This window comes from Roseococcus sp. GW821-FHT12F05 (assembly GCF_058806835.1).
Genome location: NZ_JBXAQB010000019.1, coordinates 1 through 111,317, shown reverse-complemented (window position 1 = coordinate 111,317; position 111,317 = coordinate 1). Strand labels below are relative to the sequence as shown.

Sequence of the window (111,317 nt, the reverse complement as noted above, 5' to 3'; positions counted from 1 at the left end):
CGATGAACCGCGAGAGCCGGCAGGGCCTGCTCAAGGCCTTCGAGGAGCTGCGCGGCGTGGCTAAGGCCATCGTCATCACCGGCACGGGCGGCAGCTTCTGCGCGGGGATGGACCTGAAGGAGCGCGAGGTGGATCGCGTCGCCGGCATCGAGGGCGCGGGCGAGGAGTGGATCGCGGTCAACATGGCGATCCGCGCGCATCCCTCGATCTTCATCGCCGCGGTGAACGGCATCGCGCTCGGCGGCGGCTCGACGCTGATCAATGTCTGCGATCTCGCGGTGGCCAGCACCAAGGCCAGCATCGGCTGCCCGGAGATGGGCTTCTCGACGTATCCCGGCATGGCCGGTCCGGCGGCGCAGCTCTCGGGCATCACGCGCAAGCAGGCGGCCTGGCTGGTGCTCACCACCAACCGTATCGACGGCGCGACGGCCGAGCGCTGGGGCATGGTGAACGAGTGCGTCGAGCCCGACCGACTCCTGCCGCGCGCCGGCGAGATCGCGGCGCAGCTCGCGCAGTTCGACGCCGTGGCGCTGGCCGAGAGCAAGAAGGCGCTGGACCGCATCCCCGCCTTCATCACCGACTGGCAGGAGGCGATGGATCACGGCCAGATGGTGAACCTCACCATCCGCTCGAAGACCACGGCGCAGGCGGAGGGCAATGCGCGCTTCGCCGCCGGCATCAAGAACCCGGGGCAGGGCTGAGCATGGCCGCGCCGCTCGCCGGACGCCGCGTGCTGGATCTGGGCGCGCTCTGCGCCCAGCGGCCGCATGGGCTGGCCGCCTCGCTGGCGGCGCGGCTCTGTGCCTCCTACGGCGCCGAGGTCGTGCGGCCGGTGCCGGAGGGCGGCGAGCCGCTGGCGGATGCGGCACCGCTGCTGCCGGGCGGGGGCTCGGCGCTCGACCGCTTCCTGAATCTCGGCAAGCGGCCGGGTGCGGCGGCAGGCCGCTTCGACGTGGCGATCGGCGACAGCGACACCTTGGCCGCGCACGCCGCCGAGGTTCCGATCAAGGCTCGCATCTCCGTCTTCGGCCCCGGCGAGGACGTTGACATGAGCGAGCTCGGCCTGCTGGCGCTCTCCGGCCTGCTCGGCATCGTTGGCGAGCCCGAGGGCCCGCCCGCGCGCCTCGCGGGGCACCAGGCGGCTTACGCGGCCGGTCTCGCGGCCTGCACGGGCATCCTGGCCGCACTGCGGGCCGGCGGCGAGGAGACCGTCGACGTCTCGCTGCTCGACGTCGCGACCTGGCTGAACTGGAAGGTGGCGGCGGGCGTCCTGGTGCTCGGCAGCTCCCCCGTGCGCGGCGGCGACCGCGCCGACTGGTACACCGTCCCGGCCCGGGACGGGCATGTCGCACTGGTCTATCAGGAGAAGGACTGGCCCGGCCTGCGCAAGGCGGTGGGCGATCCCCGCCTGGAGGACGAGCGCTTCGGCACCGCCGCCGGCCGCCGCAAATACCGCGCGGATTTCCTGGCGATCCTCGGGCCCTGGTTTGCCGCGCGCACCCGCGCCGAGGTCACCGCCGCTGCGCAGGCCAACCGCGTGCCGGTCGGCCCCGTGAAGTGGCCGGCGGAGCTGCTGACCGACGCCCAGAACAAGGCCCGCGGCTTCATCGGGCCCGACGGCATGCCGGCCCTGCCCATCGGCTGGAACGGCCGCCGCGTCACCCTGGAGGCTGCCGATGCCGCTTGATCCCGTCTCGCCCCCGCAGGCCGACACGAAGACCGCGTTGCCGCTCGCCGGCATCCGCATCGTCGATCTTGGCTGGCTCACCGCCGGCGCCGCCTCCTCCGCGCTGCTCTGCGACCTCGGCGCCGAGGTCATGAAGCTGGAGGGCCCCGGCGCCGTCGACCCCTTCCGCAATTGGGACGGCGCGCAGAACGGCACCGACTGGTGGAACCAGTCGCCCTGGTTCGCCTTCACCAACCGCGGCAAGCGCTCGGTCTGCCTGGACCTGAAGGATCCCCGCGGGAAGGAGGCGCTGCTGCGCCTGCTGGAAACGGCGGATGTGCTGGTGGAGAACTACCGCCGCGGCGTCCTCGCCCAATGGGGCCTCGACGCCGCCACCCTCCGGAAAAAGTTCCCGCGCCTGGTCATCGCCAGCATCTCCAGCCAGGGCGAGGACGGGCCGGACCGCGACATGGTCTCCTTCGGCTCGACGCTGGAGGCCACGGGCGGCATGGCGGCCCTGACCGGCTCCGGCGAGACGCCCGTCATCACCGGCCGCGACGTGAACTATCCGGACCAGGTGGTCTGCCTCTTCGCCTCGGGTGCGATCATCGCCGCCCTGCTGGAGCGCGACCGCACGGGGGAGGGCGCGCATCTCGACCTCTCGCAGCGCGAACTCACCACCTTCCTGATGGGCGAGGAGTTGATCGCCGCCGCCGCCGGCAACCCGTCGGCACGCCTGGGCAATGCCGACCCGCTGGAGCCGGCCGACCGCGTGGTGCCGGACGGGCAGGGCGGCTGGCGCGCCGAATGGCCCGGCGGCAGCGCCCCCGTGCGCGACGGCGCGGCCCTCGCCGCGGCCGAGGACTTCGCCAAGGGCACCGCCGTCCTCCGCAGCCCGGACGGCAAGCCCGCCAAGGGCATTCCCTTCCGGCTATCCCACCGCCCACTCGCCATCCGCGGCAATTGCCACACGCTGGGCCAGGACAACCATGCCGTCCTCGCCGAGGCCGGCCTGACCCGGGAAGAAATCACCGCGCTGGAGGAGGCTGGCGTGCTCGCCACCGCCCCCCGCCGCGGTGTCGTCGCCTGAAGAACTAACTAGCCCCCGGCCCGAAGGCCGGGTTTCGAGGAGAAACGTTTCATGCGGCACGCCGCACCCCTTCCGCTCGCCCGCCGGGCGCTGCTTCCGCTTGCTGCCGGCCTGGCCGCCGTGCCCGCCGCGCTGCGGGCGCAGGGCAACTATCCCGACAAGTCGATCCGCATGGTCGTGCCCTACACGCCCGGCGGCGGCACCGACAATCTCGGCCGCCTCGTCGCCCGTGCCCTGGGCGAGCAGCTTGGCCAGACCGTGGTGATCGAGAACCGCGGCGGCGCCGGCGGTAACATCGGTTCGCAGAACGTCGCGCAGTCGCCGGCCGACGGCTACAACCTGCTCTTCACGGGCAACGGCATCGCCATCAGCAACGTGCTGTTCCGCAGCCCCGGCTTCGACTGGCGCGCCGACTTCGTGCACATCGCCCGCTTCGCCAGCACGCCGATGCTGCTCGTCGTGAACCCCGCGATGCCCGCGCGCAACCTGCAGGAGTTCATCGCCCTCGTCCGCGCCAACCCCGGAAAGTACAACCACGGCACGCCGGGCGCCGGCACCTCGCAACACCTCGCCGCCGCGCTCTTCGACGACATGGCGGGCACGCAGATCACCCACGTTCCCTATCGCGGCACGGCGCCTTCAGTCACGGCGCTCGTTGCCGGCGAGGTGGAGGTCATGTTCGCCTCGGTCAGCGCGGTCGAGCAGCTTATCCGCGAGGGCAAGATCCGCGCGCTCGCCAACACGGCCGCGCGCCGCGCCCGCGCCTGGCCGGACCTGCCCGCGATATCGGAGGCGCTGCCCGGCTACGCGGCCGAGCTCTGGTACACCATGGCGGCCCCCGCGCGCACGCCGGCGCCGATCGTGGCGCGCCTCGAGGAGGCCGCGCGCAAGGCCATGGAGGACCGCGCCTTCCAGAACGTGCTGATGGAGCGCGGCTTCGACCCCGAATTCCTCGGCAGCGCCGCGCTTACCCAGGCGCTGGAAGAGGACAACCGCCGCTGGGCCCCGCTGATCCCGCGGCTGGGCATCACCGCCGACTGAAGCGGTCCTGCCCGCCGCCTGAACACCTGACCGAACGACGGCCCGAAGGGCCGCGATTTGAGGAGAAACGTTCATGCGGCCCGTCGCGCCATCGCCGCTCGCCCGCCGGGCCCTGCCGTCCCTGGCGGCCGGGCTGGCGGCGGCACCTGCTGCGCTCCGCGCGCAGCCGGTCTATCCCGACCATGCCATTCGCATGGTCGTGCCCTATACCCCCGCCGGCGGCACCGACAATCTGGGCCGCCTTGTGGCGCGCGGGCTCGGCGAGCAGCTCCGCCAGACCATCGTGGTCGAGAACCGCGGCGGCGCCGGCGGCAATATCGGGCGGCAGAACATCGCCCAGTCGCCAGCGGACGGGTACAACCTGATCTTCACCGGCAACAGCATCGTCATGAGCAACCTGCTGTTCCGCAATCCCGGCTTCGACTGGCGCACCGACTTCGCGCACATCGCGCGCTTCGCCAGCACGCCCATGCTGCTCGTCGTGAATCCCTCGATGCCCGCGCGCGACCTGCAGGAATTCATTGCGCTCGTCCGCGCGAACCCGGGAAAATTCAACCATGGCACGCCGGGCGCGGGCACCCAGCAGCATCTGGCCGCCGCGCTCTTTGACGACATGGCCGGCACCCGGATCACCCACGTCGCCTATCGCGGCACCGGGCTTTCAGTCACGGGACTGCTGACCGGCGAGGTGGAGGTGATGTTCGCCTCCGCCAGCTCCGTGGAAGCCTTGATCCGCGAGGGAAAGATCCGCGCATTGGCCAGCATCGCCGCGCGCCGCGCCCGGAACTGGCCGGACCTGCCCGCGATATCGGAGGTGATCCCCGGCTATGCGGCCGAGCTCTGGTACATCATGGCCGCCCCGGTGCGCACGCCGGCGCCAATCCTGGCGCGGCTCGAGGAGGCCGCGCGCAAGGCCATGGAGGACCCGGCCTTCCGGTCGTTGCTGATGGAGCGCGACTTCGATCCGGATTTCCTGGGCAGCGCCGCGGTCGTCGCCGCGCTGGAGGAGGATTCCCGCCGCTGGTCGGCGCTGATTCCCCGGATGGGCCTGACGGCGGAGTGATGAGGGTCCAGGGAACATGTTCCCTGGTGAGTGGGTTGGCCTCGAAGGGGAGGCAACGGGGAGGGCAAAGCCCTCCTCAGGACTCAGCCCACCGCCCCGGTCGGCACCAGCAGGCTCGCCTGGCTGCCGCCTTCCGGCAGCGTAGACAGCCAGAGCTCCCCCCCATGCGCCTCCGCCACGCGCCGCGCCAGCGCCAGGCCGAGCCCCGCCCCGGCCCAGCCGCGGCTGTGCGACATGTCCTTCTGCAGGAAGGGCGTGCCGAGCTGCGCCAGGATTTCCCCGGGGATGCCCGGCCCCTGGTCCACCACCTCGAAGCGCGTCCAGTGCGGGCCATGCGGCTCCCAGCGCAGCCGCACGCTCCCGCCCACCGGCGAGGCCTTGATCGCGTTGTCGACGAGCTGGAGCAGTGCGCGCTCGATGCGATGGAGGTCGCCATGGACCTGCACGTCGTGCGCGCCCTCCGGCCAGACCGTGACCTGCCGGGCCCGCGCGGCCTCGGCGAGGGCGGCGCGCACGCGCTGCGCGATGGAGGTGGCCCAGTCCGAGGCCGCCGGCCCCAGCCCCTGGCCGTCCTGCAGCGCCACCACGTCGAGCGCCACCTCGATCAGCTTCAGCAGGCTGTCGCCCGCGGCGCGGATGAGGTTGGCGTATTCGCGCAGCTCCTCCGGCGGCAGGCCGGGCGAGTTCGCGATCACCTCGGAGAAGCCGATGATGGGGATGAGGGGCGAGCGCAGCTCGTGCGAGACGATGGCCAGCAGGTTGTAGCGGGCACGCTCGCTCTGCTCGAGCGCTGTGCGGGTGTGCTGCAGCCCGTGCTCGGATTCGACGAGGCGCCGCAGCAGGCCCTGGCGCTCCTCCTCGGCGAGGCGGCTGCGGTGGTGGATCTCCGCTTCCCGCGCGGCCCGGGCGCGGCGGGCCAGCGCCGACTGGGCGGCGCGTTTCACCACCTCGGCGATCTCGGCGAAGCGGAAAGGCTTGCGCACGAGGTCGAAGGCCTGGGCCCGCATGGCGGCGATCGCGGTGTCGGTGTCGGCGAAGCCCGTGATCATGATGACCTCTAGCGCGCGGGATTCCTCGCGCTGGGCCAGCAGCTCGGCGGCGAGGTCGAGCCCCGTCTTGCCGGGCATGGAGATATCCGAGACGACGACGCAGATCGACGGGTCGGCGGCGATGCGGGCCTTCGCCTCCTCGGCGCCGTGGGCGCCTTCGGCCTGGAGGCCCAGCCGGGCCAGGTAGCAGGTCAGGGCCTCCACGATCGCGCGCTCGTCGTCGACGACGAGAATCCGGGCCGTGCCGAGGTCGGTCTCCAGCAAGGGCGTCTCGCTCACGACGGCGTTTCCCCGCGGGGTCGGGCGATGGCGCCGGGTGGAGATGCAGAGGCCATCACATGTCCAGCAAATGCAGCCGGGCAGACTATCACATCCCGTGGCAATGATCTGCCCCCGATCATTCTTGGCACGGGGAAGAATATTTGAGATTTACGCGGCCCCGGCCTCCGCTTATTGGAATTCCGGCCCAAAAGTGTCCAGGCCAAGAACAGGACTCGACGATCCAGTGCGCGAATTCTGTACGCACCGTTCCGCATTTCCTCTGGTTGATCCCCAGCCCGGGCAGACGGCCTCCACCCGGCGCGCATCCCGGCAACGCCGCGCGGGTGGGGATGTTGCGGGGGGCGGTCGGTTTTCCGCCGCCCCGGATTCCCTGACCTCCGGCGTCAGCTCCGCCGGACGTTGTGGAACAGCGGCGGCCCGCGCAGCACGCCCGTGAGGTTCGCGCGATAGGCCGTCGGCTGGAAGTACTGGCCCGTCGGCATGTAGGGCACCTGGTCGAAGGCGATGCGCTGCATGTCGCGCGTCGCCGCCTGCTCGGCCGCGAGGTTCGGCGCGTCGAACCATTCGTCGCGCTTGGCCTCCAGCTCGGGGATGGTGGGCCAGCCCGGCCAGGCCTCGGCGCCGTTGCCGCGGATGGCGTTGTGGCCGGCCGGCGTCCAATGGTCGAAGGCGGACCAGAAGGTGCAGAAGGCCGACCAGCCGCCCTGCTCCAGCGGGTTCTTGGTGGCGCGGCGCTGCAGCACGGTGCCCCAGTCGGTCGCGGCGTAGTCCACGTTGAAGCCCATCCGCTGGAAGGTGTCGGCGACGACGAGGGTGGAGGCGTTGATGGAGGCGAGGTCGGTCGCGTTCATCAGCACCAGCTTGGAGCCCATCGCGCCTGCCGCCTGCAGCTCGCGCCGCGCCAGGTCGACCGACTTCTTGAAGCGGTCGAGGCCGACATCGGAGGCGAGCGGCGAGGCGGGGGCGAAGAAGCCCACATTCTCGCGGATCAGCTCGGTGTTGCCGATCACCGGCGTCATGATGTCGAGCTGGTTGATCGCGGTGATGACGGCGCGGCGGACGGCCGGGTTGTTGAAGGGCTCGGTCAGGTGGTTCGGCCGGATGATGGCGATGAGGCCGAGGACATCGGCGACCTCGACCTTGAGGTTGCGGTTGCGGCCGAGCAGCGGGAGGAAGTCGCCGGTCGGCTGCTCCCACCAGTCGGTCTCGCCCGATTGCAGGGCCGCGGCCGCGGTCGAGAAGTCGGAGATGATCTGCCACTCGACGCGCTCGAAATTGGCGACCTTCGGGCCGGCCGTCTGCTGCGCCGCGCCGCTGGGCAGGGGCACGTAGCCCGCGAACTTCTCGTAGACCGCCTTGCTGCCCGGGTTCCACTCGCCGCGGACGAAGCGGTAGGGGCCGCTGCCGGTCACGTCGGTGATCTGCTGGAAGGGGTCGGTCTGCGCGACGCGCTCGGGCATCACGAAGAGGCAGGGCGTGGTGATCTTCGCGAAGGCGTCGATCATCTTCGGGAAGGGCTTGTTGAGCTGGATCTCGAAGGTGGTGTCGCTGGGCGCGCGCATCTCCACCGTCTGCGTCAGCAGGCGCTGGCCGAAGGCGTCGCGCCGGGCCCAGCGGCGGATGGAGGCGACCACGTCGCGGCCGCGCACCGGCTCGTTGTCGTGGAAGCGCAGGTTGGGGCGCAGCGTGAACTTCCACAGGAGGCCATCGTTCTCGACCGTGTGCCCCGCGACCATCTGCGGCTGCGGCTTGAAGTCGTTGTCCAGCCCGTAGAGCTGGTCATAGACCAGATAGCCATGGTTGCGGACGATGAAGGCCGAGGACCAGAAGGGGTCGATGGTCGAGAGGTTGGCGTGCGGGATGTGGCGGATCACCCGCGCATTGGCCGGCTGCGACAGGGCCGGTCCGGCCAGGGAGGCAGCGCCGAGTGCGCCTGCGCCCGCCAGGACGTGACGTCTTTGGATCATTTCCGAAAGTCTCCCGAAGGTCTGTGGCCGAATCCTAGCAGGGGATCGGCCCGTGTCTCCACCCATACGGCCTTCACCTGCACGTATTCCGCCAGCCCCGCCGCCCCGAGGAGCGGCCGGGCGTCTGCGCGAGCTCCGGGCCCGGTTCAGCCGGGTCGCTCTCCGAAGATGGCGGCGGCGACGCGGTTGAACTCCTCGGCGTCGGCGACGGGCGAGGTTTCCCAGGCCTCGGCAGCGGCGGCGCAGACGGACAGCGGCATTCCCGCCTCCGCAGCGAGGCCGAGGGCCAGCCGCACGTCCTTGCGCATCAGCCCGGCGGTGAAGCCCGAATCGAAGGCGCCGGTCTCGATCCAGCGCGGCCAGTTCACCTCGGTCGCGGCCGAGCGGCCGGAGGCGGCGTTGATCACCGGAAGAAGGGCGGCGGGCGGCACGCCGGCCGCGTCGGCCATGCGCAGCGCCTCGGCCGCGGCGGCGAGATGGGTCGCCACCAGCAGGTTGTTCGCGAGCTTGGCCACCTGGCCCGCGCCGGATTCGCCGACACGCACGATCCGCGCGGCGATCAGCGAGAGCAGCGGCGTGGCGCGCTCCAGCGCCGCGGCGTCGCCGCCCACCATCATCGCGAGCTTTCCGGATTCCGCTCCGGCCGGGCCGCCGGAGACCGGCGCGTCGAGATAGGCGATGCCGACCCGCGCCGCATCGGCGGCGAAGCCCCTGGCGGCGACGGGCTCCAGCGTGGAGGTGTCGGCGATGACGGCGCCGGGCGGCAGGACGGGCAGCAACTCGTCGAGCACGGCGCTCACCGCCGCCGCCTGCGGCAGGGTCAGCAGCACCACGGCGGCGGTGACGCCGGCGGGCGAATCGACGGCGACGGCGCCCGCCCCGGCGGCCGCCCGGCGCAGGCGGGGATCGAGGTCGAAGGCCAGCACCGGCTGGCCCTGCGCGCGCAGGCGACGGAGCATGGCGCCGCCCATCTGTCCGAGGCCGATCAGACCGATCATGGGTGTTCCTTCCCGTCGCGGCGCAGCATAGGGGCATTCCGGCCGCAATTGCGCCATGGCCCCTGGAGAAAAGCGCGCCCATGCGAGTGACGATCCTGCAGTTCCTGCGCTTCGGCGTGGTGGGCGTGGCCGGCTTCCTGGTGGATGCGGGCGTGCTGACGGCGATGCTCTGGCTGGGGCTCGGCCCCTATGCCGGGCGCGTGGTGTCCTATCTGGCGGCGGCGAGCACGACCTTCGCGCTCAACCGCGCCTGGACGTTTCGCCACGCCTCGCGCGAGGCGCCGGTGGCGGCGCAGTGGGGGCGCTTCGTGCTGCTGAACCTCGTGGGCTTCGTGGCGAATTACGGGACCTACGCGGCGCTGGTCGCGGGGACGGAGGTCGTGGCTGCCTATCCCGTGATCGGCGTGGCGGCGGGATCGCTGGCGGGCATGTTCATCAATTTCGGGCTGTCGCGGCGCTACGTCTTCAAGGCGTAGGGCCCGGCGGGAGAATATCGGAGTGAGAGGATTCGAACCTCCGGCCCCTGCGTCCCGAACACAGTGCTCTACCAGGCTGAGCTACACTCCGGTGTGGGCGGGTTCTTAGCCATGTGCCGCCCCCTCGGCAAGCGGGGCCCGAAAGATTGCTGTCATGCGACGGCGCGGAGGCGGGCGAGGCAGGCCGCCGCGGTCTCCTCCGGGAAGAAGTAGAAGCTGAAGACATAGGGATCCGAGGCCCCGAAGACGGCGGGATCGGAGCTCGCGACCTGCATGGTCGCGGGATCGAAATCGGCCAGCGGATGCCAGCCCGCATGCCAGTACCAGCCCCCGTAGCCGAGCGCGGCCAGCAAGGCCGGCACGTCGCGCGTGCTGCCGGCGCGGTGGCGCTCCTCGATCTCGACGGAAAGGATGGGGCGGGACCGCGTCAGCGTGTCGCGCGAGCCCTCCAGCACCTCCTGCTCCGCGCCCTCGGCGTCGAGCTTGACGGCGGTGACGCCGCGCAGGCCCAGGCTGTCGAGCATGACGACCTTCACCCTATGCGCCTCCGTGGTGACGCTGGCGTGCTCGGCGTAGTCCTTGGCTATGCTGGCCCATTGCTCCTGCTTCACGCCGTCCAGCACCGGCAGGGTCAGCACCGCCTCGCCCGGCGCCGCGCCCAGCGCCTCGGCGTGCAGCGTGACGTTCGGCGGGATGCCGCCGAACTCCGCCGCGAGGTTCGCCCGTAGCCGCGCCATCGCCGAGGGCAGCGGCTCGAAGGCATGCACCTGCGAATCGGGCAGCCGCGCGAAGGGGAGGGTCAGCAGCCCGTCATGCGCGCCGATGTCGAGCAGGACGCCCGGCCGATGCAGCGCCCGGTGGACGTCCCACTCTTCCATCATATCGTGATGAAGCCGCGCGAGACCGCCACCACGCCGCCGCCGACCCGTACGCGGATCGCGCCGTCCGCCTCGCGCTGCGCGGCGAGGTGGAGCTGGCTCGGCCGGCCCATCTCGATGCCCTGCTCCACCTCCAGCAACAGCGCACTGCCGCCGGCCAGGTGCAGCAGCAGGCCCGCGAGCGCGATGTTCGCGGCACCCGTCGCGGGATCCTCCACGATGCCGCTGAGGGGCGCGAACATGCGCACCCGCCGCCGCCCGATGCCGAGCGGCGTGTGCAGCAGCAGCCCGATCGGCGGCGTGGGCAGGCCGGGCAGGTAGCGGGCCATGGCGGCCAGGTCGGGCATCGCGGCGGAGAGCAGGTCCGCATCCTCGACCTCGGCGATGGCGAAGGCGGCGCCACACCCGGCCAGCAGCGGCGGGTGCCCGTTCACGTGGATGGCCTCCTCCGGCAGGGCGGCGCAGGCGGCGACGGCGGCGCGGTCCAGCGCCGCGCCGATGGCGAAGGGCAGGGGGGCCTCGATCTCGGCCGCGACCGGCACGCCAGCGCTGTCCCGCGTGAGGCGCGCGGGGACGAGGCCGGCCGCTTCCTCCAGGATCAGGGTCTCGCCGGCATGCCTCAGCCGGCGCGCCAGCATCACCGCGGCGCCGACGCTCGGATGGCCGGCGAAGGGCAGCTCGATCGCGGGGGTGAAGATGCGCAGGCGGATGTCGGCGCCCTCCGCCTCGGCGGGCAGGACGAAGACGGTCTCGGGCAGGCCGAGCTCGCGCGCGACGTCCTGCAGGACCTCCGTCTCCAGCTCCTCGGCGCCGAAGACGAGGCCCAGCGGATTGCCGGCGAAGCGGCGCTCCGTGAAGACGTCGGCCGTCTCGAACTCAAGCTCCACGTTCGAGCCCTCCCAGGGCCTCGCCGATGGCCGCGTTCATCGCGCGCACTCCGGCGGCAGGCCCCTCGGAATGGTTCCACACAGCGCCGACGACGGCGAGGAAATCGGCGCCCGCCCGCACCAGAGCCCCGCAATTCACCGGGGTGATGCCGCCGATCGCGACCGAGGGCACCTCCATCATCTCGCTCCACCACTCCAGGATTTCCGGATCTGCCTGGTGCGTGGCCTCCTTGGTGGAGGTCGGGAAGAAGGCGCCGAAGGCCACGTAGTCGGCGCCGAGCTCGCCTGCCTCCATCGCGAGATGGCGCGAGGCGTGGCAGGTGATCCCGAGAATCTTGTCCTGGAGCAGCTTTCGCGCGCCGGCATGGTCGCCGTCGGTCTGGCCCAGATGCACGCCGTCGCAGCCGGTGGCGGCGGCCAGCTTCGCGTCGTCGTTGAGGATGAAGGCCACCTCGCGCGCCTGGGCGATGGGCAGCAGGGTCTCGACGGCGCGCCTGATCTCGTCCTCCGGCGCGTCCTTCAGCCGGAGCTGGAGACAGGCCACGTCGCCGGCGTCCAGCGCCTGCGCCAGCAGGTCCGGAAAGCCCTGCGGCAGCACGGGCGGCGTGATGAGGTAGAGGCGGCAGCGGTCGTCCATCGCCCTTCATCGCCCGCAAAGCCGCCTTTGGGAAGGCTATTCCCTGCCGCGGAGCGGCGCTGGCGATGCTGCCGCGGAGCGGCGCTGGCGATGCTGCCGCGGAGCGGCGTCAGCCTCCCTGCCGGGCCGGCGCGGCCGCTTGCGCGCGCAGCTTGCCCGCGACCCCGTCCACCATCGCCTCGATCACCGTGAAGACCACCTCGAGCGAGAAGCCCACGAAGAAGGCCGCCGCCCCCAGGCTCAGCGTGAAGCCGCCCATCTGCACCGGCTCGTTGCCCGTCCAGAGCACGCCCAGCAGCCCGCCCAGCATGGTGGCCAGCAGGATGCGCAGCATGGCGTGCGAGCCGTCATGGAACTCCAGCGTCCAGTCGGAGAGCTTCTGGTCGAGCCGCCGCAGCGCATAGGCGCAGCCGCCGACGCAGCCCAGCAGCAGCGGCAGCACGAAGCCCGTCAGCACGGAGATGGCGCCGGCCGTGCGGATCTCGGTGCGCTGCCAGTGGCGCGGCATCTTGTCGTCGTCCGAGGCCGCCGGCAGGGCCGTGCATTCCGCCGCGCCGTAGATCCAGCCGCAGGCGATATCGACGATGCCGCCGAGCACGAGCCAGTGCGTCCGCTGGTTCCAGGCGGCCAGCCGCTGGAAGATCAGCTCTTCGCGCAGCGCCGCCTGGGACCATTGGCTGCACAGCGCCGCGGCCTGCGCGCCGGAGCTCTCGGCCGCCGAGGGGTGGCGGCCGGGCAGGGGCCGGCGGTCGTCGTCCTGGCCGGGGCAGAAGGACGGGAAGAGCCTGGTCAGGGGCCGCTCGCCCTCCTGGACCGGAGCCTCCACGGTCGTCCAGGCGCCGGCGGGCAGCTTGGCGAGCTCGCCATAGGTGGTGGCCAGCTCCCGCCGCACCTCCTGGAGCTGCTGCACGGCGCGACGGCCGTCATCCACATGGGCCAGCAGCAGGACGGCGAGGGCGGTGGCCGCCACCGCGATGATGGTGATCCAGTCCATGATGCGGCGGAGCGTGGCGGCGCGGGTGGCGACGGCCGGCGGCGGCTCGTTGTCCTCCAGCGGGATGCGCAGATAGGCGCTGCTGAGGCGGATGGTGGCGACGGAGGCCGGCGCGGCCCGGCGGCTGAGGTCGTCCACGCAGGAGACGAGGGTCGCGAGCTTCGCCTGGTCGCGTGCGACCTCGGCGGGGTCAGCGGTGAGGATGGACCAGGCGGCCAGGTGGTCGCCGGCGGCATTGGGCGCGGTGGGCACGGCGGGGCCGATCGGGCGGTCCGGCCGGCGGGCGGCGAAGCGCAGGAGGAGGCGGCCGTCGCGCTGCAGGCCGCGGGCATATTCCGTCGCCACCTCGTCGGGCGTGGGCAGCAGCTTTTCCGTGTGTACCTGCCGCTGGTCGTCCATGGGACGCTTCCTCCGCGGGAATGAAAATTCCTGGGCATATTGTCTGTGGCAGGAGGTCTCGTCCATCTGTTTCTTGCGGGGCTACTTTCCGCTATCGGCGGAGGGCGGGCGACTTCTTTGCCGAACAAGTAACCGCGCCACCTATTCGGCCGGGGACATGGTGCGCCGCACCCAGAGCCAGAGCGCGGGCGTCACTCCCAGCTCCATCCCGAGCGCCAGCACATGCGGCAGCGGCGGCGGGCCGGCGAAGACCAGCCCGAGCAGGCGCGCGAGGCCGCCCAGGATCACGACCGGCGCGAGGATATCAAAGACCCAGCCGCGCCGCTCGAGGTCGAAGGCGGCCCAGGCGAAGCCGATCCCGATGCCGAGGAGCAGGCCCGAGAGGTAGCGGAGATGGCTGTCCGCCGCGGGCGGGCCGGCAGCGCCGAGGAAGGCGATCCCGGCCAGGCATCCGGCGAGGCCGGCCAGGATGGGAACGCAGCAGGCCAGCCAGATCGTCGCACGGAGCATCATGGAGACAGGACGCGCGAGCGCCCTGCCCGGATGCAAGGCTGGCTGCGAAATGCCGTTCAGCCGAACTTTCCGGCTCCCCCTCTATGAGGAGCGATCAAGCTGGCGTCCCACCGCTGCTGGCGGGCGGCGTCGCAGCCGGCGGGGTGGCGGGCGATGCGGTTGTGGGCCTCTTCGGCATCTGTATGGCCGGCGCAACCTGGAGGTTGATGGGCTGTGCGCGCAGCTTGCCCGCAACGCCGTCGACCATGGTCTCGATCAGCGTGAAGACCACTTCCAGCGAGAAGCCCACAAAGAAAGCGGCTGCTGCCAGAGTCAGTTCGACGCCGCCAACCTGCACTGTCTGATTGCTGGTCCAGATGACACCGAGCAGGCCGCCCAGCATCGTCGCGAGGAGTACGCGCAGCCAGGAATGGGATCCGTCGTTGAACTCGAGTTCCCATCGCGACAGTTTCTGGTCCAGCCGCCGGAGTGCATAGGCACAACCGCCGATGCAGCCCATGAGCAGTGGCAGGATGAAGCCGGTCAGCGTTGCGATGGATCCGGCCGTCTGGAGTTCCGTCCGAAGCCAATGGTGGCGCGCCACCTCGGGAGACTCGCCGGCGGACAGTGCGGAAGAGGCACCTGAGGCCAATACGGGCACGGGCCGGCATGCGTTTCCGCCCCATCGGAGAGGCCTGAACAGCCGATAATTGCGGCAGTTCCACGCTGTGAGATCGAGATGCACCAATCGTTGCCGCAGTGCGGCGCGCTCGCGTTCGCCGCAGAGGTTGACCGCCCGCAGACCTTCGGCCGTCGACGTTGGCTGCCTGTGAGGGGATGCCTCCGCGAGTCGTCGCGCCTCTCCGTCCAGGAAACCTATATCCACACAATATGGAACGAAATTGTTCGCAGGGTCCACCAGAGGAACCCAAGCTTTGGAATCCAGCTTGGCAAGCTCCTCATAGATACGGCTGACCTCATCGTCGGCGGTCTGCATTTGCCTGCTTATTCTTCGCCCGTTTTCCACGTGAACAAGTAATAATATAGATATTAATGTAACGACAAAGGCCAATGTCATGATTCCATGCATCATGCAACGTATGAATCGTGCTCTTGTCCTGATGTCAGTGGGATAGGGCTCGCCATCTTCCAATGGTATCTGCAGATAAGCGCTGCTCAAGCGAATGGACGAGGCCGAAGCCGGGGCCACGCGGCGGCTCAGATCATCGACGCAGGCAACCAATGTCACGAGATGACTAGCATCATCGTCCCCGAAGGATTCGTACGGGTCCGTAAGAATGGAGTAGGCTGCAATCGTGTCCGGATTGGAGCTCGGCAAAGCAGTATAGCCGATGGGGCGATCGGGGCGCCTGGCCAAAACACGCAAGAGCAACCTGCCGTCGCGCTGCAAGCCGAGGATGAATTCCTTTTTTGCTTCCGAGGGATTCATGGGATCTGGTGAAGATTGTGAGGTTGCGGATTTCCGATCCCGCCACATCTCAAGGAGGCAGCAAAACATGATTCTCTCTTCGAATATTTTGATATTCGATATTAGAAATTTATTTTCCTTACCTTCAAGGAAAAAATACGAAGAATTTTAATGATGGATAATGTATATGAATAATTATGTAAAATATTGGTAGATATCGACTACTTCTTCCCTCGATCGGCGATTGCGATTGTCCACTACCCCTTCAGCGCAATCGCCGCGCCCAGCACCACCAGCGACACGAAGAACACGCGCCGGAACACCGCCTCCGACATCGCGCCGCGCAGCCGCGTGCCGATGGACTGCCCGATCAGCGACGGCACCAGCGCCGCCAGCGACTGGCCCAGCAGCCCCCAATGCAGGTCGCCGGTGCCCCCCAGCAGCACGCCGAGCCCGATGGTCGCCACCGTGAAGGTCACGCCCAGCGCGCGGACCAGCTCGTCCTTGCCGAGCCCCTGCGCTTGCAGCCAGGGCACGGAGGGAATGACGAAGATGCCCGTCGCCGAGGTCAGCCCGCCCGTGGCGAGTCCCATGGCGAGGCCCCAGCTCTCTGGCAGCCGCGGCCGCCACGCCGCCAGGCCGACGGCGCCGTAGATCGCCAGCACGATGCCCAGCACCAGCGCGCCGTAGCGCCCGCCGAAGCCGCCCCAGAGCCAGCCGCCGGCCAGGATCCCCACGAAGAGGCCGAGCAGCATCGGCCAGAAGCGCCGCGTCAGCGCCCAGGAGGACGAGGCCGGCGCCATCTGCACGAGGTTGGTGACGATGGAGGGCAGCAGCAGCAGCGCCGCGGCCTGGGCCGGGCTCAGCAGCAGGGTGAGGAGCGCCATGGCGATGGTCGGCAGGCCGAGACCGATGAGGCCCTTCACCCCGCCGGCCAGGAGGAAGACGAGGCCGATCGCAGCGGCCTGGAGGAGGTCTGGCGTGTTCATGGCCGAGGATCTACCGGACCAGGGCCTGCGACGTTTCGGAAGGGGCCGAAGCCACAGCGCCGAAAAGACATGGCCCCGGAGCCGTCGCCCCGGGACCAGGCTCGAAGGATCAGGCCCTGGTCTTGTACACCTCGATGATGTCGTTCAGCAGCTTCAGCGCCTCGGCCTTCGGGCGCTGGAAGGCGTTGCGGCCGACGATCGAGCCGTTGCCGCCGCCCGCATGGATCGCCCGCGCCTCGTCCAGCAGCGCGTCCGCGCCCTTGGCCTCGCCGCCCGAGAACACCACCAGCCGCCGCCCGTTGAAGCAGGCCTTCACGATATGCGCGATGCGTGCCGCCGGGTCCTTCACGTCGACCGGATAGGAGGCGTAGGTCTTCTTCGCGGCTTCGAGAAAGATCGCGTCGGTGGGCGGCTTCACCTTGATGATGTGCGCGCCCGTCAGCGCCGCCATGTGCGCGGCATAGGCGGCGATGTCGAGCGCCGTCTCGCCCACCTTGTCCAGCATCGGCCCGCGCGGATAGGACCACACGACCACCGCGAGGCCGACGGCCTTGGCCTCCTCGGCGAGCTCGCGCAGCTCCTCGATCATCTCGAACTGGTACTCGCTACCGGGATAGATGGTGAAGCCGATGGCCGAGCAGCCCAGCCGCAGCGCGTCGGCCACAGAGGCCGTCACCGCCTGGTCCTTCGTCGTGGACAGGCTGTTGGAGGAATTCACCTTCAGGATGGTCGGGATGCAGCCGGCGAAGGTGGCGGCCCCGGCCTCGATCGGGCCGAGCGGCGCGGCATAGGCGTTCAGCCCGGCCTCGATCGCCAGCTCGAAATGGTAGTGCGGGTCATAGGCGTCGGGGTTGGGCGCGAAGCTGCGGGCCGGGCCGTGCTCGAAGCCCTGGTCCACCGGCAGGATCACCATGCGGCCCGAGCCGCCGAGCTTGCCGGTCATCAGGATGCGGGCGAGGTTCGTCTTGGTGCCGGGATTGTCGCTCTCGTACCAGGAGAGGATGTCCTTCACCTTGCGCGTCAGCTTCATCGGGCGTTTCCCTTTCGATGTGCGGCGTTCGGGCGGTGATTAAGGCAGTTCGCCGGGGTCCGGAAGGCCCAGCCAGCCGGCCAGATGCCGGCGGCCCTGGGGCTTTTTCAGGTTCACGCGCGCCAGGTCCAGCGCCGGGGGCGGCGCCTCCAGCAGCCGCGCGCCCATGGCCGCGGCGATCCTTGCGAGGCCTGGGAAGGCCGGCACCTCCGGCGACAGCACGACCGTCGCGAATCCCGCCTTCAGCGCCGCCAACGCATGGCCCGGCGCATCGGCGGCATCCAGGATGCCGAGCGCGAAGGCGCCATGCACGTCGAGGATCGCCCGGAAGCCCGCGAGGCCCATGTAACCGGCAGCGCCTGGCGCGGAGAGCAGCGCCACGGGCCGGCCATGCCCTCCCATCGGGGCCAGCGCGAGCACCGCGCCCACCTCTTCCGCGCTGTGCACTATCACCGCGCGCGGTCGCACGACGACGGCCCGCGGTTGACCCTGGCAGTCCTGCATGTCAACGCTTTCCCATGCGCCGCGCCGCTCCGTCCAGCGCGCCGGCAGGAGTCGGATTTGAGCTCAGACGACATCACCCTCCTCGCCGCCGAGCGGCTGGAGATCGCGCTGGAACGGCTGGCGGAGGCCCTGGAGGCCCGCTTCGCCGCGATGCCGGAACCGGCGCCGGCCGCCGAGCTGCCCGCCGAGCCTATGCCCGCCGACATGGTCCCCCGGGCCGAGGTGGAGCGGCTGGCCGCGCGGCTCGACGAGGCGCTGGCGCGGCTGCGCGCGCTCCTCGGCGACGAGGCCGGCGGCGAGACTTGAACGCGCCATACTTGAAGGCAGGGAGGATTCCGATGGGCCAGGTCAACGTGCGCGTGAACGGCTACAACCACACCATCGGCTGCAAGGATGGCGAGGAGGAGCACGTCTCGGACCTCGTCGCGCAGCTCGAGGAGAAGGTGCGCGTCATCCGCTCCATGGGCGGGCAGTTCTCCGAGGCGCGGATGCTGCTGCACGTGGCGCTGCTCTTCGCGGACGAGGCGGCGGACCTGCGCATCGACCTGGCAAGGCTGCGCAGCCAGGGCGCGGCCACGGCCGCCGCGCAGGGCTCGGGCCTGCTGCCGGTGCCGCCGGAGCCTGATCCCCGACTCGCCGAGCGGCTCGCGCGCATCGCCGAGCGCATCGAGAACATCACGGGCGCGATCGAGAAGCCGTAATCCCGGAAGCGCCATCGGCTTCCTTGTGCTGAAGCCGCCGAAGCCCTACCTGTAGCGGGCGAGACTGCCCGGTGCGTCCGGCAAGACATCCCCAGGGCCAATACGCATCTCCCGGGAACTGGCGCTGGCTGGATCTTGGTCCAGCTACCTGGTGCCCACCTGCTTATGGCAGGCCTTGGGAGGATGCATGTGCCAACGGCCAGGGTGGTTTCGCACTTCCCACTTTGACCCGCGCCGCGCGCGGCCGCGTCCAGGCCTCGGCGAGACCGACCCGGGCGCGCCGCACGAGGCCTGCCGCCGCCAGCGCCGCCCGGCCCTCGGCGCAGGCCGCCTCGCCGATGAAGCGGGGATGGAACTCCACCAGCACGAGCCGCGCCCGCGCCAGCAGGCCGGGATGGTTGCGCAGGAACTCCGCCTCGCCGCCCTCGATGTCCAGCAGCACCGTGTCGAAGTTCAGGCCCAGGCGCGCCTCCAGCGCCTCCAGCCGCCGCTCCCGCACCGGCACGGGCCGGCTGCCGGCATGGCAGACGCTGGCGCTGCCGGAGACGATCGCCTCGGCGGCCCAGAAAGGGCGCTCGCGCTCGCTGCGGCCGACGACGCCGTCCACCACCCGGAACTGCGCGCCGTTGCGGGCGCGGTTGGCCTCGAGCCAGGGCAGCAGCGCCGGATTGGCCTCCACCACCACATGGCGACGGGGATCGCGCAGGCGCGCATTCACCAGGCAGGAGGTCACGCCGAGGCAGCCGCCGAGCTCCAGCACGGTCGCGCCCCGGCGCAGGTAGCGCCAGAGCAGCAGCCGCTCGGGAAGCTCGTAGAGGCCGAGCGGGAAGCGCCCGCGGAAGCGGCGCGTCGTCAGGTCGGGAGGCACACGGAAGCGTTGGCCCCCGGTGACGTATTCTCCGCCGGACCAGTCGAAGAGGGCGCCGCTGATGCGCTCCACCCCCTCCCGGAGAAGCTTGCGAAACACGCGATACGATTCCTTCGTACCGGAGAGCCGGTGACGCGTTGTTGAAACCGGAGGCGGGTGTGCGGATTCTCCGCGCGTTTCGCCTCCTGCGTGTAAGCTGGCGACACCTTGCCACTGTCTCAATGCGGGATTCCCCGTGGTTCACATCCGTGAGCATGCAAGGGCACCCGGCTCGCCAGCCAGCCGGGTTTTGGCGTATCACCGCGCCCCATGCCGACGCCCCTTCCTCTCCTGGCCCGCAAGGCGGATGCGCGCGCCACGGCGCTGGCGGCCCGCGAGGCCGTGCCCGGCGCCGGCGAGGCGCTGCGCGACGTGATCCTGCGCGAGGCCCCGCCGCCGCCCGCTGCGCTGATCGGTGGCTTCTGGCCCATGGGCGAGGAGATCGACACGCGCCCGCTGCTGGAGGCGCTCCACGCACGCGGCCACCGCATCGCGCTGCCCGTCACCACGCCGCGCGGCCAGCCGCTCGTTTTTCGTTCCTGGGCACCGGGGACGGACATGGCGCGTGGCGTGTTCGGGACACAGCATCCGGCGGAGGGCGAGGCCGTGGCGCCCGACTGGCTCATCGTGCCGCTGCTCGCCTTCGACCGGCGCGGCGCCCGGCTCGGCTATGGCGGCGGCTATTACGACCGCACGCTGGCGCTGCTGCCCGGTGCCGTCGCGATCGGCGTCGCCTATGCCGCACAGGAGGTTCCGGAAGTGCCCATCGGCCCGCATGACGTGCTGCTCCACGCTGTCGCCACCGAGCGGGGGCTGATCCGCCCGTGAGGATTCTCTTTCTCGGCGACATCGTGGGACGCTCGGGCCGCGACGCCTTCGTGGAGCGCGTGCCCGGCCTGCGCGCGCAGCTGGCGCTCGACCTCGTGGTGGTGAACGGCGAGAACGCCAGCCACGGCTTCGGCCTCTCGCCCGACATGGCGCGCGCCTTCCTGGCCGCGGGCGCCGACGTCATCACGCTGGGCAACCATGCCTGGGACCGGCGCGAGATCATCCCCTACCTGGAGGAGGAGCGGCGCGTCATCCGGCCGATCAACTTCCCGCCGGGCACGCCGGGCCATGGCGCCGTCGTGGTGGAGGTGCCTGGCAACCGCCGCGCGCTGGTGGTGAACGCCATGGGCCGGCTCTTCATGGATCCGCTGGACGATCCCTTCCGCGCCATCCAGGCGGAGCTCGCGAAGCACCCGCTCGGCCGCAGCGTGCAGGCCACGATCCTCGACGTGCATTGCGAGGCGACCAGCGAGAAGCAGGCCTTCGGCCATTCCTTCGACGGCATGGCGAGCCTCGTCGTCGGCACGCACACCCATGTGCCGACGGCCGATCACCAGATCCTCCCAGGCGGCACCGCCTACCAGACCGATGCGGGCATGTGCGGCGATTTCGACAGCGTGATCGGCATGCAGAAGGGCGGTGCCGCGCTGCGCTTCTGGAGGAAAATGCCGGGCGAGCGGCTGGCGCCGGCGGAGGGCGAGGCGACGCTCTGCGGCCTCTTCGTGGAGACCGACGATGCGACCGGGCTGGCCACCCGCGTGGCGCCGCTCCGCCAGGGCGGACGCCTCAGCCAGGTCATGCCCTGACCCACGGTTGGAAGGTCGCGACAGACGCGACGGTCCCGCAACGAACACGACCCTTCTCCGTTTGAACCGCCCGCTTCTTCGATGGCATCTGCGCATCCACCGGGATGGGCCGGGACATTCCCGGAAAGGGCATCATCATGGCGGACTACACGACCACGCCGAGCATCGGTCAGCTGCACGAGAATTCCTGCTGGGCGGCCAGCCTGGCCTGGTTCCTCAAGCAGGACACCGGCGGGCGTCCGTCCTGGTCGCAGCAGGACATCATCCGCGAATTCCGGAACAACGTGGACACCAACGGCGCGCTGTTCGGCGACTATCTCGCCAATCTCTGGTCGCAGGACCAGCGGCTGAAGATGAGCACGCGGGTGCATCCGACCCCGGATCCGGAGCTGACGAGCCTGCCGCTCGGCAGCAAGCCGGTCTGCATCGCCTTCAAGCACATCACGGGCTTCGCGCACATGAACGTGATCTGGGGCCTCGGCGGCGACGACGTCATGTGCATGGAGCCCTACTGGCCCCATCCCGGCGCGAACGGGAAGCGGACCGGGCGCTTCGTGCAGCGCAAGCTCGAGCACTTCAACTACGGTGACAACATCGTGATGGCCTGGGCGAACCCGCCCAACACCTCCACCACGGCGACGCCGAAGGACGCGGGCTGAGGGCTCCGCCGTCGCGCGACACATGCGACAGATCTACAACGGATGCGACGCGTCGTGGTTTGAGCGCGTCGCCTCCAGGATGTGATGCTTCGTATGCCGGAATGAGCCGGGGCATCCCACAGGAGAGCGTCATGGCGGACTACACGACCACACCGAGCATCGGCCAGCTGCACGAGAATTCCTGCTGGGCCGCGTGCCTGGCCTGGTTCCTCAAGCAGGACACCGGCGGCCGACCCTCCTGGACTCAGCAGGAGATCATCAAGATCTACTGGCGCAGTGTGGACGCCAATGGCGCGCTGATCGGCGACTATCTCGCCAATCTCTGGTCGCAGGACCAGCGGCTGAAGATGAGCACGAAGGTCCATGCGACCCCGGATCCGGAGCTGACGAGCCTGCCGCTCGGCAGCAAGCCCGTCTGCATCGCCTTCAAGCACGTCACGGGCTTCGCGCACATGAACGTGATCTGGAGTCTCGGCGGCGACGACGTCATGTGCATGGAGCCCTACTGGCCTTTCCCTGGCGCGAACGGGAAGCGGACCGGGCGCTTCGTGCAGCGCAAGCTCGAGCACTTCAACTACGGCGACAACATCGTGATGGCCTGGGCGAACCCGCCCAACACCTCCACCACGGCAACGCCGAAGGACGCCGGCTGAGGCGTGATCGGCGCGGGACGGGTACCACGCGCATCGCCAGCGTCTTCTCGTCGCCCGCCGCACGGAAGTGAGGCGCCGCGGCCCTGCGCGAAATCCCGCGGCAGGAGCTGAACACACCCATTCTACCGCATGGACGATGCGGACGGGATGCGCCACGATGCCGAGCCTCCCCGGATGAACGCCTCATGCGCCTCGCTGCCGTGCTCCTTGCCCTTGTCGCAGCGCCCGCCTTCGCACAGGGGGATGCCACCGCCAGGGTCCGGCGCGAGGCGGAGAACCATCTGCGTCCCTGCGTGGCCACGGAGACGGAGGCGCGGCGCTGGTGCGAGCTGAACCGCCAGGAGTTCGTGCGCGACTATCTGCGCGCCCGCGCCGGCGAGCTGCAGGGCCAGCGGAACGTCGCCTACCAGCTGGCCGGCCCGGCGGGCGAGGCCGCGATCCGGGGACACCAGGAGGGCATCGTCGCGGACCCCATGCAGGCCTGCGCCTGGAGGATCGTGGTCGTGTCCACGGGCCATGCCGAGGCGAATCAGACCGACGAGGCGAAGGAGCGCCGGGACTGCGGCAGGCTGTCGGAAGCCCAGCGGGCCGCCGCCCGCATCAGGGCCTCGGAGCTGCACGTGCAGATCGCGACGGATCCCGTGCGCAACCCACCTGGCCGGGGCAGGTCCAACGGTCTCGGCGGGCCTGAGAGCGAGGTCGGCGTGCCGCAGGCGGAAGCGCCAGGCACCCGTCACGCCTTCGGCATCCCGGCGCGCGATCGCTGGCGCCCCGCTGCCACGGCGCTGACGCCGGCCGGCCGGAACGGGTCTTCCGTGTTGGAAGTCGCAATCGCGGACTGATATCCTTCGATCCAGCCCATCGCATCCGGATCGATCGTCACCCGCCATGCCCTTCTACCGGCTCAACGAAGACGATCTTCGCCCCGACGATGATTTCGATCCCGAGGACGTGCCCCGCGCCATCGCCGCCGTCGGGTTCGACATGTTCACCAAGGGCGTGGAGATGCCCGTTCACGAGCATCGGAAGGCCCAGCTGATCCTGACCCTGCGTGGCGTCGTCAGGTGCGAGGCCGGCAGCAGCGTCTGGATCGTGCCGCCGCGCTGCGCCGTGTGGATTCCCGGCGGCCTTCCCCACAGCGTGACCGCCGCCGGAGACGTCGAGGTCTATCTCCTGTTCGTCGAGCCGGACGCAGCGCCGGCGCTGCCCGGGCAATGCTGCACGCTGTCGGTCTCGCCATTGCTGGAGCGTCTGCTGCTGCACGTCACCCGGATGCCGGTCCTGTACGATGTCGACGGCGCCGACGGCCGGCTCGCCACGGTGCTGCTCGACCAGCTGTCGCAGGCGCCCGTCGAGAGGCTGAACTTCCCGATGCCGGTCGACGCCAGGCTGCGCAGGATCGCCGCCGCCCTGATGGCCGATCCCTCCGACCGCGCGACGATCGACGGGTGGGGCCGGCGCATGGCCGTCGCCCCGCGAACCCTGACGCGCGCCCTGAAGCGCGAGACCGGCATGAGCTTCGGCCGCTGGCGCCAGCAGCTCCACATCCTCGTTGCGCTGCAGCGCCTCGACCAGGGGGCGTCGGTCCAGGCCGTGGCGCTCGATCTCGGCTACGAGGGCGCGAGCGCCTTCGTCACGATGTTCCGCAAGGCCCTAGGCAAGCCGCCCGCCCGGTATCTGGCGGAACGCCGCATCGCCGCCTGATCGCCGTCCAGCGGTCGGGCCGGGGGCAGGACCCCTCGCGGCGCTGACCGGAAATCGCAATATTTTGTCTCGTTTGCCGAATGCGGTCAGGTAGGCGCTTCCGTATCCTGGCTCCGACGCCGACATCCGGCGCGCGCATCCCAAGGAGCCCGAAACATGGATTCACTCAGCAGCGGCCGGGTCGCGGAGGTTCTCGAGCGCCTTCATCGGGAAGCGGAAGCGGCCGATGCGCCGCTGATGCAGGCCTATGCGAACGAGATGACCAGTGTCGAACAGGCGATGGCCCAGGTTGTCGAGGCTGAGAACAGGGATCTGACGGGGCTGTATCGGGGTTACGCCGCCCATTTCCTGAGCGTCTCGCCGGAGTTCGGGCGCTTTCTCTACATGTGCGCGCGGAGCTGCAAGGCCAGGCGCATCGTCGAGTTCGGCTCATCGATGGGGATTTCCGCCATCTACATGGCGGCGGCGCTGCGCGACATGGGCGGCGGCGTCCTGATCGGCACCGAGCTGGAACCCGGCAAGGCCGGGCGGGCGCAGGCGAATCTCGCGGCCGCCGGGCTCGCCGACCTCGTCGAGCTCCGGGTCGGCGACGCGCGGGAAACCCTCCGGCCCGGCGTCGGCGGCGATATCGACATGGCGATGCTCGATGGCGCCTTCACGCTCTATCTGCCCGTCCTGAAGCTGCTGGAGCCTCACCTGAAGCCCGGCGCGATCGTCATCGGCGAGAATGCGTTCGCCGGGACGGGCGGCTATATCGACCACGTCCGCGATCCTCGGAACGGCTATCTCTCGCTACCGCTGTCGTTCGATCCCGGGCGCGGCAACGAGCTCACCGTCAGGACGGCGTGATCCGCATGGGCCCCGATGCCGAGAGCTCCGGGAGCGGATCCTTGACCCACCCCGCCGACGGGCCGCGGCCGCCCGCCCCGCCGGGTCCCGTCACGCGGACATTGCTGCGGTGGCTGATGCGGCCTGCGCGCGTTGCCGCAGTCGAGGCGCTATCGCCGCGCTTTCGGCTGGCCGAGCTGGAAGGCGAAGCGCTCAGGAACATCGCCTGGGCGGCGGGCCAGAAGCTCCAGGTCTCGATGGGTTCGGGCCTGAGCGCGCGGACCTACACGCCGATGTCGTGGGACGCCGGGAGCGGCAGGACGCGCCTGCTCGCCTTCGCGCATGGCGATGGCCCCGGCAGCCGATGGGCCAGCGGCCTGCGCGAAGGCGACACCTGCCGGTTCTTCGGTCCGCGCCGCTCGCTCGATCTGTCCGGCCTGGAGGCGCCGGTGGTCCTGTTCGGCGACGAGACCTCGTTCGGCCTGGCGGCGGCGCTGCTCGACAGCCCGCAGGGGGCCGGCGCCATCCCTGTGTTCGAGGTGTCGGATGTCGCGGAGTCGCGGCCGGTGCTGGAGGCGATCGGCCTCGGCCAGGCGAGGCTGATCGAGCGCCTCGCCGACGACGCCCATCTCGCGGCGGCCGAAGCCGAGGTGTCGCGCCTGGCCGCCAGCGGCGCGCATGTCGTTCTCACGGGCAAGGCCTCGTCGATCCAGCGCGTGAGCCGGGCCCTGAAAGCCGCCGGCGTCGCATCGTCGCGGGTGAAGGCCAAGGCCTATTGGGCGCAGGGCAAGATCGGGCTCGATTAGGTCAGGAACCGCACGCGCACCTCGCCGAAGGGGCCGTAATCGGCCACGTGCTCCTCGCCTGCGCGGGCCTTCAGCATGCCGGTGCAGGTGCCCGTGCTCACCACCTCGCCGGCGCGCAGCCCGATGCCGGTGCGCGAGAGCTCGTTCGCGAGCCAGGTCAGCGGCTCCAGCGGATGGCCGAGCGCCTCGCGCGCCGTGCCGCGCCGGCGCTCCACGCCGTCCACCCGCAGCACGATCGCCTGCCCGGGGATGTCGCGCGCCGCCCAGTCCTCGATCGGCGCGCCGAGGACGAGCGTGCCGGATCCGGCGCCGTCCGCCAGGATCGCTTCCAGCGGCGGGAAGGTGGCATCCGGCACGAAGCGGCATTCGGCGACCTCGATGCCGGGCGAGACGGAGGCGACCGCCTCGCGCAGCTCGTCCTGCGCGTAGGGGCGGGCGCGCGGCGGCAGGTCGTGCGCGAGGCGGACCATGTACTCGCATTCCGGCAGCGGATGCAGCAGCGGCGCGAAGTCCATGGCAGCGGGCGAGGGGAGCAGGAAGGGCTCGTAGACCCGGCCGTAGATCGGCGAGGTCGCGCGCAGCGCCCGCTGCATCTCCGGCCGCGTGGCCGCGATCTTCCAGCCGAGCCGCCGCCAGCCGAGCTCCGCCTCCACGCGCGCGGCGATGCGGTAGGCCGCGTCGGCATCCGGCGGCACGAGCGCGGCGTCGAGCCCGCTCCGCTGCCGCCGCTCCCGCCGCAGCCCCGTCAGCAGGGCGACCAGCGCCCGCACGGAATCCCGGTCCAATCCTGGCACCCTCCTTCGTTCGCGGCGCAGCGAAGGGCGGCCGGCCCGCCTTCCGGACGCATCTCCCGAGGGGGATTTGCCTGGACACCGCAAGGTCAGGGTATAGCCTGTCGTTCCAGGGAAAAACGACGCGGCGGAGGGTGCCATGAAGGGACGGCCCCGGGACCAGGAGAGCGCGGGAGCCATCGCTTGAGGACGGAAGCCGACGCCCCATCCCAGGAGGCCGCCCGGATCGAGGCCCTGCATCGCTACGCCGTGCTCGATACCCTGCCGGAAGCCGCCTATGACCGGGTCGCGCGGCTCGCGGCCCAGTTCTTCCGCGTGCCCATGGCGCTCATCTCCTTCGTCGACGCCGAGCGGCAATGGTTCAAGGCACGGATCGGCGTCGACCTCGCCGAGACGCCGCGCGCCGCCGCCTTCTGCAACATCACGGTAGAGGGGCGGGAGCCCTGCCTCGTGCGCGACGCGGCCCTCGATCCGCGCTTTGCGGACAATCCCTTCGTGCTCGGTCCGCCCCATATCCGCTTCTACGCCGGCGTGCCGCTCCTGACGCCGGACGGCCATGCGCTCGGCTCGCTCTGCGTGCTGGACCGGGAGCCGCGCGCGGACTTCACCCCGGCGGAGCGCGACGCCCTCGCCGACCTTGCGGCCATCGTCATCGACGAGCTGGAGCTACGGCGCGAACTCGCGGCCCGGCGGCGCGAGGGCCGGCATTCCGAGCTGCGCGAGCGTCTGCTCGAGGCGACGGCCGGCGCCGGCGGCTTCAAGGCGGCGATCGACGGCGCCATGTCGGCCGTCCGCGAATCGGCCGGCGCGCTGGTATGCCTGCTCTATCGCTTGGCGCCCGACGGGCGGCGGCTGCAGGTCGTGGGAGGGCAGGGCCGCGGCGGGATCGTGGACGAACGCTATCTCGCGCGCCTGCGGGACATCGGCATGACGCTCGAGAGGTCCGCGAGCGGCCGGGCGATCCGCACCGAGGCGCAGCTCGTCTTCGAGCGCTTCGATTCCGCCCTGCTGGACCGCTATCCGGGGATGCGGCTGAACGCCGAGCACGGCGCCGTCTCGCAGATCATCACGCCGATCCTCGCCGGCGACGAGAAATACGCGATGGCGGTCGGCTTCGGCGAGGAGATGGGCGACGTGCCGGCCATGCGGGACCTGCTGGCCGAGGCCGCCAGCACGATGCGCCCGCTGCTGCGCCGCCTGCGCGACCTGGAGGAGACGGAGCTGTTCCGGCGCGCGGCGGAGGTGACGGACGACGCCGTCCTCATCGGCGGCACGGACCATGTGGAGGGCCAGGGCCCGACCATCCGCTACGTGAACGAGGCCTTCCTGCGCATGACCGGCTACACGCGCGAGGAGATTATCGGCCAGCGCACCTCCATCCTCGCACCGCCCGACCCTCAGCCGGATTTCGACGACCGCATCCACGAGGAGCTGCTGGAGGGCCGCATCGTCCACCGCGAGGCGAGGAACCGCCGCCGCGACGGCAGCGTCTTCTGGGCCGAGATCAGCATTGCCCCGCTGTTCGATCAGGCGGGCTGGTTTTCCCATTGGGTCGCGATCCGCCGCGACGTCACCGCGCGCAAGGCCGAGGCTATGGCGCTGGCGGAGAGCGAGGCTTCCTTCCGCCACTTCTTCGAGCGGCATCCGACGCCCATGTGGGTCTACGACAAGGAGACGCTGCAATTCCTGGAGGTGAACCAGACGGCGATCCTGGAATACGGCTGGTCGCGCGAGGAGTTTCTCCGCATGACCTCGCTCGACATCCGGCCCGGGGAGGACCGCGAAGCGGCACTCCTGGACATGGTCACCACGCGCGAGGGCTTCTCGAAGAGCGGACCCTGGCGCCACCGCACGAAGTCCGGCGAGATCCGCCTCGTGCAGATCCGCTCCCAGGTCATCGAGTATCATGGGCGCCGGGCCGGGATGGTCGCTGCCTGGGACCTGACGGAGCGCATCGAGGCGGAGAACGCCGCGCGCGAGCTGGCGGCCGACCTCCGCGCCACCTTCGAGAGCATCGCCGACGGCTTCTACACGCTGGACCGGGACTGGCGCTTCGCCTACGCGAATGCCACCGCCGAGAAGCTGATGCGGCCGGAAGGCAGCGAACTGGTCGGCCAGCGGGTGTGGGACCTCTGGCCCGACCTCGTCGACAGCGAGATCGGCGAGCGCTTCCGCCGCGTCGCGCAGACGCGCGAGACGGAGCGCTTCGACTTCCGCTACGCGCCCTACGACGCCTGGTTCACCGTCGCCGTCTACCCCTCGCGCGGGGGCATCACCGTCTGGTTCCGCGACGTGAGCGAGGGGCACCGCCGCGAGGAGCGGCTGCGCCTGCTGGAGACGGCGGTCGCCAACCTCAACGACATCATCATGATCACCGAGGCCGAGCCGATCCGCGAGCCGGGCCCGCGCATCGTCTTCGTGAACCCGGCCTTCGAGCGCATGACCGGCTACAGGCCGGAGGAGGTCATCGGCCGGACGCCGCGGATCCTGCAGGGCCCCGGCACCTCGCGGCGGGAGCTCGACCGCATCGTGGCCGCGCTGGAGCAGTGGAAGCCCGTCCGCACGGAGCTGCTGAACTACAAGAAGGGCGGCGAGGAGTTCTGGCTCGACATGGACATCACCCCGGTCGCCGACGCGACGGGGTGGTTCACCCATTGGGTCGCCGTCGAGCGCGACGTGACCGAGCGCCGGCTCGCGCAGACGCAGCTCGAGCAGCAGGCACAGATGCTGGCCCAGGCGCGCGACGCCATCATCGTCCGTGGCCTCGACCAGCGCATCCTCTACTGGAACCGCAGCGCCGAGCGCATCTACGGCTGGACGCGCGAGGAGGTCCTCGGCCGCATCGTCACGGAGATGCTCTATGTCGAGACGGGTGGGTACAGGGCCGCGACGGCGCTGCTGCTGGAGGACGGCTTCTGGGAGGGCCGGCTCGAGCAGCGCCGCAAGGACGGCATCCGCCTCGTCATCGATGCCAACTGGACCCTGCTGCGCCACGAGGACGGCACGCCGCGGGCGGTGCTCGCCGTCAACGCCGACATCACCGAGCGCGTGGCGCTGGAGGGCAAGCTGCGCCAGGCGCAGCGCATGGAGGCGGTGGGCCAGCTCACCGGCGGCGTCGCGCACGACTTCAACAACCTGCTGACGGTCATCCTCGGCAATGCCGAGATGCTGGTGGACAGCCTCGGCCCCGGACCAAATGGCGACGAGGCGCTCCGGGGCATGGCCTCGGTCGTGGTCGCGGCGGCCGAGCGAGGGGCGGCGCTGACGAGCCGCCTCCTCGCCTTCTCGCGGCGCCAGGCGCTCGACCCCAAGACGGTGGACGTGAACCAGCTGCTGGCCTCGCTGGTGCAGATGCTGCGCCGGACGCTGGGCGGCGAGGTCGAACTGGTGATCATGGCGGCGCCCGGACTGTGGAACGCGCTGATCGACCCGCCGCAGCTGGAGAACGCGGTGCTCAACCTCTGCCTCAACGCGCGGGACGCGATGCCATCAGGCGGCCGGGTGGTGATCGAGACGGAGAACGTGACCTTCGACGGCGCCTACGCCATGACCGAGGAGGTGGCGCCGGGCGAGTATGTCATGGTGGCGGTGACGGACACGGGCACCGGCATGACGCCCGAGGTCGTGGCCCAGGCCTTCGAGCCCTTCTTCACCACCAAGGAGGTGGGCGCGGGGAGCGGCCTCGGCCTCTCCATGGTCTACGGCTTCGTGAAGCAGTCGAACGGCCATGTGAAGATCTATTCGGAGCCGGGCCACGGCACCTCGGTGAAGATGTACATCCCGCGCGCCGAGGCGCCCGGCGCGCGGACCGCCCCGCAGCCGGAGGCCGAGCACCTGCCGGGCGGGGAGGAACACATCCTGCTCGCCGAGGACGACCCGCTGGTCCGGGCCCATGCCGTGCGCCAGCTCCGGGAGCTCGGCTACCGCGTCACCGTGGCGGCCAACGGCGAGGAGGCGCTGGCGGCGCTGCACGCGGCGGGCGGGGCGGACCTGCTCTTCACCGACGTGGTGATGCCCGGCGGCATGAACGGCCAGGAGCTGGCGCGGGAGGCCGTTCGGGCTCATCCCGGCCTGCCGGTGCTGTTCACCTCCGGCTATACCGAGAACGCCATCATGCAGCAGGGCCGGCTGGAGCCGGGCGTGATGCTCCTGCAGAAGCCGTACCGGCGGCGGGAGCTGGCGGAGAAGATCCGGCTCGCCCTCGACGGCCGGCCGGGCTGAGAGGCGGCCCGATTGTCGACCTGTCGAGCGCCTGTCGACTTCGCCCGGTTTTGCGGCGAGGGCGATCCGCCGTCCCCGCGCCTCGCCTGACGGATCGCGCTCAGCGCGCGGCGATGACCATGTCGCCCTGGGTGTCGGCCGTGGCCAACCGGACCAGGAGGCGCAGCACGCTCGCATAATAGGCGTCGGGGCGGATGGCGGCGTCCTGGGCGCGGGAGGAGCGGCGCTGCCCGCCGCTGCTTTCGGCGGCGAGGCGGGCGATGGCGGCGATGCCGGGATCGGCGGCGTAGGGGGAGGTCACGCCCGTGCGCAGGTCGGTCCAGGCCGGCATCTGCCGCAGGGAAGGATCGTGCCAGAAGCGGGAAGCGGCCTCGACCATCGGCTCGGCGCCGAAGCCGCCCCAGACCATGTAGAGCGGCACGCGGCAGGCGTCGTAGGAGAAGCGCGCCGGCTGGCTGGGTGCGATGCCCGGCTGGCCGGAGCCGTTGCGGGCGACGGCGACCCAGTCGGCGACCAGGCCGAAGCGGCCGAAGCGGGCGGTGCGGGCGAGGCGCAGGCCGGTCGCCTCGAGCTGCGCCCAGAGCGGCGAGGGCGCGACCGCGCGCAGCGCCTGGAACGCCGGGTAGATGTAGTAGCTCGGATTGGTGGTCAGCGTGGTGTGGTCGAGGAAGCCCTGGCAGCCCGGCAGCAGGTAGGTCCGCTCGCCGACCTGCACGGTCATGCGGGCGAGGATGTCGCGGGCGGTGGCGGCGGCCTGGGCGCGGAGCGCCGGCTGGCCCCATCTGTCGGAGGCCTCGGTCAGCGCCCAGGCGATCATGAGGTCGCCATCGGTGGCGTTGTTGCGGTCGCCGGGCCGGCCGCCGGGCTCGCCGGGGCGGAAGCACCAGGCATGGAGGCTGTCCATGGGGCGGGAGAGGTTGCCGCGCGTCCAGTCGAGCAGGCGGCGGAAGGTGTCGGGATCGTCGAAGCGGACCGCGAGGAGCATGGCGAAGCCCTGTCCCTCGGAGTGCGAGACGTTGCCGTTCATGTTGTCGATGACGCGACCCTCGCGGCTCATGAAGCGGGCCTTGAAGTGGTCCCACTCGATCCGGGCGGCGTTGCCGCCGGCGGGGGCGGCGGCCCGGGCGGCGCCGGGGGCGATGGCGGGGAGGATCGCGGCGGCCGCTGCGGCGGCCAGGACCGAGCGGCGGGAGGCGGCGGCAAGAATTTCTTGCTTGTTGACTTGCGCGTCCATGGTTGAATTCCTCGCCTTGCTGACACGCAAAAGTTACTGGGCGAGATAAAGTCAATCCATGTAAGAAGAATGGTGAAGTGTCGGGCTTTTCAGGGTTTTATTACTATTTGTAGACTGATTGTGTTGGTAGTGGAGAGAGGTGTGGCTATTGAATACGGAAGGGTCGTAACGGCGTCTGAAGCTCTACATTGTGGACATTTGATCTACGTTTCCCTACAATTGAGGACATGATCGGACCCTGTTCGGGCCTGCGCGCGACGAGAATGGGGCCCGTGCGCCGGTGGGCGCGGCCGGGCAGCCTCGACGGACGGGCGGCCGGGCGAAAACGCCAAGGTGGCCCATGCGCAGCACGACCCCTCCCGAACCGAAGGCCCCGGCCTATCGGGCTTTTCCCCTGGCACGCGGCGCCGGAGCCGAGGCCATGGCCATGCTGGCGGCGCCCGACCTCGCGGCGGAGCCCGCGGCGCTGCGGGACTGGTTCGCCGGCCTGCTGGAGGCCCGGGGGGCGCATCGCCGCATCCTGCCGGGCGCCGACGGCTGGTCCCGCCACGTCACCGCCCTGGTGCTCGGCGACGGCGACGCGCGGCGCTACCTGCTGCTCACCCTGCGCGACCCACGGGATCCCGCGCTGCCGGACTTCTGCGTGGAGGCGGAGCGCCTCGATGCCGCGGCCCGGACCGGGGGCGCGCTCAGCCACTCGATCAACAACTCGCTGACCGCGATCCTGGGCAATGCCGACTACCTCGCGGAGCTGGCGGGCCTGCCGGAGGCCGTGCAGGAGGCCGCCTCGCTCGTCCTGACGGCCTCCGAGCGGCTGGAGGGGCTGATGCGCCGCATCGCCCGGCTCAGCCGGGCGGTACGCCCGCCCGAAGGCGTCGGCGAGCCGGGTACAATCCTGCGCGGGCTGGTGGAACGCCGCCGCGCGGGGCTGCCCCGCGGCATCCGGATCGACCTGGCGCAGGGGCCGGAGCTCGGCACGCTCCTGGTCGATCCGCTGTTCCTGGAGGCCGTGCTGGGGGAGGCCATCACCAACTCCGCCGCCTCGCTCGGCGAGACCGGCCGGATTCGCCTCACGGCGACGCTCGCCCCCGGCGAGGCCTGGCCAGGCTTCCGCTGGCTGGCCATCGCGGTGCGGGACGACGGGCCGGGCTTTCCGGAGGTCTGGCTGCCGGCGCCGGGCCGGGATCTGTTCCCCCGCGCGATTCCCGGCGGCGGGGAGGGCGGCCATCCGCTTGGCCTGGCCATCCTGCGCGGTTTCGCGGACGCGATGGGCGGCACCCTCGCCATCGGCAACCCGCCCGAGGGCGGCAGCCGGCTCGTCCTTCAGCTGCCGGTCCTCGCCGCCGCGCCCTGACGGCTCCCCGGCGCCAGGCGAAGGCTTCCGGAGGTTTTCCTACAAAGCGATGCGGGCGCACGACACTAATGCACGTCTCACCGCAACACTCCGCGGGCTCCGCCACCTAGGTTCCCGCCCAGCGATCACCGCGCCGAGGACGAGACCCGCGATGTCACCCAGCCTGCCAGGGAATGCCGCCCAAGCCTCTGCGGGTCAGGAGCTGGCCGGGCCATCCGCCCGCCCCGTCATCCCTGGCTTCGGCAGCTTCGGCGCGATCCTGGTGGACGGCTTCGGCGAGCGGGTGGGATTGGCTCTGGAGCTCCGCGCGCGGAGCCTGATCGACCGGCTGCACCGCCACCACCCCGACAGCGCCGCCCACTCCATCCGCGTGGCGGAGATCACCATGGGCATGTGGCGCGCCGCCTCCGACCAGCCGGGGCCTGATCTTCCGGGGGCCGGCCTCCTGGGTGATGCCGAGACGGCGCTGCTCGGCAGCCTGCTGCACGACGTCGGCAAGCTCTTCGTGCCCCGCGCGGTCCTGGCCTCGGCGCAGCCCCTGACCGAGGCGGAGCAGGCGGCGATGCATTCCCATTCCGGCCGCGGGGCCGCGCTGCTCCGCGCCATGGGCTTTCCGGAATCCATCGCCGCCGTCGCGCGCGGCCATCACGAGCGCTGGTCGGGCGGCGGCTATCCGTCGGGCCTGCCGGCCGGCAGCCACCCCCCGATCGTGCGGGCCGTCGCCGTCGCCGATGCCTTCGACGCCATGACCGACGCGCGCCGGGCCTATCGTGTCCCGCTCAGCCGGGCAGAGGCGCTGCGGGAGGTGGCGGCCTGCGCCGGCACGCATTTCGAGCCCGCCGCCGCGGCGCTCCTGGCCGAGAGCCTGGCCGGGTCCCGTCGCGATCCCGCCCTGCCGGCCTTCCGGACGGCGCCGGCTGCCCATCCGGATATCGCCGCCGTTCACTGAGGCCGCCATGACAGACCGTCCGACCGCCGGGGGCGCGCTCCGCCGCACCCCCCGTCCGCCCTTCCGCAAGGGCGTCCTGCCCGACTTCCGCGCCGTCGTGGACAGCCTCCAGCATGCGGTGATCCTGACCGATGCCGAGCTCGATCCGCCGGGCCCGACCATCCTCTACGTGAATCCGGCCTTCACCCGACTCACCGGCTACGCGCCCGAGGAGGCGATCGGGCGCAGCCCGCGCCTCCTGCAGGGGCCCGGCACCGACCGCATCACGCTGCGGGCCATCGGCTCGGCCCTGCGGCGGGGCGAGGGCGGGCAATGGAAGCTGCTGAACCATGGCCGCGACGGCGCGCCCTACTGGGCGGAGCTGCGCATCACCCCGCTGCTGGGGGCGGACGGGACCGTCGAGCAGTTCGCCGGCTTTCAGCGCCCTAGCCATGCGGACATCGAATGGGCCGACACGGCCGGGCCGGAGACCGGCCGCGACGCGCTGACCGGCCTGCCGGACCGGCGCGCCCTGGTGACGGAGGTGCAGCGGCACCTCCAGGGCGAGGCGGCGGGGCAGCTCTGCTTCGTCTATCTCGGCATCGACCATTTCCGCATGCTGAACGACGCGGTGGACCCGCCGGTCGGCGACGCGGTGCTGCTGGCCTTCGCCGACATCCTCTCGGGCAGCCTGCGGCGCAGTGACGGGCTGGGCCGGCTCGGCGGCGAGGAATTCGGCATCTGCATGCCCGGCATCCGGCTGGTCGAGGCGCGCGCGCTGGCCGAGCGCCTGCGCCGGCTCGTCGAGGCCGAGCCCGTCGCCACCCCCGCGGGACCGCTGCCGGTCACCTGCAGCATGGGGCTGAGCATGGCGAGACCGGGCGACTCGCTGGCCGAGCTGCTGGAGCGCGCCGATGCGGCGCTGGACGCGGCGCGGCGGCAGGGGGGCAACTGCATCGTGGTGGGCTGAGATCCCTATACCAGAGGTAGAAGCATGCGTTCGGATGCAACCATTGCTTGACCCTTCCGGCCGGAGGCGCAACTCTTCCTGAAAATCGGCCCATGAATCCGAAATCCGGATGGGCGGAACGGGTTGGGGAGCCCTGGAAAGATGAACGCGCCGGCGATCTCGGCACGACCGATCCTGGTATTGGAGGATGATCCCGAGGTAGCGAAGACCATCACTACGATGTTGGAGCGGGACGGCTGGAGCACCTGCCTGGCGACGACGCTGGCCGAGGGCTACGCCTTCCTCGCCGAGCGCGACCCCTGCATCGTGATCGCCGATCTCGGCCTGCCCGACGGCAGCGGGATGAACATGGTCCGCGAGGCCTCGTCGCGGACGAGGGTGGGCGTGATCGTGGTGAGCGGCCGTGGCGAGGAGGTCGACCGGGTGGTCGGCCTCGAGGTCGGCGCGGACGACTACATCTCCAAGCCCTTCTCCTCGCGCGAGGTGACGGCACGGGTGCGGGCGCTGTACCGCCGGCTCGGCGGCGACGCGGCGCCGGAGGGCATGGCGCGGCCGTCCGCGGCGTCGCGCGAGGTCCGGGGCCCGCTGCAGGTGAACGGGGTGACGCTCGACCCCGGGCGGATGCGCGTGACGGGGGCGGACGGCACGCCGGTGCGCCTGACCGGCGCCGAGGCGGACCTGCTGGCCCGGCTCATCGAGGCGGGGGCGGAGGCGCTCTCGCGCGAGGCCGTGGCGGAGCGGGTGCTGGGACACCGGCTGCTGCCGCAGCAGCGGGGCATCGACCAGCTGGCCTCCAGCCTGCGCCAGAAGATCGAGGCCATCTCCGAGGGCGCGATCCAGATCATCGCGGTCCGCGGCAAGGGCTACCGGCTGGTCTACTGAACGCGGCCGGCGTTCCCGGACCCGGCATCGGTTTCCGGGGCCTGATTCCGCCTTCGGAGATCATGGCCTAGGATCTCCGTCGTGATGCCGATGACGCGATACCGAGCCATCCATGAGGACGACGAGCTGATCGTCTTCCTCAAGACCACCGGCAGCGATGTCGCGATATTTGCCTTCAACAACTATGGAACCATCTACCCGACCCCGCAGGTCTGGGGCACCGACTTCATCGACAGAACCGGTTTCAACGCCGTCGTCTTCATGGCGAAGCGGCGGAACTGGTTTCCTGTGCGCGCCATGCTGCCGGCGATTGCCGCGGTCAGGTCGCATCTCGGCGCCACGGCGTTCTCCTTCACCTTCGGGAACAGCATGGGCGGGTATGCCGCGATCAAGTACCAAAGGCCCCTGGGCGCGGATGCGTGCCTGAGCTTCAATCCGCAATACTCCATCGATCCAGCCGGCTGTTCCTTCGACCGGCGGTTCTCGGCCTATTGGGGCCCGGAGATGGCGGGAATGGAGATCGTCCCGGAGGACGTGGATCGACAGGCCTTCGTCTTCTACGATCCGGGCAATGCGCAGGATTCCGGCCATGTCGAGATCCTGTCCGCCATGCCGGGAATTCACGGGATACCGGTCTTCCACACCGACCATGTGACCGTCAGGTCCGTTGTCCGCGGCAGCACCATATCCGACATCGTGGACATCATCCGGGCATCGCCGGCCGATATGGCGGCGCAGGTGCGCCTGCTGCTCCGTCTCCGGAAGAAATCGAGCTTCGATTATTATAACCACCTGGCGAAGGGCCTTCTCGCGAGGAATCACGCGCGGCTGTTCTCGCTCCTCGTCGACGTCATGGAGCGGCATTCCCAGCTGAAGCCGGCCCATGTCGACAGCATCCGGAAGCTCGCCCTGGAAACTCCGGCCGCTTCCGCCGTTGCGGAGGCCGGGGCCGCCAGCCGTCTCCAGGCGCCGCCCGCCTCGCCGGAGGTTCCCCGAGGGACGCCCGATGCAGGCCCTCCCCCGCTCGCGAGGCAGACGGGCCTTCCCCGGTTTTCGGGTGTCGCGACCGTCGGCCCTTCGCCGGCTCGCCGGTCCGGCTGGGGCTGGCTCGGGCATCTCTGGCCGTCCGCCGGACGGAAGGACCGCGCCGGCTGAGGCCCCTTATCCGAGGTATTCCTTCATCGCCGCCGAATAGGGATCCTCGCGCGTCCAGCGCGCCATGGCGCCCTTCTCCGGCAATCCCGTCAGCGCGGAGGGCGAGACCCCGTCGCGCAGCGCCTTCAGCGTGAGGTGGATCGCCTGCGCCGCCGCCTGGCTCGGCGCATGGCCCTGCAGCGCGATGCGCACGCCGCGGCTGGCCAGGTAGTCGCGGTCGGCGATGGCGGGCGAGAGCGTTCCGAGGATGATCGGCTGCTTCGCCACCTCGGCCGCCGCGTCCAGCTGGTCGCGCGTGGTGACGCCGGTGAGGAAGAGCCCGTCCGTCCCCGTATCATTATAAGCCTTGATGCGGGCGAGGCAGTCCTCCTTCGAGGTCACGTTCATCGCCCCCGTCCGCGCGAAGATGCAGAGCGAGCCGTCGACGCGCGCCGCCACCGCCGCGCGCATCTTGCCGACGCCCTCCTCGATGGAGATCAGCCGCGGCTTGGGCGCGCCATAGGGGCGGGGGAGCTCCGTGTCCTCGATGGACATGGCGGCGATGCCGGCGACCTCCAGCTCCTCCACCGTGCGCTGGACGTTGAGCGCGTTGCCGTAGCCGTGGTCGGCGTCCACCGCCAGCGGCAGCGAGCCCGCGCGCGTGATGCGCCGGCACTGCTCGGCGAACTCGGTGAGGGTAATGAGGATGTGGTCGGGCGCGCCGAGGATGGCGAGCGAGGCGGTGGAGCCCGCGAACATCCCCAACTCGAAGCCCAGCTCCTCGGCGATGCGGGCCGAGAGCGGATCGTGCACCGAGGCGGGATGGACGCAGGCCTTCCCGTCCAGGACGGCGCGGGCGCGCAGGCGGCGTTCGGTGACGGTCATCATATGGAGTTCCCCCTTTGAGCCCGATCGTCGAAGGCGGCATCGCCGGAGACGTGAATCAGGCTCTCCCAACAAGTCGCGCGCAGTCTCGCGCTGAAACGGCGAGGAGGCGAGGGGGGCTTGCCTATTGCAGCGAGCCCCAGCGCTCCACCGCGGGCTCCGCGCTCGCCCAGCGCCATTGCTCGCCCTGCCGGCAGATCTGGGCGGCGAACCAGTCGCGCGTGCGGGCCTCGCCCTCGCCGTCCTCGACGGAGAAGACGATCTCGCGGCAGGGCGCGAGCGGATTGTCGATGGCGCGCACGACATGCACCTCCCCGTGCTCGTTCCCGATCGGGATGGTGTGGTCGGTGCGCCAGGGCGCCACACCGCCTGGCGGCAGCGGGCCGGCGGCGGCGGCGATCAGCTCCTGGGTCGAACGCTGCCGGGAGCGGCCGTAATACTTCAGGGCGAAATCCGTCGCGGCCGCGGTGCCGAGGCCGATCGCGACGCCGACGCCCGGATTGACCGTCCCCGCGCCGCTGATGATGGCCGCTCCCGCGCCCACGACCTGCGGCACGGCGCTGCAGCCGCCCAGCAGCGCGGGCAGCAGGACCAGCGGCAGGAGGCGGCGCGCGGAGCTCATTGCAGCGAGCCCCAGCGCTCGGTCGCGGGCTCGGCGCTGGCCCAGCGCCAGCGCGTGGCGTCGCGGCAGATCATGGCCGTGTAGAAGCTGCGGACGGGGCGGCGGTCCTCCACCTTGTCCACCGAGAAGACGATCTCCCGGCAGGCGAAGGCGGCATTGCCGAGCACGCGCGTGACCACGACCTCGCCCTGCTCGTTCGGCTCGATCGGCACGCTGTGGCGCACGGACCAGGAGCCGACCTGGCCGGGCGCGAGGCCGCCCGCCGCGGCTGCCACGGCGTTCTGCGCATTCCCATGCAGGCGGCGCTGCGCGTATTGCAGTCCGGCCCTCGCGCCGGCCGAGACGCCGAGGCCGATGCCCGCCGCCAGGGTCGCGTTGTCGGTGACGGAGGAGGCGATGGCGGCGCCCGCGATGCCCGCGCCGGCCTCGGTGCCGGTGCTGAGGACAGAGCCGCAGCCGCCCAGCACCGGGGCGATCAGGGCCAGGGACAGCCAGGTCCTTATATGGCGTTGCATCCGGCGGGCTCCCTCGCGGCGATCCGGCGGGCCGAATCGAATGAAGGAGAGTCTACCGCCTCGCAGGCGAGCCGGAACCCGCGGGGGCGGGAGTCGCCGACGATTCATGGAGGGCGCGCATGTTCACGCCTGCGAAGAAACGTCCTAGCCTTTTCGATGACGAATGGGAGAGACGTGATGGTCAGTGACAACGAAGGACGCTTCCTGGTCCTGCATGAATTCGTGAAGGCGGCGAAGCACAAGCTCAGCCCGAACATCTGGGACTACCTTGTCGGCGCCACCGAGACCGAGACCACGCTGCGGCGCAACCGCATGGCGATCGACACCGTCGCGCTGCGGCCGCGCGTGCTGAACGACGTCTCCAAGGTCGACACCAGCGTGGACTTCTTCGGCCACCGGATCCGCCTGCCGGTCTTCTGTGCGCCGGTGGGCTCGCTGGAGAGCTTCGAGCCGGGCGGCGGCGCCACGGTCGCGCAGGGCGCCGGCGCCTTCGGCGTGCCCTTCATGCTGTCGAGCGTGAGCCAGCCGGGCCTCGAGGCCTGCGCCAAGGCCGCGAGCGGCCCCAAGGTCTTCCAGCTCTACGTCCGCGGCGACGACGCCTGGGTGGATGCGATCGTGGAGCGCGCCATCGCCGCCGGCTACGACGCCTTCTGCATGACGGTGGACACCGCCCATTACAGCCGCCGCGAGCGCGACATCTCCAAGCGCTTCATCAAGACCTGGCGCGCCGCGAACACCGGCATGGACCACCAGGCCTCGCTCTCCTGGCGCGAGGTGAAGCGCTTCAAGGACAAGTACCAGATCCCGCTGATCCTCAAGGGGATCGGCACGGGCGAGGATGCCGCCATCGCCTGCGACCATGGGGTCGAGGTGGTCTATTGCTCCAACCATGGCGGGCGGCAGCTGGATGGCGGGCGCGGCTCGCTCGACATCATCCCCGAGATCGTCGAGGCCGTGGCCGGCCGGGCGAAGATCATGGTGGACGGCAGCTTCACCCGCGGCACCGACCTCGTGAAGGCGATCGCGCTGGGCGCGGACTGGGTGGGGCTGGGGCGGCTCTACCTCTATGGGCTGGCGGCGGACGGGGCGTCCGGCATCCGCACGCTGTTCGAGATCCTGGAGGACGAGACGACCAAGGCGCTCGGCCTGACGGGGGTGACCAGCTTCGCGCAGCTCAACCGCAGCCACGTGCATCTCGGCGCGCCGCCGGTGAACTTCCCGCACGTGCACAGTGCGTTTCCGCTGCTGGGCGAGGGCTACTGAGCGCGCATCCGATCGGCCGGAACGCTTCGGCCGATCAGACGCGGCGCGCGGCTATGGGGCGGGGCTGCGTCGCAGGATTTGGCGAAGCAGCAGGCCCGACCCGATCAGCATCGCGCCGAAGGCCAGCAGCGGCAGCGGGATCAGCACCGAGGCCAGCGCGCCGCCGATCAGCGCGCTGAGTGCCTCCGCGCCGACCTGCAGCGCCTGGTTGTTGCCCATCACGCGCCCCTGCCGCTCCGCGCCGACCGCGTTCGAGAGGATGGTGGGGCAGGCGGCCAGGGCCAGCGTGCCGATCATCGTTGTCAGCCCGCCGGTGATCCAGATGGAGCCCAGCCCCTCCGGCACCGTCACCGAGGCCATGGTCACGCCCGCCGCCATGGTCGCCGCGACCGCGAGGCGGCCCAGGCCGAGGAGCCTTGTGGCCGGCGCCATTAGCCCGAAGCTCGCCACGGCCGAGAGGATGGCGAGGCCGGAATAGATCAGCGTCGTCTGGTCCACCGAGGTGTCCCAGCGGTCCACCATGTAGACGAGGACCATCCGGAAATAGCCGAAGAGCGCCAGGTAGATCAGGAAGTTCGCGAGGTAGAGCCGCCGGATCTCCCGGTCGGTGGCGATGGTGCCGAGATTGGAGAGCGCCGCCCGCAGGTCGAAGCCGCCATCCCGCTCGGGAGCATGCGTCTCGCGGAAGCTGGCGGCGATCCAGGCGAGGGTGAGGGCCAGCAGCGGCACCATCAGCCAGAAAGGCGCGCTCCAGCCGAGATGCACGGCCAGCTGCCCGCCCAGCACCGGCCCCGCGATATAGCCGAGGCTGCAGCAGGAATAGACCCAGGCGAAGAGGCGCGGCCGTTCCTCCGGACCGGCGACGTCCGAGATCGCGGCCTGGGCGATGGCGATGTTGGATTCCGCGAGCCCGCCCACGAAGCATCCCACCGCGATCAGCCAGAGGGAGAAGGCCCCGATGCCCCAGGCCACCACGGCATAGGCGCCGGCCGTCACCAGCAGCGACACGGCCAGCACCGGCTTGCGCCCGAAGCGGTCCGACAGCGCGCCGAGCACCGGCGATCCCAGGAACTGCCCGAGCGGATAGGTGGCCAGCAGGGCGCCCAGGAGGAAGCCGCGCCGCCCGGGGCTCGTCGCCTCCGGCACGAAGCCGTTCGCGCCCATGAGCATGGGCACGAAGAGCGTGATCATCAGCGAATAGCCGCAGAAGCCGATGAAGATGACGAGGTAGAGCGGCAGCAGGGGGCGCAGCTCGGCCTTCACGGCGTCAGGACAGCCGTCCGTAGCCGCCGAACTGGGCGGTGACGGCGACCATCTCTTCCGCCGTCAGCAGCACGGGAGCCAGCCCGGCCTGCAGCAGGTCCAGGTATTCGGAGGCGAGGTTCTCCACCTCGCGCGCCAGCGTCTCGGCCGCCGCCAGCCCGGAGCCGATGGCGACCACCCCATGGTTCGCCAGCAGGCAGGCGCGCCGGCCCTGGATCGCGACAGCCGCCGCATCCGCCAACTCCTGCGTGCCGAAGGTGGCATAGGCGGAGCAGGGGATGTCGTCCCCGCCGGCCAGCGCGATCATGTAGTGGAAGGGCGGCAGCCCGCGCCGCGCGCAGGAGAGCGCCGTGGCCCGCGGGCTGTGCGTGTGGACCAGCGCCTTTGCCTCCGGCCGCGCCGCGTAGATCGCCGCGTGCAGCCGCCATTCCGAGGAGGGCCGCCGGTTGCCGTGGATCACGGACCCGTCCAGCGCCACCTCCACGAGGTCGCCCTCGGTCAGCGCCGCATAGGGCAGACCGGAGGGCGTGATGCGGAACCCGCCCTCCGTCCGTACGGATACATTTCCGGACTTGCTCGGCATGAAGCCCAGCGTGTCCATGCGCCGGGCGCAGTCGATGATGTCCTGGCTCAAGCCCGTATCCTTACGCAGCATCCCGCAGCTTGCGGGCGGCCAGCGCCGCCGGCCGGTTGAAACAGCGGTCCAGCCAGGCCTTCACCCGGGAATGTCCGCCGAAGTCGAACTTGTTGTTCCAGGCGCCGTAGAGCACCGAGGCGAGGTTGCAGTCGGCGATGGTGAAGTCCGGCCCCACCACATGCGCCGCTGTCAGCTGCCCCTCCAGCACGTCCATCCGCGCCAGCACGCCCGCGGCGCCTGCTGCCGCCTGGCCTGGGTCGCGCTCCTCCGGCGGGCGAACATAGGCGTTGTAGGCCCATTGCCCGGCCGAGGGCTCGACCTCCGTCGCGGCCCAGAGGGTCCATTGCAGCACGCGGCTGTAGTCGTCGCCGACCGGGCTCAGCGGCGCACCCGCCTTGGCGGCGATATGCAGGTTGATGGCCAGGCTCTCGAAGAGGACCAGCGCGCCGTCCTCCATGGCCGGGACCTTGCCGTTCGGGTTCACCTTGAGGTGCGCCGGCGCCCGCGCCGGCCCGCCGAGTCCCACGGGCACGATCTCGTAGGGAATGCCCGCCTCCTCGGCGGCCCAGATGCAGCGGAAGGTCCGGCTCTTCGGCGTGCCGTGCAGTCTCAGCAAGGGCGTGTTCCCGTCCTTTGGCCCCGCGCGTCGCCCACCGTGGATGACTGGACATGGGCTCGACGGCGAGCCTAGCGTTTCGCTTCGCCAAGACAAAGACGCCCCGGGAGCCAAGATGCGCCGATCCATTCTGCTCGCAGCCCTGTTGCTGCTCCTGGGCGGCGTGGCCGGCGCGCAGGTCGCGCCTCAGACGGCATCCGCGCCGGAGAGCGGCCGCCGCGTGGCGCTCGTCGTCGGCATCGGCACCTACGAGCATTCGAGCCGCCTGCAGGCGACGGTGAGCGACGCGCGGCTGATGGCACGCACGCTGCAGGCCTTCGGCTTCACGCTGGCGACCGGCGGCCCGGTGGTCGAGGCGGACAAGCGCGGCTTCGACGCGGCGATCCAGGAATTCGGCCGCATGGCCGTGGGTGCCGATATCGCCTTCTTCTACTTCTCCGGCCATGGCCTGCAGTACAACGGCAACAACTGGCTGGTGGCGCGCGACAGCGGCCCGCTCGCCCGTCCGGCCGACCTCGAGTTCAGCTATGTCGACGTGGGCGCCGTGCTGCGCCAGCTCGAGGCGGCGCAGGCCCGGCTCTCGATCCTCGTGCTCGACGCCTGCCGCAACGACCCCTTCCGGAGCTCGGCGACGCGCGACGCGACCGGCGCCGGCCTGGCCGCTATGCGTGCGCCGCGCGGCACGATCATCGCCTACGCGACCCAGCCCGGGAACACCTCGCTGGACGGGCAGGGCGGCCGGAACAGCCCCTACACCGCGGCGCTGGTGGAGGCGATGCGCATCCCGGGCCTGGGGCTCATGCAGATGTTCAACGAGGCGTCTCTGCGCGCGATCGACCTGTCGGGCGGGCACCAGGAGCCCTGGCTCGCCATCTCGCCGTTGCGGGGCGACTTCGTCTTCACCGCTCGCGACGGCGCGGCACCGCCCGAGCCGGCCACGACCGCCGCCCCTCCGGCGGCCGCGCCTGCGCCCGTCGCGGCGCAGAACCCCGACTTCACGCTGGTGAACCTCGCCGGCCGGCCTGTGCGCGAGCTGCGCGCCTCCCTCGCCAGCGATCGGCAATGGGGCCAGGACCGGCTCGGCGGCAACCTGCTCCAGGCCGGCGAGCGCTTCCGCCTGACCTTCCCGCGCGACCATGGCTGCCATGTCGACGTCCGCGCGGCCTTCAGCCAGGGCACGGAGCCCAGCGAGGTCCGCAACGTCGACACCTGCGAGGTCGACATGCTGGTGCTGACGCCGCTGGGGCGGCTGGTGCCGGCCAATCCGGACGTGCGGCTGGTCAACGAGACGGGGCGGCCGATCCAGCGCATCGAGGCCTCGCTGGCGAGCGACAGCAGCTGGGGGGCGGACCGGCTGGCGGGGAAGGTGATGGCTCCGGGCGGCACGCTGGAACTGCATCTGCCGCAGGGCATGACCTGCGACGTCGATATCCGGGCGCGCTTCGAGGACGGGACGATGCGGGAGTGGCGCCGGCAGGATACCTGCGCCGTGGCGCAATACGCGCTGCGCTGAGGCTCCATCGAGAAGGCTCTGCCCCCCATCCCTTCAATATCGGGGTCCAGGGCCAAAAGCCCTGGCGGGGGAGCGCAAGAGGGCGGAGCCCTCTCGCAATCAGACCAGAGCTCGCCCCGTCAGCCGTTCCAGCACGCGCAGCGGCGTCCGCTCCGGATGCAGCATCGCCTCGACGGGCAGGTGGAAGGTCTGCTCCAGCGCGAAGCGCCCGCCCAGCGCCGCGTGCAGGACCTGGTCGGTGTAGACCATCCAGGTGGTGTTCGGCGGGAAGGTCACGTCGGCGCGTGGCCCATTGGCCTGATAGTCGCTGTCGTACTTGGCCTGGTCGTGCAGGCCCATCATCAGGTGATCGTAGCGGGTGCGCGGCGCCTTGGTCAGGCCCAGGAGGTTCATGACCATCGCCTGGCCGGGCAGGGGGGCCTTGATGCGGGGCAGGAATCGCGCCGCATGGTCGGGGAAGGGCTCGCCGACCCGCCATTCGCGCAGCGCGCCGTCCGGGGCGATGTTGCTGAACAGGCGCAGGATGCGCCGGCCGGCGAGGGGACGGGTCGGGAAGGCGTCGACATGCAGCAGCCGGTCGTCGTGGCGCACCGATTGGCTGCGGCCCTTCACCTCGACCGGGCGGAAGCTCGTGCGCGCCCGCTCCAGGCTCTCCGCATAGGCCGGGATCAGGTTGCGGACGAAGCTGGTCGCCTGTTGGCCGAAGCGCTCCAGCATGGCGGCGAGGGCGCGCGCCTCCTCGCCCTGATAGGCGGTGCCGCCCAGCTTTCCGGTCTTCGGGTCGAGGCTGACATTCTTGCGCTCGCCGCTGGCGGCGGTCTGGTTGAGGAATCCCGTCTCGCCAGCTTCCACGCGGAAGGGGAGGTCCGGGAAGAACAGCACCTTCCCGCTTTCCAGTGCGTCACCGGCGCGGCGCTGCAGCTCGGGCGCGATTGCGCCGCTCCAACCGGCGATCGGCAGGGTCTCGACGACGTCTTCCTGGTCCATTGAAGGCCGTCCTATTCGCGCGCCAGCAGGCGGTCGTTGATGAAGCTCGCGAGGCCGCCGGCGCGGAAGTCGCGGCGCAGCGCCTCCTCGTCGTAATCCTCGCGCACCCAGTCCAGGAAGGGCTTGCGGCCTTCCCCATCGCGCATGTACCGCCGGACGAAGGCATCGAGGATGCCGGTCTTGGACCGGGCGAAATGGCCGAAGCGCAGCGAGAGCTGGCGCAGCGCCTCCGCCCCCGTGCCGCCGTTCAGCAGCACGAAGAGCGCGGCGGCGAGGCCGGCCCGGTCGGCGCCGGACTTGCAGTGCATGATCGCCGGCCGCTCCATCTCGCGGAAGATGGTCGCCATCCGCTCGATCCGGACCTTCTGCGGCGCGCCGCGGCTCTCCAGCGACATGTCGATGAAGGTGAGGCCGAGCCGCTCCGCCATGTCGCGGCTGAGCGCGTCGGAGCCGTTCTTCGCCTGTCCCCGCAGGTTGATGAGCGTCCGGATGCCGTAGCGCCGGGTCATCTCCGCGAGCCGGCCCGGCGTGGGGTGGTTGCAGCGATAGAGGACGCCGGGCTCCACGGCCGCGAAATTCGTCCAGAGGAGCCGGAACACCGCATGGTCCACGAAGAGCGCGTCGATCCAGGCCAGGCGGCGGCCGCCCGGCGCGGTCAGATCGCCGTGGAAGATGGTGTCCATGCGGCCGCGGGGCCCTCTCGTTCGTGGCGGGCAGATATGGGTGGCGGGACATGCCCGCGCAACCGTGACGGCCCTCCGCCCGGGTCGGGTCGGAGGGCAAGCCCCGATCTACTTCCGCTTCGCGTCCAGGCTCCAGGGGCCGGGGCCCGCGAAGACGAAGTAGAAGAAGATGAAGCAGTAGAGGATCGCCGCGTCGCCGCCGTTCAGCGTCGGGAACACGTTCCGCGGCGCGTGGAACCAGAAGTAGGCGAAGGCCATCTCGCCCGCCAGCAGGAAGGCGACCGGCCGGGTGAAGAGCCCGACCATGATCAGAGCGCCGCCGACCATCTCCATGATACCGCCGAGGCCGAAGAGGGACAGCAGCTCCGGCGCCGGATTGGCGCGGGTCGGCCAGCCGATGAGCTTCTGGGTGCCGTGCAGCAGGAAGATCAGCCCTGTTACGAAGCGCAGAACGCTGAGAACGCGAGAGGACCAGGCATCGAGGCTCATGGCATGTCCTTTGGGTGACGAAGGCGCAATCGATAGTCCGGCATCGGATTCGCACGAAAGAAATTCGCGCGACGATCCGTTCCGGGGCCGTTACATGCCGCCGGGGTAGTTCGGCCCGCCGCCGCCCTCGGGCGTCTTCCAGTCGATGTTCTGCGTCGGGTCCTTGATGTCGCAGGTTTTGCAGTGGACGCAGTTCTGCGCGTTGATCACGAGGTGCGGGTTGCCCTCCTCGACGCCCACGGCCTCGTAGACCCCGGCCGGGCAGTAGCGGCTCTCGGGGCTGCCGTAGGTCTCCCAGTTCACGCCCAGCCACTTGCCGGGATCGCGCAGCACGAGGTGCGCCGGCTGGTTCTCCTCGTGGTTGGTGTTCGAGAGGAAGACCGAGGAGAGCCGGTCGAAGCTGATGACGCCGTCGGGCTTGGGATAGACGATGCGCGGGGCCTCGGCGGCCTTCCGCAGGCTGTCGTTGTCGGCATGGTGCGCCATGGTCCAGGGCGCCTTGCCGCGGAAGAGGTAGGTGTCGAGCGCCGCGTTCACGAGGCCGCCCCACAGGCCCCACTTCGCGAAGCCCGGGCGGATGTTGCGCACGCCTTCCAGCTCCGGCCAGACCCAGCTCGCCTTCAGCGCCTCGGGGTAGGAGTCCAGCACGGCCGGCCGGTCGCCGGCCAGCGCGGCCGCGACGGCCTCGGCCGCGACCATGCCGGACTTCATCGCGGTGTGCGTGCCCTTGATCTTCGGCACGTTGAGGAAGCCCGCGGTGTCGCCGATCAGCAGCCCGCCCGGGAAGACCAGCTTGGGGATGGACTGCAGCCCGCCCTCGTTCAGCGCGCGCGCGCCGTAGCTGACGCGCTTGCCGCCCTCCAGCATCGGGCGCACGGCCGGGTGCTGCTTGAAGCGCTGGAACTCGTCGAAGGGGGAGAGCCAGGGGTTGGGGTAGTCGAGGCCGACGACGAAGCCGATCGTCACCAGGTTCTCGCCGAACATGTAGAGGAAGGAGCCGCCATAGGTGTCGCTCTTCAGCGGCCATCCGGCGCTGTGCCAGACGAGGCCCGGCGTGTGCTTCTCCTTGGGGATCTCCCAGAGCTCCTTGATGCCGATGCCGAAGGTCTGCGGCTGGCAGTCGGCGCGGAGCTGGTAGGTCTCGAAGAGCTGCTTGGTGAGGCTGCCGCGGCAGCCCTCGGCGAAGATCGTGTAGGCGGCGCGCAGCTCCATGCCGGGCTGGTAGTCCGGGCCCTTCTCGCCGTTCTTCTGGATGCCCATGACACCGGCCACGACGCCCTTCACGACGCCGTCCTCGATGATCGTCTCCGAGGCTGCGAAGCCCGGATAGATCTCGACGCCGAGTTCCTCGGCCTTCGCGCCCAGCCAACGGGCGACGTTGCCGAGGCTGACGATGTAGTTGCCGTGGTTGTTCATCTGCGGCGGCGTGGGCAGCCGGAAGGCCTTGGTCTCGGTCAGCAGCATGAAGCGGTCGTCGCCGGCGGGCGTCGCGAGGTCCGGCGGGCTGTCGCGCCAATCCGGCAGCAGCTCGTCCAGGGCGCGGGGCTCCAGCACGGCACCGCTGAGGATATGGGCTCCGATCTCGCTGCCCTTCTCGACCAGGCAGACGCTCATCTCGGGCGAGAGCTGCTTCAGACGGATCGCCGCCGCGAGACCGGAGGGCCCGCCGCCCACGATCAACACGTCGAACTCCATGCTTTCGCGCTCTTCGCTCATTCCCCTGGACCTTTCCGCGGCTAACCCTGGTGAATGGTAGTAGACGAGGCAGCGGTTTCGCGGAACCCGCGCGCCGCGCTAGACAGGTGTGATGGAAGCCGCCACCGAACGCGACGCGCTGATCGCCGCCCTGAGCTGGCAGGTCGCGATGGGTGCCGACGAGGCGATGCTGGACGCGCCCGTCGCCCGTGCCGTTACCGCCTTCGGCGCGCCGCCGCCCGAGCCCGCGCCGCGTCCTGCAGCAGCGCCCTCCGCGCCCGTGCCGTTGCGCCGGCTGCCGCCGGTCGGCGAGGCGGCCGCGGCGCTGGCCGCCGGCGCCTCCACGCTGGAGGAGCTGCGCGCCGCCATGGCCGGCTTCGAGGGCAGTCCGCTGCGCGAGACCGCGACCAACTTCGTCTTCAGCGACGGCGTTCCCGGCGCTGACGTGATGATCATCGGCGAGGCGCCCGGCGCCGAGGAGGACCGGCAAGGAAAGCCCTTCGTTGGCGCCTCGGGCCAGCTGCTCGACCGCATGTTCGCCACCATCGGGCTGAGCCGGGCAGAAAACCTCTACATCACGAACATCCTGCCCTTCCGCCCACCGGGAAATCGTACGCCCACGGACGCGGAGATCTCGCTCTTCCTGCCCTTCGTGCTGCGCCATGTGCAGCTCGCCGCGCCGCGCTTCCTGGTGCTGGCCGGCGGCGTCTCGGCCAAGGGCGTGCTGCAGGCGCGCGAGGGGATCACCCGCCTGCGCGGTCGATGGCATCAAGTAACGGTACTTGACGGGGCAGTATTCAGGGCTTTGCCGACTTGGCATCCCGCCTATCTGTTGAGAAACCCCATCGCCAAGCGTGAGGCCTGGGCAGACCTTCTCCTGTTGCAGCGCAATATGAAAAGTGACTAGATCAAGGCGGACTGCCGGCCCCGCGGGATGATCGGAGCGCTGTGTAACGGCATCTGGGCCGGTTGTCGGGGTGTTACAAAATCATCGCTTGCCAGCCCGCGCAGGACTGGCTACCCGGTAGCCGGTCATGCGAGCGATCTGCCCCATGGCCCGTCTTCGACCCGGCCTGATTGCCGGGTTTCTGCTTCTCGGCGCCGGGCTTGCCCCGGCCACCGCTCAACGGGCCAACGAACAGGCCGCTCCTTCCCAGGCGCGGATGCGAACGCAAATTGCCGGACTGCCGCAGCCGCTCTCGGCCGCGGACGCCGCCCGGCTCCGCCGCGCCTTCGAGGCCCAGGCCCGCGGCGACATGGCGACGTCCATCAGGGAGTCCGAGCGCCTCGACGACCGGCGCCTGATGGGGCACCTGCTGGCCGATCGCTATCAGCGCGGCGAGCCCACGATCTACGAGCTCCAGGCCTGGCTCGCCGACTTCTCCGACCTACCGGACGCGCCGGCCATCCACGAGGCCCTGGTCGGCCGCCTGCCGCGCGGCGCCGCCGCCCCGCCGCCGCCGAGCCAGCCTGAGCTTCAGGCGGACCTCCTCCCCGAGGACCGCGCGCCCGACGGTCTGCGTCTCTCTCGGGATCCCGGCCTTGAGCGAACCGTCACTCAGCGCCTCAACGAGGGCAAGCTCGACGCCGCGCTCGCGCTGATCCAGGCCCGCCGCGGGCTGACGCCCGCCTATCTCGCCCAGCTCAAGACCGAGATGGCGCAGACGCTCTTCCGCCTCGGCCGCGATGCCGATGCCTGGCGCCTCGCCCAGGAGGCGCTGCGCCATGCGCCGCACAACGCCTTCGCCGCCTATCAGGCCGGCCTCGCCGCCTGGGGTGCCGAGCAGTTCGACGCCGCCCAGGCCGCCTTCGAGCGCGCCGCCCGCAACGACAAGGCGCCGCCCACGCTCCGCGCCGCCGCCGCCTTCTGGGTCGCGCGCTCGGCCGTGCGGGGGCGCCGGCCCAACCTCTACGTGCCCTGGATGCTCCAGGCCGCGCAGGAGCCGCGCACCTTCTACGGCATGATCGCGCGCCGCAGCCTCGGCCTGCCGCCCGGCCTCGTCTGGGAGCGCGACCAGGCCAATGAATCCCACGCCCAGCAGATCGCCGAGACGGCCGGCGGCTGGCGCGCGCTGGCCCTGCTCCAGGTCGGCCAGAAGGACCGCGCGGAGGCCGAGCTGCGGCTGCTCAACCGCCGCACGCGCAACAACACCCAGGTGGTGCAGGGCATCCTGAGCGTCGCGCAGCAGGCCGGGCTGAACAGCCTCTCGGCCCAGGTCGCGACCCAGGCGCAGGGCGATGACGGCCGCCCGCGCGACATCGCCCGCTTCCCGCTGCCGACGCTTCTGCCGAACGGCGGGTTCCGGATGGACCCCTCGCTGCTCTACGCGCTGGCGCTGCAGGAGAGCCGCTTCGACAGCAGCGCGGTCAGCCGCGCCGGCGCCCGCGGCATCCTGCAGATCATGCCGGCGACGGCGAGCTACCTGGCCAACGACCCCTCGCTGCGCGGCGAGGGCGTCACCCGCCTGCACGATCCGGGTTTCAGCCTGGAGATCGGCCAGCGCTACATCCACTACCTCGTCCGGCATGAGGCGGTGCAGGGCGACCTGATCCGCGTGCTGGCGGCCTACAATGCCGGTCCGGGCAACCTCACGCGCTGGCTGCCGGCGACGCGTCATCGCTCCGACCCGCTGCTCTTCATCGAGAGCATCCCGATCAACGAGACGCGCAGCTTCGTCAGCCGCGTCCTGACCTTCAGCTGGATCTACGCGAACCGCCTCGGCCTGCCGACGCCCTCGCTCGACCAGCTCGCCGGCGGCAATTTTCCGACCTTCCCGAACGTGGAAGAGGTCACCGCCATGTTGCGGGAGCGCCCCCAGCGCTCCAACTAAGTCGGGATCGGCCGCTCAGGCCGGCCTCCGCAGAAGAGCCCCCATGCCCATCGATCCCGCCCGCGCCTTCGTCCCCGTGAACATTGCCGTCCTGACGGTCAGCGACACGCGCGACCTCGCTTCCGACCGCTCCGGCGAGACGCTGCAGGCCCGCATCGAGGCCGCCGGCCACCGCTGCGTCGCCCGCGAGATCTGCCGGGACGAGGCGGACACCATCGAGGCCAAGCTGCTCACCTGGATCGCCGATCCGGAGGTGGACTGCGTGATCACCACCGGCGGCACCGGCATCACCGGCCGAGACGTGACGCCCGAGGCCTTCGACCGCGTGCTGGAGAAGGAGATCTCCGGCTTCGGCGAGCTCTTCCGCATGCTGAGCTACCAGAAGATCGGCACCTCCACGATCCAATCCCGCGCCATCGGCGGCGTGGCGGGCGGCACCTACCTCTTCGCGCTGCCGGGCAGCACCGGGGCCTGCAAGGACGCCTGGGACGACATCCTGGTCTTCCAGCTCGACGCGCGCTTCCGGCCCTGCAATCTCGTCGAGCTGATGCCGCGGCTGAAGGAGCATCTGGCGTAGCTCCGGCCTCGGGCCGGCGTCTGGACAGTCCGGAAAGGGGCGTGCTTGGTTCCGCCCGAATCGCACCGGAAGGACGCTCCGTCTTGCCCCTCGGATACGCCCGTCGCGCGGCGGTGGCCGCGGCCGCCGCCGCGCTGCTGACCCTGCCGCTCCTCGCCGCCAACGCTCTGGCCCAGGGGGGCAACCCGCCTCCGAACCGGGTCCTGCGCGTGGTGCCGCATGCCGATCTCCGCACGCTCGACCCGGTCTCCGTCTCGGTCACCATCACCCGCATGCATGGGCTCGCGATCTACGAGACCCTCTTCGCCTGGGACAGCAAGCTCCAGTCGCAGCCGCAGATGGTCGGCGCGCACAGCGTCAGCCCCGACGGCCTCGTCTGGCGTTTCACCCTGCGCGAGGGCCTGCGCTTTCACGACGGCCAGCCCGTCACCACGCGCGACGTGATCGCGAGCCTGCGCCGCTGGATGGCGCGCGACGTGGTGGGCAGCCATCTCGGCGCCCGCGTCCTCGCGCTGGAGCCGGTCGACGCCCGCACCTTCGAGATGCGGCTCTCCCGCCCGCACGGCTTCGTCACCCAGGCGCTCGGTTCCGCGGTCGGGCAGATCCCGGCCATCATGCGCGAGGAAGACGCGCAGACCGACCCCTCGCGCCAGATCAGCACGACCATCGGCTCCGGCCCCTTCCGCTTCAACCGCGAGCGCTGGCTCTCCGGCCAGCGCGTCGTCTACGACCGCAACCCCGACTACGTGCCGCGCTCCGAGCCGGCGGACGGGCTGGCCGGCGGGCGCGTGGTGAATGTGGACCGGGTGGAATGGCTGATCATGCCCGACGCCGCCTCCACCGCCGCGGCGCTGCAGACCGGCGAGATCGACATCTGGGAGCAGCCGGCGCTCGACCTGCTGCCCGTGCTGACGCGTCGGCGGGAGATCCAGGTCCAGCGGCTGAACACGCTGGGCGGGCAGAGCATGCTCCGCCCCAACACCCTCTTCCCGCCCTTCAACGACCCGCGCGCGCGGCTGGCGCTGGCCTATGCCACCGACCAGGCCGAGGTGATGGCTGGCGGCTGGGGCGACGAGCAGTGGTGGCGGCGCTGCGAGGCCTATTTCGTCTGCGGCACCACCTACGGCAGCGAGGCCGGCGCCGCCGACTACGCCCGCCCCAACCTCGAGCGCGCCCGCCAACTGCTGCGCGAGGCCGGCTACAACGGCGAGCGGATGGTCTTCATCACCAGCAACGACATCCCCTCGATCGGCCGCATGGCGGAGGTGGTGGCGAGCAACCTTCGCGCGGTCGGCATGAACATCGACCTCCAGGTCAACGACTGGGGAACGGTGATCACCCGGCAGCCGCGGCGCGACCCGCCCAACCAGGGCGGCTGGAACCTCTTCGTGACCAATGCCTCGGGCGCGACGATGCAGGATCCCGCGACGAATATCGGCACCAACATGTCCTGCGACGGCCGCAACTGGTCCGGCTGGCCCTGCGACGAGGAGGCCGAGCGGCTGCGCGCCGCCTTCCTCGACACGCCGGAAGGCCCGGAGCGCATGCGCCTCGCGGAGGCGCTGCAGCGCCGGCTGGCGGAGACCCAGCCCTACCGCGTGCTGGGCCAGGTGGACACGCCCTATGCCCGCCGGGCCAATGTGCAGGGGGTGCTCGACGCGGCGGTGATGGTCTTCTGGAACATCCGGAAGCAGTAGGCCGGGCCGTCGGGCGGGCGGGGCCTCTCAGGCGGCGGCCTCCACTGCCGTGATGTGGGGAAAGGCCCGCCGCAGCTCCGCCAGCAGGCCGCGCACCCGCTCCGGTGCCTCCGGATCGTCGTCGCGCAGCGCCTTCAGCACGCCCCGCGAGGCCGCGACCAGCTCCGGCTCGCCGAGATGCCCGACCGTGCCCGTGATCGCGTGCACCGCCTCCAGCAGGGCGCGCTTCTCCGGCCCGGCGGCCTCCAGCTGATCCAGCCGCTTCCGCAGCTCAGCCAGGAAGAGCGGGCGGAGCGCGCCCAGGTCGCCGGGCACGGCGCCCTCCGCCTGCCTGTCGGAGACGAGCCCGGCCAGGACCCGCAGGAGCTGCGTGCGCTCCACCGGCTTGCTCAGATGGGCGACCATGCCCGCGGCGTGGCAGGCCGCGACGTCCTCGGGGAAGGCGCTGGCCGTGACGGCGACGACGGGGATGCGGCCCATCGCCCCCGGCATGGCCCGCAGCCGCCGCGTGACCTCGATCCCGTCCATGCCGGGCATCATCACGTCCATCAGCACGACGTCGAAGGGCCGGCCCTCGCGCGCGGCGACGGTCACTGCCTCCAGCGCGGCCGCGCCCTCGGTGACGGTCTCCAGCTCGAAGCCCGTGGTCGCCAGCAGCGCCCGCAGGACGGAGAGGTTGGCCGGCACGTCGTCCACCGCGAGCAGCCGCAGGCGCCGTCCGGCGCCGAGCGGCGCGCATTCCGGTGCCTCCTCGCCCCGCTCCTCGCCGCTCCCGTTCCCGGTCGCCAGGACCAGCGGCAGCTCGACCCAGAAGCAGGCGCCCGTGCCGCCGCGCGCGTCGGCGCAGCCGATCCGCCCGCCCATCAGCGCGGCGAGGCGCGCGGTGATGGAGAGGCCGAGGCCGGTGCCCTCCGCCTCGGAGGGGGCGAGGCGCGTGAAATCGGTGAAGAGGCGCTCGCGCTCGTTCTCCGGGACGCCCGGCCCCTGGTCGGCGACCTCGAAGCGCAGCAGGGCCGGGCTCGAATGCGCCGTCGCGTCCAGCCGGACGGTGCTGCCGCGCGGGGTGAACTTCACGGCATTGGCGAGCAGGTTCAGCACCATCTGCCGCAGCCGCGTGGCATCGGCCTCGATGCGCGCCGGCAGCCCCTCGGCCATGAAGCTGAGCCGCACCTCCTTGGCCTCGGCGAGCGGCTGCACCATGGCCAGCGCATCCTCGAAGATGGCGACGGCGGGGGTGGGCGCGATGTTCAGCGTCAGGCTGCGCGCCTCCATGGCCGCGAGGTCGAGCACCTCGTTGGCCAGCGCCAGCAGGTGGCGCGCCGTGGCGCCGACCAGCGTCGCCTGCCGGCGCTGCGCGGCGGAAAGGCTGGCCTCGCCCCCCATGCGCTCCGCCAGGCGCAGCAGACCCGAGAGCGGCGTGCGCAGCTCGTGGCTGACATGGGCAAGCAGCCGGGACTTGGCGACGGTGGCGCGGTCCGCCGCGTCGCGCGCCTCGCCGAGGGCGGCCATGGTCTGCCGCGCCGCGGTGATGTCGGACAGGATGACGACGGTGCCGCCCTCGGCCACGCGCTGCTGCGCGATGCGCAGCCAGCGCCCGTCCGCCATCTCGCGCTCGAAATAGCCGCCGGGGGTGCGGTGCGATTCGAGCGCCAGCGCGACCTGCGTCTCCAGCGGGGCCTGGGTGCGGGTCCTGAACAGCCCCCGGTCCAGCCAGACCCGCACGAGTTCCTCGAAGCGTATTCCCGGCGACAGGACCTGGTCGCCCAGGCCCATGAGCGCGCCGTAGCGGGAGTTGCAGACGATCAGCCGATCCTCGGCGTCCCAGAGCACGAAGCCGTCGGGCAGGCTCTCCACCGCATCGACGAGGCGCCGGCTGGCCGCCTCGCGCTCCAGCGCGGCCCGCTGGCGGGCGCTGAGCGCGACCAGCAGGGCGGCGGAGAAGGCCACCAGCAGCAGAGCGACCAGGGCCCCACCGCCGAGGACGCGCTGGCGGATCTGCATCCAGTCGGCCAGCGCCACCTCCTCGGGCAGCACCGCGACGGCGAGGAGCCCGGGGTAGAAGATGGTCCGCGCCGTGCCGAAGACGTCGCCCGCGCCCTGCCGGTTGGGGCTGCGGATGACGGCCCCCTGCCGGTCCAGACCGCGTGTCGGCTCGGGCAGCATCCGGCCCTCCAGCTCCTCCTGGCCCGGCCCGGCGGCGAGGACCATGCCGTCCGACCGCTCCAGCCGGATGCGCAGGGCCGAGGGGTTGACCATGGGGGCGAGGGCGGAGGTGATCAGCGCCGTCGGGATCTCGGCCGCTGCCAGGACGTCGGGCCGCCCGGCGCCCGACGGGATGCGGCGGACCATGACCAGCATGAGTTCGCCGGTCTGCGGATGCGGCACCGGGCCGAAGATCGAGGCCGTGTCGGGCTGCAGCTGCGCGCGCACCAGCGCCGCCGGGATGGCCATCGGCCGGCCGCGCCGCGCCTCCACGGCCGAGGCCCAGACCAGCCCGTCCATGTCGGCCAGCAGCAGGTTGCGGTAGGTGAAGCTGTGCGCCGTCATCTCGCGCAGCGCGCGACTCGTTCGCTCGGCGTCCCCGGTGTCGAGGAAGTCCTGCCCCATCAGCTCGCCGAGGCTGGTGAGCTGGCCTTCCACCTGCAGGAGGTGGCGGTTGAGCAGGGACTGGGCGACATCGGCGGCGCGCGTGACGACGCCCTCCGCCGCGGTGACGGACATCAGCTCGCCGCGCCAGAGCAGGCGGGCCACCAGCAGGCCCAACGACATCAGCACGACCGCCGTGGCGCCGAGGACCAGGACCTTCAGGCGGGCATGGCTCAGGCCCAAGGCGTGTGCGCCTGTCCCGGTGCGGGGAACGGGAAGCGGGTTTCCACCCGGAGCGCCCCGCTTGGACCGCGGTCCGGCGCGCCAGCCTGGGAAGCACCCATCATTTCCAACCTCTGGGGCGGCTGCCCGCGGCCCTCCGCGGGGACGATCCGCCTTCTATCCAGAGATTCTACTACCTGGGCGTGAAACTGTCGCGTGGATTTTCGCGCACAGCGCGAATTTTCGAAACGTTGGTCCGAAACGTCACGGCTGAAACGTCACGGCTTGATCAGCGTGCCCGCGCCGCCCACGGTGAAGAGCTCGCGCAATACCGCATGCGGCACCCGCCCGTCCAGGATCACGGCGCCCTTCACCCCCTGCTCGACCGCGTAGATGCAGGTCTCGACCTTGGGGATCATGCCGCCGGCGATCCAGCCCGCCGCGATGCCCGCGCGGGCCTGGGCCACCGTCATCTCGGTGATGAAATTCTTGTCGGCATCCATCACGCCGGGCACGTCGGTCAGCATGAGCATGCGCTCGGCCGAGAGCGCACCCGCGACGGCGCCGGCCACCGTGTCGGCGTTGATGTTGTAGGTCTGTCCGTCGGGGCCCGCGCCCACCGGGGCGATGACCGGCACGATATCGGCGCCGATCAGCAGCTTCAGCACGCGGGTGTCGATCTCCTCGGGCTCGCCGACGAGGCCGAGGTCCAGCACCTGCTCGATGTTCGAGCCCGGATCCTTGATCGTGCGCGTCGCCTTGCGGGCACGGATCAGCCCCCCGTCCTTGCCAGAGATGCCGACGGCGAGCGCCCCGGCGCGGGTGATGGATTCGGCCACCTGCTTGTTCACGGTGCCGCAGAGGACCATCTCGACGACCTCGACCATCTGCTGGTCGGTGACGCGCAGGCCCTGCACGAAGGTCGACTTCACGCCGAGGCGCGAGAGCATGGCGTTGATTTGCGGTCCGCCGCCGTGCACGACCACCGGGTTCACGCCGACCTGCTCCAGCAGCGCGATGTCGCGGCCGAAGCGCAGCGCGGTCTCCTCCTCGCCCATGGCGTGGCCGCCGTACTTCACCACCACGATCTGGTCGTCGTAGCGCTTGAGATAGGGCAGCGCGCCGGTCAGCGTCTGCATCTGCGCGAGGGCGTCGTCCATGGCGTGTCCTTGGGAGGAATTCACTCGGCTATCCGATGCGCGCCGCAGCGCGTCAACCCGGGTCGGACAGGGATCAGGCGGCCAGCGCGGCGAGCTCCGCGCGCAGTTCCTCGATGCCGGCGCCGGTCTCGCTGCTCGTGACGATCACCAGCGGATGGCCTGCGGGATGCTTGCGGGCCAGCGCCTGCACCTCGGCCTCGCGCTTCGCGAGCTGGGCGGGCTTCACGCCGTCGGCCTTGGTGAGCACGAGCTGGAAGGGCACGGCAGCGCGGTCCAGCAGGTCCATGACGGCGGTGTCGGAGGGCTTGGTCTCGATCCGGCTGTCCATCAGCAGCAGCACGCGGCGCAGATTCGGGCGCCCGCGGAGGAAGTCGAACATCAGCCCCTGCCAGTCCTCCTTCACCGTCTTGGACGCCTTGGCGTAGCCGTAGCCGGGCATGTCGACGAGGGTGAGCGGGCTCTCCTCGACGCGGAAGAAGTTGAGCTGCTTGGTGCGCCCGGGCGTGACGGAGACGCGGGCCAACGAGTTCTGGCCCGTCAGCGCGTTCATCAGCGACGACTTGCCGACGTTCGAGCGCCCGGCCAGCGCCACCTCGATCCCCTCGGGCGGCGGCAGGTGGTCGAGACCCTGGGCGGCGGTGAAGAAGGTGCTGGGACGCGCGAAGAGCAGCCGCCCCGCCTCGATCAGCGCGGCGCGCTCCTCGGCGTCGCGCGCCTCGCTCAGACCGCCGGCGGGAAGGCTCATTTCTTCACGGCGACGGCGCCGCTGCCACCCTGGGAAGGCGGCTTCTTCGCCTGCGCCTTCGCGTCCATCCGCATGATCGACCACTGCTGCGCGACCGAGAGCAGGTTGTTCCAGCTCCAGTAGATCACCAGGCCCGCCGGGAAGCTCGCCAGCATGAAGGTGAAGATCACCGGCATCCAGGCGAAGACCTTGGCCTGGATCGGATCCGGCGGCTGCGGGTTCAGCCGCTGCTGCGCGAACATGGTGAGGCCCATGATGAGCGCCCAGGCCGGCATGTGCAGGAAGTGCGGCGGGTCGAAGGGGATCAGCCCGAAGAGGTTGAACAGGTTCGTGGGGTCGGGCGCCGAGAGGTCGCGGATCCAGCCGAAGAAGGGCGCGTGCCGCATCTCGATGGTGACCAGCAGAACCTTGTACAGCGCGAAGAAGACGGGGATCTGCAGCAGGATCGGCAGGCAGCCCGAGGCGGGATTCACCTTCTCCGTCTTGTACAGGGCCATCATCTCAGCCTGCATCTTCTGCGGCTCGTCCTTGTAGCGCTCCTTGATCTCGGTCATCTTCGGACCGAGGATGCGCATCCGGCTCATGCTCTTGTAGGCTTTGTTGGCCAGCGGGAAGAAGGCGATCTTCAGCGCCAGCGTGAAGAGCAGGATGGCGATGCCGAAATTGCCGGTGAAGTGGAACAGCCAGTCGATCGCGTAGAAGAACGGCTTGGTGATGAAGTAGAACCAGCCAAAGTCGATCGCCTTGTCCAGGTTCTGGATGTGGAGCTGGTCGGTGTAGCGGTCCAGCAGCCGCACCTCCTTGGCGCCGGCGAAGAGGCGCGTCGTGAGATTCGCCGTGGCACCAGCCGCGACGGTGATGGCCGCCGGCGGCGCCACGTCCACCTGCCAGCGGTCCACCGCGCCGTCGCCGATGTGGCGGAAGGCTGATCGGAGCGTGGTGCCGTCGTCGCCGCGGGTCAGCGCCGTCAGCCAGTACTTGTCGGAGAGGCCGGCCCAGCCCTGGGTCGCCTCGTTGTCCCAGGCGGAGCCCTGGGCGCGGCGGTCGCCGGTCTGGGCCTTCTTGCCGTCGCTGTAGGTGATCTCGACGAGGCGGCCGTCCTGCACGGCGATGAAGCCCTCATGCAGGATGGCGAAGCCCGCGAGATGCGGCGTGCGCTCGCGCCGGACGCGAGCCCAGGGCAGCAGGGTGACGGGCTCGGCCGCGTTGTTCCGCACGCGCTGGTCGACATGGAACATGTAGTCGGAATCCAGCGAGACCACGGCCTCGAAGACCTGGCCCTGGCCGTTGTCCCAGGTGAGCGTCACCGGGGTGGTGGCCGAGAGAGGGCCGCCGGTCACGGTCCAGTCGGTGTCGTTGTCGGGCACGCGGGTGCGGTTGTCGGCGGCCGTCCAGCCCCATTGGGCGAAGTAACCGTCCGGCGTGCCGCGCGGGGCGAGCAGGGTGACCAGGGGTGAGTTGGGCTCGATGGTCTCGCGGTAGTCGGTCAGCGTGAGCTGCTCGAGAACCAGGCCGCGGGCGGAGAGGCGGCCCTCGACGCGGCCATTGTTCACCGTGATGACCTGGGCGGGCGTGGCCGGCGAGGCGGCCGAGACCTCGGCTCCCCCTGGGGTTCCTGGGGCCGCCGGGTTGGCCGGCGTGCTCGGGGCCGGCACCGCGGGCGCGGCGCCGGGCGAGGGCGCCTGGGTCGTGACGGCGGGCGGCGGCACCGGCGTGCGCGACTTGTTCCAGACCTCGAAGGTCAGCAGGATGCCGATGGAAATCGCGATCGCCGCGATGAGGCGCTTCTGGTCCATGGGTCTCGATCAGATCTCGGGGCTGGTGCGCGCCGTGGCGGGCGCGGCCGGCGTGAGGTGGGGCGGAACCGGGTCGTAGCCGCCGGCATGCCAGGGGTTGCAGCGCAGCACGCGCCGCGCGGAAAGCCAGGAGCCGCGAATCGCCCCATGTTCGGTCAGCGCCTCGAGGGCGTAGTGCGAGCAGGAGGGATGGAAGCGGCAGTGGCTGCCGATGAAGGGCCGCAAGGTCCACTGGTAGGTGACCACGGCGCCCTTGAGCAGGCTGGCGGCCGGGCTTGTCATCGCGGCACCCCGGCCTTGCGCAGCGCCCCCTCGATGTCGGCCATCAGGGCGGGGAAGGGGCAGCTTCCCGTGGCGCCGCGGGCGATCAGCACGAGGTCCCAGCCGGCGGGCGGCGCCTCGCCGAGCGTGAGACGGGCAGCCGCGCGCAGCCGCCGCTTGGCGCGGTTGCGCGCCACGGCGTTGCCGATCTTCTTGGTGGCGGTGAAGCCGAGGCGGGTCTCACCGCCCCCGATATCACGGTCGGGCCGCGCCAGCGCCTGCAGCACGAGCGAATCGCATGCCGCCTTGCGGCCCGCCTTCGCCGCCTGCACGAACTCCGCACGGCGCTTGAGGCGACCGAGCATGGCTGGTCCTCCGTCGAGCGCCGCGAAGGCGGAGTGGGTCAGGCGGACAGCTTCGCCCGGCCCTTCGAGCGGCGGTTGGCGAGCACCTTGCGGCCGCCGACCGTGGCCGTGCGGGCGCGGAAACCGTGCCGGCGCTTCCGGACGAGCTTGGAGGGCTGATAGGTGCGCTTCACGGCAGGCTCCTGGAAGTATCAGTTCAACGGATGGGGCCGGCGGTGGGCGGCCCACCCCGGCGGTGCGCGGTGTATAGGGATGGGGGGGCGGGGGGTCAACCTCGCGGGCCGGGGACGGGAACTTGAATCCGCCCCATCGAATTGCTATCATCATGCTATCATTCGAGGCGCCGCATGGCCCAGCTTCTCGTCCGCAACATCGACGCCGCGGTGGTGGACCACCTCAAGGCCCGCGCCAAGGCCGCAGGCCGCTCGCTGGAGGCCGAAGTGCGCGACCTGCTGACCCGCGCCGCGGCGGTGCCCGACCGCGCTGCGCTGGTCGAGGCGTTCCGGGAGGCCCGGAAGGCCGCGGGCCCGCTGCCGGACGGATGGCCCGATTCCACGGCGATGATCCGCGAGGACCGCGATAGCCGCTGATGTGGGTTGTAGACGCATCGGTCGCGGTGAAATGGCTTCTGGAGGAGCCGGGCACGGTCGAAGCCGAGGCCCTCCTGGCTGGTGGCGAGCCCCTCTGGGCGCCTGAGCTCCTGCTCGCCGAAATCGGCAATGTCGTCTGGAGGCGGACCCGGCACGGCGAAGCACCGGCGGCCTTGCGCGCCGCATTCGATCTCCTGCCCGGCAGCTTCCGACGCCTCGTCCCCATGGCTGAGCTCGCAGCCGAGGCGCTGGACCTTGCCCTCCGCCACGATCACCCGATCTGCGACTGCTTCTATGTCGCCCTCGCCCGGCGCGAATCCGCGCCCCTCGTCACCGCGGACGCTCGCCTGGCCGAGCGCTTCGCCGCCGCCGCCGGGATCCGCCTCCTCGGCGCCTGACGCGACACACGCGACAGAACGGCGCCGCGCGCGCGTGCTACCTCTCGTCCCCAAATGCCCGACACCCATATGCCCGCCCTTCCGCCGGAGGCCGCCGCGGCTCTCCTGCCCGTGCTGCTCGACGGCATCGGCGGCGGAATGGCGCTCCACGACGCCGAGCTGAGACGCAGCTTCGCCAGCCGCGCGATGGACGAGATGCTCGGCCTGCCCGCGCCGCTCGCCGCGCCCGGGACCGCGCTCCTGACGCAGCTCGAGGCGCTGGAGGAGGCCGGGACCCTGACGCCCCCCGACGTCGCCGGCATCCTGGCCGCCTTCTCCGGCCCCGGTCGCCGGGGCTTCGCCTGGCGCATGGGGGATGGCCGCCACCTCGACCTCGCCGTGATGGACGCGCCGGGCGGCGCCCGCCTCGCTCTCTGCCGCGACGTCACCGAGGCGCGCGAGGCGGAGCTGCGCCTCGCCGCCGGCCGCGCCAGGGTCGAGCACCTGCTCAGCCGCACGCGCGACGTCGTGGTCCTCATGGACCCCGACGGCACCATCCTCGAGAATTCCGACCGCACGGGCGGGCTGCTGAACCTGCCGCCCGAGTTGGCGCGCCCCGGCTCCACGCACCAAGACATCCTGCGCCACATGGTCGCGCGCGGCGACTTCGGCGCGGTGGAGGACCCCGAGGCCTTCGTCCGCGAGCGCCGCGAGGGCATCCTGCGCGCCGGCGCCATCACCTTCCCCTCGCACATGCAGGACGGCACCTGGGTCGAATACAACTTCCAGGTGATGGAGGACGGCAAGCTCCTCGCCTTCGTCCGCGACATCACCGCGCTCAAGACCACCGAGCTTGCGCTGGCGCATGAGCGCACGATGCTCGCGACGATCATCGACAACCTTCCCGACGGCGTCATGCTCTACGACGCCGACTTCCGGTGGCGCCTCGCCAACCGCCAGCTCATGGAATTCCAGGCCCTCACCGAGGAGGTGGCCTATCCCGGCGCCCGCGCCGAGGACATCCTGCGCTTCCAGGCCCGCCGGGGCGACTTCGGCCCGCCGCCCGCGACGCCGGAGGCGCTGGATGCGGTGGTGGCTGAGCGCTCGGCCCTGATGCGCCAGCCCGGCGGCTCGCAATACGTGCGCCAGACGGCGGGCGGCTTCTGGATCGAGTTCAACACGCGCCCGCTGCCCGATGGCGGGCTGCTCGGATTCTACCGCGACATCACCCAGCTCAAGACTCGCGAGGCCGAGCTGGAGGCCGAGCGCACCCTGCTGCGCGAGGTGCTGGAGGGCGTGGACGCGTTGGTGCTGCTGCTCGACCGCGACGCCAACATCCTGGTCGCCAACGCCTCCCACCGCGACCTCATGGCGACGCCGGACGAGTTCTACCGCCCCGGCACCAACCTCGCTGACGCGGTGCGCTGGCGCTACCGCCAGGGGGTCTACGGCTTCGAGACCGACGAGGAGGAGGCGGTCCGCTCGCGGATCGCCAATGTTTATTCGGGCGGGGTCGTGCGCTACGACCGCCGCATGCCCGACGGCATCTGGGTCGAGACCATCTGGACGCCGATCTCGGACGGTCGGGTCGTCGGCTTCTACCGGGACATCACCGCGCTGAAGCAGCGCGAGGCCGAGCTCGAGACCGAGCGGACGCTGCTGCGCGAGGTGCTGGCCAGCAACGACGCCGTGGTCACCGTCTTCGATGCGGAGGCCAGGGTGCTGCTGGCCAATGGCCGCCATGAGGAGCTGATGGGCACCCCGCCCGGCCTCTTCGCGGCCGGCGCGAGCCATGCCGAGGGCATCCGCTTCCTCTACCGCCGCGGCGAGCACGGCCCGCCCGGCGACGCGGCGGCCGAGGATGCCTTCGTGCGGCAGCGGCTGGCCGACATCTACGCCGGACGGGTGACGCGCGAGGTCCGCCGGATGGCGAGCGGCCGCTGGATCGAGCGCACCTTCGCGCCGCTCACCGGGGGCGGCGTCATCGGCCATGCGCGCGACGTCACCCTGCTCATGGAGCGCGAGGCGGAGCTCGAGGCCGAGCGCACCCTGCTGCGCGAGGTGATCGACAGCAGCGACGCGCTGCTCTCGCTCTTCGACGGCGAGGGCCGGGTGCTGCTGGCCAACGGCCGGCACAAGGAGCTGATGGGCCTGCCCGAGGCGTTCTTCGAGTCCGGCGGCTCCTTCGCCGAGGGCATCCGCGCGCTGGTCGGCCTCGGCTTCTACGGCGAGGTGGACGACGTCGAGGCGCTGGTGAAGGCGCGGATGGCGGCCATCTACGCCGGCGAGGTCACGCGGTTCAACCGCCGGATGCCGGGCGGCCAATGGCTCGAATTCACCTACCGGCGCGTCTCGCGCGGCCGTCTCATCGCCCAGGCGCGCGACATCACCGAGCTCAAGCAGCGCGAGGAGGAGCTGGACGCCGAGCGCCTTCTGCTGCGCGAGGTGGTGGACAGCAGCGACGCGCTGCTCACCCTCTTCGACGCGGATGGCACGGTGCTGCTCGGCAACCGCCGCCACGAGGAGCTGATCGGCGTGCCGCAGGAGCTCTACGACACGGGCCGGAACTTCTCCGACGCCCTGCGCTGGCTCGCCCGCCGCGGCTTCTATGGCCTGGTGGAGGACGAGGACGCGCTGGTGCGCGAGCGGCTGGCGATCATGTATGCCGGCGGCGAGCAGCGCTTCACCCACCAGGCGCCGAGCGGGCGCTGGCTGGAGTTCACCCACAAGCGCATCTCGCGCGGCCGGCTGATCGGCCAGGGGCGCGACATCACCGAGCTCAAGCAGCGGGAGGCGGAGCTGGAGACCGAGCGCACGCTGCTGCGGGAGGTGCTGGACAGCACCGACAGCCTCGTCACCGTCTTCGACGCCGATGCGAAGGTCCTGCTGGCCAACAGCCGGCACGAGGAGCTGATCGGCGTGCCCCAGACCCTCTTCGCGCCCGGCCGGAGCTTCGCCGAGGGCGTCGCCCATCTCGTGCGGCGGGGCGATTTCGGCCCGGTGGCCGAGGAGGCGGTGGACGCGCTCGTGCAGCAGCGCATCGCGCGCGTCTATGCCGGCGAGACGCAGAGCAACAGCCGCCAGATGCCGGACGGGCGCTGGATGGAGTTCACTTATGTGCGGATCTCCGGCGGCCGCGTCATCGGCCATGGGCGCGACATCACCGAGCTCAAGCAGCACGAGGAGGAGCTGACCACCGAGCGCGCCATGCTGCGCGAGGTGCTGGACAGCAGCGATTCCGTCATCATCGTGCTCGACGCCGAGGGCCGCGTGCTGCTGGCCAATGGCCGCTTCGAGGAGCTGATCGGCGTGCCGGCCGAGATGCACGACCCCGGCTGCGCCTTCTCGGAGATCATCCGCTACCTCTACCGCCGCGGCGATTTTGGCTTCGACCAGGACGAGGAGACCACGGTGCGTGCCCGCCTCGCCGGCGTCTTCTCGGGCGAGCTGGAGCGCTACCTGCGGCTGCTGCCCAACGGCCGCTGGATTGAGTTCAACTTCAAGCTCATCTCGGGCGGCCGCGTCATCTCCTTCGCGCGCGACCTCTCGGCGCTGCGCAGCCGCGAGGCGGAGCTGGACTCCGAGCGGACTCTGCTGCGCGAGGTGCTGGACAGCACCGACGCGCTGGTCACGCTCTTCGACGCCGACGCCCGCATCATCCTCGCCAACGAGCGCCACAGCGAGCTGCTGGACGCGCCGCAGGGGCTCTTCGCGCCGGGCGTCGCCTTCCGGGACGGCATCCGCTGGCTGCTCGAGCGCGGCGACTTCGGCCCGGTCGAGGACGCCGAGCGGGAGGCCGAGGAACGGCAGGAGATGGTCTATTCCCGCATCCGTGCCGGCGAGAGCCAGCGCTATGCGCGGCAGATGCCGGACGGCCGCTGGGTGGAGTTCACCTACACGATGCTCTCCGGCAACCGGATGATCAGCCACGCGCGCGACGTGACGCCGCTGAAGTCGAGCGAGCAGGCGGCGCTCGCTGCCCAGGCCGAGGCCGAGGCCGCGCGCGACGCCGCCGAGGCCGCGGCCCAGGCCAAGTCCGCCTTTCTCGCCGCCATGAGCCATGAGATCCGCACGCCGATGAACGGCGTGCTCGGCATGATGGAGATCCTGGACCGCTCCGAGCTCGCGCCCGACCAGGCGCGCAGCGTGGCCGTGATGCGCGAGAGCGCGCAGTCGCTGCTGCGCATCATCGACGACGTGCTCGACTTCTCGAAGATCGAGGCCGGCCGCATGGAGGTGGAGGCGCTGCCCTTCAGCCTGCGCGGCCTGATCGAGGGCACGGTCGAGACGCTGATGCCCCAGGCGCGGCAGCGCGGCCTCACCCTCTTCGCCGATCCGCCCGATCCCGGGCCGGACTGGCTGGAGGGCGATCCCACGCGTGTCAGGCAGATCCTGTTCAACCTGATCGGCAACGCGCTGAAGTTCACCGAGCGCGGCTTCGTGCGCCTCGCCGCCCAGACACGGTTGGAAGAGGCGCGCCTGGACGAGGCACGCCCCGAGAGCGGCATGGCCGTGGTGCGGCTCATCGTCGAGGACAGCGGCGTGGGCATGGATGCGGAGACGCTGGCGCGGCTCTTCCAGCCCTTCACCCAGGCCGACAGCTCGACGACGCGCCGCTTCGGCGGCACCGGCCTCGGCCTCTCCATCGTCCGGCGGCTCACCGAGCTGATGGAGGGCGAGGTGCGGGCCGAGAGCACGCCCGGGCGCGGCAGCCGCTTCATCGTGACGCTGCGGCTCGGCGTCGCGGCAGCGCCGGCGACGGCCAAGCCCGCGCCGGCCGCGCCGCCCGCGAGCCCCGGCAACGCCCCGCTCGGCCGGGTGCTGGTGGTGGACGACCATCCCGTGAACCGCGAGGTGATCACGCGGCAGCTGGAGCTGCTCGGCATCCCCGCGGCCACCGCCGACGACGGCGCGCAGGGCCTCGCGCACTGGCAGTGGCACCGCCCCTCGGTCGTGCTGCTCGACATCCACATGCCCGTCATGGACGGCTTCGAGATGGCGCGCGCCATCCGGCAGGAGGAGCAGGCCAAGGGCCTGCCGCGCACCACGCTCATCGCGGTGACGGCCAATGCGCTGAAGGGCGAGGCGGAGCGCTGCTACGCCGCGGGGATGGACGGCTTCGTGGCCAAGCCGGTGACGCTGGACGGCCTCTCCCGCGCTCTTGGGCGCTTCATGCCCAACCTGGTGCGCGAGGGGGCCTCGGCCGGCGGCGCGCTCTTCGATCCCGATGCGCTGCGCGGCCTCTTCGGGCAGGACCGCGAGCGGCTGCTCGGTATCCTCGAGAGCTTCGCCGAGCAGGCAGCGCACGACATCAACAGGCTCAAGGAGGCGAGCGGGCCGCGCCTCGCCGAGGCGGCCCACCGGCTCAAGGGCTCGTCGCGGATGGTGGGCGCGCGGCTGCTGGCCGAGGCGGCGCAGGCCATCGAGGAGGCGTCCCGCGCGAACGACGTGATCGGCGTGGAGGCGGCGCGCGGCCAGCTCGAGAAGCTGCTGGCCGACACGCTGTCGGTGGCGCGGCCGGCGCTGGGCGGGAGCCCGCCGCCGGCCTGAGCGTCACGCCGGGCGGCGGCGATCAGCGCGCCGCGGCGCGGTAGCGCTCCAGCATCTGCTGGCCTTCGGCGCCGGCGCGCTGGACCCATTCCTGCGTCTGGGTCTCGCCGATGACGCGGAGGTCGGTCATCAGCCGCTCGGGCGCCTCGGGCAGCTCCATGCCGCGCTGGCGCAGCCGGTCGGCCATGACGGTCTCCGCCTCGATCGCCATCTGCCGGCCGCGCGTGGTGGCGCGGGCGGCGGCCTCGCGGACGGCCGCGCGGGTCGGCTCGTCGAGCGCCATGAGGGCGCGGGTATTGGCGAAGACGGCGTTGCGCGTCCGCATGCCGCCGACATTGTACCAGTAGCGCGTGTAGTCCCAGGCGCTGACGGAATTGCCCGTCTGCGCGGAGGTGAACATGGACTGGATGACGTTGGTGGCGAAGGCCTGGCTCACCTCGGAGGCCTGCACCGTCACCGGCGTTGCGCCCATCAGCTCGGCCAGGCGCGCGGTCACGTTATTGTAGGCGCGGAAGCGCGTGCCGCGCAGGTCCTGCGCCGAGGCCATGGGCGTGCGCGTGAAGAAGCCCTGCGCGTCCCAATGGACCATGTAGAGCAGCGTCAGCCCCTGCCGCTCGAAGCGCGTGCGGATATAGGGCTCGGTCACGGCGTTCAGCGCGTCGGCCTGCGGCCAGGTCCAGGCGAGGAAGGGGACGGCGTCCACCTCGAAGAACGGGTCCTCGTTGGAATAGGCGGAGAGCAGCACCTCGCCCAGCTGCGCCTGGCCGGACTGCACGCCCCGCTTGATCGCGCCCATCGGCAGGAGGGTGGCGTTGTTGTGCAGCTGGATCGTGAGCCGCCCCTGCGTGCCCTGTTCGATATCGGCGATGAACTGGCGGATGTTCAGCGTGTGGAAGTTCTCGGCATAGGGCGTGGCCATGACCCAGCGGGTCTGGGCCATAGCGGATGGCGCGGCGAGCAGGGCGAGCAGAAGCGCGAGGATACGCAGCATGGCAGTCCGGTCTCCTGATGAGGAAGCCGCGCGCCCCTGGCAGGCGCCTTGTTCCCCGGCGCCTTGCTCCACATGAACTATCGGTAAAACCCGGGCAGACCGCAACATGTTCCGTGCCACCCGCCGGCCTGGCTGGCGGCGGTGCGCCGCCCGTTCAGCGCGCGGCTTCGGCGGGCGCCTGGACCTGCGTTGCCGGTGCCGCGGCGGGGCGTTGCGACGCGGCCGGCTGGGCGGAGCCGACGAAGCGCAGGCCGTGGCCGAGGGCGGCGGCTTCGGCGCCGGCGGTCAGGGCGAGGAGGGCGGCGGCGAGGAGGATCGGGCGCATGGGGAATTCTCCAGGATGGGGTGTGCCGGTGGGCCGGCCTCGTGCGGCCCCGCTTATGGTCGGCCGGCGTCGCCCCCGGATCGCGGCCCGTGTCGCGTCTGTCGCGCGGCGGGCCGGTGACGGATTCTTCATGCTCGCCCGGCAGGATGCCTGCCATCGGATTGATTGAGCGCGCACTCATTCTCGGCTATGGCGGCGCAACAAAAATGGAATGGTGGAGCGCATGGAGAGGATTCTCGCCGGACAATCGGCCCTGGTCACGGGCTCGACCTCGGGTATCGGGCTCGGCATCGCGAAGATCTACGCCGAGGCCGGCGCGCAGGTGATGCTGAACGGCTTCGGCCGGCCGGAGGAGATCGCCGCCGCCCGCGCCGAGATCGGCGCGCTCATGGGCGTGGCCGAGGCCCCCTACAGCGCCGCCGACATGTCGAAGCCTGACGAGGTGCGCGGCATGGTCGCCGCGGCCGAGGCGGCATTCGGCAAGCTCGACATCCTCGTGAACAATGCCGGCATCCAGTTCGTCTCGGCCGTGCAGGATTTTCCCGCGGCCAAGTGGGATGCGATCATCGCGATCAACCTCAGCAGCAATTTCCATGCGATCGCGGCCGCCCTGCCGGGGATGCTGAAGCGGCAATACGGGCGCATCGTGAACATCGCCAGCGCCCACGGCCTGGTCGCGAGCCCGTTCAAGACGGCCTATGTCGCCGCGAAGCACGGCGTGGTCGGGCTGACCAAGTCCGTCGCGCTGGAGATCGCGCAGTCGCCGGTGACCTGCAACGCCATCTGCCCCGGCTTCGTGCGCACGCCGCTGGCCGAGGCGCAGGTGAAGCCGCTGGCCGAAAAATTCGGCGTGAGCGAGGAGGTCGCGCTGAAGGACCACCTGCTGGAGAAGCAGCCCTCCAAGCGCTGGATCGAGGTCGAGGAGGTCGCGCGCATGGCGCTGTATCTCGTCGGCCCCGGCTCGGGCGGCGTGAACGGCTCGGCCCTGTCCATCGACGGCGGCTGGTTCGCCTCCTGATGGACATCATGCCCCCGGCCGGGCTTCCGGCCCCCGTCGTCGCCCAGCGCGTCACGCGCCGCATCAACCTCGCCCTGCAGGGCGGCGGCACACACGGCGCCTTCACCTGGGGCGCGCTGGACCGCCTGCTGGAGGACGACCGCGTCGAGTTCGACGGGCTCTCCGGCACCTCGGCCGGCGCGATCAACGGCGCGATCCTGGCGCTCGGGCTGCTGGAGAACGGGCGGGAGGGCGCCAAGGCCGCGCTGGAGCGCTTCTGGCGCTCGCTGGGCGCGAAGTTCGCCGTCTCGCCGCTGCGCGCGCATCCCGTGGAGAAGGCGCTCTGGGGCTGGGACCTGACCTACAGCCTCGCCTACAACGCCTTCGACACGGTGACGCGGGTGCTGAGCCCCTACCAGCTCAACCCCTTCTCGATGGAGTTCAACCCGCTCCGCAAGGCGCTGGACGAGAGCCTCGACCTCGCGCGGCTGCGCGCCGACAAGAACGCCATCCGGATGTTCATCTCGGCGACGAACGTCCGCACCGGCAAGCCCAAGATCTTCCGGCGCGACGAGATCACGGTGGACGCGCTGCTCGCCTCGGCCTGCCTGCCCAATGTCTTCAAGGCGGTGGAGATCGACGGCGAGGCCTATTGGGACGGCGGCTATCTCGGCAATCCCGCGCTCTGGCCGCTCTATCACGAGCGCATGGCGGCCGACATCGTGCTGGTGCAGCTGAACCCGCTGCTGCGGCCGGAGCTGCCGACCTCGACCAGCGACATCATGAACCGGCTGAACGAGATCAGCTTCAACGCCTCGCTGATGAGCGAGATGCGTGCGATCGACTTCGTGCAGCGCATGCTGGATGCGGGCCGCCTGGAGCAGCCGCGCTACCGCCGCATCTTCCTCCACAGCATCGAGGACGAGGAGCGGATGCGGGCCTTCAAGCTCAGCACCAAGTTCAACGGCGAGTGGGATTTCCTCTCCACGCTGCGCGACTACGGGCGCGACGCGGCGGACCGCTTTCTCCGGGAGAGCTTCGACAAGGTCGGGCGGGAGAGCACGCTGGATATCGAGCGGTATCTTTGACCCGGGAGGTCAGAACATGAGCGAGCGCGTCATCGAGCACCTGGCGGCCGGGAAGGACGCGATCCTGGAGCGGCTGCTGACGCTGATCCGCTTCCCTTCGGTCAGCACCGACCCGGCCTTTGCCGAGGGCATGCGCGGCGCGCGCGAATTCCTGCTGGAACGGCTGCGCACCATCGGCATGCCCGACGTGCGGCTGCTCGACGCTCCCGGCGGGCAGCCTGCGGTCTATGGCGCCTGGACCGGCGCCGGGCCGGACCGCCCGACCATCATGATCTACGGCCATTACGACGTGCAGCCGGCCGATCCGCTGGAGCTCTGGCAGTCGCCGCCCTTCGAGCCGGCGATCCGCGACGGGCGGATCTATGCGCGGGGTGCCTCCGACGTGAAGGGCTCGACCACCATCGCGATCGAGACCATCGCCGGCTTCCTCGCCGTGGAGGGCGGCTGCCCGGTGAACGTGAAGCTGTTCCTGGAGGGCGAGGAGGAGGTCGGCTCGCCCTCGCTGCCGGCGCTGATCGCGGCGCATGGCGAACTGCTGGCGGCGGACGCCATGCTGTCCGCCGATGGCGGCGGCGCGGCGGGTCCGCTGCCGGTGCTGAACATTGGCTGCCGCGGCATCTGCGCGCTGCAGTTCAGCCTGCGCACGGCGAAGAAGGACGCGCATTCGGGCAAGGTCGGCGGGGCCATGCGCAATGCGCTGCACGAGATGGCGCGGCTGATCGCGACGCTGCACGACGAGGACGGCCGCGTGACCGTCGAGGGCTTCGAGACCGGCGTGCCGCCTTTGACCAACGCTGTCAGGGCCGAGACGGCCTCCCTGCCGCTCGACGAGGCGGCCTGGTACGCGGATTTCGGCGCCACGCCCTTCGGCGATCCCGCCTACACCGTGCGGGAGCGCACGACGCTGCGCCCGACTGTCGAGGTGAACGGGATGTGGGGCGGCTATACCGGGCAGGGGGGCAAGACCGTCACCCCGGCCGAGGCGCATGCCAAGCTGACCATGCGCCTGATCCCCGGCCAGGACCCGGTGGCCGCGCAGGCCGCGGTGAAGGCGCATCTGGAGCGCCATGCGCCAGCCGGCGTCGCGCTGGAATTCCATTACCGGCCGGGCGGCACGCGGGCCTTCACCCTGGCGGCCGACCATCCGCTGCGCGCAGCAGCGGCGGCGGTGCTGCGCCGGGAGAAGGGCGGGGAGCCGGCGGTGACGCGGCTGGGCGGTACAGTGCCGATCACGACGATGTTCCAGGAGGAGCTTGGCATCGACAGCCTGATGTTCGGTCTGGCGAGCCCCGACGAGGACGCGCATGCACCGAACGAGTTCTTCCGGCTGTCCTCGCTGGACGAGGGGCTGCGGCTCTGGCCGATGCTGCTGAGCGAGCTCGGCACGATGCGGGCGGCGGATTTCCACAAGGCGGCCACCGCCCTGTAGCAGGCTCCCGGCCGGATGATTTCCAACCCGGCGGATCGTGCCCTAGGCTTCCCCCAAAATCACGGAGGAACGCTCATGCCCGCCCCACGCCGCGCCCTGCTGGCGCTGCCGATGCTCGCCGCGGCCCGCCCGGCCGCCGCGGCCCCCTTTCCCGAGCGCCCCATTCGCTTCGTGGTGCCCTATGCGGCAGGCGGGAATTCCGACGTCGTGGCCCGCATCCTCTCGGTGCCGCTGTCGGAGATTCTCGGCCAGCCCGTCGTCGTGGAGAACCGGCCGGGGGCGGGCGGCAGCGTCGCCTCGCTGCAGATGGCGCGCAGCCGGGCGGATGGCTACAGCATCATGATCGGCAGCAACGGCCCGATGACGGTGAACCCGTCCATCCAGGCCAATCTGGGCTACGACCCCCTGCGCGACTTCGCCCCGATCGGCCTCGCCTGCCGCACGCCGCACACCATCGTGGTGAAGAACGGCCTTCCCGTGCGGGACCTGCGCGAGTTCATCGCCTATGCCCAGGAGCGCCGGGGCCAGGTGACCGTGGCCAGCTCCGGAGTGGGCAGCAGCGGCCACTTGGCCATCGCCAGCTTCGCCGCGCTGACCGGCCTCACCCTGCAGCACGTGCCCTATCCGAGCGGCGGGCAGCTCCTCCCGGACCTGACGTCGGGCAACGTGGACGCCTCCATCACCGAGATCAGCACCATCATGCCGTTGCACCGGGCCGGCCAGGTCCGCATCCTGGCAGTGGCGACGGCGGGGCGCTCGGTGCTGGCGCCCGACATCCCGACGGCCGAGGAAGCCGGAGCGCCCGGCTTCCGGGAGGCCGCCTTCATCGGTGTGGTGCTGCCGGCCAACCCGCCGGCCGAGGCGCAGGCCGCGCTCGCCGCGGCGCTGGCGGCGGCCGTGGCCCGGCCCGAAACCGTCCGTCGGCTCAACGAGACGGGCAGCGAGGTGGCGGCCGAGCAGGAGCGCACGCCGGCGGGCTTCGCCGCCTTCCTGGACACCGAGCTGCGCCGCACCCAGGCGGCGGCCGTTCGGGCCGGGCTGCGGCCGGCCTGAGCCTTGAAGATCATCGACGCCCAGATCCACATCTGGGGGCAGGGCACGCCCTCCCACATGCACCGCCAGACCCCCGTCTTCACCGCCGAGGAGGCGCTGGCGGAGATGGATGCGGCCGGCGTGGACGCCGCGCTGATCCACCCGCCCTGCAGCTGGGATCCGGAGTCCAGCGCCCTGGCAGTCGACGCCGCGCGACGATACCCGGCACGCTTCGCCGTGATGGGCCAGTTCCCGCCCGATATCCCGGAGAACCGCCGGCTGATCCGGGGCTGGCGCGACCAGCCCGGCATGATGGGGCTGCGCTGGCCGCTGATTCGGACTGAGCAGCAGGCCTGGCTGCGTGACGGCACGCTCGACTGGCTCTGGCCGGCGGCCGAGCGCGAGGGCCTGCCCATCGCCACGCTGGGCAGCCAGTTCCTCGGCGACTTCCGGCGGATCGCCGAGGCGCATCCCGGGCTGAGGCTGATCCTCGACCATTGCGGCCTGGTGCGGCTGGGGCAGGACGTGGCCGCCTTCGCCCGGCTCGACGATCTGGTGGCGCTGGCCAAGCTGCCCAATGTCGCGGTGAAGGCCACGGGGGCGCCGGGCTATTCGACGGAACCCTATCCCTTCCGGAACTTGAGCGACGGGCTGCACCGCCTCTTCGACACCTTCGGCCCGGAGCGCTTCTTCTGGGGCACCGATATCACCCGCATGCCCTGCAGCTACCGGCAATGCGTGACCCACTTCACGGAGGAACTGCCCTGGCTGCGGGGGCGGGACCTCGAATGGGTGATGGGGCGCGGGCTCTGCGCCTGGATCGGCTGGGACTACGATTTCGACTGAGACGCGAAGACCAGTCGTGCCGGGCGGCGGTGCCGGACCTGCACCACCGCCGCCTGCCGGTAGCGGCGCATCAGCCGGCGGATCGTGGCCGCATCCGCCGCGACGAGCAGCATGCGCTCCGACCACGGTCCAAGCGTACCATCGCCCTCCGCGAAGATCCGCACGTCCCGCAGCAGACGTGCATGGGCGGCGTCGTTCCAGCGATCGGGCATCCTCCGGCTGAACGGGTTCCACGCGCCGAGGAACCAGGCCTGGTGCGCATCCTGCCGCGCCATCCACGCATCGGCGCCCGCGCTGCGCCGACCCACACGCACCACGACCTCGCCGGCGCGATACAGCGTGCGCCGATAGGCCGCGTCGCGCGTCATCCCAGCTGGAGGAGTTGCGCCTTCAGATAGGCGCTCTCCGGCAGCAGCGGATGCACCGGATGGTCCGGCCCCGCGCCCGTCGAGGCCAGCAGCCGCGCCTCGCGCCGCGCCCGCCATACGCCCTGGGCGACGGCCTCGGCGAACTCCGCGGGCGCGGCGTGGTGCGAGCAGGAGGCGATGAACAGAAAGCCCCCCGGCGCCACCAGCTGCGCGCAGAGCCGCGCCAGCCGCTGGTAGGCCCGCAGCGCCGCCGGGATGTCCTTGCGTGACTTGGCGAAGGCCGGCGGATCGGCCACCACGATGTCGAAGGTTTTTCGCCCGCCGACCATGCGCTCCAGCGTCTCCAGCGCCTCGCCGCGCTGGGCCGTCACGCGCTCCGCGAGGCCGTTGGAGGCGGCCGAGGCCAAAGCGAGGTCCAGCGCCGGCTGCGAGCGGTCCAGCAGCGTGACCTGCGCCGCGCCGGCCTTCGCGGCCAGCAGGCCGAAGCCGCCGGTGTGGCAGAAGGCGTCGAGCATCGTCGCGCCGCTGGCGAGGCCGGCCACGCGCGCGCGGTTCTCGCGCTGGTCGAAGAACCAGCCGGTCTTCTGGCCGGAGAGCAGGTCGACCTCGAAACCGATGCCGCCCTCCTCGACGCGGGCGCGCGCCTCCGCCCCGTGCAGCAGGCCCGAGCCGAGCTCCAGCCCCTCCAGCGTGCGCACGGAGGCGTCGTTGCGCGCGACGATGGCGCGCGGGGCCAGGAGCTCCTTCAGCGCCTCGACGATATCAGGCGACGCGGCCTCCATGCCGGCGGTGTTGGCCTGCAGCGCGATCACGTCGTCGAAGCGGTCCACGACGAGGCCAGGCAGCCCGTCCGCCTCGGCATGCACCAGCCGGCAGAAGCGCTCGACACCCAGTCGGCTGCGAAGTGCCAACGCATCGGAGAGGCGCCGGCGATACCAGTTGGCGCCGGGCTCGACCTCGGGGTTGCGGTCCAGCACGCGCGCCGCGATCAGGCTGTGCGGGTTGAAGTGCCAGACGCCATGCTTCACCCCGTCGTCGCCCTCCAGACGCACGGGGCTGCCGGGCGGCAGGGCCCGCAGCTCGGCGTTCATCGCGATCTCGTTGGAGAAGGCCCAGGGGTGGCCGGACTTCACGCGCTTGTCGCGGCCGGGCAGCAGACGGATCAGAGGGAGGGTCATGCGCGTCGCTCCGGCTGGCTGATGGCGAGCGAGATGGCCACCACCACCCCACCGAGCGCGCCGATCTCGCGCGCGCCGATCGGCTCGCCCAGGGCCAGCCCGGCGCCGACCACGCCCAGCATGGGCGCCAGCAGCGTGCCCAGCGCGGCGGTGGAGGCCGGCAGCCGCACGAGCGCGCCGAACCAGGTGAAATAGGAGAGGCCCATCGAGAAGATCACCATCCAGCCGAACCCCAACCATACCTGCGTGGTCACGGCGGCGACATCCGCATGCTCCAGGAACGGCGCGAGCGCCAGCATGGGAATCGCGCCGATCCCCATCTGCCAGGTCAGCGAGGCCAGCGGCGGCAGGGTCAGCGGCCGCCGCTTGGTCAGCACCGTGCACAGGGCGAAGAGCACCGCCGCGGCCAGGATCAGCGCGATGCCCGGCAACTTGCCGAGGTCCACGGCCGCGCCGCGCCCCAGGAAGAGCGCCGCCACGCTGCCGAAGCCGATCAGCAGCCCTGCCAGGCGCGCGGGGCCCGGCCGCTCGCCGAGGAGCGGCCAGGCGAAGAGGGTCGTCCAGACCGGCATGGTATAGGCCAGGATCACGCCCTCCGAGGCCGAGAGCCAGTGCAGCGAGAGGTTGCTGAAGGCCATCCAGACGGTCACGTTGAGCAGCGCGTAGAGCACCAGCCAGCCGCGCTGGCCCCGGGGCACGGCGAGCGACAGGCCCATCGCCCGGGTGATCGCGACGAGCAGCAGCGCCGCCGCGCCGGCGCCCCAGGCCCGGAGCGTGAGGGGCGGCAGGCCGGTCATGAGGAACTTCAGCAGCGGCCAGGTGGCGCCCCAGTTGATGGCTGTCAGCAGCAGAAGAAGCAGGCCGGTTGTTCTTGGCGTCACCGCGGGAGGCTAGCTGCGATGCCAGGGGCCGGAAACGCCGGGGCCGGGGAGGGGGCCCGGCGTCGCGCGCATGGGTTGTGCGACCCGCCTTCCGCTGCGGCCCCGCTACCGATCCTGGGCCTGTGCGGCTAGGTTCGGTGACCGCCATCCAACTGGGCCCATCCCCCCGATGACATCGCTCTGGAGCCAGCTCGCGCGCGAGCTCTCGCCTTACGTGCCCGGCGAGCAGCCGCGCATCGCCGACCTGGTCAAGCTGAACACCAACGAAAGCCCCTTCGGTCCTTCGCCGCTCGCGCTGGACGCCATGCGGGTCGCCGCGGCGGACGGCCTGCGCCTCTATCCCGATCCGGAGGCGACGGAGCTGCGCGAGGCGCTCGCCGCCCATCACGGCGTGAGGCCGGAACAGGTGTTCGTCGGCAATGGTTCGGACGAGGTGCTCGCGCACGCCTTCGCCGCGCTGCTGAAGCAGCCGAAGCCGCTGCTGTTTCCAGACATCACCTACAGCTTCTACCCGGTCTGGGCGCAATTCTTCGGCCTCGCCTGGGAGACCGTGCCGCTCGACGCCGGGATGCGCGTCCGGGTCGAGGACTATCGACGCGCGGCGGGGTCGATCGTGATCGCCAATCCCAACGCGCCGACCGGCATCGCGCTGCCGCGCACGGAGATCGCCCGGTTGCTCGAGGAGCATCCCGACATCCCCGTGCTGATCGACGAGGCCTATGTCGATTTCGGGGGCGAGAGCGCGGTTCCGCTGATCGCCGATCATCCGAACCTGCTGGTGGTACAGACGATGTCGAAGTCGCGCGCCCTGGCCGGCCTGCGCGTCGGCTATGCCCTCGGCGATGTGGGACTGATCGAGGCGCTGCGCCGCGTCAAGGACAGCTTCAACTCCTACCCGCTGGGCCGCATCGCCCAGGCGGGCGCGACGGCCTCGGTTCGCGACGGAGCCTATTTCTGCGAGAGCTGCGCGAAGGTGGTCGCAGGGCGGGAGGCGATGATCCGGGAACTGACCGGGCTGGGCTTCGTCGTCCTGCCTTCGAGCGCGAATTTCGTCTTCGCCCGGCATGCGGCCCGGTCCGGCCCGGAACTCGCGGCGGCGCTGCGCGAACGCGCGGTGCTGGTCCGGCATTTCGACAAGCCGCGCATCGCGCCCTACCTGCGCATCACCGTCGGGACTGAGGACGACACCCGAAGGCTGATCGCGGCGGCGGCGGGCATTCTCGGGGCTTAGTGGCCTCGGCTCGCGCCCGATCCGGGCCGCGAGCGGCTGTCCGAAGCCTGAAATCCCGCCATCCGGCGCACCTCCTCCGGCGTGTGCCCCGCCTCGCGGAGCGCCCGCAGCGTCGGCGCTTTGTCGCGCTTGGCGAGGCGTTTGCCATCCGGCCCCAGGATCAGTGCGTGATGCGCGTAGAGCGGCTCCGGCCAGCCCATCAGCACCTGGAGCAGCCGGTGGATGTCCGTGGCCTCCAGCAGGTCCTCGCCGCGCGTGACCAGCGTGACGCCCTGCAGCGCGTCGTCATGGGTGACGCAGAGGTGGTAGGAGGCGGGCACGTCCTTGCGCGCCAGCACCACGTCGCCCTGGGCCTCGGGCGTGCAGCGGCGCGGGCCGTGGATCAGGTCGGTGAAGGCGAGCGGGCCCGTCCCGGCCAGCGCCCTGATGACGTCGAGCCGCAGCGCATAGGGATCGCCCCGGGCGATCCGTGCCTCAGCCTTGGCACGCGGCAGGTCGCGGCAGGTGCCGGGATAGATATGCGCCGGCGCGCCGTGCTGCGCGGCGATCGCAGCGGCGATATCTGCGCGGGTGCAGAAGCAGGGGTAAAGCAGCCCGCGGCCGGCCAGCACGTCCAGCGTGCGGCGATACTCGGGAAAGTGCTGAGATTGCGCGCGGATGGCGCCGTCCCACTTCAACCCGAGCCAGGCCAGGTCCTCGATCAGCCCCTCGGAAAACCCGGGCCGGCAGCGCGTGGCGTCGATATCCTCGATCCGCAGCAGGCACCGTGCCCCCGCCCGCCGCGCGAAGAGCGCCGCATGCGCGTGGCCCAGATGCAACAGGCCGGTCGGCGAGGGCGCGAAGCGCGTCACACTCCCGGGCGGCGTTTCGGGCATCATGGACGGCCTCTCGCGCGAATCCGACACCGCTGCAAGGGCTTGTGACGGGCCCATGAAAGCCGCCCCGGCGCAACCGGCCCGGCTTGCGGCAGTGCGGCAAGGGTGGCATGCAGGCCGCGCAGTTGTTGGCGGCGCACCGATTCCCGGGAAGCCAGTCCTCCCCGGCGTCGGAGCCTCCGCCTTCGCGGCCAGGAGGAGCATCGCTTGCCCGACGGCAGTATCATTCCTCAGATCTCCGGTCCGGGCGGCTTTCCTGCCCTGGTCCTGAACGCCGATTTCCGCCCGCTCTCCTACTTCCCGCTCTCGGTCTGGTCGTGGCAGGACGCGGTGAAGGCGGTGGTGCTGGACCGCGTCTCGGTGCTCAGCGAATACGAGACGGAGGTGCGCTCGCCCTCCTTCGCGCTGCGGCTGCCCTCAGTGATCGCGCTGCGGGAGTACATCCCCTCGGCCCGGCGCCCGGCCTTCACGCGCTTCAACGTCTTCCTGCGCGACAGCTTCGAGTGCCAGTACTGCGGCGACGACCTGCCGGCGCAGGACCTCACCTTCGACCACGTGATCCCGCGCAGCCGGGGCGGCCGGACGAGCTGGGAAAACGTCGTGGCGGCCTGCGGCCCCTGCAACCTCCGCAAGGCCGACAAGCTGCCGCGCGAGTGCCACATGAACCCGCGCCACATCCCCCGCCAGCCGACGAGCTGGGAGCTGCAGGAGAACGGCCGCAGCTTCCCGCCGAACCACCTGCACGAGAGCTGGCGCGACTACCTGTACTGGGATTCCGAGCTGGAGGAGTAGGCGGCGGCACCTGGCGGATGCCCGGATTGCCGGCGTCCGAGGTCCGCTTCAGAACTCGCCGAGCTCAGGCGGGCGCCCGAGATGGCCGCATGATCGGCCGCAAAGGCCCCGGTCCATGCCCGTGCTAGCCTCACGGTCCCTCCGATCAACGAATCGGGCGATGCGAACATCTGGCCGTTCCGGCGTTAACACCCCACGAATCGAAGAGCATGGAGGAACCGGCATGACCGTCCGCAAGTTCGCCGTGAGCGACGCAGAGTTCGAGCGCTCGCCGGGGCAGGATGGGGAGGTGTTCGCGGGAAATGTGATCGACCAGCGTCACGGTGCCCCGATCACCATCGGCTTCGGCCGCTACGGACCAAACCAGAGCCTGGAGGAAACCCTCGCCGTGGACGACGTCATGGTGGTTCTGGAGGGGCGTCTTTCGGTCTCGACGGATGCCGGCACCGTCACCGCCGGTCCGGGCGAGATCGTCCATATGCCGAAGGGCGAGTCCGTCATCATTCGTTCCCATGAACAGGGCGCGATCACCGCCTATGTGACATATCCTCACTGGCAGGAGGCGCTGGCGTAAGCGCCTTTCCAGCGTCCTTCGCCCTCTCACTCCACCACAGCGACCTGCCGGGGATCCACCCGCAGCCAGACCTTCGCGCCCACCTCATGCGCCTCCAGCGGCGGGGCCGCGACGCGCAGCCGCAGTCCCGTCCCCTCCGGCTGCACCACATAGTCCCAGGCCTCGCCGAGATAGGTCCGCCCGAGCACCTCCGCCGGCAGCACCGGCCCGTCGTCCTGGGATGCGGGCGCCGTCAGCAGCGCCATGGCCTGGGGGCGCAGCGAGACCAGCACCGCCCTCGCCCCGCCCGCCACGCCCGCCCGTGCGGCCCGGCCCAGGTTCACGCCCTCCAGCAGCAGGTCGCCGCCCTCGACCCGGGCCTCCAGCAGGTTGGTCCGCCCCACGAAGCCCGCCACGAAGCGCGTCCGCGGCCGCGTGTAGAGCAGGTGGGGTGCGTCCACCTGCTCGATCCGCCCGGCATTCATGACGGCGATCCGGTCGGAGGTGGCCATCGCCTCCCCCTGGTCATGGGTGACGTAGACGGTGGTGATGCGGAACTCGTCGTGCAGCCGGCGGATCTCGAAGCGCATCTCCTCGCGCAGGTTGGCATCGAGGTTGGACAGCGGCTCGTCCAGCAGCAGCACCGAGGGCTTCACCACGATGGAGCGCGCCAGGGCCACCCGCTGCTGCTGGCCGCCCGAGAGCTCCGCGGGATAGCGGTGCGCCAGGTGGCCCAGCTGCACCACCTCCAGCATCTCGCCGACGCGCCGCTTCACTTCGGCCGAGGGAAGCTTTCGCAGCTTCAGCCCGAAGGCGACGTTCTCCTCCACCGTCATGTTCGGCCAGATGGCGTAGGACTGGAAGATCATCGACATGCCGCGCCGCTCCGGCGGCACCACGGCGCCCGGCGCGGAGAGGACCTGGCCATCGACCGTGATCGACCCGGCCGTCGGATCCACGAAGCCCGCGATCATGCGAAGCGTCGTCGTCTTGCCGCAGCCGGAGGGGCCGAGCAGGGAGACGAACTCCCCCTCCTCCAGCGCAAGGTCCACGCGATCGACGACGGTCAGCTTGCCATAGGCCTTGGTGAGGCCCTCGAGCATCAGGCGGGGCAAAGCGCTATTCCCTCCGGAGCATGAAGTCGCGCCCCACCAGCTTCATGCCGATGCCGACGATGACCAGGGTGATGGCGAGCAGGATGCCGCCGAAGGCCGAGACCACCTCGAAATTGCCCTGCTCCGTCAGGTCGTAGAGCAGCACGGACATGGTCCGCGTCCGCGGCCCTACCAGGAAGATGGCCGCCGACAGCTCGCGCGAGGCGACGATGAACACCACCAGCCAGCCGCCCAGCAGCGAGGTCTTGATGAGCGGCGCCGTGACCTTGCGGATCGCATGCAGCCGCCCCGAGCCGAGGATGCGCGCGGCCTCCTCCATCTCCGGATGCACCGCGCGGATCGCTGCCTGCGAGGAGGCATAGGCGATCGGCAGGAAGCGTGAGGCGAAGGCGAGGATGATCAGCAGCGCCGAGCCGTAGAGCGAGAGCGGCGGGCCCGCATAGGCGGCGTAGAAGCCGATCGCCAGCACGATGCCGGGGATGACGAAGGGCGCCATCGCCAGGAAGCCCAGCGCATCCGCGAAGCGCATCAGTTTCCGCACCACGATATAGGCGACGAGCAGCGCCAGCACGCAGGCGATGGTGGCGGAGGCGGCGGAGAACCACACCGTGTTCCAGACGGCCTGGGGCGCCATGTCATGCTCAAACAGAAGAAAATGGTAGTTGCGCAGGGTGAGGTTGTCGAAGGAGAAGCCGCGCCCCCAGGCCTTGGAGAAGCTCGCCTGCATCAGCACCAGGAACGGCGTGCCCACCGAGAGCAGCGCCACCAGGAAGCACCAGCCGAACAGCACCCAGCGCCAAGGGCCGAGCCGGACCTCGCGCCGCTCGCCCCCCTTGCCGGTCTGCGAGACGAAGCCCTTGCGCGACAGCATCAGCTTCTGCACCGCTATCAGTCCTATCGTGACCAGCAGCAGCGGGATGGCGTAGGCCGCCGCCACCTCCACGCGCACGGGGTCCTCGAAGAACTGCCAGAGCTGTGTGGTCACCACGTTGATCCGCGCGGGGATGCCGATGATCGCGGGCGTGCCGAAGAGCGCGATGGTCTCGAGGAAGATGAGGATGAAGCCGCCGAGGATGGAGGGCCAGACCAGCGGCAGCGTCACCTGGCGCATCGTCACCCAGGTGCCGCCGCCCAGGATGTTCGCGGCGTCCTCCATCTCCGAGGAGATGAGGTCGAGCGCGGACTTCACGAAGATGAACACCAGCGGGAAGGAATGCAGCGCGATCACGAAGGCCATGCCGCCGAAGGAGTAGATGTTCAGCAGCGGCGCCTGCGCCCCGGTCAGCGCGCGCCAGATGACGTTGATCCAGCCGGCATTCGGCCCCGCCAGCAGGATCCAGCCGATGGCGCCGAGATAGGGCGGCATGATGAAGGCCGCGAGCACCGCCGCCCAGGTGAAGCCCTTCCCGGGCATGTCCGTGCGCGAGGCCGCCCAGGCCATCGGCACCGCGATCACCGTCGAGATGGCCGCCGAGAGCGTGCCGAGCAGCAGCGAGTTGCCCAGCGCCTCCAGGTATCGCACGCGCCCATAGGCCGTCAGGTAGTTCTGGACGGTGAACTCGCCGGTGTCCTGCATCTCGAAGGAGATGAGGACCATCTTGAGGATCGGCGCCGCCACCAGCACGAGCAGCGCCGCGACGAGGGCGGCCCAGAGGAAGGCCACCGGCTCCAGCCGCCGCCACCATGTCGGTCCGGCCAGCCGGGCGGCCGGTAGCGACACGGCGCCGTCGGCCATCAGCCGCCCCTCATACGCCGAAGATCTCGCGCCATTGCTCGCGGACCTCGGGCACGCCGCGTTCCGCCTCCTCGAGGCTCGGCGCCAGCAGGGTGACCTGGTCGAGCGGCCGCGCGCCCTCCGGCGGCGGTACCTCGGGGCGGATGCTCTCGTTGAAGGTCTCCCGCACGGCCGCGGACAGCGCCGGGCCGGTCTGGAACTCCATGAACAGCTTGGCCGCGTTGGGGTGCGGCGCGTTGCGGATGATCGCCGAGGGCGACATGGCCGCGAGGACGCCCTCGGGCGGGTAGATGATCTTCAGCGGATTGCCGCGCGAGGCCGCGAAGAGGGTGGAGGCCGCCGGCACGGCCACGCCGACCGGGCGCTCGCCCGCCGTCATCATGGTGACGGGGTCGATCGAGGAGCGGCCGATCTGCGGCTTGTTCGCCTCGAGGCGGCGCAGGAAGTCGGGGCCCAGCATCTTGCGCATCTGCAGCGCCCACAGCCCGATGGCGCCGCTGTAGCCGGGATGGCCGACCGCCAGCTTGTCCTTCCAGCGCGGGTCCAGGATGTCGGCCCAGGTCTTCGGGGCATCGGCCTCGGGTACCAGGCTGGTGTTGTGCCCCAGCAGGTAGATGCCGAGGAAGCTGGTCTGGAAGTAGTTGTCCGGGTCCGGCATGCGCAGCACGGGCAGCAGCCCGTCCGCATTGGCCGGGCGGTACTGCATCAGCCGGTTCTGCCGCTTGAGCTGGAGGTAGTGGCCGCCATTGGTCGAGGACAGCACGTCGCACTGGGCCACGCCCGCGCGCTGGTCCTGCGACAGCCGCTGGAACGCGACCTGCGACGTGCTCCGCACGACGTTGCAGCGCACGCCGGGGTAGCGGGCGTTGAAGGCGCGGCCGGCGGCCTCCGAGCTGTCCGCGCTGTACTGCCCGGAATACCAGGTGATCTCGCCCTCGCGCTTCGCGGCCTCGTGGAGCTCCTGCTCCCGCGGCGTGAGGGGCGACTGCGCCCAGGCCCGGGCCGACGCGGCGGACCATATCGCCAGCCCCGCCATCTGCCGCCTGCTGATCAGGAACATCGGCTTCCTCCCGTCTCGGTGGGAGCTCGTGCGGCCACTTGCGTGGTCCTGCCCCGGCTCCTTGTTCTTGGACGGGGAAAGGGTGTCACCGGCGCCCCGCGCTGTAAACCAAACAAGTGGTCACGATCTCCGCGGCGCCGGACACGGGGGGCCAGAACGCAGAACGCCTCGGGGAGGTCCGAGGCGTTCCGGATGCAACTCAGGAGAAGGAGCGCACGGCGCCCCTCGCGATCACACCTCCTGGCGCGGCGTCGCGAAGATGCAGAGCAGCGTCACCGCCGCCGCCGCCAGAAGATAGTAGCCGACATACTGGATGCCGTAATGCGCCTGCAGCCAGGTCGCGATGTAGGGCGCGAGCGAGGCGCCGAAGATGCTCGCCAGGTTGAAGGTGATGGACGCGCCGGTGTAGCGCACCCGCGTCGGGAAGGGCGCGGAGAGCGCCGCGCCGATCACGCCGTAGTTCAGCCCGAAGAGCAGCATGCCGATCGTCGCGAAGGCGTAGATTCCGCCGATCCCCGCGGAGAGCAACGGCCCGAGCGCGAAGGAAAAGACCATCACCGCCAGCGTGCCCACGATCAGCAGCTCGCGCCGGCCATAGCGGTCGCCGAGCCTGCCCGCCGCGATCGTGGAGATGCCGAAGAGCACCGAGGCGTAGATCTGCACCTTCAGCGCGTCCACGAAGGAGATGCCGACCACCTGCACGTTGTAGGAGAGCATGTAGGCCGAGCAGATGTAGAAGAGCACGAAGGTCACCAGCGCCATGAAGGTGCCGAGGAAGAGCCGGCGCTTGTGGGCCCGGAACAGCTCCACGACCGGCACCGCCACGCGCTCCTGCCGCTCGATCGCGCGCTGGAACTCCGGGGTCTCGGTGATGGAGAGCCGCACCCAGAGGCCGATGGCGATCAACAGGGTCGAGGCGACGAAGGGGATGCGCCAGCCCCAGCTCAGCAGCGCGTCCTGCGAGATGAACTGCAGCATGATCCAGAACACGGAGGAGGAGAGGAACAGCCCGAGCGGTGCGCCGAGCTGGGGGAACATGCCGTACCAGTTGCGCTTGCCCGGGGGCGCGTTCTCGGTGGCCAGCAGCACCGCGCCGCCCCACTCGCCGCCGAGGCCGAAGCCCTGGCCGAAGCGGCAGAGCGCCAGCAGCACGGAGGCGATGACGCCGACATGGTGATAGGTCGGCAGCAGGCCGATCACCACGGTCGAGACGCCCATAGTGAGCAGCGCCGCGACCAGCGTGGCCTTGCGTCCGATCCGGTCGCCGAAATGGCCGAAGACGACGGCGCCGAGCGGCCGGGCGAAGAAGGCGATGGAGAAGGTGGCGAAGGAGGCCAGCAGCGCGGTGGTCGGGTCGCTAGCCGGGAAGAACAGGCGGGGGAAGACCAGCACGGCGGCGGTCGCGTAGACGTAGAAGTCGAAGAACTCGATGGTCGTGCCGATGAGGCTGGCGAGGAGGACCTTCGCCGGCGAGTTCAGGACTCTCGGGGCAGGCACGGCCGCGGCGGCCAGGGCGGTGTCAGTCATGATCTTCAATCCGATGGGAGCGACGCCGAGGGTGCGCCGGTCCCGCTGCGGGGCGTCCGTCGCGCCCCTTCGGATCACCTCTGGGTCAAGCTTCGAGTCCCACAGATTGGGCCGCTCCGGTCCGGCCAGTTACCGGGGCTTCGGCATGGGAGCCGCCCGCTGGGCGAAGATCGGGCCGGATTGGTCCGAATGACCCGGCCCGATCCGCAGCCGCTACTGCATGAACCAGCCGTGGCTGACGACGATGGACTGCCCCGTCAGCGCGTTGGTCGGGAAGCTCGCCAGGAACAGCGCCGTCTGCGCCACGTCGTCGACGGTGGTGAACTCGCCGTCGACCGTCTCCTTCAGCATGACCTTCTTCACGACATCCTCCTCGGAGATGCCCAGCTCCTTGGCTTGCTCCGGGATCTGCTTCTCGACCAGCGGCGTGCGCACGAAGCCTGGGCAGATCACGTTGGCCCGCACGCCGTGCGCGGCACCCTCCTTCGCCACGACCTTCGCCAGACCGACCAGCCCGTGCTTGGCCGTCACATAGGGCGCCTTGAGCACCGAGGCCTCCTTGGAATGCACCGAGCCCATGTAGATCACGCTGCCGCCGCCCGGCCGCCCGTACATGTGCCGCAGCACCGCCTTGGTCGTGAGGAAGGCGCCGTCCAGGTGGATGGCCAGCATCAGCTTCCACTTGGCGAACTCGAACTGCTCGACCGGCGCCACGATCTGGATGCCGGCATTGCTCACCAGCGTGTCGATCCGGCCGAAATGCTTCAGCGCCTCGGCGATGCCCGCCTCGACCTGGTCCTCGCTGGTGACGTCCATGGCGACGCCCAGCGCCTTGTCCGGCCCGCCGAGCTCCAGCGCGGTGGCGTCCGCGGCCGCCTTGTTGAGGTCGGCGATGACGACCTTGCCGCCCTCGGCGACGAAGACGGTGGCGATGTCCTTGCCGATGCCGCTCGCGGCGCCCGTGACGACGGCAACCTTGTCCTTCATGCGCATGTGACTTGTCCTTTCTAAGGCGTCAGATAGTCGTGCACGACCTTGCCGAGCCCGAGCGTCAGGTCGGCGATGATGTGCGTGGTGGAGAGCACTTCGAGCACCGGCAGCTCGGCGACGGGCGCCAGGGCATGCGGCATGAGCGACAACGCGCCGGGGCCGTTCCAGCAGCCTTTCAGCACGATGTCTTCGAGGTGATATTCGACCAGCTCGCAGATGCGCGGCGTGCCGTCCACATGCGGGATGATCTTCAGCAGGAAGTTCGGCACCAGCAGCGAGGCGAGCACGGCCTCGGCATCGGCCGGGTAGTGCTTGTAGCCCATGGTCGCGGTCGCGACGCGCACGGGGCCGTAGTCCAGCGTGCCGACCAGCGCGTCCACCTCGGTGCGCAGGCAGGGGTTGGCGAGCTTCTTCGGGAAGCCCCAGATCTCGCGGCCGCCGGCGATCGGCCCGTCGTCGTTGAGGAACATGCAGTGGGTGTAGCCGCCGTGCCGCCCCTCGAAGGTGACGGGGATGACCTGCCCGGTCTCGGTGTAGTCGCCGAAGCCGGTCGAGTTCGGCATGCGGATGAACTCATACTTCACGATCGGCTCGCCGATCTCCAGCGGCTCCGGCACCAGGGCGCGCAGCTTCACGGGGTCGGTGCGGTAGGTGACGATGAGGTACTCGCGGTCGACGAAGCGGTAGGGCCCGGGCGGATAGGTCGGGCTCGTCAGCGGCATCGAGAAGGCGTGCTTGCGTACGTCGTCCTGGTTCATCGGGAGGGCTCGTCCTTGTCGGGGAAATGATCGTCGGGAGACTTGAAGTCGAAGGTGCGGAAGCTGTCCTCGAGCTTCGTTGGCTGCTCGAAGATCTCCTTGTGGCGGAGCGCGCGATGCGCGTCGGCACGGCCGGCGCGCCAGTGCTCCAGCATGCTGCGGCGGGAGAAGTTGTAGTCCTTCGAATCCAGCTCGTAGGGCGCCGTGCGGTAGATCAGGTGGACGACGTTGTAGTCCTTGGGATCGGCGAATTCGGCGACCAGCCGGCCCTCCTCGGATTCCTTCACCGAGGCCGGCGCGTCCTTCATCAGCTTCGCGATGGCCGAGCGCACCTTCTGCAGCTGCTGCAGCTGGTCGGTGATGGCGCGGGTGCGGCTGGAGTACTGGATCTCCTTCTGCCTGACGGCGACGCCGTTCAGGTCCGCGGGCAGCTCGCCGCGCGCGCTCCAGAGGTCCACCTGGAAGGCCAGGGTGTCGCGGCAGGTCGCGTTGTCGAAGACCCATTGCAGCGGCGTGTTGGAGACGAGGCCGCCGTCCCAGAAATAGTCGCCGTCGATCTCGACGGGCGGGAAGCCCGGCGGCAGCGCGCCGCTGGCCATGATGTGCTCGGGGCGGATCTTCGGCTGGTAGGTGTCGGTGTCGAAATAGGTGAAGTTGCCCGTGCGCACGTCCACCGCGCCGACGCTGAAGCGCATGTGCTTCGCGTTGATGCGGTCGAAGTCGACGAATTTCTCGAGCGTCGCCTTCAGCGGCGTCGTGTCGTAGTAGCTCTTGGCGTTCGCCGGCAGGCCCAGGAAGGAGATGCGCGGCTTGAAGAAGCCCGGCGCGCCGGCGAACATCGCCTCCAGGGCGCCGAAGCGGTTGAGCACGCCATGCGTGATGTCGTCGAGCTGCCGTCCATCGAGGAAGTAGCTGGCCACGCTGCCGAGCGTGGCGTCGGTGATCTGCTCCCAGAAGCCGCGGAGCTGGCGGATCCGCGTCTCCGGCGGGTTGCCGGCGATGATGGCGGCGTTGATCGCGCCGATGGAGATGCCGGCGACCCAGTCGGGCTCGATGCCGACCTCGAAGAGGGCCTCGTAGACGCCGGCCTGGTAGGCGCCGAGGGCGCCGCCGCCCTGGAGCAGGAGGGCCACGCATTCGAAGGGGTGGGTGATCGGTTCCGGCGGCAGGGACATGGAGAGCGAGCTTTTCCTGGAGGGAGGCCTCTCCGCGCACGGAGAAGGCCCGCGGAGGCTGGGGCCGCGACCATGACGGCAGGGAAGCCTAATTCATGTTGCACTGCATCACCAGAAATGGTGACGAATTGGAGATGCAGTGTCGCCCGGTCTGGCCGGCCCGGCTTGTCGTTTTGTGGCCCGTCCGGCCGGACCCCGCCCTTCAGTCCGGCCGCGGCCGCCAGGTGTCGAGCTGGGCGTGGTTCAGGAAGAACTCGTCGCGCGGGAACATGTCGGTCAGCGGCGGCTCCGCCCGCGGCGTCTCCGGCGTCCAGACGGTCACCTCGCCCTCCACCAGCCGCGCGAGGTCGGTCGAGGCCGGGTTGCCACGCTGCGCATGGGCCGCGATGTCCGGCCGGCGCAGCAGCGCCAGGAGCGCCGGGTGGTCGAAGGGGATGGGCCGGTCGCTGCCCACCATCGCCTGGATGGGGGTGAGCAGGATGGCGTGGGGGAAGGCGGCGGCGAAGGTGTCCACCACGCGCCAGGTCGGCGCCCATTGCACGTAGAGCCCGCCGGGGGCGAGGCGCTCGCGCAGCTGGGCCAGGAACTCGGCGCTGTAGAGCAGGCCGGAATGCGAGGATTGCGGCCGGATCGCGTCGGCCTCGATGACGTCGTAGCGCTCCTCGCCGCGGGTCAGGGCGCGTCGGCCGTCGCCGTATTCGAGGCGCAGGCGCGGATCGGCCAGCAACGCTGCGACGCCGGATTCCGGCCGCTCGCGCGCAATCTCCTCCAGCGTGTCGAGCACCGGGGCCACCAGCTCGATCGCGCGGATCTCGCGCGTGGCCGTGTTGACGGCGGCGCCGTAGGGCGTGCCGCCGGAGCCCACGCCGATCGCCAGCACGCGCTCCGGCGAGGGGTGCAGCAGCGGGCCCAGCATGCCCAGCAGGATGTGCTGCTCCAGGAAGGGCACGAAGCCCTGGCCGTGCCCCATGATGAAGAAGCGGCCGGGCGCGCGGCCCTCGCCCTCGCCGAACTCGCGCCAGAAGGAGACGCCGGAGCGGTCCTCCGCCCAGGCGAATTCCACGCCCTCCGGCAGCCCGTGCATGCGCGACCAGAAGCGCTGGTTGGAGGGCAGGGCGAGCGCGATGAGGGCGGTGCAGCCCGCCAGCGCCAGGATCGCCGGCCGCGAGCGCCGCGCCTGCTGCGTCCAAAATCCCAGCAGCGCCAGCGACAGCGCCGCCAGCAGCACCAGCGTTCCCATGGTGCCGAACAGGTGAAAGGTCACCAGGCCGGTGCCGATCGACCCCGCCGCATTGCCCAGGATGTTGGCGAGCTGCACCCAGCCCACCCGCGCGCCGACGCTGGCCAGGTCCTGCTGCACGGCGCGCTGCACGAAGGGGAAGGTCATGCCGATGACGAAGGAGGGCGGCGCCACCACCACCACGATGATCGCCGTCGAGAGCGCGATGGCGTGGTAGTAGAAGCGGTCGAAATCCACGGCCATGACGTCGGCCAGCGGCTTCTCGCCGATCGCCCACCACAGCGCGCCGAGCAGCGCCACCGCCAGCACGAAGCCGCCGCCCTGGGTGAGGAAGAAGGCCGGGCGCGGATCCCTCATCCGCCTGATCATGCGGGCCGCCAGCGCCATGCCGAGACCGTCGGCCAGCAGGAAGGTGCCGAGCACGGTGGGGAAGAGATAGGCGTGGTACTGCCCCACCTGGCCCAGCATCCGCACCCAGACGATCTCCAGCGCCACGATCACGTAGCCCGAGAGGAAGACCAGCAGGCACCAGAGCGGGAGGCCGCCGAAGGGCTCGGCCTGCGCCGCTGCGCGCCCCGTGGGCGCCGGCGCCCCTGACGGCATGGCGCGGAGCAGGGTCAGCGGGATCAGCGCGGCGGCGAGGTTCAGCGTCGCGGCGAAGCCCAGCGCGCCGGGATAGCCGAGGTGGCCCACGATCACCCAGCCGCCCAGCAGCGCGCCCAGCCCCGCGCCCAGCGTGTTCCAGCCGTAGAGCGTGCCGATCCGCGCGGCGAGGCTCTCCAGGTCGGTTGCGACGGCCCGCGCCAGGAAGGGCAGGGAGGCGCCCATCAGCGTGGTCGGGATCACCAGCCCGGCGAAGCACAGGGCGAAGACCGCGATCGGCTGCTCCACCGCATCGGAGAGCCCGACGGCGATGAGGTCGTAGAGAAACGGCTTGGAGAGCAGCGCGCAGAGCGCCACGCCGCCCTCGCAGAGCGCGAAGCCCAGCAGCGCCCGGCGCGGCGGCAGGCGGTCGGCCAGCTTCGCCCCCAGGATGGAGCCGAGCCCCAGCCCGGACAGGAAGGCCCCCACCACCAGCGCGGCGGAGACCGTGTCGGAGCCCGCGAAGACGCCCAGCATCCGCTGCCAGACGATCTGGCAGAGCAGCGCGCCGAAGCCCGAGCAGAAGAAGGCGATGGTCAGCCGAACCATGGGCATTCCATTTCATGGATGTATGGTTACTCATCGGCAATCTGAACGGGATCGCCGGAATGCATCAAGCGGCGATTGACCCGCGCCCCGGCTCGCGGTCCCATGCACGGAACACATCCGCTGGGAGGAACGACATGCGCGCCTGGGCCATCACAGAGCTCGGACAACCGCTCCAGGAGATCGAGCTCCCGACGCCGGAGCCGCACGGCGACGAGGTCCTGCTGGAAGTCACCCATGCCGGCGTCTGCCACTCCGACCTGCACATCTGGGAGGGCGGCTACGACCTCGGCTCGCGCGGCCGGCTGAGCATGGCGGACCGCGGCATGAAGCTGCCGCTGGCACTCGGCCACGAGATCGTCGGCAAGGTCCTTAAATGGGGCCCGGGCGGCGAGGGGAAGGGGCTGGAGAAGGGGCAGGTGCGCCTCGTCTATCCCTGGGTCGGCTGCGGCGAATGCCCGCGCTGCCGGCGTGACGAGGAGAACCTCTGCACCGCCAAGCCGCGCGCGCTCGGCGTCTACCAGAACGGCGGCTATGCCACGCATGTGCTGGCCTCGCACTGGAAGCACCTGGTGCCGATCGAGGGCATCGATCCCGCCCTGGCCGCGACCTACGCCTGCTCCGGCGTCACGGTCTATTCGGCGATCAACAAGCTGCTGCCGATGGAGCCGGACGAGTTCATCGTCGTGGTCGGCGCCGGCGGGCTCGGCCTCAACGCCATCGCGATCCTGAAGGCGCTCGGGCACAAGGCCATCTGCGTGGTGGACATCGACGAGGCGAAGCTCGCCGCGGCCAAGGAGCAGGGCGCGACCGCGACGGTGCTGGCCGGCAAGGAGACGGCCAAGGGCATCATCGAGGCCTGCGGCGGGCCGGTGATGGGCATCATCGACCTGGTGAACGGCACGCAGACCGCGCTCAGCGCCTTCGACGCGCTGGGCCGCGGCGGCAAGTTGGTGCAGGTCGGGCTGTTCGGCGGCGAGCTGAACCTGCCGCTGCCGCTGATGGCGATCCGCGCGCTGACCATCCAGGGCAGCTACGTGGGCAACCTCAAGGAGCTGCGGGCGCTGATCGAGATCGCGAAGAAGGGAGGCATCCCCCCCATCCCGATCACGCTGGAGCGGCGGGAGAACGCCGACGCCGCGCTGAACCGTCTCAAGGACGGCAAGGTGACCGGGCGGACCATTCTCGTCGCGGCCTGAGCATTTTCAGCCGGATGGCTTCATCCGGCGGCCGGAAAATGCGACGGAAACGCTCTGGCAACGATCCGTCTGGCGCTGCCGGGCCGGGAGGAGGATGATGCCCTCCGGCCAGGTTTGAGCGAAGGAACGGGTTCTTGGACAACATGACGGCAGCGACGGCGCAGGCGGTTTCCGGTGGCCAGAAGCCGCTGCCGCTGGCGGGCATCCGGGTGCTGGAATTCTGCCACGTCATCATGGGGCCTTCCTGCGGCCTCGTGCTGGCCGACCTCGGCGCCGAGGTCATCAAGATCGAGCCGGTGGAGGGCGACCGCACACGGAAGCTCGCGGGTTTCGCCGCCGGCTTCTTCGCGACCTTCAACCGCAACAAGCGCTGCCTCGCCGTGGACCTCAAGGCGCCGGAGGGCCGCGCCGTCATCGACCGGCTGCTCGAGGGCACCGACGTGCTCATCGAGAACTTCGCCCCCGGCACGATGGACCGCCTCGGCCTCGGCTACGAGGAGCTGTCCGCGAAGCACCCCGGCCTCGTCTACTGCGCCCTGAAGGGTTTTCTCTCCGGTCCCTACGAGCACCGTCCGGCGCTGGACGAGGTGGTGCAGTACATGTCGGGTCTCGCCTATATGACGGGCCCCTCCGGCCGGCCGCTGCGCGCCGGCGCCTCCATCTGCGACATCCTGGGCGGCGTGCTTGGCGTGGTCGGCATCCTGGCCGCGCTGCAGGAGCGGGGGCGCACCGGCAAGGGTCAGCTGGTGAAGTCGGCGCTCTTCGAATCCGCGGCCTTCCTCATGACGCCGCACATGATGGGCGAGGTCGTCACCGGCGTCCCCATGCCGCCCATGCCGGAGCGCCAGGGCGCCTGGGCCATCTACGAGACCTTCGCCACCTCCGACGACCGCCAGTTCTTCCTCGGCATCACCAGCGACCAGCACTGGCGCCGCTTCTGCGAGAATTTTTCGCGCCCGGACCTGCTCGCCGACCCGCAGCTGAAGACCAACGAGAACCGCGTCGCCGCGCGGCCCTGGCTGAAGCAGATCGTCGCCGACATCGTGCTGCAGCACACGCATGACGAGATGATGGAGATCTGCGAGCGCAACTCCATCCCCTTCGCCCCCGTGATGCGTCCGGGCGACCTCTTCGACGACCCGCAGCTCAACGCCCATGGCCGCATGCTCGACATCGAGCTGGAGAACGGCCGGGTAGCCCATCTGCCCCGCCTGCCCATCGAGATGGGCGACCACGACACCGGCCTGCGCTCGCAGCCCGGCCGGATCGGGCAGGATACGCTCGCCATCCTGGCCGAGCTCGGCATCCCAGACGAGGACAGCCAGGATCTCGTCGCCCGCGGTGTGGTGGGCGGACCCTGATTCACATCGGACACCATCACAGAGAGGCGTCGCCATGACCGACCTGCCGAGATCCATCGACATCCACGAGGAAGGCCCGCGCGAGGGCTTCCAGATCGAGCCCGGCCCCATTCCGACCGCGGACAAGATCAAGTTGATCGAGGCGCTGGCCGGGACCGGCCTGCACCACATCCAGGCCTGCTCCTTCGTCAATCCGCGCGTGGTGCCCGGCTGGGCCGATGCCGAGGCCGTGATCGCGGGCTTCACGCCGCGCGAGGGCGTCCACTACACGGCGCTCTGGTTCAACGGGAACGGGCTGGAGCGCGCGCTGGCGTTCCGCGAGAAGCTGCACATCACCGGCAGTATCTCGATCACCGCCTCCGAGGCCTTCACGCGCAAGAACCTCAACCGCAGCCATGCCGAGAACCTGGAGGCGATGCGCAAGCTGACCGCCACCCACATCTCGCATGGCGTGGCGGTCGAGCGGATCGGCGTGCAGGCGGCCTTCGGCTGCAACTACCAGGGCGACATCACGCCCGCGCAGGTGATCTCCACGCTGGAGGACGGCTTCGCGATCGCGAAGGAATACGGTCAGGAGATCCAGCGCATCTCGCTCGCCGACACCATGGGCTGGGCCGCCCCGCAGCGCATCGAGCGCGTGGTGGGCGAGGTCCGCAGCCGCTGGCCCGACCAGAAGATCGGCCTGCACCTGCACGACACGCGCGGCCTCGCCGTGGCGAACGCGCATGCCGGGCTGAAGATGGGCGTTGCGCAGTTCGACAGCACCGTCGGCGGGCTCGGCGGCTGCCCCTTCGCGGGCCAGAAGGGCGCGGCGGGGAACATCTGCACGGAGGAGCTGGTGCTGCTCTGCGAGGAGATGGGGATCCATACGAGCGTGGACCTGGACCAGCTCATCGAGGTCGGCCGCATGGCGGAGGCGATCGTGGGGCACGTGCTGCCGAGCGAGCTGATCCATGCGGGAAGCCTGGACGCGTTCCGCCGGCGCGCGGCCTGAGGAAGGCCAGGGGCTCTGCCCCTGGACCCCCGGCAGGGAACACGTTCCCTGCACCCTCATCCGTAAAGGGGTTCAGGGCCAAAAGCCCTGGTGGGGGAGCCGCGAAGCGGAGACAACGAGAGGGTGAAGCCCTCTCGCAACGCCCCTTCACGGATGCGCTGCGCGCCCCTAGCCTCCCATGGACAAAACGTGGAGGAACGGCCATGCGCCGACGTCACCTGCTGGGCGCCAGCCTGGCCTTTCCTGCGATCGCCCGCGCGCAGACCGCCTATCCGCAGCGCCCGGTCCGCCTCGTGGTGCCCTTCGCGGCCGGCGGCGCCACCGACATCCTCGCCCGTGCCGTCGCGCAGTCGCTGCAGGCGGAATACGGCCAGTCCTTCGTCGCCGAGAACCGCACCGGCGCCGGCGGCACCATCGGCGCCGAGGCCGTCGCGAAAGCCGCGCCGGATGGATACACGCTGCTTCTCGGCACCACGGCCACGCAATCCATCACCCCGCACCTCTACGCGCGCCTCTCCTACGACGCGGCGCGCGATTTTTCCGCCGTCAGCGCCGTCGCCGCGGTGCCGATGGTGTTGGCTGTGCATCCCTCCCTCGGCGTCACCGACGTGGCCGGCCTGATCGCCAAGGCCAAGGCCGAGCCCGGGCGCGTCACCTTCGCCTCCTCCGGCCAGGGCTCGATCACGCATCTCGCCTCCGAGCTGTTCCGCGCGCGGGCCGGCGTGGAGCTCACGCATATCCCCTATCGCGGCAGCGCGCCGGCCATGGCCGATCTCGTGGCCGACCGTGTGCTGATGATGATCGACCACGCGCCGACCATCCTGCCGCAGATCCAGGGCGGCGCGCTGCGGGCGCTCGGCGTGGCCGGCGCGGAGCCCATTGCGCAGCTGCCCGGCGTGATGCCGATCGGCCGCACGCTGCCGGGCTTCGAGGTGACCTCCTGGTTCGGCGTGCTCGCGCCGGCGGGGACGCCGGAGGCCATCGTGACGCAGCTCAACGCCAGCATCGGCAAGGCGCTGACCCAGCCCGAGGTCGCGGCCAAGCTGCGCGAGCAGGGCGCCGATCCGATGCCCGGCAGCCCCGACGCCTTCGCCTCGCTGATCGCCCGGGATTCGCGGCTGTGGAGCGAGGTGGTGCGCAGCGCGGGCGTGACGCTGGGGTAGTCTGGACCCGGACAGGCTGGAGGCCGAAGCTCCGGACCATGCACGGCCTCAAGCCATCCCCCCGGGCGCGGGCGAAGCCCCCTGTCACGCTGACGGCGGCGCAGGTGCGCGCTGCCTGGCTGCACGCGCAGCGCCTCGATGCGGATGCTCCTTTCGGCGATGGGCCGGAGGCGACGCGCCGCGCCGTCGCGCATCTCGGCTACGTGCAGATCGACACGATCCACGTCATCGAGCGCAGCCACCACCACATCCTGCACACGCGCATCCCGGGGTACCTGCGGACGGATCTCGAGCAGGCGCAGTCCGGCCAGAAATCAGTCTTCGAATACTGGACGCACGCGCTCGCCTATGTCGCGACCGAGGATTTCCGGTTCTTCATGCCGGCCATGGAGCGGTACCGCACCGCGCCGCGGCAGAGCTTCGCCGATGTGGACGCGAAGGACTACGCGGCGATGCTCAAGCGCATCCGCCGCGATGGGCCGCTCACCATCCGCGACATCGACGACGATGTGCTCGTCGAGAAGACGCATCCCTGGGCCAGCCGCAAGCCGTCCAAGCGCGTGCTGCGGCTCGGCTTTTTCGCCGGCGACCTCGTCATCTCCAAGCGCGCGGGCATGGTGAAGACCTACGAGCTCACCAACCGCCACTTCGGCTGGCGGACGCGTCCGAAGCCCGCGACCGAGGCGCAGTTCGCCGAATACATGCTGCGCCGTGCGCTGGTGTCGCAGGGCGTCGTGAGCCTGGATTCCATCTGCTACGGCAACCTCGCGATGAAGCCGCTCGTGGCCGCCGCGATCGAGACGGCGGTCCGGCGGAAGCGGCTCGCGCCGGTGCAGGTGGAGGGCTTCGGGAAGATCCCGCACTGGGCGGAGACTGCCGTGCTGGAGGCGGCAGCGATGGTGGAGCCGCGCGTCCACATCCTCTCGCCCTTCGATCCCCTGGTAATCCAGCGCAAGCGGCTGGAGATGTTCTTCGGCCATGTGCACCGCTTCGAGGCCTATGTGCCGGCGGAGAAGCGCGTGCTCGGCTACTTCGCGCTGCCAGTGCTGGTGGGCGACGAGATCGTCGCCGCGATCGACCTCAAGACCGATCGGCAGGCTGGCAAGCTGCTCGTCCAGAAGTGGACCTGGATCACGAGGCGCGCAGGACTGAAGGCGGTGATCGACGACGCGCTGGCCCGGTTCGAGCGGTTCCAACTCGCGCCGTCCACGCCGGGGGAGGAGGAAGGCCAGGGCGTCGGCGAAAGCTCGACTGTTCCATCTTCATGATCGAGGCTTCGATCTTCGCGTTGGCGCCGCCTGCTTCACCGCAACCCGCCGCGCTGCGGCCAGCGCGTTGCGTGCCCAGGCGACGAGCTCATCGGGTTCATCGAACAGGCGGTCGGGCGCCCGCCAGAAGGAGAGGTCTATGCTGTCGCCCTTCTTCTCGTAGTTGAGCGGCGGAAAAGCCTCGGCTTCCTGGAAGGCCGCCCGGTTGCCGTCATCGACCCGGAAGTAGAGCGTGTCGTCCCTCACCATCCCGAGCATCAGCCCGCCGCAGAACACGCCGGTCTTGCCGAACATGCGCCGCATCGTCACGCGGCCGAGCGGGGCGAGCTGCTCGCCCAGGAACTCGGCAAAGCTGTCGCTGGCGACCATAGACACCTGCGGTGCCGGCAAGGTGAATGGGTCCAGGGCCAAAAGCCCTGGTGGGGGAGCGCGAGGGGGCGAAGCCCTCTCGCTTCCTGGCCTCAGGGCGCCGGCGCCGGCACCGTATCCCCCGCCCGCTGCGGCGGCAGCTTGATCGCCAGCGCCCTGAACCGTCCCGTCGACGCGCGCGACCCCGCATGCGCCACCCCGCGCGGGATGATGATGAGATCGCCCGGCTTGATCTGCACCTCGCGGTCGCCAAGCCAGAACGAGCCCTCGCCCTGCAGGATGAGCTGAATCTCGTTGGCGTCCGCATGATAGTGCCGCAGGACGTTGCCGCTCTGCACGGCGACGGTCCCGTCCGGCGTCGCGGCCAGGGTGCGCGTGCGCAGGTCGGTGTTGGGGATGAGGTTGCCGATCTCCTCGTCCGTCATGCTGAAGAGGTTGATGATCTGCGGCGTCAGCGGCGCCGGGCCGGACTGCGCCTCGGCATGCGGGACCAGCCGGTTGGCGAGCAGGCCCGCGGCGAAGGCGGCCGCGAAGCCGGCGACAATGAGGGGGGTGCGCATCCTGTGAGCCATGGGGCGTTTCCTTCGGGTTGGTTCCCGCCCGGGATCATTGGCCGCGCGCGCGCCCGACGCAATCAGCTTGCGAAGCGCGCCTTCAGCCAGGCGCCCGCCGCCTCCGCCGCCCGGTCGGCCGCGCCGACATGGCCGAGCGCCCGCGCGAAGCCGTGCACCGTGCCGGGGAAGGTCTGCATCTCCAGGCTCACGCCGGCCATGCGCAGCTTCTCCGCGAAGGCCAGGTTCTCCGAGGCCAGCACGTCCAGCTCGGCGATGTGCATGAGCGCGGGTGGCAGAGTGGAGAGCTCGCCACGGATGGGCGAGGCGAAGGGCGACATCCGCGCGACCGCATCGGGGCAATAGGCGTCCCAGTAGAAGCGCATCTTCGCGAGCGTCAGCCCGTAGCCCTCGCCGAATTCCCTGTAGCTGGGCGTGTCGAGCACATGGTCGTAGACGCCGTAGTTCAGCAGCAGCCCCTTGAGCGGCACGGGCGCGGCCTGCTCGGCATTGAGCAGCGCCACGCCGGCCGCAAGGTTCGCCCCCGCGCTGTCGCCGCCGAGGATGATGCGCTGTTGATCGAGCCCCAGCTCCGCGCCGCGTGTGGCGACATGGCGCATCACCGCCGCGCATTCCTCCAGCGCGGTCGGGAAGACCGCCTCGGGGCTCAGCGCGTAGTCCGGCCCGAGCACGGCGCAGCCCGAGGCGGCGGCATAGGCCCGCATCAGCCGGTCATGCGTGTCGATGCTGCCCCAGACCCAGCCGCCGCCATGGATGTAGACGAGCACCGGCAGGTTCGGGTCGTTGGACGGGCGATGGAATCGGACCTGCATGCGGCGGCCGCGGATGGGCAGCAGCAGGTCGCGGCTCTCGGCCATGACGGGGCCGCCCAGGGCCTGCGGGAGCTGCGGGTCGTCGTTGAGGCGCCGCTGCTCGTCGAAGGGCGCGCTGCGGGGCGGATTCGGGAAGACGATCGGCGGGTTCCCGGCACCGCGCGCCGCCACCATGGCGCTGAAATCAGCCATTTCCGGATCCATCCGCCGATCTTGCATGGTGCTGCCTCGCTGTTGCCGCGCCAGGGCAGCGCGTCGCAGGCGAGGGCGCAAGAGGACCGCCTTGGGCGTGACATGTTTGGCGGCGTTATAACGACCCCATGTCGCTCATCCTGACAGGCCGCCCCGGCACGGGCTTTCGCGAGACGGCGCTCTTTCGCCCGCGCTCGGTGCTGCTGCGCGCCGATCCGGCGCTCCCCGAATCGCGCATCCTCGCCCGCAACCTGCTCGACGGCCGCTTCCACGGGAAGCTGATGGCGGACGGCATCGAGGGCTTCGAGACGCCTGAGGGCGCGCCCGACGTCGCCATCCTCTGCGTCGCGCCCGACACGCAGCCCGCCGCCTTCCGCGAGATCGCGGCGATGGGCTGTTGTGCCGTCGTCGTGCCCACCGCCGCGCCCAACCTCGCCGCCATGGCCGCCGAGGCGGGCGTGAAGGCGCTGGGCGAGCGCAGCTTCGGCCTGGCGCTGCCCGGCATCGGGCTGAACGCCACGCTGGCGCATCTGCACGTGCCCAAGGGCCGGCTCGCGCTCATGGCGCAGTCCTCGGCCATCGCGCGCGCGGTGATCGACTGGGCGGCAGCCGAGGGGCTGGGCTTCAGCCACATCATCGGCATCGGCTCCAACGAGGATCTGGGCTTCGCCCTCGGCCTCGACTGGCTGGCGCGCGACAGCGGCACCGCCTGCGTCCTGCTGGAGCTGCGGCGCATCAAGCAGCGCCGGCTCTTCGTTTCGGCCGCACGCGCCACGGCCCGCACGCGGCCGGTGCTGGCCCTGCGCCCCGGCGGGCGGACCGACGACCCCTCCGGTCTCGGCGACGCGGTGATGGACGCGGTGCTGCGCCGCGCCGGCATCCTGCGCGCGAGCGGCTTCGAGGACTGGCTGGCCGCCGCCGAGACCCTGGCCCGCACCAAGCCGCGCGCCGGCGCGGGCGAGGGCGACCGGGTGGCGATCCTGGCCAACGGTCTCGGCATGGCGCGGCTCGCGGCGGATGCGGCGCTCGGGCTCGGCCTGCGGCTGGCCGAGCTCTCCCCTGCCACGCGCGACGCGCTGGCGCCGTTGCTGGAAGGCCAAGGGACGCAACAAGAGGCGCGCAACCCGCTCGCATTGCGCGCCTCCGCCGGCGCCACGCTGGCCGAGGCCGCGAAGCTCCTCGCCGCCGCGCGCGAGGTGGACGTGGTGATGGCGCTGCACGCGCCCGAGCAGGACGCCGTGCCGGCCGCCGCCTTCGCCGCCGCCGCCCGCGGCAACCGCGGCGCGCCCATCCTGCTCGGCTGGACCGGCGAGGCCAGCGCGCATGACGAGCGCGCCGCCCTCACCGAGGCTGGCCTGCCGGTCTTCGCCACGCCCGAGGCCATGGCGCGCGGTGCCGCCCACCTCGCCGCCGAGCGCCGCAACCGCGCCACCGCCGCCGAGCTCCCCGCCTCGGACGTGCTCACCTTCCAGCCGGACCGCGCCGCCGTCCGCGCCCTCTTCGCCGCCGTCCGCGCCGAGGGCCGGCTGCGCCTGCTGGAGGATGAGGCGCTCTCCGTCCTCGCGGCCTATGGGCTGGAGGGCCTGCCCGTCTTTGTCGCGGCGACGCCGGCCCGGGCGGCCGGGGCCGCCGTCGGCATGGGCTTCCCCGTCGCGCTCAAGGCCCGCGCGCTGCTGCGCCACAAGAGCGAGGCCGGCGGGGTGGTGCTCAACCTGCGCGACGGCGCCGCCGTCACCGCCGCGGCCCAGGCCATGGCCGAGGAGGTGCCGCGCCGCGCCCCGGGCGTCGCGCTGCAGGGCTTCCTCGTCCAGCGCCAGGCGCCGCGCGGCATGATGGAGCTGCGGCTGCGCATGGGCGACGACGCCATGTTCGGCCCATGGATCGGCTTCGGCCAGGGCGGCACCGCGGCCGACCTCGCACAGGACGAGGCCTTCGACCTGCCGCCGCTGAACCTCCCGCTGGCGCACGGGCTGATCGCGCGCACGCGGCTGTCGCGCCTGCTGCCGGGCTTCCGCGACCGCCCACCGGTGAACGAGCCCGCCATCGCCGACGCGCTGGTGCGGCTCAGCCAGCTCCTCGTCGACTTTCCCGAGATCGCGACCCTGACGGTGAACCCGCTCTTCGCCGATACCAGCGGTGTGCTGGCCGCCGATGCGGCGCTGACGCTGCGGCCCGAGGGCGAGACGGTGCTGCTCGCCATCCCGCCCTATCCTGCCGAGCTCGCCGCGCCCTTCACCGCGTCGGACGGCAAGGTCTACGAGGTCCGCCCCATCCGCCCCGAGGACGCTGCGGCCCAGGGCGAGCACTTCCGCAGCCTGCCGCCGGAGGACGTCCGCTTCCGCTTCTTCTCGACCATGCGCGAGCTGCCGCCGGCCATGCTCGCCCGCCTCACCCAGATCGACTACGACCGCGAGATGGCCCTGGTCGCCGCGCATGGGGGGCATATCTTCGGCACCGCGCGCATCATCCGCGAGGGCAGCGGCACCGGCGCGGAGTTCGCCGTGGTGGTGAACCCCTCGGCCAAGGGCACGGGCCTCGCGCGGCACCTGATGGAGCGCGCCATCGCCTGGGCGCGGGGGCAAGGAATCACCGGGCTGGTCGGCCACATCCTCGCCGACAACAAGCCGATGCTGGCCTTCATCCAGGGGCTGGGCTTCGAGCTGCACCGGAGCCTGGAGGACACGGAGATCATGGAGGCGCGGCTGCGGCTGGGGTGAGCCGCCACGATTCAGCCTCGGAACGATCCAAACCTTGCCATGCCGGGGGCGTTCTTCCCACATCGGACGGCGGGATGCCGTCCCAGGAGGTACCCATGTCGAAGAAGCTTGTCGGGCTCTGCCTCGCCCTGCTGGCCCTCTCCACCCTGCCGGGCTGCGTCGCCTATCCGGCCTATCCCGCCTATGGGCCGGGCTACTATGGCCCGCCGCGCTATTACGGCGGCTACTACCACCGGCCCTATTACCGCGGCGGCTGGGGCTACTACCGCTACTGACGCGACGGACGCTACCAACGGACCCTTGCCTCCCATGCCCCCGCATGGTCAGCCTGATGCATGCGGAACGATCCGTGGAAGAGGGCTGGGAGGCCTGTCATGTCGGACCCGATCGCGCGGGCCTTTCCCGCGCGGCCTTTGCGCATCCGGGCGCCCATCTCGGCCTGGCGCGCCTGGCTGCTCGGCATCCTCGGCTTTCTCCTGTTCGCCGGCGGCATGGCGGTCGTCTCGATCGAGGTCGTGCCGGTGCTGGCGAGCGACTACCAGATCCGCGACACCGCCGTCGCCCTGCCCAAGACGCGCGTCGAGAGCGGCCGCTGCCAGGTCCGCTTCTTCCTGCTCAACGATTGCGAAGCCACCCTCGTCATCCCGCAGGACCGCGGCCCGGCCCTGCGCCGCGAGGTCGGCTACGTCTTCTTCGAGCCTTCCGCCGGCAACCGGCAGGTCATGCCCATGGGCGACCCCGCGCGGCCGGAGCTCACCACGACGGACCTCGGGCTGGAGCGCTTCCTCAACCGCGCCGTCACCTACGGCGTGCTGATGGCGCTGATGCTGGCGCTGTGCATCGGCGCCCTGGCGGTCCCGGCCGGTGTGGGGCGGCAGCGGCGCGCGCTGGCGGCGATGTCGGGCCAGGTGCTGAACCCCGTGCCCGCGCGGCTCGTGCGCGAGCCCCGCGGCGGCTGGACCGTCACCTCCGTAGCCGATGGGCAGACCGCCCGCTGGGACCTCCGCAACAAGGGCGAGCCCTTTGTCGTGGACCATCGCGGCGGGATCGTTTTGGCCGTGACGGGCTCGGCTGGCGGGCCGCCGTTTCCGCTGGACGAGAAGTTGACCTGGATCGAGCTGACGGAGCCGGAGCGGGCTGCCATCTGGGCGGCGCGGGCGGAGATCCAGCGCTCGGCCCAGGGCTCGGCCGGCTAGCGGCCCCGCCAGGATAGGGCCATCAGCGCCAGGACAGTCCCCGCCGCGACGAGAATCGACGTCGCCATGCCCAGGCCGCCGATGGCCAGCGCGCCGCCGACGACGCCGGCGATGAAGGCCAGCCAGGAGGCGGCATGGGCGCCCGCCTCGGCCAGGCGGGCGGTGCCGAGGCAGGCCCGGGCCAGCGCGTCGCCCGCCCCGAACAAGGCGCCGGTCACGAAGCTCTTGCCCGTCGACGCGCCGGCGATCGTCTCGCGGATGGCGTTCTGCATGCCCATGGCGAGCGCCACGAACAGCAGCGCGGCCCGCGTGTCCCAGGAGCCGGCGAGCATCCAGGCCGCCAGGAAGCAGAGGAGCTCGCAGGCGAGCACGAGCGGCAGCCGGACCCGGGCCTGGGCCGCGGCGAGCAGCGATCCCAGGAAGGCCCCCAGCACAAAGGCGGCGATGACGGCGCCGGCCCAGCCGACCACGGAGGTGTCGCCATGCGCGACGGCCATGCCGAACTGCGTGCTGTTTCCGCTCATGAACGACAGGTACAGGTGCCCCATCGCCGCATAGCCGACGGCGTCGACGAAGCCGGCGAGCATCGTCATGAGCGTCGCCTGGGTCAGGACGTCCCAGGCCGGCTGGGCGGCGGCGGCTGGAGGGCGGGGGATCATGGCGTCCGTCTTCTGGCGGGACTTCCGGTCGGAAGGCTTGGACGGCCGGCTTGTCATGAGTCCCGCGCCAGGCCGCCTGGGCGGCCTGGCGGGAAGACTGTCAGCGCACGACGGATCGCCGGTTGGGGTTCAGCGCCACCATGGCCGTGCTGTCCAGGTTGAGATGGCCGCGGACCAGGTCGGGCGGCGTCAGGGCGAGCCACTGGTTCAGCGGAACGTCCTTGAACAGCGGATTGTTGAAGACGTTCAGCACCCGCACGGGCGTCGTGCCGATGTTCTCGATGTAGTGGGCCAGGGTCTTCGGCACATAGCCGACGTCGCCGGCCCGGTAGTTGAAAGTGCGGGCCTTGTTGGTCGCGTCGAAGACGGTCATCCGGGCCTCGCCCTCGATGTAGTACTGCCATTCGTCGGCATCCGGGTGCCAGTGGATCTCGCGCATCGCGCCGGGCTCGAGCTCGATGATCAGCGCGGCCATGTTGGTGACCGGAAAGTTCTTGGCGTCGATGGTCGTGGTCCTGCCGCCGTCCCATTGGATGGGCGCGACATCGCCGCCGTGGATCGTGAACGGCATGGCCGGCCGCTGCGGAGGCAGCCTGGCGAGGACCTCGTCCAGCGGCGCGGGGAGGGGAAGCGGGAAGATGTACTTCTCCTTGGGCGGGAGCCCGGCGAAGTGCTCGGCGGAGATGCCGAAGTTCTTCGCGACGACCTCGAGCGGCATATGCGCCATGAGCTCGGTCACCAGCAGCGTCTCGTTCTCGGAGAAATTGCCGTCGTCGAAGACGAGGAGGAATTCGCAGCCTTCCGCGAGGCCCTGGATGGAATGCGGGAAGCCCGAGGGAAAGAGCCAGATGTCGCCGGCCTTGAGGTCGTCGACATAGACGTTCCGGTCGGGGTCGATGAGGGTCACGCGGCAGCTTCCCTGGAGCACGTAGCCCCACTCGGCCTCCTTGTGCCAATGCATCTCCCGGACCACGCCCGGCCCGAGCCGCATGTCCACGCCGGCCAGCCCTTTGGCAGCAGGCAGTTCCCGGATCGTCACCTCGCGCGACCAGCCGCCGAGCTCAAGCCGGTTGTGCGCCATGCCGAAGGAGAACTTCAGGTTCGGAATCGCGCCGTTGTCGGTCGCTGGCGGCAGCAGCATGTCCGGATTCTGACGATCAAGCTCCAGATTGCGCGGCCCCGGATCGCTGGCGCCATATTCACCGCGAATTGGTTCGGGAATATTTGTTGTCAGCATTTGCCGATCTCCTGTTGCAGGGTGAATATTTGAAATCACCATATTCGTTATTCGGCACGGAACGGGTCATCAGACGGCCGTTGCATCGTACGGATACCAGGACTGCATGGAGGAGTTTTGTTAATTTGTGTACTGAATCGAAAGGAGTTCTAATACCGTCAGATTACGTATTTATACTCTATGATGTAATTCTATGGTATTAAGTATTTTTACTCGGATCGCCGCCTCGCGGATTGGCCGGCGACGAAGCTTCACCGAACGGATGCTCCATCGCGGCCCGGGCGGGAAGGGCGCAAGGCCCTTCCCACGGTTCCTCAGGACTGGAAGAAGGCCAGCAGCTCTGCGTTGATCACGTCGGGATGGGTCGTGCACATGCCGTGCGGGAAGCCGGGATAGGTCTTCAGCGTTCCGTGCTTCAGCAGCTTGGCCGAGAGCGGCGCGGAATCGGCATAGGGCACGATCTGGTCGTCGTCGCCATGCATCACCAGCACGGGCACCTCGATCTTCTTCAGGTCCTCCGTGAAGTCGGTCTCCGAGAAGGCCTTGATGCAGTCGTAATGGGCCTTGGCGCCGCCCATCATGCCCTGGCGCCACCAGTTCTGGATCACGCCCTCCGAGACCTTCGCGCCGTCGCGGTTGAAGCCGTAGAAGGGACCGGCCGGCACGTCGCGGAAGAACTGCGCGCGGTTGGCGACGAGCGCGGCGCGGAAGCCGTCGAAGACCTCGAGCGGCAGGCCGCCGGGATTCTTGTCGCTCTTCACCATGACGGGCGGTACGGCGCCGATCAGCACCGCCTTGCCCACCCGGCCGCCGCCGCCATACTGGGCGACGTAGCGCGCGACCTCGCCGCCGCCGGTGGAATGGCCGACATGGAAGGCGTTCTTCAGGTCGAGATGCTTGGCCAGCGCCGCGACGTCGGCGGCATAGGTGTCCATCTCGTTGCCATCCTCGGTCTGGCTGGAGCGGCCATGCCCGCGGCGGTCATGCGCGATCACGCGATAGCCCTTCGCGTGGAAGAACATCATCTGCGCGTCCCAGTCGTCCGCACTGAGCGGCCAGCCGTGGTGGAAAACGACCGGCTGCGCGTCCTTCGCGCCCCAGTCCTTGTAGTAGATCTCCGTGCCGTCGGTGACGGTGATGGTTCCGCTGCTCATGATCTCTTCTCCTGAAGGCGTGGGTGACCGCACGGGCCGGGCCCGCGCGGCGTTCGGCGATGTGCGGCCCGCGGCCGCGACTGTGCATGATCCTTTGACGATGTCCTCTGGTGACTTTTTAATATCACAATAATTATTATCGTGATTTCTGCGTGATAGGCCGCCACGCATCCGCTGTCCAGGGGAAATTATCGCGATAAGAATTTTCGGCGGCTGCGGCCGGGCAAACCGCCTCCCGGGACCTCAGCGCGTCGCCTGCCGCACCAGCCCGGCGAGCAGCTCCTCGGTCGCCTGCCGGCCCGGCTCGGGCACATCGATCCCGTGCCGTGCGAAGACGCGGCCGGCGATGTCGGCGCCGGTGCTGCGCGTCACGAAGACGCGGCCCGCCGCATCCTCCCAGACCAGCGCGCGCATCGGCAGGTCGAGCGCCAGCGTCGGGTGCTCCGCCATGGCGCCGGTCCCCGCGCGCGGATTGCCGAAGACCACGACAGTCCGCGGATCCAGCGCGAGCCCGGCCGCGCGCGCGGCGGCCGCATGGTCGATCTCGGTGAAGACCACCCAGCCCTCGGCGCGGACCGCCGCCTCGAAGCGGTCCAGCGTCTCGCGCAGCGGATGCGCGCTGGGCTCGGTGACGAGGCCGCCCTGGGCCATGGCGCCGGCCGCGGACAGCATGAGCAGCAGCGCCCCCGCGAGCGCGCGCCTCAGGCCCAGAGCCGCTCGCGCTGCAGGTTCGTGTAGAGGTCAGACACGAACTCGCCATAGCCGTTGAAGAGCTGCGTCGGCACGCGCTCGCCCGTGCCCAGCACGCGCTCGCTCGCTTGGCTCCAGCGCGGATGCGCCACCTGCGGGTTCACATTTGCCCAGAAGCCGTATTCGGAGGGCTGGATGGTGTTCCAGTAGGTCGCGGGCTGGCGGTCCGTGAAGGTGATCCGCACGATCGACTTGCCCGACTTGAACCCGTACTTCCACGGGAACAGCACGCGGATCGGCGCGCCGTTCGAGCCCTGCAGCGGCTTGCCGTAGTTGCCGACGGCCATGAAGGACATGTCGTTCATGGCCTCGGCGACGGTGCAGCCCTCGGTGTGCGGCCAGGGATACCAGGTCTGGCGCAGGCCGGGCATCACGGCGGGCAGCGCCGCGGTCCGGAAGGCGAGGAAGCGCGCATCCGCGGTCGGCTCCACCAGCTTCACCAGCTCGGCGAGCGGGAAGCCGGTCCAGGGCACGACCATCGACCAGGCCTCGACGCAGCGCAGCCGGAGCACGCGCTCCTCGATCGGCATCAGGCCGATCAGCTCGTCGATGGCGAATTCCCGTGGCTTGCCCACCATGCCGTCGACCTTGATGGTCCAGGGGCGCAGCGGCATGCGGGCGGCGTCGCGTGCGATGCTCTTGCTCGAGCCGAACTCGTAGAAGTTGTTGTAGGTCGTGGCCTCTCGCTCGGCCGTGATGTCTCGACCGGGGACGTAGCGCGGGTTGCGCTGGGCCTCGGGCAGGGGCGGCGAGGCGGTGGCGCTCTGCGCCGCGGCGGGGCCGCAGGCGGCGGGAAGCAGCGCGGCGCCGGCACCGACGCCGAGGAGGGCGCGGCGGTTCAGCACCAGCGCCTCGGGCGTCACCTGGCTTTCGGGGATTTCATAACCGCGGCGGCTGCGGATGAGCATCGGCATTCTCCGGCCCGGGAGGGAGCCCGACCGGGACGTCCGGTCGCGGGGCCTCACCTGAGGCGATCGGAGTCCATTTCGTCAAGGCGACCGTGGAGGTAACGACCCAGTCCGGCGCAAGGATATCGAGCCCGTCGGCCTGGACGATCAGGTCGCGCCCCTCCTGCATTCCGGCGCGGGCGAGCTCGAGGCTCTTGGCGTCGCGCAGCACGTAGAGCATGCCGGGCTCGTAGTCGCCCTGGGCGAGGCGGGCCGCGATGCCCGCGCGCAGGCGCCCGATGGCTCCGGCATCGGCGCGGGCCAGGTAGACCGCGTCCGTGGCCATCCCGTGGCTGGCGGCGAAGACGGCGACCTCCTCCCAGGCGCGGCCCTGGTTGCCGGCGGGCACGAGGCGGACGGCGTGGTAGCGCTGCGCCGCCTGTTCCCAGAACGGGTCGGCGAGGCGCAGCGGCAGCTGGTCCGCGGTCGGCGGGAAGTACTGGGCGATGCGGGCATAGCCGGGCCGGAGGTCGGCCGCCTGGACCATCAGCAGCGCCAGCAGCGCCAGCCCGCCCCAGCGCGGCCCGAAGGCGCGCAGCAGCCCGGCCATGCCGGCCAGCATCAGCGCATAGGCCAGCGGCCAGAAGTAGCGCTCCGAGCAGCGCAGCATGCCGAGGAGCTGCACGAGGCGCTCGGGCAGGGGGAGCGTGACCACCTCGGCCCCGCCGATCGTGACGTGATGGCTGACCGCGAAGAGCAGCATGGCCGCCAGCACGACCATCAGCGGGATCAGCCGGCGCCGCGGCGGGACGAGGAGCAGGAAGGGCAGCAGCAGCAGCGCCCCCAGGCCGAGATAGGAGCTGCCGGATTCCGGATGGTCCGGATCCGGCAGGTCGGGCAGGATTCCGCCCCAGAAGGCCGGGTCGAAGGGTGCCAGCAGGTCGAGCTGCATGGTGCCGTACTGGTCGTTGCCGAGCCCCGCTCCCAGCACGAAGAAGCCGGCCGCCCAGAGCCCGGCGAGGCCCGCGGCTGGGACGAGGACGGCCTCGGCGATGCGCCTGCGCGACCACCAGTCGGCCACCCAGAGCGCCAGCACCATGGGCAGGATGTAGGAGTGGATGAGCGAGGCGGCGAGCACCAGCGCCGCCCAGGCCAGCCAGCGCCAGCGCCCAGCCGGGCTCAGCGCCAGCCACAGGCCCCAGAGGATCAGCCATTGTGCCGAGAGCGCGAAATGCCCTCCCATCCGGTTCAGCAGCATGGGCTGCAGCACGAAGAGCATCGCGCCGGCGAGCCGGGCGAGGGGGGAGGCGGTGATCCGCCCGATCAGCAGCCAGGCCAGCGCGCCCTGCAGCGCGCCGCAGGCGACGATCCACATCCCCCAGTACTGGTCCACCTCGACCACGCCGCGCAGCGCCTTGAAGGCGAAGGCCAGGAGCGGAATCGCATCCGCGTAGAAGATGGACGACGAGATCTCCATCCCGAACATGGGGTTGAGCCCCGGCGGGGCATTCCAGGGCGACAGCCGGAAGTAGGTCCAGCCCAGCCAGTACTGCACCGGATCCGGACCGATCTGTCCGGATAGCATCCAGCCGGTGTGGGAGGGCGGCACGATATGGGTGCCGAAGATCGTGAGGATGATGGCTCCGCCCAGCAAGGCCGCGCAGGCGGCGCCGAGGATCGAGGATGAGGCGGGCACGCGCATGCAGGTACGGCCTCCAGGTGGCCCGCATGCAACGGGTGAAAGGTGTCCGAGTTGCGGCGATGTTGCGGTGCATCAAGGCGGGCGCGGCCGGCAACCGGCCCGGCGTGCGCGGGTTCTTCCGTCAGGCCCCGCCGGCGAACGGTCCGGGGATCACGGCAAAGGGAACTCCACATGGCCGGACATATCGCAACCCGCATGACCCTGCTCGGCGCCGGCCTCGGCGCCGCGCTGCTGCTCGCGCCCGGCGCGGGCCGGACGCAGGCCCTGGGCACCTCGCCGGGCACGCCCGGCAGCGCCACCGCCGTGCCGGCGCCCTCGCTGCCCGGCGCGGCCTCGACCGATCCGGGCGGGCGCTCGGCCACGGGCTTCTCCACGCCGAACGTCGCGCCGCCGAGCTCCGGTCCGGGCTCCCTGGGCCCGACCGGGTCGGGCGCGTCCGCCGGCACGCCGGGCTCGCCCGGCTCGACCGGCACGGGGACGCTGGGCTCGACGAGCGCCGGCGGCTCGGCTGGAGCGGGCGGTGGCGCCAGCGGCGGAACCGGTGGATCGGCCTCCGGCTCGGGCGGCGGGTCCGGCGGGGGCCCTGGCGGCGGATCCGGCGGCTAGGCGCCCGGCCGTGAGCGGGCTGCCGGCGAGGATCGGCCTTGCGGCGGCGGTGCTCCTCGCCCCTGCGGCGGGGTTGGCCCAGGGCGGGGCCATGCGGCCCTCCGATCCGCCGGGCGCCTCGGCGGGCGGGACCGACCCGGCCCTGCCGCCCATGCCCCGGGCGGAGGGCGAGCCGGCGCCGGATCCCACGGGCGCTCCCACGGGCACCGGCGCGACCCGGCCGGCCGCGTCTCCTGGCGCCGAGCCGCAATCGCCGAGCTCATCCGCTCCTCTGGCGCCGACGCCCTCGACGCGGCCGCTGGCGCCGGGAGAAGGGCCTTCGCCGCGGCCCGGCGCCGCGGCCATCCGCTGAAGCCATCGGGGCGCACCCAGACGAGTTGCACCGCCGTTCCGAGAGGGATGCGGCGACCAGTCTCCGCCGGTCCTGGGCGAGGCGCGGGAAATACTCGCCTGATCCAGGCCGCGCATGATATGTCGAGACCCAAGAGCATGTGCAGGAGGATGCCAGGATGTCCGATCCTCTTATTCCGAAGATACCCAATTCACCCGTCGCCGGACCGAGTACGCCTACTCCCGGTATTGACCGGTATGTGGGAAAATCCGTCGAGGCTTTCTGTCCGTTCCATTACGGCAAGGTGAAGGACGCCCAGAACCACTGCGCGCATTTCGTGTGCCACGCCCTGGGAATCCAGGTCGGCACGACCTGCGAATCCCTGCTGTCGTGGCCGCAGACGAAGGTCTACCTCAAGGAAGGCATCCCCAAGGGCACCATGGGCTACACGGTGCGGGTCAACGAGCTGTACAACTCGCTCAAGGACAAGGGCGACTGGGACGGCAGGAAGGCCGACCCGTGCCTGATCTTCGCCACCCGCCCCTCCAACATCAGCATCGATCGCCTGAAGATGGGATCCGAGTCCAAGAAGCATGTCGGCTACTATGCCAATGGCGAGGTCTGGCATTACGGCAACACGGATGACGAGGTGAAGCGCGATACGCTCGCCGTCTTCCAGGCCAAGTTCAAGAAGAGCTACGGAAGCACGGTGCTGTTCTTCTACGGCGTCCCGCTTTAGGCGGCTGCGGCTTGACGGCCAGCGAGAGGCCTCAGGAGAAGTGCTCGTCGATGTCGAGCCAGCCCATGATCACCTTCTTGGGCTTCCGCCCGTCAATGGGATTCACGGGGCGGTAGGGCTTCCGCTTCATGAAGTCGAAGCCCGACAGGGGGCCGCCCTGGCCGGCTTCCACCGTCTCCCACATCAGGGGATCGCCCTCGCCCCAGAAGGTGATGACCCCGACATGGGCATGGGACCACTGGCGCGGCAGCACCTCGGTGCCGATCTGGAACATGTCGCCGGGGCGCGGGCGGAGGCCGCCCGCCCGCTCCCGGAACCAGTGCCAGCCGACCGGCGGCGTCCTCGACTCCCGGCCGAACTTGTCGTTGCCCGGCAGGTTGAAGGAGGTGGCGCCGCCCTTGCGCTTCCCGAAGCCGGCCGCCTCGATCTTCCCGAAGATGGTGCCGACCAGCCCTTCGCAGGAGGTCGTGACCGCGCCGCCGCCCTGCCGCGTCCAGGAGCCGTTGTCGCCCTTCGTGAAGCCCTCCCTGGTCCAGGCGGCCTCGAGGGTGGCCTGCGTATGGCCGGTCCATTCCTTGAACTTGGCGCCCGTCGCCTTGCTGTTCGAGGCCAGGGTGGTCAGGGAGTTCGGCAGCGCCAGGGCCAACTGCGTGCAGACGTACTGGCGCCGCTCGGACATGTAGGGATTGACCCAGTCCAGCGCGCTGAGCTCCGCCATCGCACGTTCCTCCCACCGGCATCGTTCATTCCTCTGAAGCTAGGCTCAGGACCTATTAATTCGGATGGTGTTGTGATTCACAGTCTCTGACGAGGAGGCTGTGATGGGTGCATTG

At 70.7% G+C, this 111,317-nt stretch carries 105 protein-coding genes, 1 tRNA gene, 1 other RNA gene and 1 pseudogene (1 of these 108 running past the window's edge); 51 read left to right on the top strand and 57 right to left on the bottom strand.

Annotated features, from left to right (window positions below):
* The 5 genes from AC1ROY_RS30565 to AC1ROY_RS30545 all read left to right on the top strand — a co-directional run.
* On the top strand, nt 1-701 hold the 3' portion of the coding sequence (locus tag AC1ROY_RS30565) for an enoyl-CoA hydratase/isomerase family protein (protein ID WP_493152721.1). Its footprint begins 76 nt before the window's first position; 701 of the gene's 777 nt are visible here — the last part of the coding sequence; its start codon lies off the left edge, out of view; it ends in the stop codon at nt 699-701.
* Between the two features lie 2 nt (nt 702-703).
* The gene (locus tag AC1ROY_RS30560) at nt 704-1,687 is read left to right on the top strand and encodes a CoA transferase (RefSeq protein ID WP_493152720.1); all 984 of its coding nucleotides are present in this window, start codon (nt 704-706) and stop codon (nt 1,685-1,687) included.
* Nucleotides 1,677-2,756 (top strand): CaiB/BaiF CoA transferase family protein, encoded by a 1,080-nt coding sequence (locus AC1ROY_RS30555; RefSeq protein WP_493152719.1) that lies wholly within the window; start codon nt 1,677-1,679, stop codon nt 2,754-2,756. Before AC1ROY_RS30560 ends, AC1ROY_RS30555 begins: the two co-directional genes overlap by 11 nt.
* Before the next feature lie 51 nt (nt 2,757-2,807).
* Nucleotides 2,808-3,797, top strand: coding sequence for a Bug family tripartite tricarboxylate transporter substrate binding protein (locus tag AC1ROY_RS30550; protein ID WP_493152718.1), 990 nt, complete (start codon nt 2,808-2,810; stop codon nt 3,795-3,797).
* A gap of 73 nt (nt 3,798-3,870) precedes the next feature.
* Nucleotides 3,871-4,860, top strand: coding sequence for a Bug family tripartite tricarboxylate transporter substrate binding protein (locus AC1ROY_RS30545; protein ID WP_493152717.1), 990 nt, complete (start codon nt 3,871-3,873; stop codon nt 4,858-4,860).
* 83 nt (nt 4,861-4,943) lie between these two features.
* Here the strand turns inward: AC1ROY_RS30545 and AC1ROY_RS30540 are convergent, their stop codons facing one another.
* From AC1ROY_RS30540 to AC1ROY_RS30530, 3 genes are all read right to left on the bottom strand, one after another.
* A complete protein-coding gene (locus AC1ROY_RS30540; RefSeq protein ID WP_493152716.1) occupies nt 4,944-6,188 on the bottom strand; it encodes a sensor histidine kinase in 1,245 nt (414 codons plus the stop codon).
* 386 nt (nt 6,189-6,574) lie between these two features.
* Nucleotides 6,575-8,155 (bottom strand): ABC transporter substrate-binding protein, encoded by a 1,581-nt coding sequence (locus tag AC1ROY_RS30535; RefSeq protein WP_493152750.1) that lies wholly within the window; start codon nt 8,153-8,155, stop codon nt 6,575-6,577.
* 149 nt (nt 8,156-8,304) lie between these two features.
* Nucleotides 8,305-9,156, bottom strand: a complete 852-nt coding sequence (locus AC1ROY_RS30530) for an NAD(P)-dependent oxidoreductase (protein ID WP_493152715.1) — start codon at nt 9,154-9,156, stop codon at nt 8,305-8,307.
* Nucleotides 9,157-9,236: 80 nt separating this feature from the next.
* Here AC1ROY_RS30530 and AC1ROY_RS30525 point away from each other — a divergent pair, with 80 nt between their 5' ends.
* Complete coding sequence (locus tag AC1ROY_RS30525; RefSeq protein ID WP_493152714.1) at nt 9,237-9,632, top strand: GtrA family protein; 396 nt, start codon at nt 9,237-9,239, stop codon at nt 9,630-9,632.
* Nucleotides 9,633-9,649: 17 nt separating this feature from the next.
* On the opposite strand, the gene AC1ROY_RS30520 is transcribed toward AC1ROY_RS30525, so the two are convergent.
* From AC1ROY_RS30520 to AC1ROY_RS30475, 10 genes are all read right to left on the bottom strand, one after another.
* Nucleotides 9,650-9,723 (bottom strand) — tRNA-Pro (locus tag AC1ROY_RS30520).
* A 61-nt stretch (nt 9,724-9,784) separates the two neighbouring features.
* The gene (locus AC1ROY_RS30515) at nt 9,785-10,513 is read right to left on the bottom strand and encodes an FkbM family methyltransferase (RefSeq protein WP_493152713.1); all 729 of its coding nucleotides are present in this window, start codon (nt 10,511-10,513) and stop codon (nt 9,785-9,787) included.
* Complete coding sequence (locus tag AC1ROY_RS30510) at nt 10,510-11,397, bottom strand: PhzF family phenazine biosynthesis protein (RefSeq protein ID WP_493152712.1); 888 nt, start codon at nt 11,395-11,397, stop codon at nt 10,510-10,512. The genes AC1ROY_RS30515 and AC1ROY_RS30510 overlap by 4 nt, the downstream gene beginning before the upstream one ends.
* On the bottom strand, nt 11,387-12,034 hold the full coding sequence (gene thiE, locus AC1ROY_RS30505) for a thiamine phosphate synthase (RefSeq protein ID WP_493152711.1): 648 nt from the start codon (nt 12,032-12,034) through the stop codon (nt 11,387-11,389). The genes AC1ROY_RS30510 and thiE overlap by 11 nt, the downstream gene beginning before the upstream one ends.
* Nucleotides 12,035-12,143: 109 nt before the next feature.
* Entirely contained in the window at nt 12,144-13,427 is a 1,284-nt protein-coding gene (locus AC1ROY_RS30500) for a hypothetical protein (RefSeq protein WP_493152710.1), read from the bottom strand.
* Between the two features lie 141 nt (nt 13,428-13,568).
* Nucleotides 13,569-13,940, bottom strand: a complete 372-nt coding sequence (locus AC1ROY_RS30495) for a DUF4345 domain-containing protein (RefSeq protein ID WP_493152709.1) — start codon at nt 13,938-13,940, stop codon at nt 13,569-13,571.
* 94 nt (nt 13,941-14,034) lie between these two features.
* The gene (locus AC1ROY_RS30490; protein WP_493152708.1) at nt 14,035-15,369 is read right to left on the bottom strand and encodes a hypothetical protein; all 1,335 of its coding nucleotides are present in this window, start codon (nt 15,367-15,369) and stop codon (nt 14,035-14,037) included.
* A 236-nt stretch (nt 15,370-15,605) separates the two neighbouring features.
* Nucleotides 15,606-16,337, bottom strand: a complete 732-nt coding sequence (locus tag AC1ROY_RS30485; RefSeq protein WP_493152707.1) for a sulfite exporter TauE/SafE family protein — start codon at nt 16,335-16,337, stop codon at nt 15,606-15,608.
* A gap of 109 nt (nt 16,338-16,446) precedes the next feature.
* Nucleotides 16,447-17,367 (bottom strand): class I fructose-bisphosphate aldolase, encoded by a 921-nt coding sequence (locus AC1ROY_RS30480; protein ID WP_493152706.1) that lies wholly within the window; start codon nt 17,365-17,367, stop codon nt 16,447-16,449.
* A 39-nt stretch (nt 17,368-17,406) separates the two neighbouring features.
* The gene (locus AC1ROY_RS30475; protein WP_493152705.1) at nt 17,407-17,820 is read right to left on the bottom strand and encodes a hypothetical protein; all 414 of its coding nucleotides are present in this window, start codon (nt 17,818-17,820) and stop codon (nt 17,407-17,409) included.
* A 108-nt stretch (nt 17,821-17,928) separates the two neighbouring features.
* Here AC1ROY_RS30475 and AC1ROY_RS30470 point away from each other — a divergent pair, with 108 nt between their 5' ends.
* The 3 genes from AC1ROY_RS30470 to ssrS all read left to right on the top strand — a co-directional run bounded on the left by AC1ROY_RS30470 (nt 17,929) and on the right by ssrS (nt 18,787).
* Nucleotides 17,929-18,177, top strand: a complete 249-nt coding sequence (locus AC1ROY_RS30470) for a hypothetical protein (RefSeq protein WP_493152704.1) — start codon at nt 17,929-17,931, stop codon at nt 18,175-18,177.
* Between the two features lie 32 nt (nt 18,178-18,209).
* On the top strand, nt 18,210-18,572 hold the full coding sequence (locus AC1ROY_RS30465) for a cell division protein ZapA (protein WP_493152703.1): 363 nt from the start codon (nt 18,210-18,212) through the stop codon (nt 18,570-18,572).
* Nucleotides 18,573-18,630: 58 nt separating this feature from the next.
* Nucleotides 18,631-18,787: non-coding RNA, 6S RNA (gene ssrS, locus AC1ROY_RS30460), on the top strand.
* A 194-nt stretch (nt 18,788-18,981) separates the two neighbouring features.
* Here the strand turns inward: ssrS and AC1ROY_RS30455 are convergent.
* Nucleotides 18,982-19,290 (bottom strand): annotated as a pseudogene (locus AC1ROY_RS30455) (class I SAM-dependent methyltransferase); the annotation flags it as partial.
* Nucleotides 19,291-19,749: 459 nt separating this feature from the next.
* On the opposite strand from AC1ROY_RS30455, the gene AC1ROY_RS30450 reads away from it, so the two are divergent.
* From AC1ROY_RS30450 to AC1ROY_RS30415, 8 genes are all read left to right on the top strand, one after another.
* Entirely contained in the window at nt 19,750-20,307 is a 558-nt protein-coding gene (locus AC1ROY_RS30450) for a 5-formyltetrahydrofolate cyclo-ligase (protein WP_493152702.1), read from the top strand.
* Entirely contained in the window at nt 20,304-21,113 is an 810-nt protein-coding gene (locus AC1ROY_RS30445; protein WP_493152701.1) for a TIGR00282 family metallophosphoesterase, read from the top strand. The genes AC1ROY_RS30450 and AC1ROY_RS30445 overlap by 4 nt, the downstream gene beginning before the upstream one ends.
* Nucleotides 21,114-21,250: 137 nt before the next feature.
* Nucleotides 21,251-21,772, top strand: a complete 522-nt coding sequence (locus tag AC1ROY_RS30440) for a hypothetical protein (RefSeq protein ID WP_493152700.1) — start codon at nt 21,251-21,253, stop codon at nt 21,770-21,772.
* A 131-nt stretch (nt 21,773-21,903) separates the two neighbouring features.
* Entirely contained in the window at nt 21,904-22,425 is a 522-nt protein-coding gene (locus AC1ROY_RS30435) for a hypothetical protein (protein WP_493152699.1), read from the top strand.
* 185 nt (nt 22,426-22,610) lie between these two features.
* Nucleotides 22,611-23,267: a hypothetical protein gene (locus tag AC1ROY_RS30430; RefSeq protein WP_493152698.1), complete on the top strand. Its 657-nt coding sequence runs from the start codon at nt 22,611-22,613 to the stop codon at nt 23,265-23,267.
* Nucleotides 23,268-23,313: 46 nt separating this feature from the next.
* Complete coding sequence (locus tag AC1ROY_RS30425) at nt 23,314-24,129, top strand: AraC family transcriptional regulator (RefSeq protein ID WP_493152697.1); 816 nt, start codon at nt 23,314-23,316, stop codon at nt 24,127-24,129.
* A 156-nt stretch (nt 24,130-24,285) separates the two neighbouring features.
* Nucleotides 24,286-24,978: an O-methyltransferase gene (locus tag AC1ROY_RS30420; RefSeq protein WP_493152696.1), complete on the top strand. Its 693-nt coding sequence runs from the start codon at nt 24,286-24,288 to the stop codon at nt 24,976-24,978.
* 41 nt (nt 24,979-25,019) lie between these two features.
* Nucleotides 25,020-25,763 (top strand): siderophore-interacting protein, encoded by a 744-nt coding sequence (locus tag AC1ROY_RS30415; RefSeq protein ID WP_493152695.1) that lies wholly within the window; start codon nt 25,020-25,022, stop codon nt 25,761-25,763.
* On the opposite strand, the gene AC1ROY_RS30410 is transcribed toward AC1ROY_RS30415, so the two are convergent.
* Nucleotides 25,760-26,548, bottom strand: coding sequence for a 2-keto-4-pentenoate hydratase (locus tag AC1ROY_RS30410; RefSeq protein ID WP_493152694.1), 789 nt, complete (start codon nt 26,546-26,548; stop codon nt 25,760-25,762). The genes AC1ROY_RS30415 and AC1ROY_RS30410 overlap by 4 nt on opposite strands.
* A 189-nt stretch (nt 26,549-26,737) precedes the next feature.
* On the opposite strand from AC1ROY_RS30410, the gene AC1ROY_RS30405 reads away from it, so the two are divergent.
* Nucleotides 26,738-30,775, top strand: a complete 4,038-nt coding sequence (locus AC1ROY_RS30405; protein ID WP_493152693.1) for a PAS domain S-box protein — start codon at nt 26,738-26,740, stop codon at nt 30,773-30,775.
* A gap of 100 nt (nt 30,776-30,875) precedes the next feature.
* On the opposite strand, the gene AC1ROY_RS30400 is transcribed toward AC1ROY_RS30405, so the two are convergent.
* Entirely contained in the window at nt 30,876-32,009 is a 1,134-nt protein-coding gene (locus AC1ROY_RS30400; protein ID WP_493152692.1) for a family 8 glycosyl hydrolase, read from the bottom strand.
* 340 nt (nt 32,010-32,349) lie between these two features.
* On the opposite strand from AC1ROY_RS30400, the gene AC1ROY_RS30395 reads away from it, so the two are divergent.
* From AC1ROY_RS30395 to AC1ROY_RS30375, 5 genes are all read left to right on the top strand, one after another.
* A complete protein-coding gene (locus tag AC1ROY_RS30395) occupies nt 32,350-33,363 on the top strand; it encodes an ATP-binding protein (protein ID WP_493152691.1) in 1,014 nt (337 codons plus the stop codon).
* Between the two features lie 151 nt (nt 33,364-33,514).
* A complete protein-coding gene (locus tag AC1ROY_RS30390) occupies nt 33,515-34,312 on the top strand; it encodes an HD-GYP domain-containing protein (RefSeq protein WP_493152690.1) in 798 nt (265 codons plus the stop codon).
* Between the two features lie 7 nt (nt 34,313-34,319).
* Nucleotides 34,320-35,261, top strand: a complete 942-nt coding sequence (locus AC1ROY_RS30385; protein ID WP_493152689.1) for a sensor domain-containing diguanylate cyclase — start codon at nt 34,320-34,322, stop codon at nt 35,259-35,261.
* Between the two features lie 141 nt (nt 35,262-35,402).
* Complete coding sequence (locus tag AC1ROY_RS30380) at nt 35,403-36,143, top strand: response regulator transcription factor (RefSeq protein WP_493152688.1); 741 nt, start codon at nt 35,403-35,405, stop codon at nt 36,141-36,143.
* 84 nt (nt 36,144-36,227) lie between these two features.
* The gene (locus tag AC1ROY_RS30375; RefSeq protein ID WP_493152687.1) at nt 36,228-37,298 is read left to right on the top strand and encodes a hypothetical protein; all 1,071 of its coding nucleotides are present in this window, start codon (nt 36,228-36,230) and stop codon (nt 37,296-37,298) included.
* A 6-nt stretch (nt 37,299-37,304) separates the two neighbouring features.
* Here the strand turns inward: AC1ROY_RS30375 and AC1ROY_RS30370 are convergent, their stop codons facing one another.
* The 3 genes from AC1ROY_RS30370 to AC1ROY_RS30360 form a co-directional block, all read right to left on the bottom strand.
* A complete protein-coding gene (locus AC1ROY_RS30370) occupies nt 37,305-38,165 on the bottom strand; it encodes an isocitrate lyase/PEP mutase family protein (protein ID WP_493152686.1) in 861 nt (286 codons plus the stop codon).
* A 121-nt stretch (nt 38,166-38,286) separates the two neighbouring features.
* Nucleotides 38,287-38,784: a hypothetical protein gene (locus AC1ROY_RS30365; RefSeq protein ID WP_493152685.1), complete on the bottom strand. Its 498-nt coding sequence runs from the start codon at nt 38,782-38,784 to the stop codon at nt 38,287-38,289.
* Entirely contained in the window at nt 38,781-39,299 is a 519-nt protein-coding gene (locus tag AC1ROY_RS30360) for a hypothetical protein (protein WP_493152684.1), read from the bottom strand. Before AC1ROY_RS30360 ends, AC1ROY_RS30365 begins: the two co-directional genes overlap by 4 nt.
* 177 nt (nt 39,300-39,476) lie before the next feature.
* Between AC1ROY_RS30360 and AC1ROY_RS30355 the strand changes: the two genes are divergently transcribed.
* Nucleotides 39,477-40,562: an alpha-hydroxy acid oxidase gene (locus tag AC1ROY_RS30355; RefSeq protein ID WP_493152683.1), complete on the top strand. Its 1,086-nt coding sequence runs from the start codon at nt 39,477-39,479 to the stop codon at nt 40,560-40,562.
* Between the two features lie 51 nt (nt 40,563-40,613).
* On the opposite strand, the gene AC1ROY_RS30350 is transcribed toward AC1ROY_RS30355, so the two are convergent.
* Genes AC1ROY_RS30350 through AC1ROY_RS30340 form a run of 3 tightly spaced genes read right to left on the bottom strand, consistent with a single transcriptional unit; the run spans nt 40,614 to nt 43,078 of the window.
* Nucleotides 40,614-41,825, bottom strand: coding sequence for an MFS transporter (locus AC1ROY_RS30350; protein ID WP_493152682.1), 1,212 nt, complete (start codon nt 41,823-41,825; stop codon nt 40,614-40,616).
* Nucleotides 41,826-41,829: 4 nt separating this feature from the next.
* Nucleotides 41,830-42,459 (bottom strand): class II aldolase/adducin family protein, encoded by a 630-nt coding sequence (locus AC1ROY_RS30345; RefSeq protein WP_493152681.1) that lies wholly within the window; start codon nt 42,457-42,459, stop codon nt 41,830-41,832.
* A 10-nt stretch (nt 42,460-42,469) separates the two neighbouring features.
* A complete protein-coding gene (locus AC1ROY_RS30340) occupies nt 42,470-43,078 on the bottom strand; it encodes a glutathione S-transferase family protein (RefSeq protein WP_493152680.1) in 609 nt (202 codons plus the stop codon).
* A 115-nt stretch (nt 43,079-43,193) separates the two neighbouring features.
* Between AC1ROY_RS30340 and AC1ROY_RS30335 the strand changes: the two genes are divergently transcribed.
* Complete coding sequence (locus AC1ROY_RS30335; RefSeq protein ID WP_493152679.1) at nt 43,194-44,591, top strand: caspase family protein; 1,398 nt, start codon at nt 43,194-43,196, stop codon at nt 44,589-44,591.
* A gap of 99 nt (nt 44,592-44,690) precedes the next feature.
* Here the strand turns inward: AC1ROY_RS30335 and kdoO are convergent, their stop codons facing one another.
* The 4 genes from kdoO to AC1ROY_RS30315 all read right to left on the bottom strand — a co-directional run bounded on the left by kdoO (nt 44,691) and on the right by AC1ROY_RS30315 (nt 48,466).
* A complete protein-coding gene (kdoO, locus tag AC1ROY_RS30330) occupies nt 44,691-45,578 on the bottom strand; it encodes a Kdo hydroxylase KdoO (protein ID WP_493152678.1) in 888 nt (295 codons plus the stop codon).
* Between the two features lie 11 nt (nt 45,579-45,589).
* Entirely contained in the window at nt 45,590-46,252 is a 663-nt protein-coding gene (locus AC1ROY_RS30325; RefSeq protein ID WP_493152749.1) for a tyrosine-protein phosphatase, read from the bottom strand.
* Between the two features lie 117 nt (nt 46,253-46,369).
* A complete protein-coding gene (locus AC1ROY_RS30320; protein WP_493152677.1) occupies nt 46,370-46,750 on the bottom strand; it encodes a DoxX family protein in 381 nt (126 codons plus the stop codon).
* A gap of 90 nt (nt 46,751-46,840) precedes the next feature.
* Nucleotides 46,841-48,466 (bottom strand): electron transfer flavoprotein-ubiquinone oxidoreductase, encoded by a 1,626-nt coding sequence (locus AC1ROY_RS30315; protein ID WP_493152676.1) that lies wholly within the window; start codon nt 48,464-48,466, stop codon nt 46,841-46,843.
* A gap of 91 nt (nt 48,467-48,557) precedes the next feature.
* On the opposite strand from AC1ROY_RS30315, the gene AC1ROY_RS30310 reads away from it, so the two are divergent.
* From AC1ROY_RS30310 to AC1ROY_RS30295, 4 genes are all read left to right on the top strand, one after another.
* Nucleotides 48,558-49,352 carry a uracil-DNA glycosylase gene (locus AC1ROY_RS30310; RefSeq protein WP_493152675.1) on the top strand — a complete coding sequence of 265 codons (795 nt, stop codon included), beginning with the start codon at nt 48,558-48,560 and terminating at the stop codon, nt 49,350-49,352.
* 256 nt (nt 49,353-49,608) lie between these two features.
* Nucleotides 49,609-51,276, top strand: coding sequence for a transglycosylase SLT domain-containing protein (locus tag AC1ROY_RS30305; protein ID WP_493152674.1), 1,668 nt, complete (start codon nt 49,609-49,611; stop codon nt 51,274-51,276).
* A gap of 43 nt (nt 51,277-51,319) precedes the next feature.
* The gene (gene moaB / locus AC1ROY_RS30300) at nt 51,320-51,853 is read left to right on the top strand and encodes a molybdenum cofactor biosynthesis protein B (RefSeq protein ID WP_493152673.1); all 534 of its coding nucleotides are present in this window, start codon (nt 51,320-51,322) and stop codon (nt 51,851-51,853) included.
* Between the two features lie 83 nt (nt 51,854-51,936).
* Nucleotides 51,937-53,550 (top strand): ABC transporter substrate-binding protein, encoded by a 1,614-nt coding sequence (locus AC1ROY_RS30295; protein ID WP_493152672.1) that lies wholly within the window; start codon nt 51,937-51,939, stop codon nt 53,548-53,550.
* 27 nt (nt 53,551-53,577) lie between these two features.
* Here AC1ROY_RS30295 and AC1ROY_RS30290 read toward each other — a convergent pair whose 3' ends face one another.
* The 7 genes from AC1ROY_RS30290 to rpmH form a co-directional block, all read right to left on the bottom strand.
* A complete protein-coding gene (locus AC1ROY_RS30290; RefSeq protein ID WP_493152671.1) occupies nt 53,578-56,379 on the bottom strand; it encodes an ATP-binding protein in 2,802 nt (933 codons plus the stop codon).
* 257 nt (nt 56,380-56,636) lie between these two features.
* Nucleotides 56,637-57,518, bottom strand: coding sequence for an acetylglutamate kinase (gene argB, locus AC1ROY_RS30285; protein WP_493152670.1), 882 nt, complete (start codon nt 57,516-57,518; stop codon nt 56,637-56,639).
* Between the two features lie 73 nt (nt 57,519-57,591).
* A complete protein-coding gene (yihA, locus tag AC1ROY_RS30280) occupies nt 57,592-58,263 on the bottom strand; it encodes a ribosome biogenesis GTP-binding protein YihA/YsxC (RefSeq protein WP_493152669.1) in 672 nt (223 codons plus the stop codon).
* Nucleotides 58,260-60,059 (bottom strand): membrane protein insertase YidC, encoded by a 1,800-nt coding sequence (yidC, locus tag AC1ROY_RS30275; RefSeq protein ID WP_493152668.1) that lies wholly within the window; start codon nt 60,057-60,059, stop codon nt 58,260-58,262. The genes yihA and yidC overlap by 4 nt, the downstream gene beginning before the upstream one ends.
* Nucleotides 60,060-60,068: 9 nt before the next feature.
* A complete protein-coding gene (gene yidD / locus AC1ROY_RS30270; protein ID WP_493152667.1) occupies nt 60,069-60,341 on the bottom strand; it encodes a membrane protein insertion efficiency factor YidD in 273 nt (90 codons plus the stop codon).
* Nucleotides 60,338-60,685 carry a ribonuclease P protein component gene (gene rnpA, locus AC1ROY_RS30265; protein WP_493152666.1) on the bottom strand — a complete coding sequence of 116 codons (348 nt, stop codon included), beginning with the start codon at nt 60,683-60,685 and terminating at the stop codon, nt 60,338-60,340. Before rnpA ends, yidD begins: the two co-directional genes overlap by 4 nt.
* 38 nt (nt 60,686-60,723) lie before the next feature.
* On the bottom strand, nt 60,724-60,858 hold the full coding sequence (rpmH, locus tag AC1ROY_RS30260; protein WP_131547129.1) for a 50S ribosomal protein L34: 135 nt from the start codon (nt 60,856-60,858) through the stop codon (nt 60,724-60,726).
* 174 nt (nt 60,859-61,032) lie between these two features.
* On the opposite strand from rpmH, the gene AC1ROY_RS30255 reads away from it, so the two are divergent.
* From AC1ROY_RS30255 to AC1ROY_RS30245, 3 genes are all read left to right on the top strand, one after another.
* The gene (locus tag AC1ROY_RS30255; RefSeq protein ID WP_493152665.1) at nt 61,033-61,275 is read left to right on the top strand and encodes a FitA-like ribbon-helix-helix domain-containing protein; all 243 of its coding nucleotides are present in this window, start codon (nt 61,033-61,035) and stop codon (nt 61,273-61,275) included.
* The gene (locus AC1ROY_RS30250) at nt 61,275-61,673 is read left to right on the top strand and encodes a type II toxin-antitoxin system VapC family toxin (protein ID WP_493152664.1); all 399 of its coding nucleotides are present in this window, start codon (nt 61,275-61,277) and stop codon (nt 61,671-61,673) included. The genes AC1ROY_RS30255 and AC1ROY_RS30250 overlap by 1 nt, the downstream gene beginning before the upstream one ends.
* A gap of 69 nt (nt 61,674-61,742) precedes the next feature.
* A complete protein-coding gene (locus AC1ROY_RS30245) occupies nt 61,743-67,202 on the top strand; it encodes a PAS-domain containing protein (RefSeq protein WP_493152663.1) in 5,460 nt (1,819 codons plus the stop codon).
* 22 nt (nt 67,203-67,224) lie between these two features.
* On the opposite strand, the gene AC1ROY_RS30240 is transcribed toward AC1ROY_RS30245, so the two are convergent.
* Together AC1ROY_RS30240 and AC1ROY_RS30235 are read right to left on the bottom strand one after the other, a co-directional pair.
* Entirely contained in the window at nt 67,225-68,193 is a 969-nt protein-coding gene (locus AC1ROY_RS30240) for a TRAP transporter substrate-binding protein (protein WP_493152662.1), read from the bottom strand.
* Nucleotides 68,194-68,347: 154 nt separating this feature from the next.
* Nucleotides 68,348-68,518 carry a hypothetical protein gene (locus tag AC1ROY_RS30235; RefSeq protein WP_493152661.1) on the bottom strand — a complete coding sequence of 57 codons (171 nt, stop codon included), beginning with the start codon at nt 68,516-68,518 and terminating at the stop codon, nt 68,348-68,350.
* Nucleotides 68,519-68,741: 223 nt separating this feature from the next.
* Here AC1ROY_RS30235 and AC1ROY_RS30230 point away from each other — a divergent pair, with 223 nt between their 5' ends.
* The 5 genes from AC1ROY_RS30230 (at nt 68,742) to AC1ROY_RS30210 (ending at nt 73,910) form a co-directional block, all read left to right on the top strand.
* The gene (locus AC1ROY_RS30230; RefSeq protein WP_493152660.1) at nt 68,742-69,536 is read left to right on the top strand and encodes a 3-hydroxybutyrate dehydrogenase; all 795 of its coding nucleotides are present in this window, start codon (nt 68,742-68,744) and stop codon (nt 69,534-69,536) included.
* Complete coding sequence (locus AC1ROY_RS30225; RefSeq protein WP_493152659.1) at nt 69,536-70,603, top strand: patatin-like phospholipase family protein; 1,068 nt, start codon at nt 69,536-69,538, stop codon at nt 70,601-70,603. Before AC1ROY_RS30230 ends, AC1ROY_RS30225 begins: the two co-directional genes overlap by 1 nt.
* Nucleotides 70,604-70,619: 16 nt before the next feature.
* Nucleotides 70,620-72,032 (top strand): M20/M25/M40 family metallo-hydrolase, encoded by a 1,413-nt coding sequence (locus tag AC1ROY_RS30220; RefSeq protein ID WP_493152658.1) that lies wholly within the window; start codon nt 70,620-70,622, stop codon nt 72,030-72,032.
* Nucleotides 72,033-72,107: 75 nt separating this feature from the next.
* Entirely contained in the window at nt 72,108-73,085 is a 978-nt protein-coding gene (locus AC1ROY_RS30215; RefSeq protein WP_493152657.1) for a Bug family tripartite tricarboxylate transporter substrate binding protein, read from the top strand.
* A gap of 3 nt (nt 73,086-73,088) precedes the next feature.
* Nucleotides 73,089-73,910: an amidohydrolase family protein gene (locus AC1ROY_RS30210; protein WP_493152656.1), complete on the top strand. Its 822-nt coding sequence runs from the start codon at nt 73,089-73,091 to the stop codon at nt 73,908-73,910.
* Here AC1ROY_RS30210 and AC1ROY_RS30205 read toward each other — a convergent pair.
* From AC1ROY_RS30205 to AC1ROY_RS30195, 3 genes are read right to left on the bottom strand one after another with little or no spacing between them, the layout of a single operon-like run.
* Nucleotides 73,895-74,278 (bottom strand): DUF3293 domain-containing protein, encoded by a 384-nt coding sequence (locus AC1ROY_RS30205; RefSeq protein ID WP_493152655.1) that lies wholly within the window; start codon nt 74,276-74,278, stop codon nt 73,895-73,897. The two genes, AC1ROY_RS30210 and AC1ROY_RS30205, sit on opposite strands and share 16 nt — an antisense overlap.
* Nucleotides 74,275-75,456 carry a class I SAM-dependent rRNA methyltransferase gene (locus AC1ROY_RS30200; RefSeq protein WP_493152654.1) on the bottom strand — a complete coding sequence of 394 codons (1,182 nt, stop codon included), beginning with the start codon at nt 75,454-75,456 and terminating at the stop codon, nt 74,275-74,277. The genes AC1ROY_RS30205 and AC1ROY_RS30200 overlap by 4 nt, the downstream gene beginning before the upstream one ends.
* Nucleotides 75,453-76,337 (bottom strand): DMT family transporter, encoded by an 885-nt coding sequence (locus AC1ROY_RS30195; RefSeq protein WP_493152653.1) that lies wholly within the window; start codon nt 76,335-76,337, stop codon nt 75,453-75,455. The genes AC1ROY_RS30200 and AC1ROY_RS30195 overlap by 4 nt, the downstream gene beginning before the upstream one ends.
* A gap of 169 nt (nt 76,338-76,506) precedes the next feature.
* Here AC1ROY_RS30195 and hisC point away from each other — a divergent pair, with 169 nt between their 5' ends.
* Nucleotides 76,507-77,568 (top strand): histidinol-phosphate transaminase, encoded by a 1,062-nt coding sequence (hisC, locus tag AC1ROY_RS30190; RefSeq protein ID WP_493152652.1) that lies wholly within the window; start codon nt 76,507-76,509, stop codon nt 77,566-77,568.
* Here hisC and gluQRS read toward each other — a convergent pair.
* Nucleotides 77,565-78,443, bottom strand: a complete 879-nt coding sequence (gene gluQRS, locus AC1ROY_RS30185; protein ID WP_493152748.1) for a tRNA glutamyl-Q(34) synthetase GluQRS — start codon at nt 78,441-78,443, stop codon at nt 77,565-77,567. The two genes, hisC and gluQRS, sit on opposite strands and share 4 nt — an antisense overlap.
* Nucleotides 78,444-78,650: 207 nt before the next feature.
* Between gluQRS and AC1ROY_RS30180 the strand changes: the two genes are divergently transcribed.
* Both AC1ROY_RS30180 and AC1ROY_RS30175 read left to right on the top strand, forming a co-directional pair.
* Nucleotides 78,651-79,235 (top strand): HNH endonuclease, encoded by a 585-nt coding sequence (locus tag AC1ROY_RS30180; RefSeq protein WP_493152651.1) that lies wholly within the window; start codon nt 78,651-78,653, stop codon nt 79,233-79,235.
* 223 nt (nt 79,236-79,458) lie between these two features.
* Nucleotides 79,459-79,809 (top strand): hypothetical protein, encoded by a 351-nt coding sequence (locus AC1ROY_RS30175; protein ID WP_493152650.1) that lies wholly within the window; start codon nt 79,459-79,461, stop codon nt 79,807-79,809.
* A 26-nt stretch (nt 79,810-79,835) separates the two neighbouring features.
* Here the strand turns inward: AC1ROY_RS30175 and AC1ROY_RS30170 are convergent, their stop codons facing one another.
* From AC1ROY_RS30170 to AC1ROY_RS30135, 8 genes are all read right to left on the bottom strand, one after another.
* Nucleotides 79,836-80,903 carry an ABC transporter ATP-binding protein gene (locus AC1ROY_RS30170; RefSeq protein WP_493152649.1) on the bottom strand — a complete coding sequence of 356 codons (1,068 nt, stop codon included), beginning with the start codon at nt 80,901-80,903 and terminating at the stop codon, nt 79,836-79,838.
* A 4-nt stretch (nt 80,904-80,907) separates the two neighbouring features.
* On the bottom strand, nt 80,908-82,638 hold the full coding sequence (locus tag AC1ROY_RS30165; protein ID WP_493152648.1) for an ABC transporter permease: 1,731 nt from the start codon (nt 82,636-82,638) through the stop codon (nt 80,908-80,910).
* Nucleotides 82,639-82,648: 10 nt separating this feature from the next.
* On the bottom strand, nt 82,649-83,698 hold the full coding sequence (locus tag AC1ROY_RS30160) for an ABC transporter substrate-binding protein (RefSeq protein WP_493152647.1): 1,050 nt from the start codon (nt 83,696-83,698) through the stop codon (nt 82,649-82,651).
* A gap of 231 nt (nt 83,699-83,929) precedes the next feature.
* Nucleotides 83,930-85,225, bottom strand: coding sequence for an MFS transporter (locus AC1ROY_RS30155; protein WP_493152646.1), 1,296 nt, complete (start codon nt 85,223-85,225; stop codon nt 83,930-83,932).
* Between the two features lie 213 nt (nt 85,226-85,438).
* Nucleotides 85,439-86,218 carry a 3-hydroxybutyrate dehydrogenase gene (locus AC1ROY_RS30150; RefSeq protein ID WP_493152645.1) on the bottom strand — a complete coding sequence of 260 codons (780 nt, stop codon included), beginning with the start codon at nt 86,216-86,218 and terminating at the stop codon, nt 85,439-85,441.
* A gap of 14 nt (nt 86,219-86,232) precedes the next feature.
* Nucleotides 86,233-86,973, bottom strand: a complete 741-nt coding sequence (locus AC1ROY_RS30145; protein ID WP_493152644.1) for an acetoacetate decarboxylase — start codon at nt 86,971-86,973, stop codon at nt 86,233-86,235.
* Nucleotides 86,970-88,148, bottom strand: coding sequence for a patatin-like phospholipase family protein (locus tag AC1ROY_RS30140; protein ID WP_493152643.1), 1,179 nt, complete (start codon nt 88,146-88,148; stop codon nt 86,970-86,972). The genes AC1ROY_RS30145 and AC1ROY_RS30140 overlap by 4 nt, the downstream gene beginning before the upstream one ends.
* Nucleotides 88,149-88,350: 202 nt before the next feature.
* The gene (locus AC1ROY_RS30135; RefSeq protein WP_493152642.1) at nt 88,351-90,579 is read right to left on the bottom strand and encodes a fused MFS/spermidine synthase; all 2,229 of its coding nucleotides are present in this window, start codon (nt 90,577-90,579) and stop codon (nt 88,351-88,353) included.
* A 134-nt stretch (nt 90,580-90,713) separates the two neighbouring features.
* On the opposite strand from AC1ROY_RS30135, the gene AC1ROY_RS30130 reads away from it, so the two are divergent.
* From AC1ROY_RS30130 to AC1ROY_RS30110, 5 genes are all read left to right on the top strand, one after another.
* Entirely contained in the window at nt 90,714-91,775 is a 1,062-nt protein-coding gene (locus AC1ROY_RS30130) for an alcohol dehydrogenase (RefSeq protein ID WP_493152641.1), read from the top strand.
* A 143-nt stretch (nt 91,776-91,918) separates the two neighbouring features.
* Nucleotides 91,919-93,136 (top strand): CaiB/BaiF CoA transferase family protein, encoded by a 1,218-nt coding sequence (locus AC1ROY_RS30125; protein WP_493152747.1) that lies wholly within the window; start codon nt 91,919-91,921, stop codon nt 93,134-93,136.
* A 34-nt stretch (nt 93,137-93,170) separates the two neighbouring features.
* Nucleotides 93,171-94,130 (top strand): hydroxymethylglutaryl-CoA lyase, encoded by a 960-nt coding sequence (locus AC1ROY_RS30120; RefSeq protein WP_493152640.1) that lies wholly within the window; start codon nt 93,171-93,173, stop codon nt 94,128-94,130.
* 203 nt (nt 94,131-94,333) lie between these two features.
* Nucleotides 94,334-95,293: a Bug family tripartite tricarboxylate transporter substrate binding protein gene (locus tag AC1ROY_RS30115; RefSeq protein WP_493152639.1), complete on the top strand. Its 960-nt coding sequence runs from the start codon at nt 94,334-94,336 to the stop codon at nt 95,291-95,293.
* A gap of 38 nt (nt 95,294-95,331) precedes the next feature.
* Nucleotides 95,332-96,561: a winged helix-turn-helix domain-containing protein gene (locus AC1ROY_RS30110; RefSeq protein ID WP_493152638.1), complete on the top strand. Its 1,230-nt coding sequence runs from the start codon at nt 95,332-95,334 to the stop codon at nt 96,559-96,561.
* On the opposite strand, the gene AC1ROY_RS30105 is transcribed toward AC1ROY_RS30110, so the two are convergent.
* The 3 genes from AC1ROY_RS30105 to AC1ROY_RS30095 form a co-directional block, all read right to left on the bottom strand.
* Nucleotides 96,556-96,930: a TfoX/Sxy family protein gene (locus AC1ROY_RS30105; protein WP_493152637.1), complete on the bottom strand. Its 375-nt coding sequence runs from the start codon at nt 96,928-96,930 to the stop codon at nt 96,556-96,558. The genes AC1ROY_RS30110 and AC1ROY_RS30105 overlap by 6 nt on opposite strands.
* A gap of 92 nt (nt 96,931-97,022) precedes the next feature.
* Nucleotides 97,023-97,502 carry a cupin domain-containing protein gene (locus AC1ROY_RS30100; RefSeq protein WP_493152636.1) on the bottom strand — a complete coding sequence of 160 codons (480 nt, stop codon included), beginning with the start codon at nt 97,500-97,502 and terminating at the stop codon, nt 97,023-97,025.
* A 62-nt stretch (nt 97,503-97,564) separates the two neighbouring features.
* Entirely contained in the window at nt 97,565-98,506 is a 942-nt protein-coding gene (locus AC1ROY_RS30095) for an alpha/beta hydrolase (RefSeq protein ID WP_493152635.1), read from the bottom strand.
* A gap of 128 nt (nt 98,507-98,634) precedes the next feature.
* Between AC1ROY_RS30095 and AC1ROY_RS30090 the strand changes: the two genes are divergently transcribed.
* From AC1ROY_RS30090 to AC1ROY_RS30080, 3 genes are all read left to right on the top strand, one after another.
* Nucleotides 98,635-101,223, top strand: a complete 2,589-nt coding sequence (locus tag AC1ROY_RS30090) for a bifunctional acetate--CoA ligase family protein/GNAT family N-acetyltransferase (RefSeq protein ID WP_493152634.1) — start codon at nt 98,635-98,637, stop codon at nt 101,221-101,223.
* A gap of 95 nt (nt 101,224-101,318) precedes the next feature.
* Nucleotides 101,319-101,498, top strand: a complete 180-nt coding sequence (locus AC1ROY_RS30085; protein ID WP_493152633.1) for a hypothetical protein — start codon at nt 101,319-101,321, stop codon at nt 101,496-101,498.
* Between the two features lie 99 nt (nt 101,499-101,597).
* Nucleotides 101,598-102,419 carry a hypothetical protein gene (locus AC1ROY_RS30080; protein ID WP_493152632.1) on the top strand — a complete coding sequence of 274 codons (822 nt, stop codon included), beginning with the start codon at nt 101,598-101,600 and terminating at the stop codon, nt 102,417-102,419.
* Here the strand turns inward: AC1ROY_RS30080 and AC1ROY_RS30075 are convergent.
* The 6 genes from AC1ROY_RS30075 to AC1ROY_RS30050 all read right to left on the bottom strand — a co-directional run bounded on the left by AC1ROY_RS30075 (nt 102,416) and on the right by AC1ROY_RS30050 (nt 108,808).
* Nucleotides 102,416-103,078 (bottom strand): YoaK family protein, encoded by a 663-nt coding sequence (locus AC1ROY_RS30075; protein WP_493152631.1) that lies wholly within the window; start codon nt 103,076-103,078, stop codon nt 102,416-102,418. The genes AC1ROY_RS30080 and AC1ROY_RS30075 overlap by 4 nt on opposite strands.
* Nucleotides 103,079-103,178: 100 nt before the next feature.
* A complete protein-coding gene (locus AC1ROY_RS30070; RefSeq protein ID WP_493152630.1) occupies nt 103,179-104,315 on the bottom strand; it encodes an oxalate decarboxylase family bicupin in 1,137 nt (378 codons plus the stop codon).
* Between the two features lie 314 nt (nt 104,316-104,629).
* Entirely contained in the window at nt 104,630-105,469 is an 840-nt protein-coding gene (locus AC1ROY_RS30065; protein ID WP_493152629.1) for an alpha/beta fold hydrolase, read from the bottom strand.
* Nucleotides 105,470-105,712: 243 nt separating this feature from the next.
* Complete coding sequence (locus AC1ROY_RS30060; RefSeq protein WP_493152628.1) at nt 105,713-106,141, bottom strand: DUF302 domain-containing protein; 429 nt, start codon at nt 106,139-106,141, stop codon at nt 105,713-105,715.
* Between the two features lie 29 nt (nt 106,142-106,170).
* Nucleotides 106,171-107,127: a protein-methionine-sulfoxide reductase catalytic subunit MsrP gene (gene msrP / locus AC1ROY_RS30055; protein ID WP_493152627.1), complete on the bottom strand. Its 957-nt coding sequence runs from the start codon at nt 107,125-107,127 to the stop codon at nt 106,171-106,173.
* Nucleotides 107,099-108,808: a DUF6311 domain-containing protein gene (locus AC1ROY_RS30050; protein WP_493152626.1), complete on the bottom strand. Its 1,710-nt coding sequence runs from the start codon at nt 108,806-108,808 to the stop codon at nt 107,099-107,101. The genes msrP and AC1ROY_RS30050 overlap by 29 nt, the downstream gene beginning before the upstream one ends.
* 171 nt (nt 108,809-108,979) lie before the next feature.
* Here AC1ROY_RS30050 and AC1ROY_RS30045 point away from each other — a divergent pair, with 171 nt between their 5' ends.
* From AC1ROY_RS30045 to AC1ROY_RS30035, 3 genes are all read left to right on the top strand, one after another.
* Nucleotides 108,980-109,414 carry a hypothetical protein gene (locus AC1ROY_RS30045; RefSeq protein ID WP_493152625.1) on the top strand — a complete coding sequence of 145 codons (435 nt, stop codon included), beginning with the start codon at nt 108,980-108,982 and terminating at the stop codon, nt 109,412-109,414.
* 10 nt (nt 109,415-109,424) lie between these two features.
* Nucleotides 109,425-109,766 (top strand): hypothetical protein, encoded by a 342-nt coding sequence (locus AC1ROY_RS30040; protein ID WP_493152624.1) that lies wholly within the window; start codon nt 109,425-109,427, stop codon nt 109,764-109,766.
* 238 nt (nt 109,767-110,004) lie between these two features.
* Nucleotides 110,005-110,484 carry a hypothetical protein gene (locus AC1ROY_RS30035; RefSeq protein ID WP_493152623.1) on the top strand — a complete coding sequence of 160 codons (480 nt, stop codon included), beginning with the start codon at nt 110,005-110,007 and terminating at the stop codon, nt 110,482-110,484.
* 31 nt (nt 110,485-110,515) lie between these two features.
* Here AC1ROY_RS30035 and AC1ROY_RS30030 read toward each other — a convergent pair whose 3' ends face one another.
* Complete coding sequence (locus tag AC1ROY_RS30030; RefSeq protein ID WP_493152622.1) at nt 110,516-111,202, bottom strand: hypothetical protein; 687 nt, start codon at nt 111,200-111,202, stop codon at nt 110,516-110,518.
* Nucleotides 111,203-111,317: the final 115 nt, after the last annotated feature.

Bases quoted from the DNA above. Each gene is read 5' to 3' on its own strand.
- AC1ROY_RS30560 (WP_493152720.1), top strand. From the start codon at position 704: ATGGCCGCGCCGCTCGCCGGACGCCGCGTGCTGGATCTGGGCGCGCTC.
- AC1ROY_RS30555 (WP_493152719.1), top strand. From the start codon at position 1,677: ATGCCGCTTGATCCCGTCTCGCCCCCGCAGGCCGACACGAAGACCGCG.
- AC1ROY_RS30550 (WP_493152718.1), top strand. From the start codon at position 2,808: ATGCGGCACGCCGCACCCCTTCCGCTCGCCCGCCGGGCGCTGCTTCCG.
- AC1ROY_RS30545 (WP_493152717.1), top strand. From the start codon at position 3,871: ATGCGGCCCGTCGCGCCATCGCCGCTCGCCCGCCGGGCCCTGCCGTCC.
- AC1ROY_RS30530 (WP_493152715.1), bottom strand. From the start codon at position 9,156: ATGATCGGTCTGATCGGCCTCGGACAGATGGGCGGCGCCATGCTCCGT.
- AC1ROY_RS30525 (WP_493152714.1), top strand. From the start codon at position 9,237: ATGCGAGTGACGATCCTGCAGTTCCTGCGCTTCGGCGTGGTGGGCGTG.
- AC1ROY_RS30515 (WP_493152713.1), bottom strand. From the start codon at position 10,513: ATGATGGAAGAGTGGGACGTCCACCGGGCGCTGCATCGGCCGGGCGTC.
- thiE (WP_493152711.1), bottom strand. From the start codon at position 12,034: ATGGACGACCGCTGCCGCCTCTACCTCATCACGCCGCCCGTGCTGCCG.
- AC1ROY_RS30500 (WP_493152710.1), bottom strand. From the start codon at position 13,427: ATGGACGACCAGCGGCAGGTACACACGGAAAAGCTGCTGCCCACGCCC.
- AC1ROY_RS30495 (WP_493152709.1), bottom strand. From the start codon at position 13,940: ATGATGCTCCGTGCGACGATCTGGCTGGCCTGCTGCGTTCCCATCCTG.
- AC1ROY_RS30490 (WP_493152708.1), bottom strand. From the start codon at position 15,369: ATGAATCCCTCGGAAGCAAAAAAGGAATTCATCCTCGGCTTGCAGCGC.
- AC1ROY_RS30485 (WP_493152707.1), bottom strand. From the start codon at position 16,337: ATGAACACGCCAGACCTCCTCCAGGCCGCTGCGATCGGCCTCGTCTTC.
- AC1ROY_RS30480 (WP_493152706.1), bottom strand. From the start codon at position 17,367: ATGAAGCTGACGCGCAAGGTGAAGGACATCCTCTCCTGGTACGAGAGC.
- AC1ROY_RS30465 (WP_493152703.1), top strand. From the start codon at position 18,210: ATGGGCCAGGTCAACGTGCGCGTGAACGGCTACAACCACACCATCGGC.
- AC1ROY_RS30450 (WP_493152702.1), top strand. From the start codon at position 19,750: ATGCCGACGCCCCTTCCTCTCCTGGCCCGCAAGGCGGATGCGCGCGCC.
- AC1ROY_RS30440 (WP_493152700.1), top strand. From the start codon at position 21,251: ATGGCGGACTACACGACCACGCCGAGCATCGGTCAGCTGCACGAGAAT.
- AC1ROY_RS30435 (WP_493152699.1), top strand. From the start codon at position 21,904: ATGGCGGACTACACGACCACACCGAGCATCGGCCAGCTGCACGAGAAT.
- AC1ROY_RS30430 (WP_493152698.1), top strand. From the start codon at position 22,611: ATGCGCCTCGCTGCCGTGCTCCTTGCCCTTGTCGCAGCGCCCGCCTTC.
- AC1ROY_RS30425 (WP_493152697.1), top strand. From the start codon at position 23,314: ATGCCCTTCTACCGGCTCAACGAAGACGATCTTCGCCCCGACGATGAT.
- AC1ROY_RS30420 (WP_493152696.1), top strand. From the start codon at position 24,286: ATGGATTCACTCAGCAGCGGCCGGGTCGCGGAGGTTCTCGAGCGCCTT.
- AC1ROY_RS30400 (WP_493152692.1), bottom strand. From the start codon at position 32,009: ATGGACGCGCAAGTCAACAAGCAAGAAATTCTTGCCGCCGCCTCCCGC.
- AC1ROY_RS30395 (WP_493152691.1), top strand. From the start codon at position 32,350: ATGCGCAGCACGACCCCTCCCGAACCGAAGGCCCCGGCCTATCGGGCT.
- AC1ROY_RS30390 (WP_493152690.1), top strand. From the start codon at position 33,515: ATGTCACCCAGCCTGCCAGGGAATGCCGCCCAAGCCTCTGCGGGTCAG.
- AC1ROY_RS30385 (WP_493152689.1), top strand. From the start codon at position 34,320: ATGACAGACCGTCCGACCGCCGGGGGCGCGCTCCGCCGCACCCCCCGT.
- AC1ROY_RS30380 (WP_493152688.1), top strand. From the start codon at position 35,403: ATGAACGCGCCGGCGATCTCGGCACGACCGATCCTGGTATTGGAGGAT.
- AC1ROY_RS30375 (WP_493152687.1), top strand. From the start codon at position 36,228: ATGCCGATGACGCGATACCGAGCCATCCATGAGGACGACGAGCTGATC.
- AC1ROY_RS30370 (WP_493152686.1), bottom strand. From the start codon at position 38,165: ATGATGACCGTCACCGAACGCCGCCTGCGCGCCCGCGCCGTCCTGGAC.
- AC1ROY_RS30365 (WP_493152685.1), bottom strand. From the start codon at position 38,784: ATGAGCTCCGCGCGCCGCCTCCTGCCGCTGGTCCTGCTGCCCGCGCTG.
- AC1ROY_RS30360 (WP_493152684.1), bottom strand. From the start codon at position 39,299: ATGCAACGCCATATAAGGACCTGGCTGTCCCTGGCCCTGATCGCCCCG.
- AC1ROY_RS30355 (WP_493152683.1), top strand. From the start codon at position 39,477: ATGGTCAGTGACAACGAAGGACGCTTCCTGGTCCTGCATGAATTCGTG.
- AC1ROY_RS30335 (WP_493152679.1), top strand. From the start codon at position 43,194: ATGCGCCGATCCATTCTGCTCGCAGCCCTGTTGCTGCTCCTGGGCGGC.
- kdoO (WP_493152678.1), bottom strand. From the start codon at position 45,578: ATGGACCAGGAAGACGTCGTCGAGACCCTGCCGATCGCCGGTTGGAGC.
- AC1ROY_RS30320 (WP_493152677.1), bottom strand. From the start codon at position 46,750: ATGAGCCTCGATGCCTGGTCCTCTCGCGTTCTCAGCGTTCTGCGCTTC.
- AC1ROY_RS30315 (WP_493152676.1), bottom strand. From the start codon at position 48,466: ATGAGCGAAGAGCGCGAAAGCATGGAGTTCGACGTGTTGATCGTGGGC.
- AC1ROY_RS30310 (WP_493152675.1), top strand. From the start codon at position 48,558: ATGGAAGCCGCCACCGAACGCGACGCGCTGATCGCCGCCCTGAGCTGG.
- AC1ROY_RS30305 (WP_493152674.1), top strand. From the start codon at position 49,609: ATGCGAACGCAAATTGCCGGACTGCCGCAGCCGCTCTCGGCCGCGGAC.
- moaB (WP_493152673.1), top strand. From the start codon at position 51,320: ATGCCCATCGATCCCGCCCGCGCCTTCGTCCCCGTGAACATTGCCGTC.
- argB (WP_493152670.1), bottom strand. From the start codon at position 57,518: ATGGACGACGCCCTCGCGCAGATGCAGACGCTGACCGGCGCGCTGCCC.
- yihA (WP_493152669.1), bottom strand. From the start codon at position 58,263: ATGAGCCTTCCCGCCGGCGGTCTGAGCGAGGCGCGCGACGCCGAGGAG.
- yidC (WP_493152668.1), bottom strand. From the start codon at position 60,059: ATGGACCAGAAGCGCCTCATCGCGGCGATCGCGATTTCCATCGGCATC.
- yidD (WP_493152667.1), bottom strand. From the start codon at position 60,341: ATGACAAGCCCGGCCGCCAGCCTGCTCAAGGGCGCCGTGGTCACCTAC.
- rnpA (WP_493152666.1), bottom strand. From the start codon at position 60,685: ATGCTCGGTCGCCTCAAGCGCCGTGCGGAGTTCGTGCAGGCGGCGAAG.
- AC1ROY_RS30255 (WP_493152665.1), top strand. From the start codon at position 61,033: ATGGCCCAGCTTCTCGTCCGCAACATCGACGCCGCGGTGGTGGACCAC.
- AC1ROY_RS30250 (WP_493152664.1), top strand. From the start codon at position 61,275: ATGTGGGTTGTAGACGCATCGGTCGCGGTGAAATGGCTTCTGGAGGAG.
- AC1ROY_RS30245 (WP_493152663.1), top strand. From the start codon at position 61,743: ATGCCCGCCCTTCCGCCGGAGGCCGCCGCGGCTCTCCTGCCCGTGCTG.
- AC1ROY_RS30240 (WP_493152662.1), bottom strand. From the start codon at position 68,193: ATGCTGCGTATCCTCGCGCTTCTGCTCGCCCTGCTCGCCGCGCCATCC.
- AC1ROY_RS30235 (WP_493152661.1), bottom strand. From the start codon at position 68,518: ATGCGCCCGATCCTCCTCGCCGCCGCCCTCCTCGCCCTGACCGCCGGC.
- AC1ROY_RS30230 (WP_493152660.1), top strand. From the start codon at position 68,742: ATGGAGAGGATTCTCGCCGGACAATCGGCCCTGGTCACGGGCTCGACC.
- AC1ROY_RS30225 (WP_493152659.1), top strand. From the start codon at position 69,536: ATGGACATCATGCCCCCGGCCGGGCTTCCGGCCCCCGTCGTCGCCCAG.
- AC1ROY_RS30220 (WP_493152658.1), top strand. From the start codon at position 70,620: ATGAGCGAGCGCGTCATCGAGCACCTGGCGGCCGGGAAGGACGCGATC.
- AC1ROY_RS30215 (WP_493152657.1), top strand. From the start codon at position 72,108: ATGCCCGCCCCACGCCGCGCCCTGCTGGCGCTGCCGATGCTCGCCGCG.
- AC1ROY_RS30205 (WP_493152655.1), bottom strand. From the start codon at position 74,278: ATGACGCGCGACGCGGCCTATCGGCGCACGCTGTATCGCGCCGGCGAG.
- AC1ROY_RS30200 (WP_493152654.1), bottom strand. From the start codon at position 75,456: ATGACCCTCCCTCTGATCCGTCTGCTGCCCGGCCGCGACAAGCGCGTG.
- hisC (WP_493152652.1), top strand. From the start codon at position 76,507: ATGACATCGCTCTGGAGCCAGCTCGCGCGCGAGCTCTCGCCTTACGTG.
- gluQRS (WP_493152748.1), bottom strand. From the start codon at position 78,443: ATGCCCGAAACGCCGCCCGGGAGTGTGACGCGCTTCGCGCCCTCGCCG.
- AC1ROY_RS30175 (WP_493152650.1), top strand. From the start codon at position 79,459: ATGACCGTCCGCAAGTTCGCCGTGAGCGACGCAGAGTTCGAGCGCTCG.
- AC1ROY_RS30165 (WP_493152648.1), bottom strand. From the start codon at position 82,638: ATGGCCGACGGCGCCGTGTCGCTACCGGCCGCCCGGCTGGCCGGACCG.
- AC1ROY_RS30160 (WP_493152647.1), bottom strand. From the start codon at position 83,698: ATGTTCCTGATCAGCAGGCGGCAGATGGCGGGGCTGGCGATATGGTCC.
- AC1ROY_RS30155 (WP_493152646.1), bottom strand. From the start codon at position 85,225: ATGACTGACACCGCCCTGGCCGCCGCGGCCGTGCCTGCCCCGAGAGTC.
- AC1ROY_RS30150 (WP_493152645.1), bottom strand. From the start codon at position 86,218: ATGCGCATGAAGGACAAGGTTGCCGTCGTCACGGGCGCCGCGAGCGGC.
- AC1ROY_RS30145 (WP_493152644.1), bottom strand. From the start codon at position 86,973: ATGAACCAGGACGACGTACGCAAGCACGCCTTCTCGATGCCGCTGACG.
- AC1ROY_RS30140 (WP_493152643.1), bottom strand. From the start codon at position 88,148: ATGTCCCTGCCGCCGGAACCGATCACCCACCCCTTCGAATGCGTGGCC.
- AC1ROY_RS30135 (WP_493152642.1), bottom strand. From the start codon at position 90,579: ATGGTTCGGCTGACCATCGCCTTCTTCTGCTCGGGCTTCGGCGCGCTG.
- AC1ROY_RS30130 (WP_493152641.1), top strand. From the start codon at position 90,714: ATGCGCGCCTGGGCCATCACAGAGCTCGGACAACCGCTCCAGGAGATC.
- AC1ROY_RS30125 (WP_493152747.1), top strand. From the start codon at position 91,919: ATGACGGCAGCGACGGCGCAGGCGGTTTCCGGTGGCCAGAAGCCGCTG.
- AC1ROY_RS30120 (WP_493152640.1), top strand. From the start codon at position 93,171: ATGACCGACCTGCCGAGATCCATCGACATCCACGAGGAAGGCCCGCGC.
- AC1ROY_RS30115 (WP_493152639.1), top strand. From the start codon at position 94,334: ATGCGCCGACGTCACCTGCTGGGCGCCAGCCTGGCCTTTCCTGCGATC.
- AC1ROY_RS30110 (WP_493152638.1), top strand. From the start codon at position 95,332: ATGCACGGCCTCAAGCCATCCCCCCGGGCGCGGGCGAAGCCCCCTGTC.
- AC1ROY_RS30105 (WP_493152637.1), bottom strand. From the start codon at position 96,930: ATGGTCGCCAGCGACAGCTTTGCCGAGTTCCTGGGCGAGCAGCTCGCC.
- AC1ROY_RS30100 (WP_493152636.1), bottom strand. From the start codon at position 97,502: ATGGCTCACAGGATGCGCACCCCCCTCATTGTCGCCGGCTTCGCGGCC.
- AC1ROY_RS30095 (WP_493152635.1), bottom strand. From the start codon at position 98,506: ATGGCTGATTTCAGCGCCATGGTGGCGGCGCGCGGTGCCGGGAACCCG.
- AC1ROY_RS30090 (WP_493152634.1), top strand. From the start codon at position 98,635: ATGTCGCTCATCCTGACAGGCCGCCCCGGCACGGGCTTTCGCGAGACG.
- AC1ROY_RS30085 (WP_493152633.1), top strand. From the start codon at position 101,319: ATGTCGAAGAAGCTTGTCGGGCTCTGCCTCGCCCTGCTGGCCCTCTCC.
- AC1ROY_RS30080 (WP_493152632.1), top strand. From the start codon at position 101,598: ATGTCGGACCCGATCGCGCGGGCCTTTCCCGCGCGGCCTTTGCGCATC.
- AC1ROY_RS30075 (WP_493152631.1), bottom strand. From the start codon at position 103,078: ATGATCCCCCGCCCTCCAGCCGCCGCCGCCCAGCCGGCCTGGGACGTC.
- AC1ROY_RS30070 (WP_493152630.1), bottom strand. From the start codon at position 104,315: ATGCTGACAACAAATATTCCCGAACCAATTCGCGGTGAATATGGCGCC.
- AC1ROY_RS30065 (WP_493152629.1), bottom strand. From the start codon at position 105,469: ATGAGCAGCGGAACCATCACCGTCACCGACGGCACGGAGATCTACTAC.
- AC1ROY_RS30060 (WP_493152628.1), bottom strand. From the start codon at position 106,141: ATGCTGTCCGCGGCCGGCGCCATGGCCCAGGGCGGCCTCGTCACCGAG.
- msrP (WP_493152627.1), bottom strand. From the start codon at position 107,127: ATGCTCATCCGCAGCCGCCGCGGTTATGAAATCCCCGAAAGCCAGGTG.
- AC1ROY_RS30050 (WP_493152626.1), bottom strand. From the start codon at position 108,808: ATGCGCGTGCCCGCCTCATCCTCGATCCTCGGCGCCGCCTGCGCGGCC.
- AC1ROY_RS30045 (WP_493152625.1), top strand. From the start codon at position 108,980: ATGGCCGGACATATCGCAACCCGCATGACCCTGCTCGGCGCCGGCCTC.
- AC1ROY_RS30030 (WP_493152622.1), bottom strand. From the start codon at position 111,202: ATGGCGGAGCTCAGCGCGCTGGACTGGGTCAATCCCTACATGTCCGAG.